This is a genomic window from Clostridioides sp. LIBA-6622 (assembly GCF_056716095.1).
Genome location: NZ_CP196998.1, coordinates 1,574,628 through 1,689,970, shown reverse-complemented (window position 1 = coordinate 1,689,970; position 115,343 = coordinate 1,574,628). Strand labels below are relative to the sequence as shown.

Sequence of the window (115,343 nt, the reverse complement as noted above, 5' to 3'; positions counted from 1 at the left end):
TCTAATTTTACATATATGTTAGAACACCCGTTAGTACATCCTAAATTATTCAGCCTTACTACAGGTGTGTTTCCTATCAACTCTAATGCGCTATTATATAACATACTACTTCCTCCTATATGTCTAAATCTATTATCAAATTGATAACGATAAATATATTATAGTATTATCATTTTGATAATGCAACCTTTTTTTGGATTTTATACCTACAATCGTTTTATTCCAAATTTTAGTAATATTCAAACAAAAAAAGTGAAAATCATTATCGATTTTCACCTTTTAAATACAATGTTTTAAACTAAGCCATACACAATACTTTGCTATAAAAACTCTACAAAATACTATATAATACCTAATATTTTTGCAACCTCTACATTAACCTTTAGTACATTTACCCTGTCTTCTCCTAATACTCCAAATAGTTTTTTAGAAGTATTATCATCTACAATTTTTTGTAATTTACTTTCTGATATCCCTGATGCTTTTGCTACAGCAGGTATCTGAACCTTTGCAGAGGCTGGACTTACATTAGGGTCAAGTCCTGAACCTGATGCTGTAAGTAAGTCTGTTGGTATATCTTCTTTTTTAATAGTTGGATTGTCCTTCAAAAACTTTTCTATATCTTTTTGTACTCTATCATGAAGTTCTGGATTTGTTGCTCCATAATTAAAAGAGCCTGATGAAACACCTACATAGGATGTATTTCCATCTTTATCTGGTTTCAAATCTTCTTTTGTATAAGTATTATAGTTTATTGATGATACTCTTCCTTTAAAAAATCTAGCATCTGTAAAGTTTTGACCAATAAGTTCTGTACCTACTTTTACACCATTTACTTCTATCATACTTCCATTAGCTTTATCTCTAAATGCAACTTGACTTATGCCTGTCAAAGCAAGTGGATATACAAGTCCACAAACAACTAACAATACAAGACTTACAAGCAATGCTGGTTTTAATGTTTTCATTTTTATATCCTCCATTTGTTAACCTAAATTAAGAACCATTACTAAAGGTGTAATTAATAAATCAATTAATTTTATTCCTAAAAATGGCACTATAACTCCACCAAGACCAAATATAATCATATTTCTCATTAACATAGCTTGTGACTTCATAGGTCTATATTTTACCCCTTTCATTGCAAGAGGTATTAAACAAGGGATAATTATAGCATTAAATATTAAAGCTGATAATATCGCACTAAATGATGTAGAAAGTTTCATTATATTTAATATCTCCATTTGAGGTATTGCAAGAGTAAATATAGCTGGTATAATTGCAAAATATTTTGCAACATCGTTTGCTATACTAAAAGTTGTCAAAGCTCCACGAGTTATCAAAAGTTGTTTTCCTATTTCAACAACTTCTAATATCTTAGTTGGGTCTGAATCTAAATCCACCATATTTGCTGCTTCTTTTGCGGATGTTGTACCACTATTCATAGCAAGACCTACATCTGCCTGAGCAAGTGCAGGAGCATCATTTGTTCCATCACCCGTCATAGCTACTATTTTGCCTTCTAATTGTTCTTTCTTTATAGCATCTATTTTATCTTCTGGTTTACATTCTGCAATAAATCCATCTACTCCAGCTTCTCTTGCAATTGTAGCTGCTGTTAGGGGATTATCTCCTGTACACATTATTGTTTTTATTCCTATCTCACGAAGTCTAGCAAATCTTTCTACAAGCCCTGATTTAACAGTATCCTTTAAGTAGATAATTCCATATATCTCATTATCTACACATACTACTAAAGGAGTTCCTCCTAATTTAGCTACTCTGTTTACATTTTCTTCTAAATCTTCTGGTACTACCCCACCAGATTCTTTTATTCTTTTTATTATACTATCATAAGCACCTTTTCTTATAGCTCTACCATCAGCTAAATTAATTCCACTCATTCTAGTCTGTGCAGAAAATTCTATGAATTCAGCTTCATTTGCCTCTTTTGTTTTACCTGTTGATCCCAATTTCACACCTAAATCAACTATAGACTTTCCTTCTGGTGTATCATCTTTTAATGAACACATAACAGAATAATTTATTAAGTCTTTTGAATCTGCATTTCCAACTGCTATAAATTCTGATGCAAGTCTATTTCCATAAGTAATGGTACCTGTCTTATCTAAAATCATAGTATCAACATCACCACAAGCTTCTACTGCTTTTCCTGACATTGCAATCACATTGAATCTAGTTACTCTATCCATACCTGCAATACCAATGGCTGACAATAATCCACCTATAGTAGTTGGTATTAAGCAAACCAAAAGTGCTATCATAGTAGAAATTGGAATCTTTACTCCTGCATAATTTGCCATTGGATAAAGAGAAATTAAAACAACCATAAATATAAGTGTTAACCCTACTAACAAGGTATTTAAGGCAATCTCATTTGGTGTTTTTTGTCTTGAAGCACCTTCCACAAGAGCTATCATTTTATCTAAGAATGATTCTCCTGGTTTTGTTGTTATTTTTATTTTTAACCAGTCACTTACAACTGTAGTACCCCCTGTAACAGAAGCAAAGTCTCCACCAGATTCCCTCATAACAGGTGCGGATTCTCCAGTTATTGCTGATTCATCCACAGAAGCTATTCCTTCTATAACTTCTCCATCATTTGGAATAACTTCTCCTGCATTTACCAAAACAATATCGCCAAGTTTTAATTCACTTGCACTTATCATTTTTTCATTTCCTAGCTTGTCTAAAACCCTTGCTACTGTGTCTTTTCTAGTTTTCTTCAATGTATCTGCTTGGGCTTTTCCTCTACCTTCAGCTACAGCTTCAGCAAAATTAGCAAAAAGAACCGTTATAAATAATATTATTGTCACAATCCCATTATATGCTCTTAAATTATTACCTTCATCTCCAAATAAACTAGGCATTATTGTAAGTATCAATGTTACTATAAATCCAATCTCTACAACAAACATAACTGGATTTTTCATCATATATTTAGGATTTAACTTTTTAAAAGCTTCTATAATGGAAGTTTTGAATATATCTTTTGTAATAAACTTTGTTTTTTTAGTTTCCATAAAACTTTACTCCCTCCCAATTTTTTAGTGCCATAACACTAGATGCTCTGAAATAGGTCCAAGCGCTAAGGCTGGGAAAAATGTTAAAGCACCAACAATTAAAACAACCAGTACTAAAATTATTGTAAATGTGAAATTATCTGTTCTAAGTGTTCCTATACTTTCACTTACAGCTTTTTTAGATGCCAATAAACTTGATATCGCAAGTAGTATTATAATAGATACATATCTTCCAAAGAACATAACTATGCCTGTTGTTATATTCCAAAACATAGTATTATCTCCTAGACCTTCAAATCCTGAACCATTATTAGCTGCTGAAGATGCAAATTCATATAATACTTGTGATAATCCATGGAATCCAGGATTTGAAATTCCTTCAAGCCCTGCTGGTACTGCAACTGAAAGACCAGAAAACATAAGTATCAAAAGTGGATGTAATATAATAAGTAAAGCAATAAGCTTCATTTCTTTTCCTTCTATTTTCTTAGTCAAAAACTCTGGTGTTCTTCCTACCATCAATCCACATAAAAATACTGCTATTATAGCATACATCAACATATTCATAAGACCTACGCCTTTACCACCAAACACGACATTTAACATCATATTCAAAAGTGGTACTAAACCTCCTAAAGGAGTTAAGGTATCATGCATATTATTAACTGTACCTGTTGTAAATGAAGTAGTTACTGTTGTAAATAATGCAGACTGTGCTATACCAAATCTAACTTCCTTACCTTCCATACTTCCCATACTTTGACTAAGCCCTAATTGTGACAAAATAGGATTTCCTGCACTCTCTGCTTTAAAACAAACCGCTAGACCTATTAAAAATATGATTGACATTGCACCAAACACAACCCAACCTTGTTTTTTATTCTTTATCATATGCCCAAATGCAACAACACAAGCTCCTGGTAATATCATCATAGACAACATTTCTACTATATTTGATATAATAGTAGGGTTTTCAAATGGGTGTGATGAATTTGAACCAAAGAATCCACCACCATTTGTTCCTAGATGTTTGATTGATTCAAGAGCTGCTACAGGCCCTCTAGCTATATCTTGAAGCTTTCCTTCTATAGTAGTCACTGTTTCTGTTCCAGCAAAAGTTTGTGGTACTCCTTGTGTAACCAATATAATTCCAACAATTAAAGCTACTGGTAAAAGTACTCTTGTTGTTATTCTAATTAAATCTACATAAAAATTTCCCAATGTTTTCTTTTTACCAACCAAACCTCTTACAAATGCCATAGCAGCTGAATATCCTGTTGCTGCTGATGTAAACATCATGTATATTATCACTGTCATCTGACTAAAGTATGAAAGCCCTGATTCTCCTGAATAATGTTGAAGGTTTGTATTTGTCATAAAACTTATTATTGTATTGAATGATAAACCTTGCTCCATACCTTTAATTCCACTTGGATTAAAGATATGCATACTTTGAGTTCTAAGTATGATGTATCCTATAAATACCATAGCTGCATTTGTAAATACTAAAGCTAGAGCATACTGTTTCCAGTTCATTTCTTTTTTCTTATCTATACTACATACCTTATATATACAATTGTCTACTTTATCAAATAGTCTATCTCCAAATGTTTTTTGATTAGTAGCTATATGATATAGATACTTGCCCATAGGTATTACTAAAATCATAAAAATCGCTAACACTATTACTATCTGCACCATAAAAATTGTTCCCCCCAATTCAACTTACTTATTAGTCTTTATACTGTTTAAAATTTTTCAGGATTAATAAGCGCATACACCAAATATATTATTAACATTATAATTACAACTGCCAGAAACCACATAGGTAATCCCTCCATACATTACATTATTTTTTTTCCGTTTGTTTCCCACACCATTCAGCAAGCAACTTCATGGAAATAAATCCTATGAGTAACAATGCTATCATAACTATATCCAACATTTTGACTCCTCCATTTAATTTAATTTCTTTTACAAATATTAGCTTTGTATTGCTACTTCATTTATCTTATCATTTTAAGTATAAAGATAGGATTAAGAAACATCTGTTACTGATTAGTATTTCATAAATATAAAAAGTGAGTTTTTAAAATATACATCTAGCAATCGTATTCCTAGCAATTCCAATACAAGCCCCTATATCAACCTTATAAAAATCCAGATAAAAAAGTATATCTTTATAAATATGTGTACACAAAAAAAGATGGCAAATTTGCCATCTTTAATAAAAGATAATGTTATTTAATTTATATTAACATTCTGGAACTATGTCATTACTTATATCCATATCTAAACTTTTACCATGATAATAAATAAAATCAATTACTTTACCACTAATTGTAACAGCAATCAAAGAATAAAATATATCAAAAGCTGATAGATAAAATAATGATAACAACAATACAATAACATCTGTTGCTAAATAAACTTGCCCTATGTTCAAAGATGTAGTCTTAGAAATTACTAATGCTAAAGCATCGTCTCCTCCTGATGCACAACCCGCTTTTACTACTATACCTACACCAATTCCGACAGTTACACCTGCCAAAACAGTTGATAAAAGCATATTTTGTGATTGTGGTACCAGAGGCCCTATAGCTTCAAATAAATCATATAACACTGAAAAAGTTATAGAAGCTACTATTGAATATATAAGGAATTTTTTACCGAAAAATTTATATCCTACTAAAAGTAGTAAACCATCTATTACAACATTTGCTATTGCTGGTTGTATATTGAATAAATTTTTTAACAGTAGTAAAATACCTAACACTCCACCTTCTGTTATGTTGTTTAAATAATAAAAATTGTAAACTCCAAATGCTAATATTGCTGAACCTAAAAATATAAGTCCAATCCTTTCTAAAAATAACCGCCTGGCCATACATATCCCTTCCTTTTTCTTAATTTATATATATTATATACAAAAGAATTGGCTTTGTATACCGCACTTTTCAAATCTTTAATTATACAAAATTTTTATATTTTTTTCAACATTTTTTTTATGTTTTTTTATGTTTTTTTAGCTCAATATCTATACCTTAGTAATTACAACACCTCAGACGTTTTCCTTTTTCACAAAAGTTTATATTAATTTGACTTATAATTTAGTATAATTAAGTCTTTGTTTATATTAATTTTTTATTTGTTTAGAAATACTATCCAATAATCTATAGATAAGTTTACAAAAAAAGAGTTACTTTAGAAACTATATAAAGTAACTCCATAAACTTTATTTGTTATATATTACCATTCACCTTTAAATTCTGAAATGTTATCCTTGTTAACTTCAACTTGCTTAATCTGTGTAACAGGCTCTACTTTTTCACCTTTTAAAATCTTAGATGCCTTTTCTACAACTAATGCTCCTTCTTCTACAGCAGACATATATGTTGTCCCATCTATTAATCCATCAGTTACAGCTTTTAATCCATCTTTACTTCCACCCAAGCCTATAACTTTAACTTTATCTTTAAGACCAGCATCTTTTAAAGCTTGCCCTGCTCCTGTAGCAGAGTTGTCGTCTTGGCATATTATAACATTAAAATCAGTTTTCTTTTGAATTAAGTCTTCTGTTACTTTTAAAGCTTGCTCTTTTTCCCAATTTGAAGTTTGATTATAAATTATTTGTATATTACTATCTTTTAATTCTTTTTCAAGACCTTTTTTTCTTAATACTTGTGGAGTAGTTCCTGGAACACCTTCTATTAATACAGCTTTTCCACCAGCTTCTCCTAATAAGTTTTTAGCAACCTTACCTGTTAATGCTCCTGTCTCTTCCTCATTTTGTCCTATATATGTAACTAAACCTTTAAATTCTCCTGTTGGATTACTTCCTATAGAATTTGTAAATGCTATTATAGGAACATCTGAATCATTAGCTGCTTTAACTATTCTCTCACTTACAGCAGAATCAACTCCACATAATGCAATCATATCTACACCTTTAGCCATAAAATCTTCAGCTTGTGACAATTGTTTACTAGCATCCCATTGAGCATCTGCATATTCTACATTTACACCTAACTCTTTAGATTTTGCATCTATACCTTGTTTAGTTGCTACAAAGTAACCTGTTGAACCTGGTAGTAATACTGCTATTTTCTTTTCTCCATTTTTTTCTTTGCCACCACCATTTGAACAACCAACCAAACTAAATATCATAACAAGTGATAGCAACAATGCTAAATGTTTCATTAACTTTTTCATAAAAAAATCCCCCTTATTTTTTATCTTGAAGCAAGCTTTTTCTTGCTATAAGAATCAAATCCAACTGCTGCTAAAATTATTAATCCTTTAAATATGTATTGGAAATACACATCTATTCCAAGAAGATTAAAACTGTTGTTTATAACACTCATAAGTAATACACCTATAACAGTTTTAAGTACAGAGCCAGACCCCCCTGCTACTGATGTACCTCCTATTACTACAGACGCAATTGCATCCATATCATATCCTTCACCTGCAATCGCAGTTGCAGTTCCAAGCCTTCCAGTTAGTACAATACCAGCTATTCCTGCAAGTATAGCATTAATAGTAAATACTTTTATTTTATGAGAATCTACATTTATGCCATTAAGTTTACTTGCTTCTTGATTCCCTCCTACAGAATAAACATATCTACCAAACTTAGTTCTATTAAGTACAATAAATGAAACTAGTACTACTATAAAGAAAATTACCACTGGTATTGGTATATTAAACAAATATCCATTTCCAATGTAATCAAGTATTGGTATATTTTCAGTAATTGGATACCCTCCTGTAAGCATCAATAGCAATCCTCTTACAATGGTAACCATAGCCATAGTAGCTATCAGCGATGGTACATTTATCTTGGCAACTACTATCCCATTGATTAACCCTATTACTGCACAAATTGCTATACCTATAAGCATAGATACAAACAAGTTAGTTCCACCAGTTGCAAACTTCATTGTTATGGCACCTGCAAGAGCTGCTACTGCTCCAACTGATATATCAAAGTTCCCAGATATTATAACAAAAGTCATACCTGCTGAAATTATTCCAATTATAGAAGATTGTCGTAAAAGATTAAGTATATTTTGCTTACCTAAAAATGATGGAGTTGCAATACTTATAGCTATACATAAAGCCAAAAAACCTAGTAATACTCCATAATCTCTTAAATTCAATTTCTCAAAAGCTTTTTTCATGTTAGTCCTCCATTTTCATTTTTTATACATTAAATATACTGTTCATTATGTCTTGAACCTTTATATTTTCATTTTTTAGCTCATCTACAATAGAACCTTCTCTAGTTACTAAAATTCTATCACTTACTCTTATTACTTCTTCTAAATCAGAAGATATAAATATTACTCCTATTCCTTTACGTGAAAATTCCTTTATTGTATTAAAAATATCTTCTTTTGCAGCAATATCTATTCCTTTTGTCGGTTCATCATATATTATTACATCCAAGTCTTTGTCTAACCATTTAGAAACTACTACTTTTTGTTGATTTCCACCACTAAGTTCCTTTACTTCTTGTTTTACATCGCTAATTTTTATTCCCAGCTCTTTGACACCTTTTTTAGAGAACTCAATTTCTCTATTTCTATCTATAAACAATAATTTCTTAAACTTATCAATTTGCACTGATGCTGAATTGGTATATATAGCTTGCTCTAAAATTAATCCCAGATTTTTTCTATCTTCAGGAATCAGACCTATTTTATTCTTTATAGCAATTTTAGGAGAAGTTATCTCCGCTTTTTTACCATTAATACATATGTCTCCACTATCTTTATTCTCTATCCCAAATATCAAATTTATAATTTCAGTTCTTCTTGAACCTACAAGACCTGCAAGACCTACAACTTCACCTCTATAAACTTTAAATGAAACATTTTTTATTTTATTAGACCAACTTATATTATTAACTTCTAGTACTGGAGGTTCTTCATACTTTGCAAATGTATAATCCTTTTTCTCAATAAGTTTGTGATTATCATCACCTGTCATAAGTTGAGTTATTTTTAATTTAGTTAAATCTTTTACATCATAAGTTCCAACCATAACTCCATTTTTCATTATACTTGTACTATCACATACCTTAAATACTTCCTCTAATATATGAGAAATATAAACTATAGTTTTACCTTTAGATTTTAATCTGTTTATTATTTTAAACAGTCCCTCTTTTTCATTATTAGTAAGTGATGTTGTCGGTTCATCCATTATGATAATTTCAGAATTACATGAAACTGCTTTCATTATCTCAACCATTTGTTGATTTGCTACACTCAAATTAGACACCACTATCTGTGCGTCTATATTAAAATCAAAATCTTCACAAATCTTCATATATTCTTCCAACATATCTTTCTTATCTAAAAACACAATTCCTTTTAAGGTCTCTCTACCAAGAAAAACGTTTTCGATAACTGTAAGTGTTGGTATCAAACTTAATTCTTGATAAATTATACTAATACCATTTTCTTTAGAATGATGCGGATTTTTAAACATAATTTCTTTACCATCTAAAATTACTTTACCTTTAGTTTGAGAATGAACTCCTCCTAAAATTTTAATAAGTGTAGATTTTCCTGCACCATTAGCTCCCAAAAGAGCTCTTACTTCCCCCTTTTCTAATTCAAAATCTATACCATTTAAAACATCTACTTTTCCAAAACTTTTACATATTTGTTGCATTTCCAATATTTTACTCACTATATCACCTCACTAATTTCCAAACCATTTTATAATTTCATCAATATTTTCTTTTGGTGCTGATAACAAGTCCCAAGATAAAACATATCCTTTTACTGTAGTCTTATTTATATTTGAAATATTTTCACTTATATATTTAGGTGTAACAGGAGCTATAATTCCTTTTTTATTAATTTCAATGCCTACATATATATCTTTAGTAAGATTTTTTGTCATAAAATTTATTTCTTCTAGTACAAATTTTATAGGATATACATCCCCTTCATACTCTCTAATCCCTAAAATATCTAAGAATTTTTGTTTTACAATCTCTTTATTTTCATGTACAGATTCATCAATAAGTCTTTCAAATTCAAATGGTAAACCCGCTGGAGCTTTCGTAATTCTATACATCATTGGTTTTATAAAATCGGCTACTTCTTGTAATTTTTCTAAATCTTGACCCGTAAAGTAAGAAATAAAAGGAGAAAAAGTATCTATACCTATTTTCAATCCTTTATCTTTAAAATAACTACTTATCTCTACTAATGCGTTGTATATACTTTGATTTTTTATTTCGAAAAAACTTTCCCATATTTTATTTTTAAATTTGTATTTTCCATTAATGTATTCTGTTATGCCAAATGGAGTATATTCATTACTTCTAACTTTATTAGATACATTATTCATTTCTATCATTAATGACTTTTTATCTATATTATTTTTTTCATATATATTTAAACAATCTTTACAAAAACAATTAAAAACACCATTTAACTTATTCGAAAAAGAACCATACCTTATCTTATCTAGAAAAATTCCATCAAATTCAATTTCACTAAAATAAGTACTATATATTTTCTTTACATTTTTTATATTTTCCTTATCGTTTGGGCAATAAAATTCAAAGTTCTCATCTTCTTGCAAAGCGTATCCTGTAACATCCCTTCCAGTATAATCAATTAGTAAATTACTTTTTTCAAGCAATCCTATTTCTGAAAAGCATGGTAACCAAAGGTATAATTCAACATTATATTTATTTAATAACTTTTTAGTTTTTATATATAGCTCTTTATCTACACTCCAACCCATAATAACCTTTTCTATATCAATACATTCCAATAATTCTAATAGTTTACATTTTATATCATTAAATTTTATTTCTTTATTTTTAAATCCGCCTGTAAAAATTTGTACTATTACTTTTTTTCTATCCATGTTTGACCCTCCTATCAGCTAATGCCATAGCAAGTCTTATACCTCCATATACAGGCTGATTTTCTTGAAGTATAAAGTTTAATTTTTTATCTATGTTTTCTGTTTTTAAATTATTCATTAACATTTGAGCATATATAGTTCTGTTTAATGTACCACCAGACAAAACTATATTTATTTCACTTTTATCCTTTTTAATTGAATTAGAGATTTTACTTAATATTACTTGAGCTAGTTTAGACAATTCAATTGATGACTCTCTTAATATTTCAATAGCTAACTTATCACCCTGTTCAGCACAATCAATAACTAATGAAGCTAAATTTGCTATTTCAACATTGTTGTTTATTTCAGTAATCATATATGTAAGTTTCTCAAAGCTATCTGCATTAAAGAAACATAAAACATAATTAAACAAATCACTATACTCATGACACTCATCACAATAAAGTAAAACCTTCTTTAATAATTTTCTTCCTATATCATATCCAGAACCCAAATCACTAAAATTATATCCCCATCCACCAGCTCTATATATTTCTCCATCTTCTCTAATTCCTAATACAATCGAACCTGTACCAGCTACAATTACTAGACCAGGAGCATCAGTTTGTGCATAAAATGCTAAAACCGCATCATTTACTAGATATATTTTTTCTTTGTTAAGTCCAATTTTCAATATTTCATCCATTATAATCTCATAATCATTAGGAGAATCGCATCCTGATATACCAAATACCATATACTCAATATCGTCATAATTAATATGTAAATCTTTTAATATTTTCTCAAGTCCATCATTAATATTTTCATATGTTTTTTGAATTCCAACTGACTTATAATTAGTTGAACCAGTGGTATGTTCTTTAAGTATGTTTCCATCTAAATCACTTGCACAAAATTTTGTTTTTGTTCCTCCTCCATCTATTGAAATCAAATATTTCACATTAATAGCCTCCTTTTTTATTAGACAAGGAGTATTGATAGTCAGTTTCTTTTAAACACATACTAATTACTCCATTTATACTTCCTTCTCTCAATGACTCTACTTTTATTAATTTAGGAAAGTTTTCTTCTCCCACACTCTTGCTTACATCTTTTTCTATAAATTCCATGTCAAACTTCGTTAATATACTACATTGTATAATCATAGCTTCTGGATTTAAAACACATACAAGAGTTCTTACAAAAGTTGATATTATAGATAAGATTTCTTTTTTAAAGTTATCATTTTTACTCTCCAAATATCTTTTTCTTAAACTTAGAATATAGTCTTCAATATTTAAGTTTTCATGGTTATGCTTATTAAACTCCATATTTAAATAACTCAATTCTCCAGCGAAATTTGTGGAGCCTAGATATAACTCACCATTTATAACTATACCTGAGCCAATCCCATCTTCTAAATACATAAGAGCCATATTTTTATATTCATCTTTATACTGTTTTTGATAGATTCCAATAGTAGTAATGTTTGTATCATTTTCTATAAATACTTCAGTATTGTATTTACTCTTGATTAAAGTCTCTAAATTTATACCTTCCCAACTTTTTATAGTTGGTATATTCTTAACCACGCCATTTTTTACAACTCCTGGAACACCAATTCCAATAGCTCTTATACTGTTTCCTCTTACCCTTTCTATTAAAGTATCTATAACAAAAAAAGTGTCTTGGTTAACGTTTTCATACGTATCCATTCTTATGTTAAATTCTTCTTGATACGTTATATCACCTAATAAATTTGCAACTACTCCTATACAGCTATTTCTATAATAATATAAAGCTATTATATGTTCTAAGTTTGCATTTATTTCAAATAACTGTGCTCTTCTCCCTCCAGTAGATTCACTTAATCCACTTACTTTAACTTCATTTTTTAAAGCCAATTGTTCTACAGTTTTATTAACTGTAGCTAAACTCAATTCAGTAATACTTGAAATTTCTGGTTTCGTTATGGGACCTTCATTTTTTATAATATTTTTTATTAAATCTTCATTTACTTTCTTTATCGTTTGTGGCTTTCCAACTATATTTTTCATAAACAACACCTTACTTTATAAACTTTATTTATTAAGTTTAGTATAATATCTGTAATATAAATTTGTCAATAAGTTTTCAATAAAAAAAGCCATTTCAAGCTGAACTAAAATTATTATGAAATGACTTTTATATTAAAATAGCTAATTTAAAAATAAATTTTTGCAAAATCTACTTTTTAAACCTCACTTCAGCTGCCTTTGCATGTGCATATAATCCCTCTTCTTTTGCTAACTTTTCTGCAACAGGAGCTAACATTTTTATGGCCTTTTCATTCAATATCTGCTTTGTACAAGTTTTTATAAATGTACCAACCCAAACACCACCAGTATATCTTGATGCTTTAAGTGTTGGCAATGTATGATTAGTACCTGAAACATAATCACCAAATACTTCAGCAGAAAGATTTCCAATGAATAGAGAACCATAGTTAGTTAATTTATCACAAATCTCATCATACTTCTCTACTGCAACTTCTAAATGTTCTGGTGCATAAAAATTACTTATTTTAATGGCTTCTTCCATATCATCAACTAGAATTATCTCACCATTATTTTCCCATGAACTATATGCTATATCCTTTGTTGGCAAATCTTCTAACATAATTTTTATGTTTTTTTCAACTTCCTCTGCTATTTCTAAGCTATTTGTTAATAATATTCCTCTTGCATTTAAATCATGCTCACATTGTGCTAACAAATCAGCCGCAATATAAACTGGATTTGAAGTTTCATCAGCTATTATAAGAACTTCACTTGGACCAGCTACAAAATCAATTCCCACTTGACCATAACACTGTCTTTTAGCTTCAGTTACAAATTTATTTCCTGGTCCTACAATTATGTCAACTGGATTAATCTTTTCTGTACCATATGTAAAAGCTGCTATAGCTTGGACACCTCCAGTTGCATATATTTCATCAGCTCCTGCTATGTCCATAGCTACCAATGTTTTAGGATTTATATCTTCAGTATTTTTCATAGTTGGCGAACATGCTACTATTCTTTTTACACCTGCAACTTTTGCAGGTATTATAAGCATAAGTGCTGTTGAAAATAATGGATATTGTCCACCTGGAACATATGCGAGACATGACTCTATTGGAATATTAGTTTGACCTAAGATTACCCCTGGATAAATTTCTTTTTCAAATGAATTTTCAAAACTTAATTTTTGAGCCTTAGCAAATTCTCTTATATTTTCAGCAGCTATCTTCAAATTATTTATAAATTCCTCATCTACATGTTTATAAGCTTCTTTTATCTCTTCTTTAGTTATTCTAAATTCATCTCTTGTATTTCTATCAAACTTCTCATTGTATTTTTTAAGTGCAACAGCCTTATCTCTTCTTATATCTTCTATTATAGAACTTACTTGCTCTCTTAAAACTTTTTCATCTACCTTTTCTTTTGTACTTGATGTCTTAATGTTTTTCATTTCTTACCTCCCAATTTTACAATATTATCCTTATTTAAGATACATAAATAAATAAAGACTCCCATCCTCTATTAAAAGCTAGAGGATAGGAGTCTAATCATATTGTACTCACCTCACTAACTGAGCACTATTTGTCTAATAACTATACTTATATTTCTTCTAATCATTAATTTTTTTCTGAATTTTCTCTTTATTATACATAATATGATATATTTTAACTATTGATTTGTCAATAAAATTCTTTTATTTTCTACAGCAGTTACAATTAGGTTTATGGCATTTATGGCAACCATTGTTATTATTTCCGCCATTATTTCCATTTCTTCTAGCTTCACATTCCATACCTTTATCAAATAATCTAGCAGCTTCTGCTAAATATTCTATTCCTCTATAATTGAACTCAGAATATTCATCCCAGTATTTTTCTGCTTGTTCCCATAATTTTCTAGCTTCACATTCATATGCTAATGCTTCTTTTTTTCTTTCTGCAGATTCGCAGAATGCTTCTCTAGCTTCTCTTTCTCTTATTTCAGCTTCTCTTCTAAATCTTTCACAATTTCTAGGTCTATTTTCTTCTTGATTTGAACATCCACAGTTTGAACCTCTTCTTTCTCTATCTTCATCATATGCTGCTCTTTCAAATTCTTCTCCATCATTTTGGAACCATTTAGCTGTAGCTTCTCCTCTTTCATACCAATCTTCTGGATAACCACCATTTGCATATTTTTTATTTTCCATATAACATATCTCTCCTTTTAATTTTAATTTTTTATGAGATGTTTTGTTTTATCTCATAGTATATAGTATTAAAGTCGTCAAAATATGTTACATATAAACTTATTTTTTTCCTTTTTTAACTTATTTTCAACATTTTATTTATTTTTTCGCAATATCCCTTATCCTTTATTAGACATAAGCTGTTATTTATTTCGTACTCAGAATCAGCATAAACCATAATAGCAAGTTCATCATCATCATTTAAAATATCATAATTTACTAGGCAATTCTCAACTATATTTAGTATTTCATCTTTATTACATTTTTTAAATCTAAGAAGTGCTCCACATTTTTCTCTAACTATCTTATTAACTTGTATTTTATCCTTAGTAAAAGAGTCTATACTTGAAACTCTATTATCTATTATATCAATAACATCTGAGTAAACTGCACTCCCTGTTGCTAGACTTCCAGCTCCCTTACCTACAAAAGAAACTTCTCCTACTGAATCACCATTTACTATAACAGCATTAAATTCATTATCTATTCTAGCAAGTATATTATCTTTTTCTACTAGGACAGGTCTAACAAAAGCACTTACTTTATGATTTTCATACTTACTTTGACCAATTAATTTTATCTTACAATTTAATCTCTTTGCATATTCAATATCTTTTTCATCTATATCTGTAATTCCCTCTAAATATACATCTTTCCAATACACTCTATTGTCATAAGCTAGAGTTGATAATATTGATAGTTTTCTAGCAGCGTCATATCCTAATACATCTGACTCTGGATTTGCTTCAGCAAAACCTAATTCTTGAGCCTGTTTTAATGCCATATCATAAGATAAATTCTCGTCATACATTTTAGACAATATAAAGTTAGTAGTTCCATTTAAAATAGCATTTATACTATCTATGTTATTTCCTTCTAATGATTCTATTATTGGTTTTAATACTGGTATCCCTCCAGCGACTGAAGCTTCAAATTTTATACTTACCTTATTTTCACTTGCTAATTTTGCAAGCTCATCTCCACATTCAGCTAGTAAATCTTTATTTGCTGTAACAACATGAATTTTATTATTTAAAGCCTTTTTAATATAAGATAATGTTGGTTCTAAACCACCCATAACTTCTACAAGTATATCTATATCTTTTTCAAATATATCATCTATATTATTAGTTATTATATTAGAGTATTTTTTATCTTTATGTTTTTCCAAATTATTAACTAAAATTCCAGCTATCTCTATATTTCTTTTTTCTTTATTATTATCTATTATATCTATAAGCCCACTTCCTACAGTTCCATATCCTAGTACTCCAATTTTTACTTTATTCTCCATTTTATTATCCTCCTAAAATTTATAATTTTCCGATTTTTTTTTATTTTCAATCTTTTATTGCAATAAAAATAGACTCATCCCTAGATAAAGGGACGAGTCTATACTCGCGGTTCCACCCAATTTGATTTTATCATTTATTGATAAAATCCACTTTACACTTTAACGCAGTTAACGGTTAATCTTACTAGAACCTTTTAAGGTAACTTCAGACCACAGCTCCTAGGTAGTTTTCAATTTTTCAAACTTAGAAAGTCTTTCAGCCTTTGAACTTTCCTCTCTGATAGTCGAACTAAATCTACTCTTCCTATTCATCGCTTTTATATTTTTTATGATTATTATAATTACTATTTATATTTTTAAATAACAAAAAACTCTCATCCTTATAACATAAGGACGAGAGTATTATTCCCGCGGTTCCACCTAACTTAATTTTCATATTTTATGAAAACTCACTTTATACTTTAACGCAGTTAACGACTATTCTTACTAAAATCTATTAATATAGATAACTTCGGAAAGTAGCTCCTAGGTAGTTTTCAATCCCTCTAATTTAAAAAGTCTCTCAGCCGATGGACTCTTCTCTCTGGCAATCGAATTAGATTTACTCTTCCTATTCATCGCTTTTTTATTTATTATGTTGTAATTTATTTTAAACCCTTCTAAATCAATTGTCAATAGTTTTTTAAAATTTTATTTTTACCTTTAAATTATAAATCCGAAAATTCTATTTCTAATTTTTTACTTAGCTCATCGCTAACTTCTCTTTTATAATTGCTTTTTTCAGTATTATTTTCTCTTCTAACTGGTAATGAGACAATAAATTCGCTTCCAACCCCAAGTTGACTATTTAAACATATACTACCATCATGTAATTCAACTAAAGACTTCACTAGCGAAAGACCAATTCCACTTCCTTTAACTCTGTAAGAAAGTTCATTATCTATCTGTTCAAATCTATTGAATATCTTATCTATTTTTTCTTTTGGTATACCTATCCCACTATCGGATATTTTCATTTTAAACATATCATCTTTCACACATAGAAATATATTTATTTCTCCATTTTCTTTATTATACTTAATTCCATTAGAAAGTAAGTTTAATATTATTCTTTCCAATTTTTCTGAATCAAATAACATCGAAAATTCTTCTATTTCTGTATCAAATGTAAGTTGTATGTTATTTTGACTTGCAAAATCAGCTACAGACATACAAATATCTTCTATAAATGAAATTATGTCAGATTCTTCTGGTTTGAAATCTAAATATCCTGACTGCATTTTTGTAAAATCTATAAAATTATTTACCAATCTTAATATTCTATTTCCATTCTGTTTTATCATACCTAGGTTTCTTTTTAAAGTATCATTTGATTCTATTAAATCTGCTTCTTTTTTTTCTATTAATTGTAATGAAGATGAGATTAAATTTATGGGGGTTCTAAGTTCATGAGATAAATTTGCAAAGAACTCCATTTTATTTTTATCTATTTCTTCTTCTAGTTCCTTTCTTCTGCTTATATCTCTTGCTGTTCCAATTATTCCAATAACACTTCCATAACTATCAAAAAATGGTCTTTTTGTAATCTCAATACACTTATTTTCATTATCAATACTCATATTTGATTCAAATGTAGCAACTTTTTTATTTTCAACTACATCTTTATCACTTTTAAATATCTTATCTATTAAAGATTCTTCTGTTGATATTTTATAACTATTCTTTCCTAATAATTCTTCTTTATTCATACAAGCTAAATTTAAAAAACCTGAATTAAATCCAATGTAATTTCCATACACATCTTTATAAAACATATTCTCTGGAATTGAATGTTCAATCATTTGCATTAAGTTTTTTGAATTATAATTTTTATTACCATTTCCACTATATATTATATTATCTATTATCCCTATAGTTCCCAGAAGTTCATCTTCATCATACAAAAAATATTTTTCAACCATGAAGAAGGTTTCTTTATATTCAAATAGATTTTGTAAAAATCTTTTCTTACTCGACACCCCTTCTATATAATCATTCCTAAATAATTTTCCAGCGCTTTCTCCCCATACTTCTACATCATCTTTCCCAAATATGTCCTTCGTTGTTTTAATATTATTACTTAGTATTGGAACTAAATTTTCGCTACAATCTATGTATATGCCTTCTTCATCTTTTATATAGGCTATTTTTTCTTTTTTATTAAAAGAATCGATTACTTGTCTGTAATCAAATACAATTTTACAAAAATACAAAATTATGTGTGATTCTCCTATTATTTGTTTTTTTATGTTTATCCAATTTTTAAGTGTTGGTATATATCTTTTTACACAGTTTACATTATCTGAAAATAACTCATTAAAATATTTTTTGGCTTTAAATACAGGTAATAAATCTAATATATTTTCTTGGCAAATTCCTTCTTCTAATTTTAGTATTTTACCCATACCTTTACTTATATATTCCACTCGATATTCTATATCTTCTTGTCCCTTTATAATTCTACAATATAAAAAAGGCACAGGTATATTTTTTATAAAATTTACATATTTATTATGGGTATCCATATCCTAACCACTACCTCCCAATGTTATTTACAATAGTACTCTTTAAGTAATTATATGACAATTTTCTATTAATTATAACATATTTTATAAGATATTCTTGTAAATAAATTTAATTTTATGTAATTTATTATTTGTTTATAATTATTTGTGTCGCTTTTTTCTCATCAGTTATTATGTGTGTTATGTATCCAGTCTTTAATGCACCTGTTATTGCACTTACACTAGAATCTGAGCATATAGCTATAACTTTTTTTGCCTTTTTTAATTTTTCAAGAGGTATTTGTATAACATAGTCATTGTCACTTTTAATTATTTCTCCGCCCTTATTAAAATAATAAGATAAGAAAGAACCTATTGCCTTCTCTTTTGTAAGTTTTTTCCCAAACCTAATTGCAGTGGCTTGGTCTGGTACCTGTGGGTAGTTGTCTATAGATAAAATTATTGTGTCTATATTATCCCATTTTTTCTCCATACTTTGATAATTCTCAGTTTTCAAATATATATCTCTTTCTTCACTACTAGTTGGGAATGCAGGCGCATATAAAAATACAGGACTAAATCCTGTACTATTTGAAAATACAGATATTAACTCATTAGGATGATACCCTTTGTTTGGTATATTTGCCATCCCAACTAATGGATATACTTCTCCTTTAAAAATACAATTATCATCGCTCTTTTGCATTTCTTCCATTATATTGCCTATAGTGTAACCCCACCCTATACCTACATTACTGACCTTATTTAATTCTTCCTTTATATACTTTATTCCATGACTTAGTATAGTTTGTTGAGTTATATATTCAGTTTTAGCTTCGGGAACTATCAACCCTCCTTTAATATTAAAAATATCTTTTATTTGATTCATCAATAAATCATTGCTAGAAAACAATTCTCTAATTTCTATCTTTACTATTCCAATTTCTTTTGCTCTATTTAGCATTTTACTTACCAATGGTCTTGATACACCTAATATTTTTGCAATTTCTGCTTGAGTTTTATTTTCTTCATAATACATTTTTGATACTTCTACCAATTTCAACATTTCATTATCAATAGCCATATTTTCATCCTTTCAAAGCTGATTATAAATTAAAATTATATCATTAAATAAAATTTGTCAAGTTGTATTAATAATAAAAAAAGTCTAGAAAAATTCTAGACTTTTTAGCTTAAATATCAACATTCTTGCATTAATTCAATTATAAAACCACCATTAATTATAAATGCACATTTTAAGTTATCTCCTACATTAAAAGGTTCTACAATTACTTCATTCTCACTCAAGTATTTATCCATATTTTTTACTTTATATGCAACATGAGGATTCTTTTGCATTATTTCTGGAAGTGGACTTCCTTCGACAAATCTCAAATATTCATATTTAAACTCTGTATATTTTGGGTCTGTTATGTAGACCTTCAATTCTTCATTAAATTCTTCATGTTCTTGTGGTTTGTCTGTTATAACACCTATATGTACAAATTCCATAAATTTACCTCCAATATATTGAAATTTATGTATTTTATTGATATTTATATACTTAATTTAGTATATATTACTTATATTCTCGCTTTAATTCTTCAAACAACTTATATGCTTGCTCTGGTGTATTATTCTCATGAACAACAGCTTTTATTGCTTTTATCATTGCCTTTGGACTTTCTGATTGGAATACATTTCTTCCCATATCAACACCTGCTGCACCTTCATTTATGGCTCTATAAGCCATCTCTAATGCTTCTTTCTCTGGGACTTTTTTCCCTCCTGCTATGACTATAGGTACTGGACAAGCAGCTGTTATTTTCTCAAAATCTTCACAGTAATAACTCTTTACTATACTTGCTCCAAATTCAGCTAGCATTCTAGTAGCTAATAAGAAATATTTTGCAGTTCTTTCCATTTCTTTACCTACTGCAACAACGCCCAAAACAGGTATAGAATATCTATTTCCCATATCTATTGTTTTAACTAAATTTTCTATGGCTTTACATTCACCTTCAGCACCCATAAATGTCTGTATAGCTAGACAAGATGCATTCATCCTTATAGCATCTTCTATGTCAACTCCAATGACCTCTCTACTCATATCTTCTCTAAGTACTGAACTTCCTGCCGAGCATCTAAGTGCTATAGCTTTATCTTGAATTGGGCTTATACATGTTCTCAAAGCTCCTCTTGTAGCCATAAGACAGTCTGCATCTTCTATAAGGTCAGGTATTGAAAGGTCTAATCTTTCTAATCCTTGAGTAGGCCCCATGATATACCCATGGTCAAAAGCTAACATAAGTGATTTTCCTGTTTTAGGATTGAATATTTTTGATAATCTATTTTTCATTCCCCAATCCACATTATCCATTCCTTTTAAATAAAAACTTTGTTCTGGAGGTTTTATACCTACTCCATAATCTTTTGGTAATATTATTCCATCTTTATCTGCCATTTTTTATCTCCCTTTAATTCAATCTAATTTTTTTTAAAGTAAGGTGTATTACATGGTGAGTTGAAATATCTCAATAAGTCCTCATTCATTCTAGCTATAAATAGTTGGAATCCAGCTGTTTCTTGAGTAGTTAAAAGCTCTCCAACATGATTTGAAAGTATTTCTATATTTTTTTCTTGTAGTATTTTATGACATTTTCTATACACTATTAGCATTTCCATTAAAGTAGTAGCTCCTGAGCCATTGACTATTAGCATTACTTTTTCCCCATCTTTAATGTCCAAATCTTTAATCAGAGCTTGCGTCATTATTTCAGCAGTTTCATCAGCAGACTTCATTTCCATACGTCCACCTCCACCTTCTCCATGTTGCCCCATTCCTATTTCCATCTCATTTTCTCCAAGCTCAGAAATCACCATACCTGTAGATGGATGAGTAGCTCCTTTACATGCAACAGCTATAGTAGCCATATTATCGGCAAATTTTTGTGCTATTTCTGCAACCTCATCTAAAGATTTTCCTTCTTTAGCAGCTCCTGCAGCTATTTTATATAAAGGTATGCAACCAACCAAACCTCTTCTATCATCGCTATTCTCTCTTGGTGCATTTGCTATATCTTCCTGAGTAACAACTTTTTTAACATTAAGTCCTTCTTTTTTAACTTGCTTCATAACAAGATTTCCTGTCAACATATCCCCTGCGTGATTAAGTACTACAAACAGTACACCTTTTCCTTTGTCAGCCATTTTTATAGCTTCTAAGCAAGAATTAGGTCCTGGAGCTGCAAATACATCTCCAACTACAGCTATATCGACCATTCCATCTCCAACAAATCCACTCAATGCTGGTTCATGACCTGCTCCACCTAGAGTGACTATTGTTACTCTTTCTGCTTCTTCTAATTTTTTATTTATTACTAAATTTGAATCTGTAACTCTCAGTAAGTCTGAATTTGCAAGTTCTAGTCCTTCTAAAACTTCTCTAGTTAAATCTTCTGGCTGGTTAATAAATTTTTTCATTGGCATGATAAATTCCCCCTATTAAATTTGTTATATGAATTATTTAATTTGTTAATCTAATTTATAATGCATTATATAAACCTTTAAACATCAATGATATAGAAACAGCCCCTGGATCCATATGTCCTAGACTTCTTTCTCCTATACTTTTTGCTCGTCCAAATTTTGCTATGTAAGTTTTAGTATTCTCAGCACCTTCTACTGCTCTTTCATAAGCTACTCCAAAGACATCTATTATGTCATTACTCTGTACACTATAAATAGCATCTATAGCTGGATATAATGCATCCACCAAAGTTTTTTGGCCTATTTTAGCAGTAGAAATAAGAGATAAATTTTCTCTTGCTTCATTAAACATACCTTTTATTTCTTCTATTTCAAGTTCATCTTTATCATCTATTCCTTCAGCCATTCCTTCAAATATAGTCCCCCATAAAGGTCCTGCTGAACCACCATTTACATTCATACATAAAGTACTTAAATCTTCATTGATTGATTTTATGCTATCATTTTCATTTTCTTCTAATGCTCTTTTTTTCATACAATCTGCTATTCTATCTATAGTAATCCCATGATCACCATCTCCAACTATACTATCTAATTCACATAGATATATCTTATTTTCTTTTAATATTTCCGCTGCGCTTATCAACATTTTTTTCCATGTAGTAGTTGATAACATTGAATCATCTCCTTATCAATATCTTAATTCAATATTATCATATGTAATAACAAATGTAAATTATTTTCAGAAAACGTTTTTACAAAATTTACATTTGTTATATTAAACACTATTTCCTTTTTTAATATTTTACTTTAGACTTTCATTTCTTATTTTTCTAAAATACAACCTTGAATTTACTTCGTAACCTATAACGATAGACCAACTACTAAAATACATCCATGTCATAAGTACAATTATTTCAGCTATACTTCCATAGATTACTTCATAGTTAGCATAATAATTTGTATAGTAAGAGTATAAAAATGACACCAAGAACCAAGAGAATGTAGCAAAAATAGCACCTGGCGCAGACTCTTTCATAGTTAACTTTTTATTTGGTGTATACTTATATAAAGCTGTAAATATAACTATTATTGTTAAAATACCTACAGAGTATCTTAAAGTATCCCATATTGTTATAAATATCTCATCTAATCCTATAAAATTAAAAATAAAATAACCTATTTTCTCTCCATAAACCAGAAATATCATAGATAAAAAAATTAATACTAAAAGCATGATTGTAAATAAAAATGATATAGATAAAATTTTTAAAAAAGACCTAGTTTCTTTAACTTTATATGCTCTGTTCATTCCTTTAATAAGAGCTTTCACTGCTCTTGAAGATGTCCACATAGTAAGTCCAAAACTGACAGCTAAAAAATTTAAATTTCTATTATCTATTGCAGAAACTATAATTGAAGATAATACATCAAAAGCACCTTCTGGCATCATATTTCTAAAAAGAGCTATATATTTATTTAAATGAAGAACTGGTATGTATGCTATAGAACTTATAGTAAATATTAAAAAAGGAAATATGGACAACATTAAGAAAAAAGATACTTCTGCTGACTTTGAACTTAGCTCACTGTAATTAGATTTTGCAACTATATATTCAATCAATTTTTTATCTATCCCAAACATAAATATCCCCTTTTCTCTCAAATTAATTTCATTATATAATATTAATTATACTCAGATTCATTCCATAATATAATTATTTAAGTAAAAATAACATAAATAAAAGCTGAAAATAACAATTCTACTAACATTTCCATATTTTAATCAATGAAAGTAAATTATAATTTTCAGCTAAATAAATATTATCATAAAACTATTAAAATAGTTAAATATCTTTTATTTTAATTTTTCAACCATAGTATCTATATATTCTTTTAGACCATTAAGCTTTTCATCTGCTTCGGCCTCATTAGCCCCTTTTACAGCTATGTAGAATTTAAGTTTTGGCTCTGTTCCAGATGGTCGTATTGCTACCCAAGATTCATCTTCCAAGAAGTATTTTAAAACATCAGACTTAGGAAGGTTATCTATACCTTTTTTATAATCTTTTTTGTCTACTACTTTAATGTCATTTATATAATCAATTTGATTTTCTCTAAAGTGAGATATTATTTCTTTTATCTTTTCTACACCTTCTATACCCTTCAAAGTCAGAGATATAGTCTGCTCTTTAAAAAATCCATATTTTTTATAAAGCTCTAATAAACCTTCATATAAGCTCATGCCTTTTGAATAGTAAAATGCTGCCATCTCAGATATTAATAATGAAGAAACTACTCCATCTTTATCTCTCGCATGAGTACCAACTAAATAACCATAACTTTCTTCATATCCAAATACATAATTTCTATCTTTATTTTGTTCAAATAATTTTATTTTTTCGCCAATAAATTTAAAACCTGTAAGAACATTTAACACATCAACATTGTTTGCTTTGGCTATATCTGCTCCAAACTCTGATGTAACTATGGTCTTTATCATTGTAGAATTTTCTTTTAATTTATTATTTTCTCTTAGACCTTCTATTATATAATGTGTCAACATACCACCAATTTGATTACCTGTAAGTAGAGCATACTCTCCTGTGGTAGTTTTTACAGCTACTCCTACTCTATCACAATCTGGGTCAGTTGCTATTACAAGGTCAGCTCCTTTTTCTTTTGCAAGTAATATTCCTCTATTTAAAGCTTTTTTCTCTTCTGGATTTGGATAATCAAGACCTGCAAAATTTGGGTCTGGATTTTCTTCTTCTGGAACTACAATTATATTTTCAAATCCAACTTCTTTTAATGCTCTTCTTATCGGAATATTACCTGTTCCACAAAGAGGTGTATAAACTATTTTAAAAGTTTTACCTATATTTTTAACTAAGTCTGTTCTTATGATTTGACTCTTTACAGCTTCTATAAATTCAGTATCCTGTGATTCATCCAACAAAACAACTAAATTTTTATTAGCTTCGCTTAAAGTTGGTATTATACTGTAATCATGTATACTATTTACTTTCTCAGTTATTGCATTTGCTATATCTGGCATAACTTGTGCTCCATCTTCCCAATATACCTTATATCCATTATATTCAGGAGGATTATGACTAGCTGTTATAACTATACCAGCTATTGCATTTAGATTTCTAACCGCAAAAGATAATTCTGGAGTGGTTCTTAAACTATCAAATATATATGCTTTTATACCACATGCTGCCAAAGTATTTGCAGACTCTATACAGAATTCTCTAGACTTATGTCTATTATCATGAGCTATCACTACTCCTCTATTTTTTTCTTCAGCTGTCGTATTTTCTAATATATAGTTGGCCAATCCAAAAGTAGCTCTTCTAACTGTGTATTTGTTTATTCTATTTGTACCTGCTTCGATTATACCTCTAAGACCAGCAGTACCAAACTCTAAATCCTTATAAAATCTATCTTCTATTTCTTTTTTATTATCTTTTATCTTATCTAATTCTATCTTTGTATCTTCATCAAAATATGAACTTTTTACCCACTCTTCATAAGTTTTTGTATAATCCATAATAAAACCCTCCATATCTTATGTGTTTATTATAATCGTATAAATAAATATTTTTTATATAATTATAATTCTTCTGTATACTTATTAACTGAATTAATAAAAATATCTGCCATTATTCTATGACCTTCCTTAGTTGGATGTAATCCATCAAAATACAATTTTTTATAACCTTCTTGTTCCATACACTTATTATATCTCGAATAAAAATCTACAAACTCAGTATTAAATGTTACACTAAACTTTTTTACCCAACAATTATATAATTCTAACTTTTCAGATACTATATTAAAATCAGTGAAGCGACTCCAATCTTCTCTAACATTTGGAATATCTGGTCTCAATGGTATACCTATTATAGGTATTATATTTTTTGAATATGCCTGATGTACTATAGCCATTATATTAGAATTAATAACTTCATTTCCTGCTCCAACAATCAAATCATTGGTACCACCCATTATAAAAACTATATCAGGAGAATTTTTTACAACATCTTCATTAAATCTAACTAACATACCACTTGTTGTATCACCATTTATACCCTTATTTATTATTTCTAATCGAGTCTCTTTATTAACAATGTTTGTCCATGAATTACTTCGTGATACTCCAAACCCATATGTTAAACTGTCTCCTAAGCAGACTATTTTCATCTTATCCCCCCTTAGATATATTTTTATGTTTCAAGAATAATCTAACAGTTTAGTTAATTCATATTTTATACTTTTTTATCTTTCAAGTAAAGTTATTATAGCCACTAATTTAATGTAGATATATATCTATACTCTTTCTTCCCCAATTAGATGCACTTCCTTCACTATTCATAAAAATATCTATTCTGTTTCCTTTAATTGCACCTCCACAATCTTCTGCTACAAAAGTCATACCCAACTTAGGTATATATACTTTTGTTCCATATGGTATTATACTTGGGTCAACCGCAATAACACCCCATCTCGGAGTTGTTCCAGTTGATGTTATTGTATCTCCTGCATATGCAGTAGCGACCACTTTCATATGTTTTCCACCTCTTATATTTGCTCCTCTTGATGCAATTAATACTTTTTCTTTAGTTCCATATTTTATAATTTTTGTAGTTGGCTCCTTAGATATTAATTCCTTTGATAGGACTTTTTTGACTAACTCTCCATCATGGTAAGTTAATTTATAGACTAGTTTTTTTTCTCCTTCTTTTCCCTCTTGATAGACCTTAGATTTTCCTTTTAATAAATTACTATCATTTATATGCTTTGTCTCAAATGGAATCTTTTCAATTTCTTCTTTTTGGTTATTAGTTACTTTTACAACTTTTATTTTCATATCATCTTTTAATTCTGTATCTAAACTTGGATTAATTTTATCTTCAGAATTATACTTAATGCCCTGTTCATCCAAGAGTTCTTCAACTGTTTTTTTTAATGAAGAGACTTTTTGTTCTTGACCTTTAACTGTTAAACATATATCTTCTTTATTTAATATAGAATAGATACTTACCAAACTCATTAAAATTGATACACTTAATAAAGATGATATTATTATCCTCTTTTCTTTTTTCTCCATAATAATCTCCCTCCATATTCAAACTTCAAATTAGTATTATTCATTACAGATTTAATCTTATATTATATATGTATATTATAGCTTTTCAAATTTATGTAACTTTTTTGTAACTTCTAAAATCATTATCATGATAAAGAAAACAAAACTTAGAAATGATGCACAAATGAAAACACATTGTATACCAATATTAACTATGATAAAATTAATTTACATGTATATTGGAAATTCTTACGATTAGGAGGAACAAAATGAAATTTGAACGTTTGAGAACCATTGAAGATAGATTATACTATAAGGCTATGGAATTGTATAAAACTAGTTTCCCATTTCATGAACAGAGAAAATCTTCTTTACAATCAGAAATTATGGAAAATGAAGAATATCAATTCAATTTAATTTATGATAAAGACCAGTTTGTTGGCATAATTTTGTGTTGGGAAACAGAAAACTTTATTTATGTAGAACATTTCTGTATTTTTCCAAAAATGCGCAATAATAGGTATGGACAAAAGACATTGGAACTCCTAAATAAAAGAGAGAAAACTGTTATTTTAGAAATTGACCCTCCCATTGATGATATTTCAATCCAGCGTAAGAAGTTCTATGAGAGAGTAAAATATAAGTCAAATGATTATGAACATATTCATCCACCATACCAAGATAAATTTAGTGGTCATCATCTAATTGTAATGTCTTATCCAGAAATTCTATCTAAAATAGAATATGATAAATTTAATCAATACTTAATAAATCATGTAATGAGTTTCTAAATACAATCCCATTTATTGAACTTTTAAAAATATCCTAACAATTATATAGAGCAGTTAATTTATTATAGTTAGCTGCTTTTTTAATATTTAAATATACTACTATTCTAAATCTTAGCAGTTCTAATTCTTTTTCCTAGTACTTTATAATCTACTTTCATAATCATACTCTCTTTTCTATTTAATATTAATTAATGTTATAAAAATAAAATGTTCTTTCTCCTTGAACAAAAGAATTATTCCATAAATCAGGTTATCTTATGAAATTATTTTCTATTTTCGCACAATAAAGGAGATGATTCAAATTTTTATATTAAAACATCTCCTTTTAACTTAAAAACCCTATACTAAATTTTTATTTATCATTTATCTTTTAGCAATTTCTCTAATTCCATAATTTTTTCAATTATAGACTCAAAAACTGGCTCTTCTCTAAGTTCATTATAACTATCATCACTAAACATAATTAACAGGTTCGTATATATATTAAAAGTATATGAATTTTTAGATTTTACTTTGTCAAAAAATCTCATTTGACTAACATCCAAACTTTCATGTATAGGATGTCTTTCTAATGTTTCTTTTAGACTATATAAAGCTTTTTTAGCTTCTTCTTTCATATTAAAAAATAGAAAAGTTAAAGATAATTCCATATAATCCATATATATATTAAAAAATGCTCCTTTATCTTCACTAAGTATTTTTTTTATTTCTAAAGAAAAGTTTGCATACCCAAGTAACTTATTTTTTATATATTCCATCTCTTTCTCTATTACTTTTTTATTTGAATCTACATCTTCCAATTTTTGCTTTAATTCCTTGTATTGATATTTGTATATATTGATTATTCCTTTACAATCCATACTTACATTAAACACATTACTAAACAATTTATTTTGAAGCAATATTTCTGCTTCTTCTAATCTATTTTGACTTAAATATATCATAGCTAAATTGACACTTGTATCTCCTATTGGTTCATGTATCATATTTAGGTACAACTCTGCCTTTTCATAATCCTCCAACATATAATATGCATTTGATAATATAATGAGTGCTGTTTCTTTTATTTGAATCTCATCTGTATTTCTTACTATATCTTCAAGAATATTTGTTGTTTCTTTTACTTTGTTGTTCAACTCATTCTTACCAAATTTATATGAATACATCTGGTACAGTGAGCATATCTTTAATTTTAATAAATAACATCTAGGATACTTCTCTATGTACATATTAGAAAGTTTTTTCACAGATTCTAAGTCTCCTTTACATTCTTCTTTTGGTTCTTCTGTTGATAAATCAATTTCAATCCCAGCAAAAATTGCTTCTAATTCTTGATAAATTTTCATTACTTCTTCTTCACTTAAATCAATCTTATAATTCATAAGCTTATCAATAGATACATTAAAAAAATCCGATAATAAAGGTAATAATTCTATGTCAGGATAAGAATTTCCACTTTCCCATTTTGATACTGCAGGTGTTGAAACCCCTATAAATTTTGCCAATTGCTCTTGAGTTAGATTTCTTTCTTTTCTAAGAGTTTGTATGACTTTACCTATTTTAATTTGCATATATACCTCCCTAGTACATCTGTTGTAATTTAAGTATATAAAAAAAGTATTTACTAGTAAATCGAGGCAAAGTTAATAAAATGTTCATAATTTAACCATTGGTTATATTTTAGTCTCAAATTTTCTTTCATTGACCTAAAGTAGATTCCACATCTAATGATAATACCTGCTATTAATAACATGTTTGTAATCACACTTATTTATACTATAAGTGACATTATCATAAAGAACACATTTAATATAAATAAATCATTTATAGACCTAATACTATAAGGGTAATATTGCATTATATTATTTCTTTATTACAATGTGTCTATTTTATTATTTAACCAGCAGATTATGTCCTCAAATACCTCTTCCTTATTTATCTCATTTAATAATTCATGTCTTCCATCTTTGTAAAGTTTGCAAGATACATCTTTTATCCCTAAATTTATATATCTGTCCCTTAGTCTTAATACTCCCTTTCCATTTTTTCCTATAGGGTCTTTATCACCAGATATTATATAAATAGGAATATCAAGAGGTATTTTTTTTAGATTTTGCTTGTCCTCAATTTCTTTTAATCCTTGAACCAAATCATAAAAAAATCCACAACTACACACTACTCCACAAAATGGGTCATTTATATATTTCTCAACTTGTTCTCTATCTCTACTTAGCCAATTAAATTTAGTATTTCTATTTCTTTTTCTGATTTCTCCACCAAATATCAAATCATTTATTTTATTACTTCTGGAGCTTCTTCCATGTTTTTTAATTTCACGATTAATTATGATATGAGCAAAATTTAAAATAATACCTTGTTTTCCATTTGAACCACATAGTATAAGACCAGATAAATTCTCACTGTAATTCATTATGTATCTTTGACTTGCAAATGAACCCATACTATGCCCAAATAGATAAATTGGTAAATTCTCATTTTCCTTTTTTATAATATTTGTTAAAGTGTGCATATCTTCTACAAGACATCTAAATCCTTCTTTTTCAGCTAAATGCCCAACATTTTCTATTGTCTTTGCAGTCTTTCCATGACCTCTATGGTCGTTAATATATACTATATATCCATTTTTAGTAAGCTCTTTAGCAAAATGCTCATATCTTTGTGCAGTTTCAGCCATTCCATGTGAAATTTGGATAACTGCTTTTGGATTTTTTATATTTTCATCTTCCCATTTATATGTATATATATCTAAATCTTCCTCTCCTTTGAAAGTAAAGTTTGTACACTTCATAATTATCCCTCCAGATTAATTTTATTCAGTATATTAACTTATATATTATATTACAAGCATTTTCAAGTCAAAATTTTTCTATAGGCTTTATGATTTACTAATAATTGATACAAATGACAATACAAAGTTATGTAATAATTTAGTAACTTAAATAAAAAAAATAATACCTAGATATACTTGGACATCATATTGACATTGGAATCAATTCATGATATTCTGTTTTCGTTAAAATACTATTCAAAGATAAAGGAGATATTTCATGGATTATTCAAATGAATTAAAAGAACTCTTTCTAATGAATCAAACTTATGCTACTCTTTTTACCCTTACAAACAAAATACAGATAGAAGGAGATAGATATTTTGGTATACTTACTTCAAGACAGTATATGACTATTTTGTCTATTCTCCATTTACCTGAAGAAGAAACAACATTAAATAATATTGCAAAAAAAATGGGTACAAGTAAACAAAACATAAACAGACTAGTTTCTAATCTTGAAAAAAGTGGATATGTTGAAGTAGTTCCAAGTCCTCATGATAAAAGGGCAATTAATGTTAAAATTACAAACTTAGGAAAAGAAGTTATGATAACATGTAGTAAAATTGGAATAAATTTTATGGCTGATGTGTTTCATGAATTTAGTAAAGATGAACTAGAAACTTTATGGAGTTTACTAAAAAAAATGTACCGTTTTAATGGTGAAGAGCAAGATGGATTTGAAGAAGATGCTAATTTTATGGAAGATAAAGAGTTAGATAAAATTAAATCTGAAGTACTCGAAGAATTTTCAAGAAAAAGAAAGAAAGTAAATAAAACTGACAGAGTTAAAGAAAGGTGATAATATGAAATTAAAAGATAGTTTTCATCCATATGCAATCATAACAATTGTATTTTGGTCTATAGCTTATGTACTTACAAGGTTAACTTTGCAATATTTTTCAGCGTTTTCGTTAGGCTTTCTTCGATATTTGGTTGCTTCTGGTAGTTTAATTATTGTTGTTATTCTTATAAAGATGAAACTTCCAAAAAAATCTGATTTGCTTTGGTTCTTAGCATCTGGAGCTGTCGGATTTTTCCTTTATATGATTGCCTTTAACAAAGGTCAAGAAACCGTTACAGCTTCCACAGGTAGTGTTGTAATTGCTACAGTTCCTGTAATTACTGCCTTGTTAGCTCATTTTGTATGTCATGAAAAAATAAAAATAGTCCAATGGATAGCAATTGCTATTGAATTCATAGGCATATTAGTTTTAACTTTAATGAATGGTATATTCTCTATAAATACAGGTCTTTTATGGCTTTTATTAGCAGCTTTAGCACTTAGTGTATATAACATTTTACAACGTAAACTTACAAAGACTTATTCTGCTTTACAAACTTCTGCATTCAGCATTTTTTCAGGAACAGTTTTACTTGCTATATTTCTTCCAGCTTCTATTAATGAAGTCTTATATGCTCCAAGAATTCAACTTCTCTATATTGCTATTTTAGGAATTTTTTCAAGTGCCATTGCCTATGTATCTTGGTCAAAAGCCTTTGAAAAGGCAAAGCAAACTGCACAGGTAAGTAACTATATGTTTCTTACTCCATTTTTGACAAGTATTCTTGGATTTTTGATTGTGGGGGAAATTCCAGACTGGTCCACAGTAATTGGTGGTTCAATTATTATATTAGGTGTATTTATATTCAGCTTTGGTGAAAAAATATATGGACTCATAGAAAATGAAATAGTATAAATAAAAGACTCAGTATCAAATACCAATACTGAGTTTTTTAATGTTACAATTATTCTGTTGTAGAAATTATATCTCTTAGTTTTTGTAAATCATTAAACGGTTGGCTACAGCTATTGTTTTGACATACATAATAGGTAGTCTCATTATTCTTTAATTTATAATCCTTCAAAAAATCTATCTTAGTATTTTCTTCATTGTATTTCTTCACTAAAAAGGTCGTATTTGGTATAAATTTTCCACTTATTAAGTCCTTAAATCCACTCAAATCAAAATCTTCTTTTAAAATACATACAATTTCTCTAGTTGGATAAAGCTCATACATCAATGAAAGCATATAGAAACTATATCCTGTTGGAGAGCTTTTTACATTATCTGCATATAGTTTTAATTGTTTATACGATAGTTCTTCAAGTTTACTATCACCAGTAATTTTTGAAAGTCTTATAAGGTTGTATAGTTGAACAGAATTTCCTGATGGAATAGCACCATCATACAAATCTTTTGGTCTTGCTATTAAATTTTCACTATCTTTACCATATATATAGAATCCACTTTTTCCATAATCCCAAAAAAGGTCAATACAGCTTTCATTTAAATTCAATGCCTTTTCTAAATATCTCATATCAAACGTTGAATCATAAAGCTCTATATATGCCCATATTAAAAAAGCATAATCATCTAAATAAGCTAAATAATCAGAACTTCCTTCTCTATATCTAGCTAACAATCTCCCCGACTCATTTACAAGTTTATCACTTATAAAATCAAGACATCTATTTGAATACTCTAAGTACACATCATTTTTTAGAGTATTATAAGCCTTTGCCAAAGCTACTATCATCAATGCATTCCATGAAGTAAGTATCTTATCATCTTTATGCAAAGATGTTCTCTCTTTTCTATATTCAAATACCTTTTTACTAAGATTAGCTATTTTTTCATTATGTCTATCATATTCTTTGTTTTTTATAAGATTTGGGATACTTTTACCTTCAAAATTTCCACCATTAGTTATATCAAAATAATCATTAAAAAACTTTCCATCTTCTTCTCCCAGTACTTCAATTATTTCAAGAGGATTAAATATATAGAATTTTCCTTCTTCACCTTCACTATCAGCATCCTGTGCTGAATAAAAGCCACCTTCTTTATCTTGCATCTCTCTAATTACATAATCTATAGTCTTTATAGCAATTTCTTTATATAATTCTTTTTTTGTTATTTTATATGCATCCAAATAAGCTATTGTAAGCATGGCATTATCATATAACATTTTCTCAAAATGAGGTGCTAGCCATTTTTTATCAGTTGAATATCTTGAAAAACCAAATCCGATATGGTCAAACAAACCACCTTTATACATCCCATCTAAAGTTTTTTCTACCATTCTTAACACATCTTCATCTTTTTCTATAGTATAGTATTTAATCAAAAACATAAGGTTCTGAGGGCTTGGAAATTTAGGTGCGTTTCCAAAACCACCATACTTTTCATCATAGATAGCCTTAAATATCCTAATAGATGAATTTAACATATCTTTTGATAACTCACCCTCCGTATTTTTTACGCCAAAATCATCTTTAAGAGCTTCTATTATTTCATCTCCAGATTTTATAAGTATATCTTTGTTTGTATTCCATTTATCAGACACACTTTCTAATAAATCTATAACACCAGGTCTATTATATCTTGAATATTTTGGGAAATATGTTCCTGCAAAAAAAGGTTTTTTATCTGGTGTCATTATTATTGTCATTGGCCATCCACCACTACCTGTCATAGCTTGGCAAACTGTCATATATACACTATCTATATCAGGTCTTTCTTCTTTATCTACTTTTATTGCTATAAAGTTTTTGTTCATTATTTCAGCAACTTCTTTATCCTCAAAAGATTCTTTTTCCATAACATGACACCAATGACATGTTGAATACCCTACACTTAAAAATATTGGTTTATCTTCTTCCTTTGCTTTTCTAAAGGCTTCATCATTCCAGCTATACCAATTTATAGGATTATACGCGTGTTGTAAAAGATATGGAGATTTTTCATTTATTAGATTATTAGGTTTTCTATTATTTTCCACAGTACCACCTCATTTATTATTTTATTATATGTTTTGCAATAAAAAAATAGATATACACTTATAATAAGTGTATACCCATCTTAACTATATATATTTAAGTTTTTATATATTTACTAAGGCAAAACAAAATGAAAAATATCAAATTATTTTTTAAAAATTTTTTAAAAAGAAGGAGTATTAACATATAAATACCTCCATAAATTATTATTTGATTGAAGTACAACCTTATTCTAAGTTACATAATTAAGATTTAATAAATACTTAATTATACATTTAGTAATTTATTTACAAAGATAAAAAAATCTACACCTAAATAAAAAACTGAACATCAATAAAATTTTAATAAAAAACTTTATCAACATTCAGTATAAGCCTTAGTTACATATTAAATTTTCTAATGCATCATTCGGAGCTACAATAGGATAAACATCATAATCCTTGTCTATATCACATTGCAAAAACACAGGTTTATCAAAATCCATTACAGCTAGAACTTTTTCTAATCCTTCCATATCAGATACCTTATATCCATCAATATTATAAGCATTTACAAGTTTAACATAGTCTACATTTTCATCAATATCAGTTTGAGAGTATCTTTGATTAGAAAACAATTTCTGCCATTGTCTTACCATTCCTAATGTCCTATTATTAAGCAATAAAATAAGTATAGGTACATTATAGTTTGAAACTGTAGCTAGTTCATTACAATTCATTCTAAAGCTTCCATCACCAGTAACCAAAACTACATTTTTGTCTACATTGCCAACTTTAGTTCCAATAGCTGCACCTAGACCAAATCCCATAGTGCCTAGCCCTGCCGATGTTATAAAACTTCTATTACCTTTAAAACTCCAGTATTTAGCAGCCCACATTTGATGCTGACCAACATCAGTTACCACTATAGTAGGATTATCTAATCTTTCATATTTCTCATTTATTTTTCTAAGTATATTTTGTGGATGAAACTCTCTTTCTTGTATACCCTCACTCTTTCTAAAAGTCTTTATTTCTTCTTTCCAGTTACTATTATCCTTACTATCCACTTTTTCTAATAGTAAACTAAGGATAAATTTCACATCTCCAACTAGAGATACATTTGATTTTATATTTTTACTTATTTCAGATGGGTCTATGTCTATGTGAATTACTTTTGCATTTTTAGCAAATTCAGAACTTTTACTTATTACTCTGTCACTAAATCTTGCCCCTATAGCTATAACCAAATCTGAATTAGAAAGAGCTAAATTACTTTCTCTACTTCCATGCATTCCAACCATACCAAGAGATAACTCATTTTTTCTATCTATATTACCAAGTCCCATAAGTGTGTTTAATACAGGTGTATCTATTTTGTATGCAAATTTTTCAAGAATTTCCTCACTATCTGAAGACTTAACACCTCCACCAGCATATATTATAGGTCTTTTAGAATCTCTTATTATATCTATTGCATCGCTTAAAAGCTTAACATTTATTTCATCCTCTAAATCAAAATCATTCTTATAGTCCATATAATCATCTATTTGACATGAATCATAATCCTCATCACTAAAATCCATTTCTGCTAAAAATAAGTCCTTTGGAACATCTACAAGTACTGGGCCTTTTCTTCCTGAATTTGCAACCTTAAAGGCTTCCTTTATTGTAGGAATCAATTCTTTAGTACTCCTAACTAGATAATTATGTTTTGTCATAGACAGGCTTGCTCCTGTTATATCAATCTCTTGAAAAGAATCTTTACCTAATAAACTTGTTGGAACTTGCCCTGAAATCACAACCATAGGAGAAGAATCCATAAAAGCTGTTGCTATTCCAGTTATAGCATTTGTTGCTCCTGGACCAGATGTTGTAAAGCAAACCCCCACTGTGTTAGTACTTCTTGCATACCCATCTGATGCATGAACTAAACCTTGTTCATGAGATGTCCTTATATGTCTGAAATCATCTTGATAATCATATAGAGCATCATAAAGAGGTATCACTGCTCCACCAGGATATCCAAATACTGTGTCAACTCCCTCTTTCTTCAAGCATTCTAAAATTACTTTTGCTCCGTTCATACGCACTACCATGCACCACTCTTTCCCTCAAACTAATCCATTTAATATATTTATTTTAAGAATGACATCATACTTCTTAGATTTCTTCCAACTTCAGCTATTTCTGTAGCATATTCTGCTTCTCTAGTTTTAAGGAAATTTTCACGTCCTTCTTCATTTTCTTTAATCCATGCTTTCGCAAATTTTCCATTTTGTATGTCTTCTAAAACTTCTTGCATACCTTGTTTTGCTACATCAGTTATTACTCTTTTACCAGATACATAATCTCCATATTCTGCTGTATCACTTATGCTATATCTCATTCTTTCAAATCCACCTTCATATATAAGGTCAACTATTAGTTTCATTTCATGTAGACATTCAAAATATGCTACTTCTTTTTGATATCCTGCATCTACAAGTGTTTTATATCCTAATTTTATAAGTTCACTTATTCCACCACAAAGTACTGATTGTTCTCCAAATAAATCTGTTTCTGTTTCTTCTTTAAAAGTAGTTTCTAAAACACCTGCTCTTGTTGCTCCAATACCTTTTGCATATGCTAAAACTGTCTCTGTAGCTTTTCTAGTGTAATCTTGATATACTGCAAATAGTGCAGGAACACCACTTCCTTTTGTAAATACATTTCTAACTAGGTGACCAGGTCCTTTAGGAGCTACCATTACAACATCGACAAATTCTGGTGGTTGTATTTGGTTATAATGTATATTGAATCCATGTGCAAATGCTAATGTTTGACCTTCTTTTAAGTTATCCCTTACACTCTCTTCATAAACTTTCTTTTGTTTTTCATCTGGCATTAATATCATTGTCAAATCACTTTCTCTTGTAGCTTCTGCTACACTTTTAACTTCAAACCCATCTTCTTTTGCTTTTTGTGCTGATTTACTTCCATCATAAAGTCCTACCACTACATCTACACCATTGTCTCTAAGATTCTGTGCATGTGCATGTCCTTGGCTCCCATAACCTAAAACTGCAACCTTTTTATTTTTTAAGACCTCTAAATTTACATCATTTTCATAATACATCTTTGCCATTTTTATTTCCTCCCAATACTTTTTCTCATTTTTATGATATTTATTTTTATTAGAAATTTATACTCATTATCATTGATTTTATGCTACTTGATATACTATATTTCTAAATCTACAGGATTTTAAATTATATTTTTAGAATTTTCAGTTTTTATAATTTGCAGAAAACTAACAAATTCAATGATACTTGTATTTTTATTCTAAGATTTTTCTAGTTTAATATTTATCTTTAGTTTTTTATTTTAACATAAATAGATTTATCATTAGTTTCTCTTTTATAAAACACATTTAATTAATGTCTTACTTTCTCAACGGTTATTTCTCTTATATCATGTAGCTTCTTCATATGATTTAAAACACAATCTAAAGACGTTTTTTCTTCATTTACTATTAATTTTATTCCTGAATTATTCATATTATCTACAGTCATACTTATTGATTGTATATCAACTTCTCTCCTTCTAAGAGTCATCGCCACTCTTAAAAAAGAATCTATCCCTTGGTTTAATTTAGCATATACAGTATTTTCCATAAAAATTCCTCCTTATTTTTATAATTTTTTATTAATTTTATATGGATTTAACTTTTTATATCGCTTAAAATAAAAAAACTTTCATCTTTATAAGCAATATAAATATTACTTATAAGGACGAAAGTTATATTCCGCGGTACCACCTTATTTGTAGATATAAAAATACATCTACCACTCTTTTTTCAGGTCGGGTAATCAATTACCTTAACCTTAGCCATGTAACGTTGGCAGACGTTTGTACTTACTAAAAATATTCAGTACAAAAGCTCCAGAGTGATCATTATACTACTGTTAACACCAATTCTCAGCAACATTGGTTCTCTGTGGATAACACCATTAGTATTATTGTCTCTGTCATCGCTTTTAATTTTTTAAGTTTATATTTTCTATATGTTTTGTTGTTAATATAGATTATATTCTCTATCCTTTATAATGTCAACGACTTTTTTTAAAATTTTCAGATTATTTATTTTTTTCACAATAATTTGTTTTTTATATTGCAAATATAAGTTTTGGAATAACCGTTTTCATATTATTATTTTATATCCATTTATTTTTAACCAATTTTCTTTTTCTTTATAATTTGGCATAATAGATTTTACCAATTCATAAAATTTTTTAGAATGGTTCATATGTATTAAATGGCTAAATTCATGTATTATTATATAATCAATTACATCTAATCTTGCCATAGATATTTTTGAATTTATATAAATATTTTTTTGAGATGTGCAACTTCCCCATCTCTTTTTTTGCTCTTTTACCTTAACACTTTTTGGAATCAATTGCTTCATTATTTCACAAGTTGATTTAAGAAAATCTATTCTCTCTAAAACTATTCTTTGGCTTTCTGTTTTATACCAATCCTTCAAAGATGCTCTAATGAAGTCTTTACTGGTATCATTTGTTTGAATAATTATTTGAGATTCATCAAGATTTATTTTACAGTTACTTTTTATGATGGAACTTTCCAAATTTTCTTTTATAACTAAACAATATTCTTTACCTAAATAAAGAAATTTCTCACCATCTATAAACGTTCTTTGTCTGTATGATTCTTCTCTGTCCTTATATTTCTCAGACTTTTCAAGTATCCAATCTCCTTTTTCAATTATTATGTCTCTTATTACTTTTTTAGAGATTTTAGGGGGACTTGTTACAATTATTTTACCAAATGAGTCTATTTTTATAGAAATATTTTTTCTATTTTTATACAGCAAAATCACTTTTATTTCATTTCCTTTTAAAGTTACATTTAAAATATCAGCTTCTTCTCTTACTGCATTCATCAGTTTCTTTTTTCCTTATTTGCTCTACAATTTATTAGTTCAGCAGCTATACATACAGCTATTTCAGCTGGTGTCTGAGCATCCAATTTTATACCTATTGGTGCATGAACTTTTTCCAATTCTTCCTTTTTAAAACCTTTTTTCATAAGTTTTTCATATGTTAACCCAATCTTTGTTCTACTTCCAATCATGCCTATATATCCAGAATTTCTTTTAAGAGCCCATTCTAAAGCACTTGAATCATATAGGTGTCCTCTTGTTAAAATAATTATATAACTATTTTCATCAATTGAAAAATCTGGTATATCTTCAAAAGAGTCTAAAACTATTACTTCTGAATCTGGAAATCTTTCAGAGTTGGCAAATTCTTCTCTATCATCTATTACCACTGTTCTAAATTCTAAAAGGGATAATATTACAGCCACATCTCTTGAGATATGACCTGCTCCAAATATATATGCTTTACTTATATTCTCTTTTAGATTTCTGTTGAATCTTTCTATGTTATTCTCTAAATTACTATCAATAAAATCTATCTGTATTTCTCCAGTGCCACCACATATCATTCCCAGTTTTGCTACATCGGATTTATTTAGAGTAAATTTATACAACATTGATTCCCTATTTTTTATGACATTAATTGCATGTTTTATACATGTAGCTTCTACACTTCCTCCACCTACTGAACCAAATATTTTACCATCATTTTTTACAATCATCATGGCTCCAGTTTCACGTGGTGTTGAACCTGAGTGAGAGGTTATAGTAGCAAATGCAAAATCCTCCTTATTTTCTATTAGTTGTATAGCTTGTTCATATATATTCATATAATTCTCCTTACCAGTCTATCTAAAAATCGTCTATATATCTATCTTAGGTTTTTTATTACCTTATTTGGTATCACAAATTCCACTGCTCCCATATAACCAGGTGCTACTTTATATTCATCAAAACTAATTACAAGGTTTCCATTTTTATTAATATAAAAGTCTTGATACTTACTTATAGATTCAAAATCCTTTATTGGTGAATCTTTTCCTTGGTCAATAAAATAGGATTTTGTGTCATCTTTTTTAATCTGATTTCTCATCTGCTCTTTTATATTATCACTTATAGCTCTTATATATCTACTATCTTTAAAAAATATTGGTAAATTTAATAATATTTCTCTATTTTTATCAATAGTATAATGCTTCTTAGTTACAGTTGAAGATGCTTCTATCTCTTCTTTCTTAACTTCTATAGATAGAAAATTCTTAGAGTTATTTTTAACGTTATAACTCACATTTAAGTATCTATGCCCTTTATTATTTTCTTTTTTCATTTCATTTTTAAATTCACTGTAAAGTTTTTCTCCATTTTGTAAAAACTCATTATTTAATTTATTCTCTAAATCTTTATCTTTTAAACCTTCTATTTTTGGAATGCTAATTTTAACTTCATAATTACCTTGTTTAAAACTGAGATTCTTATCATTTAAAACCTTTATTGTATTACTGTTTAGAGTCTCATTAGAGAAGTTCCCTGCAAATATAGGCTTTATATTTATTAATGATACCACTAAACAGATTGAGATTATAGCAATTTTAAATATAGATTCTTTAGGTTTTTTACATGTATTCATGTTGACCTCCTTAATATATTTATATATAAACTACTATTCAATTTACAAATCTTTTATTACTTCATATGGTATTACAAATTCTACCGCTCCCATATAACCAGGTGCTACTTCATATTCATCAAAACTGATTACCAGATTTCCATCTTTATTAATATAAAAATCTTGATATTTGTTGATTGTTTTAAAATCTTCAGCAGATAAATCTTTTTCTTGGTCTATAAAATATGATTTTGTACTATCGTTTTTAATCTGCTCTCTCATCTGTTCTTTTATATTATCACTAATAACCTTTACATATTTATCATTCTTAAAAAGCATAGGTAAAGTCAAAGCTATTTGTCTTTTCTTATCAACATTATAATGTATCTTACTAACACAGGATGATGCTTCTATCTCATTTTTTGTCATTTCTATTGAGAGGAAATCTTTAGAATTATTTTTAACACTATAACTCAAACTTAAAGACCTATGCTCTTTGTTCTTCGATAATTCTATTTTTTCCATCCTTTGCTGAAACTCATTATAAAGTCTTTTTCCATCTTCCATAAAACTACTATTTAATCGCTTTTCTAAATTTTTGTCTTTTAAACCTTGTATCTTCGGAATATCAATCTTAGCTTCATAATTTTCACTCTTTAAACTATAATTTTTTATAGTTATTACTTCTACTATTCCTCCAATTATAGGTATCTTAGAAAAATTATCTGCAAATACAGGACTTATATTTACTAATACTGTAAACATACATGCAAAAGCTATTGCAACTTTAAATCTCAATCTATTTACTTTCTTATTTTTCTCGTAATATATATTTTCTATTTTCTCATGATTTATTATAGTATCTAGTTTCTTTGGTATTGGAATTTTATGATACTCCTCTTTTAACTTATCTAACCTTTCTTTGCTTGTCATTCTTTTTATCCCTACTCTTCAATTTTTAATTTTAGTTTTTTTAAAGCAGTATATAGCCTAGTTTTAACAGTATTCACATTCTCATCCAATATTATTGCCACTTCTTCAATCTTTAAATCTTCAAAAAATCTTAATATTATAATAGATTTATACTCAATAGGTAATTCTTCTAAAGCTCTCTTTAAATCTAAATCAGTATATTTATCACATTCTCCAGTTTCATCTATATGGTCAATATCTGTCATATTATTATATTTACGGTTTTTCCTAATAAAATCTATGCTCGTTCTAACTAAAATTTTATAAAACCATGTCTTTATATAATTTACTTCTTTAATATTTTCCACTGAATATAGAGCCTTATACATGGCTTCTTGAACCACATCTAAGGCATCTTCTTCATTCTTTGTATAACTATATGCAATTCTATAAAAAGAGTCTTTATTATCGATAATATATTTCTCAACCTTCGTTCTCTTTAAACTCTTAAACATTCCTGTAAAATCTCCCTCCGATTACAGGCTAGGATTGAGTTTTTAGAAATTCTATCTGTCTATTTTCACATCTTCATTCAGTTTCTTTACATGCTCAATATACTTTTCATTTAAAATAGATTCTCTTATTAAACTCTGACACTCGTTAAAACTTTTTTGTCTTTCTCTTTTATCAGTAACTTTGACTATATGATATCCATAACTAGTTTCAAATACATTTGAAACTTCATTTTTCTTTAATTTGAATACTTCTTTTGTAAACTCAGCATTTTTGTCTTCTTTTGTAAAATATCCTAGCTGTCCTCCGTTTTTTCCAGTTGCTTTGTCATCTGAATATTTTTTAGCCAATTCTTCAAAACTTTCTCCATTTTTGATTTTAGTTAATATATTATCTGCCTCTTTCTTTAAAGCTTCTTTCTTATCTTTACTTACTTCTTTTTTGTTTTTGTCTAAAGTTGATATAAGTATCTGAGAAGCACTTACTTCTTCTACATTAAAATCCTTTTTATGTTTTGTATAATAAGATTCCATATCTACATCACTTATATTTATTCTATCTTCAAAGGCCTTCTTATTTTTATCTATGGCTAAATCTTTAGATATTTCTTGTTTTAAATATTCTTTATCAACACCTGCTTTGTCCATTTTTTCTTTGTAACTTGTATTCAAATTCATATTAGCTTCTAGTTCTTGATATTTTGAGTCTACTTCACTTTTAGTTGGAGTTAATCCTTTATCCTTAGCCTCTTGATATAAAAGTTCATTATCCACCATAAACGATATTATAACATTTTCTAATTTATTTCTACCTTTTTTATCCAAAGTTTTTTCCAATTCATCTAAAGATTGCCCATTTACATAACTATTAGTGGCAGATAAAACTGCTTTTGTTTTTTGATATTGCTCTTTTGTAATTTCCACATCATTTACTTTTGCCAAACTTTTGTTGCAACCAACCATCATTAAAGATAGTATTCCGACCATCCCTATATAAAGTTTTTTATTCAATATATCTACACCTCACTCATTTTTATTCTCAATTTTTAAAACATCAGTCAATATTCTTATATTTTAACTACTCTAAATTACGTAACCAATAATTTTTTGGTATTTGATTTTGTTCTACTGCTGCAAATTCATAACCTTCATCTGATAGGAATTTTAAAACTGAATCTAAAGCTTCTGCACTTTGTTTTTTCTCATGCATTAAAACTACAAGTTGGTCTTTATCTTCACCTTTTCTATTCTTAATATGGTCTTTCACATTTTGTACAATTTGAGCAGAATTAGATTTCCAGTCTTCTGTATCTAAGTCCCAGTCCCAAATCTTGTATCCAGCATCAACTAAAGCTTGATAAGAAGCTTGTGGTGTGTATGGTTTACTTCCATAAGGTATTCTTATTACTTTTGAATGTTTGCCAGTTATTTTGTAAAAAGTTTGGTCATTTGTATCAAATTCCTCTTTTGCTGATGTACTAGTAACATAAAGCTTATGAATATCATGTGATACACTATGGAAACCTCCTGTGTTCCCACTTTTAATTATATTTTTAACTTGTTGTGGATATTCCTTCATATTGCCATCTATCATAAAAAAAGTTGCTTTAACATTATATTTATTTAGAGTTTTTATCATCTGGTCAGTAAATTTAGATGGACCATCATCTATAGTTATGTATGCTACTTTTCCAGAACTCTTGCTTGGTCCTTTGCTAATTTCCGTTGCTGTGTTAGATACTATATCTGTAATAGTAGAACTTGACAATTTTGTATTTCTACTAATTTCGTCTTCTTTCATATTTAAAGAGCTAACTCGTATACCAACTATTATAAAAGCTAGACATACTACAATAGCACTTAAAAGTACATATAATTTCTTTCTATTTATTTTTTTCTTTTTATTTCTCATCGCTCGACCTCCAATATTACTATATTTTTACATTTATATTTTTGTAGTATTTTAGACGCAAAATTTACACTACATATATATAGACGTTGAACTTCGACAAAAAGTTTTGCTTAATTTTTAAAATTTGTTATTTTGATGATTATTATGCTGTATAATTTATGTATAATTGTATAGAATGTTGAAAATTGAGCATTATATAGTGTTTTTTACAATTAATTCTAGTTAAAATGTCATTTATAATTTTTAAAATTTATAATTTTTTTTTTATAAATTAGAAATATTAAACAAAAAATAAGTACTAAAACAATGCCATAGCACATTTTGAATGTCTACATTATGTATTTATGTTAAATAATCTTTGTTATCAAGTAAAAATTGCTAACTTTATTCATAAATCATTATATTAATTAGGTAATTTTTTCTGATTCATATAATATTCTATTATTTATAATAGAAAGATTTATTTTCCAAAAAATTAAAAATAAAATCCCAATCTATTTATAAATAGATTGGGATTTTATTTTTAACATAATTATAAAGTATTTATAAACTACTTAGACTCCCTTTTTGTCCCTTTAGTCATGTAGGCATACACTGGTAAACCTATGGCTGTTATTATAAGACCTCCTATAGATATCATAGTAGTTTTCATACCTGCAAAACATAATTGATTAACTACAACAAATATACCACTTACTATAGCTATTATTGGAACGATTGGATATAATGGTACTTTATACTCTCTTGGCATATCTGGATGAGTCTTTCTAAGTTTCATTACTCCTATAAATGTTAATACATAGAATATCCAAGTAGCAAATACTGCTAAATCAGTTAATAAGTTAAATTGACCTGATAAAGCATATATAGATGCAATAACAGATACTAATGCTATAGCATTTGCTGGAACTTGAGCAGAATTTAATTTAGAAAAAGTACTGTATTTTGGTAAAGTCTTATCTGCAGCTAGAGTATAAGCAACTCTTGAACCAGTTAATAAAAATCCATTTAATGCCCCAAATACTGAAATTAATATACCTACAGAGATTATTTTTCCACCCATTGAACCAAATATAACTTCTGCAACTGCTGATGCAGGAGAAGCATAATTTGCTAATTCATTAGCTGGTAATACCCAAAGGTATGCTAAGTTTATTATAAAATAAACAGCCATAACAACTGATAATCCACCTATTATAGCTTTTGGAAGGTCTTTTCCTGGATTCTTCATTTCTCCTGCTAAAGTACCCACATTCATCCATCCATCAAATGCAAATAATATAGCAATTAAAACCTGACCTAATACACTACCTAGACTTAATCCCTCACCAACCATAGGTGTAAGTATTGGATTGTCTCCACCACCTTTAATAAATCCAACAATCATTATCAAAATAAGTGGTATTAATTTACATATTGTAGAAACTGTTTGTATAGCTCCTCCAGTTTTTGAACCAAGCATATTCAATCCTGCAACTATTACTATAATTCCAATAGCTATTGGAAGTAACAGTGATGGACTGCCAATTAAAGCTGAAGCTTGTTCTCCAAATATAACACCTAATGCTGCCATCATACCAGGATAGAATAGTACAATTTGCATCCATCCAGTTAAAAATCCTAATTTCTCTCCATAAATTTCTTTTATATATACCATCATTCCACCAGTTTTTGGTATCGCTACTGATACCTCTGCAGCTGTAAGACCAGCTGTTATAGTTATGATTCCAGCTATTAACCATGCTAATATACCAAGACCTGGAGCTCCTCCAGTCAATGTATAAACTGCTTGTGGTTTAAAGAATACACCTGCTCCTATAACGGAACCAACAACAGTAGATAATGCTGCTGACACGCCAAGTGTCTTTTTTAGTTCATTACTTCCCATTTTCTTCCTCCTACTTAATCTTATTTAATTTTAATTTCATAGTTATATAAGCATATATTATGCCAATATTATAGACAAATAATTTTTATTATTTATTAAAATAAAATAATCTCTACTCAACTTTTGTAACCTTTTACCTTTATGATAGCTTAAAACTCTAAAAAATCATAAATTCAAATCTAATGATGTTTCTTAAAAGTAATTATATTTTTTATATTGTATAATATACATTGTATATTTATAACAAGTAAAATAGATTGTACTTATTAAGTTGAAATCGTTTTAAATTTTTTGCAATAAAATTTCATTATTTTTTTTAAACATTGTATTTTTCTTTCTGTAATTTCCAAATTTAAATGTCTTTTATAAATAGTATGACTTTTACTCATTTTATAGTCTATTTTATAATAATAAATAATTTGACAATTTATTATAACCCAACTTAAACTAGAAATCAAAACTAATAGTTTATTTTTTAATAAAAAAATAAAATATTAGTTTTGAAAACGTTTTTTAAGTATTTATATTTAACTCTATTTTTTTATAAAACCTCTATTTTTATTACTATTTTTTAATATAAAAATTATTTTCATATTATTTTACTTAAATATAATTAGATAATTGTATTTTTTCTAAAATAAATAATGAAATATAATTATTTTATTAATAAATTGTATATATAATAAATTACATTAAGATATTTACATATTACTCTACACATTAAAAATAGGCAATAAGAAAATATACCACTTTTTATAAAAAGCGATATATTTTCTTATTACCTATCAATCCATTTTTTTTATTTTCTTCTGTTAAGTAACTCTTTTTTTATTTCATCAATTTTAACATCTTTTTCTATCATCAAGACCAATGTATGATACACTAAATCGCTAATTTCATAAATAAGTTCACTTTTATCAGTATTCTTTGACGCTATAATTACTTCACTACTTTCTTCACCAACTTTTTTAAGGATTTTATCTATACCTTTGTCAAATAGATAATTAGTATAAGAACCTTCAATAGGATTATTTTTTCTTTCATTTATTAAATTATATAATTCTTTCAATATACTTTTTTCTACTTCAGATTCCACTTTATCAGTGTCATCAAACAAATCTCTATAAAAACAAGAATAGTTTCCTGTGTGGCAAGCTACACCAGTTTGCTCCACTAAAAGTAATATAGTATCCACATCGCAATCATAAGATATCTTAACAACTTTCTGAGTATTTCCAGATGTCTCACCTTTAATCCAAAGTTCTTGTCTACTTCTGCTAAAATAACAAGCTACTTTATCTTTTAATGTTTTCTTTATAGCATCCTCATTCATATATGCCAACATTAGCACATCTTTACTCACTACATCTTGAACAACAACAGGAACTAAACCCTTATCATCAAATTTTACACCTTTTATAAATTCATATATTTCCTCACTGTATACATTGCTACATTTATTTTCCATCTTTTCAACCCCCTCTTAGATATCTTGCTTATAATCTTACTTCTACACCCATGTTTTTTAAATATTTCTTCAAATCATTTATTTTTATTTCTCCAAAATGGAATACAGATGCTGCTAAAATTCCATCCACATTAGATTCCTTTACAGCCTCATAAAAATCTTCCATTTTACCAGCACCACCTGATGCTATAACAGGTACATTCACCAAAGAAGTTATTTCTGATAACAATTCTATATCATATCCATTTTTCATTCCATCTTCATCCATACTATTCACAACGATTTCCCCTGCTCCAAGTTCTACACCCTTAACAGCCCACTCAATTGCATCAAGACCAGTCTTTTCTCTACCACCTTTTACATAGACACTCCATGAACCTTCTTCATTTTTCTTTGCATCTATTGATAAAACAACACACTGTGCTCCAAATTTCAATGACGCTTCCCTTATTAATTCAGGATTTTTGACTGCTGATGAATTTATAGAAACTTTATCAGCTCCTTTTCTTAAAATATCAGTAAAATCTTCTAACCTATTTACTCCTCCACCAACACAGAATGGTATATTTATATTTTCTGCAACTTTTGTTACAAATTCTAACGATGTCTTTCTGTCCTCATTTGATGCAGTTATATCATAAAATACAAGTTCATCTGCACCACAATCACTATAAAACTTCCCAAGTACTTCTGGACTGTCAACATCTACTATGTCTTTGAATTTTTTACCTTTTACAACTCTTCCATTTCTTACATCTAAACATGGTATTATTCTTCTAGTAAGCATAATTGTTGTGCCTCCTTAAAGTCTATCTTTTTGTCATAAAGTGCCTTACCTATTATTGCACCATATAAGTTCATATCTCTCAATCTTCTAACATCGTCTATAGAAGTTACTCCTCCTGAAGCAATAACATTTAGTGATGTTTCATTTGATATTTTTTCATATATATCAAAATTTGGACCTTGTAACATTCCATCTTTTGATATATCTGTATAAACAATGGTTTGTACACCCATATTTTCAAGTTGTTTACACAATGTTAAGGAATCTACATTACTTACAACTTCCCAACCTCTAACTGCTACCTTTCCATCTTTGGCATCTATAGAGACCACAATTTTTTCTTTATATTCTTGTACCAATTCTTCAACTAAATTTAAATTTTCAATAGCTATACTGCCCAATATTACTCTAGTAACACCAGCTTTTACTAAACTCTGAACTTTTTCCTTATCTCTAACTCCACCACCTACTTGAATAGGTATATCTATATTGTTTGCTATCTTTTCAATTGTTTCTGTATTTACACCAAATTCACTTCTAGCTCCATTTAAATCTACTATATGTATATATTCTGCTCCTTCATCTTTCCATTTGTTAGCTACCTCTAATGGATTATCATAATATACATTTACTTTATCAAAATCACCTTGAGTAAGTCTCACACACTTGTTATCCTTTATATCTATTGCTGGAAATATTATCATTTTATCATCTCCCCATATGCTTTTAATATATTTAATCCTACTTCTCCACTTTTTTCTGGATGAAATTGTATACCATATACATTATTTTTTCTAACAATAGCAGGAATTTTCTTTTCATACTCTGAAAATGCAATAAGTTCTTCATTTGACGAATTTGCATAATATGAGTGAACAAAGTATACATAGTCATCTTCCTTAATATATTTAAGTATATCATCATCTTCTTTATTAAATTTTAGATTATTCCATCCCATATGTGGCACTTTTAAACTTATATCTAATTTATCAATACTACCTTTTATAAGTCCCAACCCTTCGTATTCTCCATACTCATAACTTTTCTCATAAAGTAATTGCATCCCTAAACATATACCTATCAGAAATTTTCCTTTTGAAGCATGTTCTCTTAATATTGGTATCAATCCTAGTTTATCTAGAGCATTTATAGAATCTCTAAAAGCTCCAACACCTGGAAGTATAAGTGAATTCGCCTGCTTAATTTCATTTATATCACTAGAAATTTTAGTTTCTATTCCAGCTTTTTTAAAACCTCTAGACACAGAATCTATATTTCCAAGACCATAATCTACTATTATATTCATTCTACAAAACCCCCTTTGAAGATGCTATCTCATTGGAAATTATTTCACTTCCTTCTTTTAAAGCTCTTGCAAAAGCTTTAAATATACTTTCTATCTTATGATGGTCATTTTCTCCATATAAAAGATTAATATGTAGTGTTACTCTAGATTCATTTACAAAAGCTCTAAAAAATTCTTTAAAACACTGAGTACTCATATTCCCAATCATTTGAGTATCAAATTTAGCATTAAATACAAGGTATGGTCTATTACTTATATCTACTGCTACCATTGATAGAGACTCATCCATAGGTATATATATATTAGAATATCTTCTTATTCCTTTTTTATCACCTAAAGCACTTTTAAATGCTTCACCTATGGCTATACCTATATCTTCAACACTATGATGGTCATCTACATATATATCACCTTTACAAAGCACCTTTAAATCAAACTTGCCATGAAATGCCATCAATGTAAGCATATGGTCTAAAAATCCTATTCCAGTATCTATTTCAGCTTTACCAGAACCATCGATATTTAGTTCTACTGAAATTTGTGTTTCAAGAGTATTTCTTTCTATCCTCCAAATTCTCATACCTATTTCTCCTTTTTCAAAATATCTCTTATAGCATCCATAAATATAGCATTTTCTTCTTTATCACCAATTGTAACTCTATAATAATTTTTTAACTTTCCACTAAATTCTCTTATTAGCACATCTCTATCAATAAGTTTTTGTGATAGATTTTCAATTTCAGAATAGAACAATATAAAATTTGCTTGTGATTCATATGCCTTTATTCCTATATCAATCATTTCTTTATATAAAACTTTTCTCTCTTCTTTAACTTCATTTATGTAGGCTTTTACTACATCTTTATTTCTAAGAGCTCTTGTAGCAATAAAATCTGATAATGAATTTAAATTATATGGAGGTCTTACCTTTTCAACAGAACCTATTAGACTACTATTAGATAGCATATATCCTGTTCTTATTCCAGCCAGTCCAAATGCCTTTGATAAAGTTCTAAGAACTATTAGATTTTCATACTTAAAAACATCACTCAACATACTTTCTTCTCCAAAATCCATATATGCTTCGTCCAAAACTACTAAACTATTAGTTGAATCTAAAAGTTTTATTATATCTTTTCTCTTTAATATTGTTCCAGTTGGATTATTTGGATTACATACAATTACTATTTTAGGATTGTTTTCTTTTACCTTTTCAATTACATTATCTATATTTATAACTAAATTTTCGTCACTTTCAACACCTATAAACTTAGAGCCATTTATTTGACTATATATAGAATACATGCTAAAACTTGGAGAGAAACTTAATATCACTTCATCTTTATCCACAAAAGTGTGTATTATCAAATCAATTATTTCACTTGAACCATTTCCTACCAAAAGATTTTTCTTACCCACTCCAGGAATATTTATATAATCTATTATAGACTTTTTCAATTCACTATAAGAATCTTCAGGATATAAATTTAAATCTATATCACTATTAGAAATCTCTTTAATAAGATACTTAAACAATTTCTTGCTGCCTTCATTTGCATCAAGTTTTACTTTGCAATTTACATGGTTTGGTTCATATCCCTTTAACTCTCTTATACTTTCTTTTTCTCTCAACTTAAACTCCTCCTTCTTAATCATATTTTAGTTATCTAGTTCTTCAAATAAACGAATTATATTTTGAATTTGTTCATATTTAAATCTATAACTAGCTCTATTTGATATAATTCTAGCACTTATATCACATATATCTTCCAATATTTCAAGACCATTTGCTTTAAGTGTATTGCCTGTTTCAACTATGTCTACAATTACATCTGACAATCCCACTATTGGGGCTAATTCTACAGAACCATTTAATTTTATTACTTCAATTTTTTGGCCCTTTTCCTTAAAATATTTTTTAGCTATATTTGGATACTTTGTCGCTACTTTTAGATATTCATCTTCTCTATATATACTATCACCCTTTAATCCTGCTACAGCAAATTTACACTTACCAAAACCCAAGTCATATATTTCATATACATCTGTTTCATTCTCTAAAATAGTATCTTTTCCTGCTATTCCAAGGTCTGCTACTCCCTTTTCAACATATGTAACTACATCTGATGGCTTGACATGTATATATATTATCTTATTTTCTTCATCTTTAAAGATTAACTTTCTTGTATCTGTGTCTATACTATCTCCCAGACCCATTTTTTTAAATTTTTTAAATGATTCTCCTTCTATTCTTCCTTTTGCTAGTGCTATAGTCAAATAATCCAAAATAATCTCTCCTTTTAAATCTTATTTATATACATATTTCATTAATTCATCAACACTTAAGGTAAATCCAATAGCTGGAATTTCTTTTCCATATTCTTTAGTTAAAGAATCATATCTTCCACCACTCAAAATCTCTTTATATGAGTTTGGATAGTAACCTCTAAACATAATACCTTCATAATAATCGAGCATTGTAATCATTGATAAATCAAATTTGGCTTTATCTAAAAAGTTACACTCTTCAATTAAGTTATTTATTTGTTTTAATTCTTCAAGTGCTTGTCTCATCTTATCATTACAATAGAAGTTTTTTGATTTCTCAATAACATCGTATAAATTTCCTTGTAAGCTTAAAATATTTGATAATAATTCCTTCACTTCATTTTTAATCTTTAACTCTTCAATATATAGTTTTAATTCATGAGTGTTTTTCGTATACAATAAATTTTTAATTTGATTTTCACAATCCTTATTTAAATTTAATTCATCTAATAAACCATTAATATACTTGCTACTCCCAACTTCTAATATAAACTTATTGTTATATTTTTCAAGTATCTTAAGAGCTAGTTTTACTACTTCTCTATCTGCTTCTACAGAAGATTCTCCTAGACATTCGCAACCTATCTGTCTTATCTCTTTTATTCCAACTGTATTTTTATTTTTATATATTGATGAATTATAAAAAAGTTTAAGCTTTAAACCATCTTCCCATCTTGGCACAAGGCTTTTTATTATACTTGTAGTTATATCAGCTCTAAGTACCATTACTTTTCCATTTACAACCTTTACCATTGATTCTTCTGGAATTTTATTATTAATACTTGTAAACTCATCGTATTCTTCAAATAATTGTGGCTCTATTTGAAAATATTCTTCGTCTAAAAAAAGTTTATCTATTTCTCTCTTTAATTTATATCTTTTTTTAGAATAAATGACTTCATCTTCAATCCTCAAAAACTTCATATTATCACCCTTTTCATAAAAATTGCTATTCCCTTTGTAAATTTAAAACAATAAAAAGCCATATAGGCTTTATACCTATATGGCTATAATTTTCTCTTAAAATTACTCCCCATCATAGATACAAGACCAATTACACTAAAAACAGGGCTTGTGTCTATGAATTAATTTCATATTACAATCCCTTTAATCTATGATGATGGTGATGATTTAACTTTATATTTAATTTTAATGTATTTAATCTCACCATGATAATTTCCTCCCAAGTAATTTTTATTAATATTCTAAATTTACAGTTTTTTGTTACTATTAATAATAATATACTTTTCAAAAATTGGCAATAGTTATTTGTAAAATTGAATAAAATATTTTATATAGATTTTTTGTTTGTACAATTATAAATTTAATCTTTACCTAATTTGGAAATTTTATGTATAAAAAATGAAATTTCGGGAAAAATTGTAATAATTTAAAAAAACTTATTAAAATATAGTATAATAAGTATATCTTAATGTAAAGGGATGATTTTATGTATAAATATGATGACTATGTAAATTTAACAAATGATTTAGATTTACCTGTAGAAATTAGAAATAAATGTGTTAGAATTGTTAGTGTTTCAGAGAATTTAGAGGACATAATTATAGTACATAAATTCAAACTATATGTCGTAAATGAGAAGTACATTAAAGGAATTATGGAATAGACATTTTGAATGTACTATTTTTATCAAAAGTTATTATAAATAGAATTTAATATTTATAATAAGGAACTGTCTTATTGTAGAAAATACAATCTATATAAGACAGTTCCATTTTATTCATTGTAGAATTTTAGTATCAATCAATTAATTAAACCTTTTAAAATTATAAAACATACAATAAAACAGCTAAAAAGTGAAATAAAGAACCTATCATAATAAAAATATGAAAGATTTCATGAAAACCAAATTCAGGATTTATATTAGGCTTCTTAATAATATAAATAATTGCACCTATAGAATAGGATATACCTTCCATAATCAACAATTTAAGACAATCTTTAGGTATTGAATTAAACGCATTTATATCAAAAACAATTGCCCAACCCATAAGTAAATATATACTTGTAGACAACCATCTAGGTGCATCCATCCAAAAGATTTTTATTATTATACCAATAAAGGCTACTATCCATATTGCTGTAACAAATATTATGCCTTCTTTTTTTTCCATAAAACTAAGACATATTGGTGTATAAGAACCAGCAATTAATACATAAATCATTGCATGGTCTACTTTTCTAAAAAACAATTCTTGTTCTGGTGTTCCTTTTAAAAAATGATAATATGAGCTTGCACTATATAGAGCAATTAAGGACAACCCAAATATTGATACAGATACTATCATCAAAAGAGAAGTTTCTTGCAATATTACAGATTGAAACACTAAAATTATAGTTGCTAAAAGAGATAAACAAGCCCCTATAAAGTGAGTTAAACTACTTATTGGGTCTCTACCCTTCAAAAAAAATTGATACATTTCGTCCTCCTACAATTATGTATTTTAAAAATCACATTTATCAATATAGTTTTAATTACTATATCATAGATTTAATTATACCACTTTATATTTTTTTTACAACACTTAATATTGTTTTATTTTCTAATTTATTGTATTATATACATTATGGAGGTAGCATATGATGAATAATGAACTTAATACTATAATACTAGAAACACTAGATAATGCTGATATAACTTCAAATGATATTCCCTCTATCGACTTATACATGGACCAAATTATTTCTTTAATTGACAACAAACTTTCTGCCAATAAGAGATTTGAGAGCGACAAAATTCTTACTAAAACTATGATAAACAATTACAGTAAAGAGGGATTAATCAAACCTATTAAGGGAAAAAAGTATACTAAAGAACAAATTTTACAAATGATAATAATTTATTCAATGAAAAATACACTTACAATACAAGAAATTAAAAGAATCTTACATGGTGTGTATGAAAAAGATGACTTCAATGAAGAAAATTTAGTTAGTTGTTATGAAAAATTCATGTCTATAAAAGAAAATCAAAGAAAGAATATACCAAACTTTATAGAATCTAATTTTGAAGATATCAGAATAAATCTAGAAAATAAAGATGATTTGTTGATAGCTTTATTGAGTTTGACTTCAATGGCTGACCAATTAAAAAGTATTTCCGAAAAATTAGTAGATACCTATTTCCCAGATATTTCTAAAAAATAATTTCAATAAAGTAAGACTGAAAATAAATATTAAAATACAATAGTACTTAAATCACTCTTCATTGTATACAATATAATTTTCAGTCTAAATATTAATACTTTCTATTTTTAATTCTTTCTAATAATTTCCATGTTAAGGTTCTACAAATTTAATTTTATCCTATTTAAATTTTGACAATGTGAACAGTTTAAATTAACTTGGATTTGTTTATACCCTATGAAAACGGCTTGTTTTAATATACCAGTGCCATCATCTATCATAACTACATTGTCTTTTATCTCTACACAGAAATTATTTTCTTGATTACACCAATAACAATCATACTTTTCATTACTTTTTTCTTCTCGCATGATTCTCGCCTCCTTCAATATAAGTTTCTACATTAAAAGAGGTTTTTCCTTTATATTTTTAATAAAATATTATAACTAAAACTTCATAGAATCTATTATGCCTTCTATCTTTTCAGATGCTTTCTCTATTGCACTTTGTCTTTCCTCTTCACTAGTTCCAGTTCCATCTACTAATAACTCATCAAATTTCTTAATTCCTATAAATTTCATGATACTTTCTACATAATTTAATCCTTTATTCATAACTGGTTTTAATACCCATGGTATGTGTCCACCTGAAGATTGTATATACACCATACTTCTATCAATATCATTTAAAATCCCTTGTGGCTTATCATTACCTTCAAATGATATAGTTTTTCCATCTTGAATTATGCAGTCTATATATTCTTTAAGTGGTGCTGGAAAAGACAAACTCCACATAGGTGCTGCTATTACGTATACACTTGCACTTACAAATTGGTCACAAAGACTTCTAATCTTCGTAAGCTCTTTTCTATCTTTATCATCCAACTTCTTAGCATCTTCTTCATTAACTATGCAATTTCTCTTTTCAAAGTACTGATATTCAAGTCTTGGTATATGTTCTTTATAAAGGTCTATCTCTTCAACCTCAAAATCCTTGTTTTCTTCCATAAATTTATTTATAAATTTTCTTGCTACAGTTTTACTTGAAGACAAGTCCTCAGGTTTTGAATTTACATTTATATATAATAATTTTTTCTTCATAAGCTCACTCCTAAGATTATTTTTATATTATTATTTCACAAATATAACCATTCTATTCTGTTACTGACTTATAAAATAAATAGCGATTCAAATTTAAATAATCTTAAAAGTAAAAAACAAGAAAATATTATGTGTATTAATTACAAGAAAATATTAAAAATATTAAAAAATAGCAAAAAATTCTTTGAGAAAAACAAGTAGTCAACATCAGTTATTGTTAGCTTTCCGCCATTGAATTTTGTCAGTTCTATTTCTCCAATCGCTTAGTATATAAATTGCTTAAACATTGACTAAATGCACCTGCTTGTATTTCAGACAAAAGAACAATTTATGAAAACTATGTCAACTCTAATTTTATTACAGGTTTTATTGACACAAACAGAGCAGTTTATCCATTCTGTTTGCTCCAAATCCTTCCTTAATTATCAGAATCATCATCTATCTGAATAAAGACATTTAATTTCCCATTTTTATATTTAGCATATATTATTCCGTTCATTTGCTCAATCAGTATTTTCGAAATAGACAATCCAAGACCTGTTGACTTTCTTGCATTTTCGACTGTATAAAAACGGTCAAAAAGTCTTTCAACCTCCACTTCACTCAATCCAGAAGCAGTATTAGAAAAAATAATTTTTCCTGTATTAGTCAAAATAATCTCCAAATCGCCATCACTATATTTAATTGCATTATTGATGAGGTTTGAGAAAATACGAGATAATGCAGCCTGATTAACTTTTCGGATAATTTTATTCTCGGTTATACAAATTCTCGGTGTTATTTTTCTCTCCTGTAAGGCTGCATAAAAACCTACTATACTTTCTTCCAAGATGCCGTTTACTTCAACAGATTCTACATGATTGTCGTATTCTGGAGATGTAATGACTGAATAATGGAACAATTCTTCCGTAAGTTGTTTTAAGACTTTGGTACGGTTTTTAATAATCTCAATATAACGCTCTGCCATTTCGCTCTTTTCCACATTATCAAGCAAATCCAAATAACCACTAATTGCTGTAAGTGGTGTACGCAAATCGTGCGAAATATTAGTAACTGCACTTTTTAATTCCATATCTCCTTGTAAATAACGATGTCGTTGTTTTCGCAGTTCTCTAAGCTGAATATTTATGTCATTTGCAAGATGTCTTATTGTCTTATCTCTTGATGAAATGGTAATTAGTGTATTGGTGTCACTCTTTAGCCGTGCCCAAAGCTCTTCGCTGATTTCCATAGCAGATTTTCGCATTAAGATAATTTTGATACTTAATACAATTACAATAAAGAACAAAATGAAACATAAGAATACAAGCCAAATCACAATACCACCTCTTTTCAATTTATTTTATATCTTTTCGCTTAAATGAATTCACACCAACGCCAGTTGTTATAAGAATAATTATTCCCGAATATGAAGATAACATATAAGGATTTGATACCTGCATACATGTAAATTGAACTACTTGTCCTCCAGGAAGAAAATTATAAAAGAATTCGTATGCTTTACGCTTAGTTCCCTCTAAATATTTAGGATTTGGTGTATCTACATCATACAGTGGTGAGCCATTTGTCGAAGTATTTGCAGGAATCATTTTTGGTTCATTATATAAACTTGAAAACATTCCTGTTCCAATAATTAACAAAACCAAAGAAATAACAATTGCAGTTATGGAAGCAGTTGTTTTATTTTGTATCAACATAGAAAATAAACAAAAAATAGAACAAAGAGCAACTGCCAAAAAGTACACACAGACAATTAAAATTAGAATTACTCCTTTGTCATTGCCAAAATCACCCAAAAGATGTCCTCCAATACAAATATGCATGATAAAGAAAGTTGAACATAGTATAATGCTTGCAGTTGCAACTGTAAACAAATTAGATAGATAAATAGAAGCTCGGGAATGACCTGCTATAATCTTATTCCTTATCGTTCCATCACTATATTCCGTTCCAATAAATAAACTACATAATATAGCAGATACAATAGATATGAGGATTGCACAATAAAATAATGTATCATCAATTTTGTATCTTGTATTATATTGTATCATTTCCTTATATCGCATAACAGGCATAAATACACCCATAATCAACATAAAAAGTAAACTTCCCCAAAACAATTTGCTTTTCCAAAGACGAGAAAAATTTGCAGATAACAATTTATTCATTCTTAGCACCTCCTACAAGATTGATATAGTAGTTTTCCAAACTTTCATCACGTTCTTGCATTGATATAACTTCACAATTTTGTGCTAAAAGTTTTAATGTCAATTCAGTCACACTAATTTCACCATAAATATCAGCTTCACTGTCTGACAAAATGCTATACTCCATTCTGAGGTCATCTAATACTCTGCTTAACACTTTAGTATCAGTTACGGTTAAATGAATACATTTACGACAGGTCATTTCTAAATCAGTTGCACTGATTTCCTTCACTATCAGACCTTTATCAATAAATCCAAAATATGTTGCAAGTTTGGATAACTCATCAAGAATATGACTTGAAATCAACACTGTAATTCCACGTTCACGATTGAGGTTTAAGATAAGCTCCCTTATTTCAACAATTCCCTGTGGATCTAATCCATTTATAGGCTCATCTAAAACAAGAAAATCAGGGTCACCAGCAAGAGCAATCGCAATACCTAATCTTTGACGCATACCAAGAGAAAAATTCTTTGCTTTTTTCTTACTTGTATTCTCAAGACCAACAAGTTTCAGTGTATCGGATATGCCATCAAATGATGGAAGCCCAAGAACACGGTACTGTTCTTTCAGATTATCCTCAGCAGTCATTTCGAGGTAAATAGATGGTGTTTCCACTACTGCACCCATTCTGCGACGAGATTTAACAATTTCTTTCTGCTTATTGCCAATACTGTAAATAGAATATTCGCCCTCTGTCGGCTCTTGCAGCCCACAAATCAGACGAATTAAAGTTGTTTTGCCAGCACCATTTTTACCAACAAAACCATAGATTGCTCCTTTCGGAACACTCATAGTTATTCCATTCAACGCTTTATAGTTTCCATAGTACTTTTTCAAAGTATTTGTTTTAAGAACATACTCCATAGTTTTACCTCCTTGTATTTGATACTGTTATTTTATTCCCAAATAGTAAAGAAAACAGTAAAGGAAACAGTAAAAAAATGGTAAAGATTTTATTTTGATTTCATTTTAAAACCTATTCCCCAAACCGCTTCTATATAATCTTTTCCATCTACATCACGAAGTTTCTTGCGAAGATTACTCATGTGCATTTTTAATGAGCTTTCTGTACAATCAGGAGTATCTTCACTGATGCGGTCAAGCAGAGTAGATTTTGTGATAATCTGCTTCGAGTTTTGAATTAACAGTTTCAAAATTGCATATTCCGTCCTAGTCAATTTAATTTCAGTATCTTTTACCATAACCTTGTGCGTATCAGTGTCAAGTTCAATTTCCTCAAAAGTCAAAATCACTGCTTTTCCAAGAATATCAAAATTGCGAAGATGCACAGTAATTCGAGCTAATAATTCCTTTGTATTAAAAGGCTTTGTTACATAATCAACTGCACCACCAAGCAAGAGGTCAATCTTATTATCCACATCAACCTTTGCACTCATAATAATCACTGGAATACCTTTTATACGTGGTAACACTTCTTCACCACTTAATCCTGGCAACATTAAATCAAGAAGCACAAGGTCTGGTTTCATCTGTGAAAATACAAGTACTGCTTCAGTACCAGAGTATGCACGTGTGACATTATACCCATCATTAGTAAGCATTTCTTCAAGTAAATTTCCAATATGTAAATCATCATCAATAATCAATATAGTTTTCAAAGTCAATCATCTCCATTCTTTAATCTTACATTTTTAAGTTTCTCTGCATCTTTTAGTATTACTGACATATGACCAAGTTTTGAATGGTTATGTAATGCTCTATTACTGTCAATACTATGATATGTGTAATTTTAATAAAAATGGTATAGTGTTAAAACACTATACCATCACAATTATTTTAATATTTTTTCTTCCATTTTGCGCTTCTGCCTCTTGCAACAACCTCTATCTTATCTTGCTTTCTTAAATTGTTAAAAACTCTATTTATTGTAGGCTCTGGAATATCAGGACATAAATCTCTTATATCTTCTTTTGTAAAATATCCAAGAGTAGAATTTATTATTTTTTCTATTCTACTAGTCTTTGTTTGTCTCTTCTTATCAGATATATTTAAACTATCATCCAACTTCTCATATGCAGTCAATATTGTTTCTAAAAAGTACTCAATCCACGCATTCATATCTGATTTTTCACTACCTATGGACGATTTCAAATAATTTAAATTACTGTAATACTCATATGAACTATCATCAAATATTTTTCCTAAACTTATATATCTTCCAACTTCATATCCATTTTTATTTAGCAACAATAGGATAAGTACTCTCGCCATTTTTATATTACCTTCTTTGAATGGATGTATCAATATGAAATCTAACACAAATGCCGAAATTAATATTAATATATCAATTTCATCTTCCTCCATCAATGTATTATAAGCTTCACATATTTCTTCTACAGCTTTTTCAACTTTATTTACACTTGAATCAATGCTTACGAATTCACCACATTTTAAATTGTGTTCAATAAAATCATTGTCTGATTTGTAGCTTCCTCCTCTAGTAGATGAAAATTTATATAAGTATCCATGAAGCTCAAGAATTGTTTGTGAACTTATTGGAATACTCTCATAAGCACTATTAATAGTTTTTACTACGTCTCTGTATTCAACAATACTCAATTCTTCTCTACTTCTAGGTGTAACTTCATTACTTATTAATTTTTCTAAATTAAAATTACTACTATCTCTTTGATTTCCAATGTATGTAGATTCTGAACAATCTACTAAAGACTTTTTCTCTAATCTTTCTAAAATTTCTTTTGGTTGTTTTTTGTAAAGCAGTTGTCTACCCTTATATTCATTTATCTTAGACAACATTCTTGCTACATTCATGTTTACATACATATTTTTTAATTTGCTTTTCTTTGTAAATTCCATAAAATCACTCCATAATTAGAATTTCTCTTATCCTTGACAGCGGTTTTATTTTATCATATAATTGTACTTTTTGCAATTTGTTGCTCAATTATCTGAATTTATATTTTTTATTCAGTTGTTATCTCATTTAAATTTTCACTTTCATTTAATCTTTCACTCTTAGGAGTGTATCTTTTTAACTCTCTAAATACAACTACACCTGTGATTACAGTAGCTATAAAGTCAGATACTGGTTGAGCTGTCCATACACCCTGTAGACCTAAGAATGTAGGAAGAATTAGTACTGCTGGTATCAATAAAATTACTTGTCTTAAAAGACTCAATAACATTGCCATTTTGGCTTTTCCTATAGATTGTATAAAATTTGTTCCTGTAACTGATAAGCCTACAATTGGCAACATAAGTAAGTATATTCTTAAACCACTAACAGATATATTCATAAGCTCAGGGTCTTTATTGAATATTCCTATAATTGCTTCAGGGAAAACCATGATTACTACCATACCCATACATAAAATTATAGTAGCTACTACTAATGAACCTAAATATGCTTTTTTAACCCTATCATATTTTTCAGCTCCATAATTGAAACCTATAATAGGTTGCGCTCCTTGATTTATTCCAAAGATAGGCATCAAAAATACCATTGCGATAGAAGAAATTGTAGCCATAGCCCCTATAGCTAAATCCCCACCATGAGTTTTAAGTGCAATATTTGATATGACTTGAACCAAACTTGCTGCAAGTTGCATTGCAAATGGAGACATACCTATTGCAAATACTGCTTTTATTAGTTTTTTATCTAATTTTAGATTAGATTTACTAAATCGTAAGTTTGATTTTCCACTTATATAATATCCTATAGTTAAAACAGCTGTAAGAGCTTGAGAAGTTATTGTAGCAATTGCAGCCCCTTGTATCCCTAAATTGAATCCAAATATTAATATCCAATCTAAAACTATATTAGTTAAACATCCTACTATCATTATTCCTGCTGAAATTTTAGGGCTACCATCAGCTCTTATCGAGTGGTTTAAAGAAAAGGAAAGAAGATTTACTACTGTACCTAATAATATGATATTTATATATGATTTTGCATATATAAGGGTATTTTCACTTGCTCCAAATAATGTAAGTATCTTATTTGCAAATAAGATTCCAAGTATCATTATAATAATTCCTGTTATTACAGATAATGTCATTGCATTTCCTATAAGTTTTCTTGCCTCTTCTACTTTACCTTGCCCAAGTTTTATTGATATGGTAGTAGTTGTTCCTATACCTATCAACATACCAAATGCAAGTATTATTGTCATTATCGGCATCGTGACACCAAGACCTGTTATTGCAAGTGGTCCAACTCCTGGTATATTTCCAATAAAAATTCTATCTACTACATTATATAAACTATTTACCAACATACCTATTATTGCTGGTATAGAATATTTAAGTAGTAATTTGCTAATTCGTTCTGTTCCTAATAATTGTTGATTTTCCATCAAGTCTCCTCCTTCTTCTAATATTCAATTTTCCACATATTACAAGGGAGGTGCAAAAGCCCTCCCTTAATATTAACTACTTTTTAAATATTAATTTTATATATCTATTATATACCACTTTAATCAAAAAACCAAACTTTTCTAATATAAAATTTTTTTAACAGATAAAAATAAAGTGTATATATAGATGAGAGCACTAGTAATATACCCAGATTTTCTAAGTTAAAACTACTATTTAATATATTATTTAAAAAGAATAGACAAAGTATGGTATTTGCAATTGCTATAAAATATGGTATGAAAAATAATGTACCTATCTCTATACTAACAATTTTATTCATGTTTTTAAAAGATAGACCTATTTTTGATAGGTTTTTGTATTTAACTTTATCATATGGCTCGTCTGTATATAATCTAAAATATAAAAAACTTAAAACTCCCATAAAAAGTATTACGCCTATAAAAATGCCCATAAATTGTAGAATTTTGCTTTGTTGTAATTCCACTAAATACATATCTGGTAAAGTTAAAAAATATGATTTATTATATTCTCTATCCAAATTGAAGTATTTTTCTTTTAAGTTTTCAGTTATATTCCCACTAGTTTGCCAGTTATTATAATCAAATCCATAAAAATTCATTTTTGAAAATTCATTTTTTATATCATTATATAAACTATCATTTATAACTATAATTTTATTGAACATTCCAGTAGGAAAAATTATATTATTTGATGATTTTTTTATTTTTAGATTTACTTTTTTTATATTATAGTCTTTTAATTGTTTTAGAAAATTTATATGTTCTTTTGAATTGCTACCAGGAATTAATATACCTTCATCTTTTTTTAGAGTCACTTCATCTAATTTTAATTGTCTTGACAATTCATTATAATGTCTTACGCTTAATATTGCTTCTCTATTATGTTTAAGTATAGGAAAACCCAGTTCCTTATAATCATATCCTTTAATTGTCTTTCTAATTTGTTGCAATTCTTCATATTCTTTCTCATTATTATCTTCCGAGAAATATGAGTAAACCATTGGGAAATTATTTTTAGAAGATTCTCCTTGAGAACTTACAAGTGTTGAAGTTGTTGTAAATGCTACTAAAATAGCTGACAAAAGTATTGTCATTAAAAATAATAATCGTGTATTATCTTTTAATTTGTACATCAGATTACTTATAAGCAACATATTCACTTTATTTTTATAAAAAGTTTCTTTATTTTTTAAATACTTTAACATTAAAATTATAAATTGAGAAAAAAATAAAAATGTACCTAAAGTGATTAGCAACGTTATTGTATACATATCTCCATTTATTTTTAACTTATTACCAAATAATATCATGGCATATCCTATTATAAGACATACTATACAAATTATTCCAAGTAACTTTGAAGTCTTTATATCTTTTTTAGGCTTTCTTGTTCCTACTAAAAGCTCTAAAACATTATTCTTATTCAATAACTTTAAGCTCAGTGGTCCTGTTATTAAAAATAAAATTGTAAAACATATGACTGTAATCAATATTGCTTTCACTGGAAAATAAATTGCTGTTAAATTTATATAAAATAATTTACTTAAATACAATAAAAACAATTTAGAGACCGATAAACCAAGCAATATCCCTACTATTATTGCTAAAGAACCTATTATCAAGTTTTCAATTAATATCAATCTTTTTAATTGTCTATTACTCATTCCAATTATCATCAATATTCCAAAATCTTTTAATCTATATTTCAAGAAATTTCCTAGAGAATACAATATAAAAAGTAAACTAAATCCTAGTATTATTAATTCTGAAACCATAAGAGCCATAAATGCAGTAGAACCACTTTGAATTCCTGAACCTGTTATAATTGGATGAAACATAGATACAGCAAAGACAAAAAATATCATTATAGAAAAAACTGAGCTTAAAAAATATGCTAAATAGGCCCTAAAGTTTCTAACTATATTATTATAAGCAAAATTTCTAAACCCCACTATCTTGCACCTCCTATTTGAGACAGTACAGATAATATTTCCTCATAAAAAGAAGTACTGCTTTCAGATTTTTTTATTTCTGTATATACACATCCATCCTTTATAAAAATTACTCTATCTGAGTAACTTGCACTATATGCTTCATGAGTTACCATAAGTGTGGTTACACTTTGCTCTTTGTTTATCTTAGTAAATAATCTTAGAACATCATCAGTAGATTTTGAGTCAAGATTTCCAGTTGGTTCATCTGCAAGCAATAGTGATGGTCTATTTATAATTGCTCTAGCAATAGCACACCTTTGAGCTTGACCTCCTGAAATCTCATAAATTCTTCTATCTAAAAGTTTATCAATCCCTAAAAATTTAGCTATATTTATGGTTTGTCTATTCATATCTTTAACATTTGCACCATCTAATGTAAGTGGCAACATGATATTTTCTCCAACAGTTAGAGTATCAATTAAGTTGAAATCCTGAAATACAAAACCAAGTTGCTTTCTTCTAAATTCTGAAAGCTTTTCTCCTTCTAATTTACTTATATCATATCCATCCAATATAACTTTACCTTCACTCTGTTTGTCAACTGTAGATATTATATTTAAAAGAGTAGATTTACCACTTCCAGATGGACCCATAACAGTTACAAATTCTCCCTTTTCTATATTTATATTAACTTTATCTAAGGCTTTAAATGGTACCTTACCACAATATGTTTTTGATATATTTTTAATACTTAATATATTCATTTTATATTCTCCATAATTTTTTTATTTTTACTACAATACTATATTATCGTGAACATACTACTTTAACCATAAAAATACCCTAACAATTAACTTACATATTTGTAAGCCAATTAAATTAGGGTATTAAACAATCTAACTAATTATTAATTATTATTAAATTTAAAATTTAAACGTTTTTCAAATTCATCTAAAACCATAGGTTTAGCAAATAAGTATCCCTGAACTTTATCACAACCTATTTCTTTTAAAAACTCTACTTGTTCATAAGTCTCTACACCTTCACAGATTACTTTAATATCAATAGCCTTTGCCATTTCTACTATTTTAGAAATAATAATTTTCCCACGTTTCGTGTCTGTTGTCTCAATTAAAAATCCTCTATCCAATTTTAGAACATCAAAAGGAAGGTCTTTTAATAAATTTAAAGATGAATATCCTGAGCCAAAGTCATCCATTGATATAATAAATCCTATTTTCTTAATCTTTTTCATTATATTAATCAATATATCTAAATTATCAAACACAACACTCTCAGTTAGTTCAAGTTCAATAAACTCAGGAGATATATTATACTTATTTATTAAATCAGTAATATTTTCTATAAAATTATCTCTGTACAAATGAACTCTAGACATATTCACTGAGATTGGTACAGGAGTATATCCTTCATTTATCCATTTACTAAGTGTCTTACAAACTTCTTCAAACACAAACATATCAATATTTACAATGAAGCCGTTTTTTTCAAATAAAGGTATAAAATCTATAGGTGAAATAAATCCCATTTCTGGACTATCCCATCTTATCAGAGCTTCTGCACCTTCGATTTTATTTCCATCATTTAGACTATACTTAGGCTGATAATATACTATAAATTCATTTTTTTCTAGAGCCTTATTCATATTGTCTTCCAATCGTTTTTCCTTATACAATCGATTTCTCGTTTCTTCATTAAAGAATGAATATGAGTGTTCGTATTTTTCTTTTTTAGTTTTTGCTGCAATATTTGCTCTATCAATTAGCAAATCAATCTTTTGAACATCATCTTTTTCAGTAACTTTATATATTCCACTTGACATAACAATTTTATATTTAGATGAATTATTAGTACTTAAGTTACAAATTTCGTTATTTATTTCAGATAATCTATCTAAAAGTTCATCTTCAGTACTACAAAAAACCAATAAGATAAAATGGTCATTATCCATCCTAGCACAAATCTCATATTTATTCATATTATTATTTAAAACATGTGCAATATGCGTTAATATCTTATTTCCTTCGGCATAACCAAACATCTCATTTATATATTTAAATTTATTTACATCTAACTGTACCAAGTAAAAATCATCTCGATAGTAATTCTTTAAAATATACATAGAATCTTTTCTAAACTTTTCCTTATTTTTTATTCCGCTTAGAGAATCATAATAAGCCAACTTTTTAAGCTGTTCTATTAACTTAGCATTACTTAATTTCCACAATATCATAAATATCAATATATAGAAATATAACTTTATTATAAAATTAATTATGAGACTTTTAAAGTTTTCAAATACATCACATTTTGATATTAAAGTCCAATTAGTATCCTTAATATTTGTATATCTTACACTATATAATCTCCAATTATTCCAATATAAAAAATTGCCTTGATGTTTTTCATTTATATTTTTTGAAATTTCGTTTTTAGTACTCTTTATGATATTTCCTTCTAAATACAAAGTATTACTTTTATTATTAATATAATTTTTATTTGGATGAGAAATAACAGTATAATCTTTGTCTATCATTATAAAATTAATAGAATCATCAAAGTTACTTCTACTTACTATTTTATTTACATCTTGAAAATAAAAAGAAGCAAAAATGGTTCCTATTACCTCATTATTTTTTACAATAGGCACATACATAATAAATACTTTATCGCCTGTAACATTACTAATCTCAATATCTGAAACTACTACCTGCTTTGTTTTAATTGCTTTCTTAAAACTAACCTTATTTTTTATTGAGCCAACTTTTTCTCTATATGTACTTGAAGTGTTTCCTTCTGTATCTGTTATACCAATCATAAAAAGATTATATTCTTTTTGATATGGTCTTAATAATTTCCCTTTTTCAATTAGAGATGTTTCACTATTAGAAAATCTACCATCTTGACTAAGAGCTTTTAATAAGGAAATATTTATTTTTAAATAGTCCTCAAGCTCTTTTTTTGATACCTCAAGCATATTTTCAGAAGTAGTTTTCATAGAATTACTTGCACATATAATTGTACTTGTGAAATCAATCAAGACTAATAGCATTAATAAAATTAATATATGCTTAAAAATTAGTCCGTCAAATACTTTTTCTTTTTTTCTCATATTAAAACACCATTAATTATACAATTTGTCGTTTTATCATCTAATATTAGATTTAGCAAATTTAATTTTATCAACCACACATTATTACCTCCTTATAAAACCTTTATTGTATACTATTTTATCACAATTATGTCTAATTATGGTAGAATAGTGTCAAATATTAAGACAACAACAGTTGCACAATTACAAAATAAAAAAATACCAAGCCAGAAATTATATTCTAGCTTGGTATTTTTAGTTTACAAATTAAGCATTAACTTTTGCTTTTAAGTATTCATCTATTGAAGCTGCTGCTGTTTTACCAGCTCCCATTGCAGATATTACTGTTGCTGCTCCAGTAACAGCATCTCCTCCTGCAAATACACCTTCTTTAGAAGTTTGACCATTTTCATCTGTTATTAAACATCTTCTCTTATTTATATCAAGACTCTTTGTTGTAGAAGATATTAATGGATTTGGACTTGTTCCAAGTGACATTATAACTGTATCTACATCAAGTACAAATTCAGAACCTTCTATTTCTATAGGTCTTCTTCTTCCAGAGTCATCTGGCTCTCCTAATTCCATTCTTATACAAACCATACCTTTAACGTATCCATTTTCATCTACTAAAATTTCTTTAGGATTTGTTAATGTATTAAATATAATACCTTCTTCTTTTGCATGGTGTACTTCTTCAGCTCTTGCTGGAAGCTCTTTTTCACTTCTTCTATAAACTATATATGATTCTGAACCTAATCTTAATGCAGTTCTAGCAGCGTCCATAGCAACATTTCCACCACCAACTACAGCAACTTTTTTACCAGAACTAATAGGTGTATCATAATCATCTCTGTAAGCTTTCATCAAGTTTACTCTAGTTAAAAACTCATTTGCTGAAAATACTCCATTTGCATTTTCTCCTGGTATATTCATAAACATTGGAAGACCAGCTCCTGAACCTATAAATATAGCTTCAAATCCTTCATCTTCTATAAGCTCATCTACTGTTATTGTTTTACCAACAATTACATTAGTTTCTATTTTTACACCTAATTTTCTTATATTATCTATTTCAGGTTGAACAACAGCTTGTTTTGGAAGTCTAAATTCAGGTATACCATAAGTTAAAACTCCACCTGGCTCATGCATTGCTTCAAAGATTGTTACATCATAACCTTTTTTAGCTAAATCACCAGCACAAGCTAGACCTGCTGGACCACTTCCTATTACTGCTACTTTTTGATTTTTCTTAGGCTCTGTATCAGATAAATTTATATCATTTTCTTTTGACCAATCTGCTACAAATCTTTCTAGTTTACCAATTGATACTGCATCTGATTTTATTCCAAGTATACATACACCCTCACATTGACTTTCTTGTGGGCATACTCTACCACAAACAGCTGGTAATGAACTACTCTTAGCTATTACTTTAGCAGCACCTTCTATATCATCTTCTTTAACTTTTGTTATAAATCCAGGAATATCTATTCCTACTGGACATCCACCTACACATTTTGGTTTTTTACAAGCCAAACATCTATTAGCTTCTGAGATAGCTTCTTCTTTATTGTATCCTAAACACACTTCATCAAAATTTGTTGCTCTTACAGCAGGTTCTTGTTCTCTAACTGGTACTTTTACTTTTTTAGCATCCATTATTTGTTACCTCCACATCCACAATTACTATGATGATGACTATCGCCTTCTTCAAGTTTTAGCATAGCTCTTCCTTCTTGAGTCTTGTACATAGATTGTCTTCTCATCGCTTGGTCAAAATCAACTAAATGTCCATCAAATTCTGGGCCGTCTACACATGCAAACTTAGTTTCATCTCCAACACTAACTCTACAACCACCACACATACCTGTTCCATCAATCATTATTGTATTTAAACTTACTATAGTAGGTATATTTAACTCTTTAGTTAATTGGCACATAAATTTCATCATTATCATTGGTCCAATTACTATTGCTTGGTCATATTTTTTACCTTGATTATCAACTAAATCTTTTAATAAGTCTGTAACTCTTCCATTAAATCCATATGTACCATCATCTGTTGATACGTATACGTTTTTAGCTACTTCTCTCATATCATCTTCTAATATGATTAATTCTTTAGTTCTTGCACCAATTATTACATCTACATCTAATCCATTCTCTTTAAACCATTTAACTTGTGGATACACTGGAGCAGAACCAACTCCACCAGCTACAAATAATATTTTTTTATTTTTTAACTCTTCTATATCTTCATGTATAAATTCACTTGCTTGTCCTAATGGCCCTACAAAGTCCATTACAAAATCGTTTTCTTCAAACATCGCTAATTTTTTAGTTGAAGCACCAACTGTTTGGAATACGATAGTGACTGTTCCTTTTTCTCTATCATAGTCAGCTATTGTTAGAGGAATTCTTTCTCCCTTTTCGTCATTTTTAATTATTATAAATTGACCAGGTTGAGAAGATTTTGCAACTCTAGGCGCCTCTATTTCCATCAAATAAATACTATCTGTTAATTGTCTCTTACTAACTATTCTATTACTCATCTCGCTATTCTCCATTCTAACAAATATATTTTTCCCACTCTAAATTTAATTAAAAACATAAACACACAAAACTATAACTTCTTATAATATAATATTAGTTCTTGATTAATTGTTTTGTATTGGACATCCCCCCTATAAAATAATTATAACTGCCCAAACTACAAATAGTTGATATTAACAAATTTGTTTTAATTACCAATAAACACTAAGTCTATATCATATGTCTAATTTGTTATAGATTTAACCTAATACACACTTAAAGTATACTATATTATGCCAAATTTGTAACAAAAATTTTATAAATACATAATAAAATTTTTTTATTCAATTATTTATTTAATAAATTAGCTTAGATTTTCATAATAACACTTATTTCTTTAAAAACTAAACGTGTATAAGGCTTTAATCTATTGCAATACCAGCTTTCATATTGTATAAAATATACCCTTATTTTATTATATATCTAAAATTTTCAATATTCATTAATTATTTGAATTTTTATATAAAATTTTTACAATTTCTAAAGATTTATTTACTTATGTAATAAATTATAATAATATTAATTTATAAAGTTAATAATTAATATGAAGTAAAATAAAAATAATATAAACATAGGAGGTACATTCTTTGAAAAACATTATTTCTGCAAAAGAACTCATATCAAAGCTAGAACAAAATGATAATCTAGTCATTATAGATTGTAGATTTGACCTTATTAATAGAACTTATGGTATCGATTCTTATAAAAAAGGACACATAAAAGGTAGTTTTATCTTAGATATAGACAATGATTTATCGTCTCCTACAAAAGAACATGGTGGTAAAAACCCTTTGCAAGACCCTTTCATATTAAAAGAAAAGTTAGAAAAAATGGGTGTTGATAACGATACTACAATTATAACTTATGATGATGGAGATTTAAATGGAGCTTGTAGATTATTTTTCCAATTAAAACATTTAGGTCTTAAGAATGTTTATGTACTAGATGGAGGAATAACATCTTTCATAAACGAAGGCGGAGAGCTAGAAGAAAAAGTGAATATCCCAAATTGTATAGGTAAAGAAATTAAACCAAATATAAATGATGATTTGGTTGTACCAATGGAATATGTTAAATCTAAATTATATAAAAAAGATACTGTAATCATAGATTGTCGTGCCAACGAAAGATACCAAGGTTTAGTTGAGCCTGCTTACTCAAAAGCTGGTCATATACCTAGTGCTAAGAATTATTTCTGTAAGGATTTAATAAAAAGTAATTTTGAAAATGGATCACTTAAAGACATAGAATTTTTAAAGGATTTCTTCAAGGATTTAAATACTTATGATGAAGTAATTTTATCTTGTGGCTCAGGAATATCTGCTTGTGTCAATAGTCTTGCTCTTAGAGAACTTGACATACCTCATAAGATTTATGTTGGTAGCTTTAGTGACTGGATTAGTTACGATGACAATGAAATTAAAACTGGTCAAGAATAAAACTAATAACATATAAAATCAATCTATAATATCTTAAATATTATAAAGTATCATAAAGGCGTTAGTCATTGAAGACTTTCGCCTTTAATTATTACTTCTTATACATTTTTGAATTTATAATATATATATTTTGATAATATTAATAAACTGCAACATGACCATCACATCTTGATTCTGTTGCACAGATATAACTTTCTTGTTCTGTTTTGAATATTATTTGACCTCTTCCCATATCGACACTATCATTAATTACTTTTATTTCATGCCCTTTTTCAACTAATGAATCTATGATGTGTTTTGGCATATCTGATTCAACTTCTATTTTCTTGCCTTCTATCCACTGCCATCTTGGAGCATCTAGTGCTTCTTGAGGATTTAAACCAAAATCTATCATGTTTGTTAGTACTTGAATATGCCCTTGTGGTTGCATAAAGGCACCCATTACACCAAATGGTCCTATTGCTTTATCTTCCTTGCCTAAAAATCCAGGTATTATAGTATGATAAGGTTTTTTAAATGGTTTTACTACGTTATGATGTTCAGGGTCTAAGTTGAAATTATTTCCTCTACTATGTAATGCAATACCAGTGTTTGGTATCACAATTCCAGAACCAAAGTTTATATAGTTACTCTGTATATATGAAACCATATTTCCATCCATGTCAGCAGTACAAAGATATACTGTGCCACCACAATATGGTTCTCCTGCACTTGGATACAGAGCCTTCTTGTTATTGATTAATGAACTTCTTTTTTTAGCATACTCTTGGTTTAATAAATCTTGAACCTTTACCTTCATATGCTCTATATCAGTTACATAAGTTTTAGAATCTGCAAAAGCTAATTTTAAACTTTCTATAATTTTATGTATGTCTTCCACATTTTCTATATTTCCTTCTATATCTAGTTCTTTTAATATATTAAGTGCCATTAAAACCGTTATTCCATGTCCATTTGGTGGAATTTCAAATATCTTATACCCTTTATATTCTGTACTTATAGGTTCTACCCATGTTGGATAAAAACGCTCTAAATCGCTTTTTCTTATAGCTCCATCAAACTTTCTAGAATATTCATCTATTTTATCAGCAAGTCTTCCTCTATAAAAGCTTTCAGCTTGAGTATTTGCTATTTCTTCTAATGTATTTGCATGTTCTTCACATATAAATATGTCTCCAGCTTCTGGAGCTTTCCCATCTTTAGAAAATGTATCAAACCATGGTCTGAATTCTTCCCCAATAAGCTCTTTTTCATATAGTTCATATGATTTTTTCCAAACTTTAGCCACATTAGGAGATACTACATAACCCTCTCTTGCATAGTTTATTGCTGGAGATAAACATTCCTTTAAACTAAGTTTACCATACTTTTTATTTAATTCTGCCCAAGCTGCAGGTATTCCAGGTACAGTTACTGCTCCAAATCCATACTTTGGCATTTCCTCCATATTATCATAATTATTTAATTCCATCTTTTCTGGAGCAAAACCACTAGAGTTTAGACCATACAATTTTTTTTCTTCCTCTATCCAAACAAGGGCATATGCATCTCCCCCAATCCCATTGCTTGTTGGTTCTACTACTGATAATGTGGCAGCTGTTGCAACTGCTGCATCCACAGCATTACCACCTTTTTTTAATATTTCAAGCCCAGCTTGAGATGCTAGTGGTGTTGATGTTGCAACTGCACCATTTTTAGCATATACGACATTTCTTATTGATGAATATTTATGTTGATAAGCGTTAAACTTCATAAACTTCAACTCCTTGTCATTTTTTATTTGTTATTTTTCCTAAATTTATTATATAACATCAAGTAATACAACTGATACAAAATATAAACTTTTTCCAAAGCTTAATTCATTCATCATAATATGTGCTCATATAAACCCTAAGATTTTCTAGATTAGCTTAAATAATTTAATTTATTAAGAAAATTTTTTTAAGACTTTTAATAAAAATCAAACTATTCTATTATCATATTTTGAGCGTATTTTAATGTTAAAAAATAATATATAAAGTATCCTATATAATAAATGATTAAAGTTATGATAATTGGAATAATTATTGACCTAGGTATAAACTTTTGTGCAATTGACATTGCAAATAGATTATGAATTGTGCCTACGACTAATGGTAGTAAAAATACAACTTTTAATTGTATTGATATTATTTTCTCAATATCCTTGTTATTTGCTCCAAGTTTTATTAACATAACGTATCTCTCTTTATCATCATATATACTTGATAGTTGCTTAAACAGAATTATACTACCTGTGCATAAAAGAAACACTACAGATAAAAATATACCTATAAATAGCATAAGACCACTTACTTTTATCAAATTATTATAGTTTTCAGTCCTCGATGTAAAATTAAAAGGATAAGTAAGTTTAACATTTTTATTCACTATATTCTTCAATTTTAAAGTCAAATCAAGCCCTTTCTTTTCATTGTCTACATCAATTAATCTTATTAGTCTAGAGCTTTTGTCTGATTTTAACTGATTAAAAACTTTATCTTTTACTACTACTAAATCAAATGTAGATTGTGAATTTATTTCTGGTTCTAAGATATTTTCTTGTACTGTAAAAAAATTTGTATCATATTCTTTTTCACCTTTAATGTATAGATTTATTTCGTCAGTATTAAAACTTTCAAAAAATATTTTCTTATATGAATCAGAAACATAATACACATATTCATCTGAAGATAAATCTTTATAATCCTTCTTCTGATACTGTCTTAATTTTTTAAAATCACTTTCTTTAATGAAGTCCACGGATATTATATCTTTTCTTTGATTATTTTCATTTTTATAGTACATTTCAAAGATTATATTTTTATCTATAAGCTCTATTGTCTTATCAAAGATTATCTTATTATCATTTTTGTATTTATATATCAAATTGTCAATTTCATTATTTACATAATCATTTCCTACATTTATTGTATAACTGTATTTGTAATTTTCACTTATATTTCTATCTATATCATAGTAAAGTGATATAGTAAATCCTAGCATAGTTACACTTGTAGCTATTAGTATTGCTATTATCGCCAGTATCCTACTATTACTTTTCAACTTAAATCCAAGTTCAGAAAAAGCAATTAGATTTCTTCCTTTATAATAAAAGCTTTTTTTCTTCTTAACAGTATCAATGATTATAGACATAACTGATGAGAAGAATAAAAAAGTTCCAGGTATTATTGTAATTAATATAAAAACAGAAAGCATAATATTCTCAGCAATAAAATAACTAATTGACATAAGATAAGAAATTGTTATCAATAAAATACCAAGTATTCCTTTTAGCCTTATACATTTTTTAGTTGTATGCTTTTCTGGCAATTTATTAAATAATTCCACAATCCTTTTATTTCTTATAACCATAGTATTTCTTATTCCAATAACTATGAATATTATTAAAAATACAACTATTGTTTGAACTAAAGCCTTTATACTTAAATTCATCTTTACCACTATCATTTCATTCATTAACTTTACAAGTATCATAGTCATAAGCTTTGAAAATAACAATCCTAAAAATATTCCTATTAATATAGCAAGTATTCCCATCAAAAAAGTCTCATATAAAAACATTCTTCCTATTTGATTTTTCCTCATTCCAAGTAAACTATAAGTTCCAACTTCTCGTCTACGTCTATTAAAAAAAAATGAGTTTGAATAATATATAAATAAGAAAATAAATATAATTATTACAATTGAACTTGTATTAATACTCATCTTAGTTTTTTCGCCAAGTGAGCTTAAAGCTTCATTATACTCTATAGATTTAAAACTAAAAAATATAAACACACTAAATACAATTGAAATAAAGTACATTAAATAGTTAAAAAAACTATTTTTTACGTTTTGTATTGCAATTCTAAATAAACTCATTTTTATTAACTCCTCCAATTAAGGAAACTGTATTTACTATTTTATTATAAAATTCCCTAGTGCTTTCTCCCTTGACAATCTCTGTAAATATTATTCCATCCTTTATAAAGAGTATCCTATCGCAAAAACTTGCACATGTGGCATCATGAGTTACCATCAATATCGTTCTATTGTTATTTTTATTTAATTTCAATAGACAGTTCAATAAATCCCTAGCAGATTTGGAATCTAATGCTCCTGTGGGTTCATCTGCAAGTATTAATGATGGTTTTGTTGCTATTGCTCTACAAACAGCTCCTCTTTGTTTCTGTCCTCCTGAAACTTCACTTGGGTATTTATATAATATTGATTCTATATTTAATTCTCTTGATATTTCTTGTATTCTATTTTCTATTACTGATACTCTTTCATTTTTTAAAGAAAGGGGCAACATTATGTTTTCTTTTATTGTAAGAGTCTCTAAAAGATTAGAATCTTGAAACACAAATCCAAGATTATCACGTCTAAAATCTGCTAATTCATTTTGCTTCATTTTAACAATATTATTTCTATTTATATAAACCTCTCCTGATGAAGGCAAATCTATCGTAGAAATGATATTTAAAAGAGTTGATTTGCCAGCACCAGATGAACCCATAATACCAACAAATTCTCCTTTATAGACTTTAAAATGTATTCCTCTTAAAGCTTCAAATTTTGAACCTCTTCTTCCATACTTTTTTTTTATATTTTCAACAGATAATATTTCTTCCATAGTTAAATAATCACCTCTAAGCATAATTAGTTATTTATTAATTCTCACAAATATATTATATATATTAAAATAGCCTTTAAACATTTAATTACATTAATTTAAAGTTACATTTATGTAAGTATTTATTATATTTCTTCATTTTTATTGTAATTATGTTTAAAATATAATTTATCAAGCAAAATATAGTTATATTAGTATAATTATTTTAGATTATAAGGTAGAAAAATTTTAATTTATCAAGTAAAATAAGGTTATGTTAATATAACTATTTTGAATTAGGAGGTAAGAATGTTTAAAATAATGGTAATTGAAGATGATGTTTCATTAAAGAATATCATAGCAGAATGTCTTTCTAAATGGGGACATGATGTGTATCAAATAGAAAATCTTGAAAATATCATAGAAGAATTTAGAAACTATGAACCACAATTAGTTTTATTGGATATAAATCTTCCATTTTATGATGGTTTTCATTGGTGTAATGAAATAAGAAAAATTTCAAAAGTCCCTATAATCTTTATTTCTTCAAGAAACTCTAATATGGATGTAATAATGGGGGTAAATCTGGGAGCAGATGATTATATACAAAAACCATTTTCTATAGATGTTTTAGTAGCTAAAGTTAATGCCCTTTTAAGAAGAACTTATAATTTTGTTGAGAATAATTCAAATCAAATTGTTCATAATGGTGTTATCTTAGATTTATCAACTGCAACCATATGTTATGAAGACAATATTGTTGAATTAACCAAAAATGAAATTAAAATTCTACATGAGCTTATGAAGTATAAGGGGCAGATAGTTAGTAGGAATAAACTTATGAAAAAACTATGGGATAATGATTGGTTTGTAGATGATAATACATTAACTGTAAATGTAAACCGAATACGAGTAAAATTAAATGAAATTGGGTTGGAAGATTTTATAGATACAAAACGAGGATTAGGTTATATAATCAATTAAAACAACTCTAAGTAGGTGAATTTATGAGCTTTAAAGATTTTCTCAAAGATAAGCTTGGATTTTTGATATACAATTTTACTTTCTTAATTTTTACAATAGCAGTTATTGTATTTTCTCCTGTAGAAATTTTTTTAATTGACACTATTTTATATATATTAATTATAAATGTTGCATTTTTATTGTTATATCTACTAATTAGCTACATAAAGAAAAATAAATTTTTAAATGACATAAAAAATGACACACTTAAGATTAATACCAATGATATAGAATTAATTAAGTGTAAAAATGAAGAAAAAATATATTTGAACATCATTAAAAATTATCAATATAAGTGTAATGAAATAATAAACAATAATGTTAAAAAATTTGAAGAAAATAAAGAGATTATGAGTATGTGGGTACATGATATAAAGATGCCTATAGCAATAATAAAACTTACGCTCGAGCAGAATGAAAATTTAATTGATGAAAAAACTTCTAATGATATAGACAATGAAATATTTAGAATTGAAAATTCTGTTGAAAAAATTTTATACTTATCCAAACTTGAAGATTTTCATAAAGATTTTTTGATTCAAGAAGTGAACATTGAAAAGATTATTAGAGATATTATAAGAAAATATTCAAAATATTTTATTTCAAAAAAAATAATTTTAGACTTAAATAATTTGAATTTTAAAGTTTTATCAGACGATAAATGGCTCTACTTCATATTCGAGCAATTATTGAGTAATTCCCTAAAATATTCCTCATTAGGAGATAATATATCTATCTATTGCAAAACAACCAAAAATTATTTACAATTAAGAGTGGAAGATACTGGTTGTGGTATAAAAAAGGAAGATTTAAATCGAATATTCAATAAGGGATTTACAGGTAATAATGGAAGAAATAACGCTAAATCTACAGGACTTGGGCTTTATTTAGCAAAAGAACTTTGTGATAAACTTGGCCATAAAATCGATGTAGATTCAGAGTACAATCAATATACAAAATTTACTATTACATTCAAATGTGATTTATAGTATCTTAGTATTGATAGTTTATTTCTATTTAACTTATATTCAACAGGCTTCTTAATAATGATTCTATATGTACATCCCAGTATATAATAAATAGTTTTTATAAAAAGGAGGAAGACATGTCTTTTCTAAAAAAATTTAAAAAGAAAAAATTTAGAAATAGCAGCTTCAAAAGTAACAACTTTAGAAGTAGTAGTTTTGGAAGTAATGGCTTCAAAGCTAAAAATAAAGGTTTTAAAAACAATCCCTTTAAAAATAAAAGATTCAAAATTTATGCAGGAATAGTAGTAATCATACTTCTAATTTTAGGGGTACTTGCTTACAATGATGCGAAAAACACTAAATTACAAGCTAATGAAAACTTTATAGAAACATATACTGTTCCTGAAAATGAGAAAATATTTATAAATGGTATGGTTGTTCCCAAACAGACTAAAGACTTTAATATCTCTGGAGATTATGAACTAAGTGCTGTTAATGTCACAAATGGTCAAAAAGTAAACCAAGGAGACCTTCTTTTTACTGCTAAAAACCCAACTATAATAGCAGAAATAGATAGTTTAAAATCGCAACTTAGCCAATACAAAAAACAAAAAATATCACTTTCTGATATTACTGAAAATAGAGATGCTATCGCTTCTATAAATGCTCAGATAACTGCTTTAAATTCTCAGATAGCTTCTTTAGATAAGAAAGCATATGATAGCGTTACTGCTCCTTTTGATGGTACTGTATACTTAAATGACCAAACTGGAAATCCAGACCAACCAGCTTCATTTATGACTATTCAAGGTCTAGAGTTTTATATGAAAGGACAAGCAAGCGAACAAGATTTACCTAAAATGAAAATTGACCAAATGGTTAATATATTAGTTTTCTCAACTGACCAAAAGCTTACTGGTAGAATAAGTTTTATATCTGATAAGCCATCTACCCCAAATACTGAGATGGGAGCTCAACAGAATACTCTATCTTATTATGATATAAATATAGCATTTGATAATCAAGAAGGACTAGTAAATGGATTCCATCTTCAAGCATCACTTGAAGTAGCTAGTTCAAGCTTTAAAATACCAGCATCTTGTGTGCTTAAAGACAAAAAACACTCATACGTATTTAAGGATTTAGATGGTATATTGAAAAAACAAATTGTAGATGTAGCAAGTCAAAATGATGATTTTGCTGTAGTTAGAGGCGGTCTTGAGCAAGGCGATATAGTAATAAAACACCCTACTAAAGAAATGAAAGAAGGAAACCCAGTTCAAGGCGATGGCGTAACTGCTGGTTCTGATAATGGAGATGCTACTCCAAATAAAAAAGTAAAAGAAGTTACTATGGATGTGAATTAATTTACATATGTTAATAAAATTAGAAAATATTCAAAAGTATTACAAAGTAGGGAAAGATGAATTACATGTTTTAAAATCCTTAAATTTAGAAATTGATTCTGGAGAATTTGTCATGATAATGGGTAAATCTGGTAGTGGTAAAACTACTTTACTTAATATCTTAGGTTTTCTTGATGTATTTGATGAAGGAAGATATATATTTGATGGAACAGATGTAACTAATTTGAGTGAAAATGAACGTTCTGTTTTTAGAAACATTAATATTGGATTTGTTTTTCAACAATTTAATTTAATAGAAACTTTAAATGTATATCAAAATGTAGAGTTACCTCTAATCTATAATAAGGCACTAAAAAAATCTGAAAGAGAAGAAATTGTTAAAGATAAATTAAAATCTGTTGGACTTTTGGATAAACTTAAACAAAAACCTCTTCAATTATCTGGTGGTCAGCAACAGCGTGTAGCCATTGCACGCTGTCTGGCAAATGACCCTCAAATAATCTTTGCTGATGAGCCAACAGGAGCGTTAGATAGCGAAACTAGCAAAGAAATTATGGAACTTTTAACAGAACTTAATGAACAAGGTAAGACTATAATAATGGTTACACATGATCAAGATTTAACTAAGTATGCAACTAAGGTCATACGACTTAAAGATGGTGTGTTTACTTCGGAGGTGTAATCATGAGCTTATTGAAAAATTCGTTGTCTAATTTAAAAGGGCACAAACTTCGTGTCTTTGTAGCTTTGCTTTGGATTATAATAGGAATAACTTCAGTAATACTTGTTAGTTCTATAGGTAATGGGTTTCAGAAAGAAATTAAGAAGTCTGTAAACAATGTAAACCCTAATAAAACTACTATTTCGTTTGAATCAGCTGATAATACAGGTCTTACTGATGATATGAGTATATTTTTAAAACCATTTAATGCAAAAGACTTAGAAGAATTATCATTTATTGAAGGTGTAGAAAGAATCGCTCCATCAAGAGATGGGTTTAATCTGGATTCAACTTACTCTTCACAAGCATCTTTTGATAAAAAGAGCACTTATGTTGATATAGGCCCAGTAAAAAAAGATTCTAAAATAAATTTAGTTTGTGGTAGAGATTTTTCTTTGGATGATGAAAAAAGAAAAGTAATTTTACTTACATTGCAAAGTACAAGTGAAATTTTTGAAAATCCAGAAGATGCTTTAGGGCATGGTATCAACATAAATGGAACTATATTTGAGATAATTGGAGTGTTAGATGATTCTCAACAGAACCAAGATATGGGATTCTTTGGTGGTTATCAAGATATGCAGTTTACTACTTCTCTTATACCTAAAAAAGCTTTTGACAGTTTAATGAGTCAAAATTCTTATTCAAATGAAATCTATCAATTAGACTTAGTTTCTTCTAATGGGTATAATGTGAATGAAGTTGCAAACAATGTCATAGCTAAACTATATGAGATGCATCCTGGTATCAATGGTTCTTATACTACACCAGACCCAACAGAACAGACAACTTATCTTGAAAGTATTAATTCTAATGTAAACAAATATGTATCTATAATAACTGTAGTTGCAATGTTTGTTGGTGGTATTGGTGTAATGAATATAATGTATGTTTCTGTTATGGAAAGACAAAGAGAAATTGGTATAAGACGTGCCATTGGTGCAAAACCTAGGTCTATATTATTTCAATTTTTAGTTGAGGCTGTATTTATAACAGTATGTGGTGGAATTTTAGGAACTATAGTTGGATTTATTGCTACTAATTACGTTTCTAAATACATCGGATTTGAAGCCATTCCTAGTTTAAATAGCTTATTTTATGCTATTATAGCTACTATATTAACTGGAGTTGTGTTTGGTTTAATCCCAGCCTTTAAAGCCTCTAAACTAGACCCTATAAAGGCGATTTATAAGTAAAAACTTAAGTTTAATATATAACGCACTATTATATATGATAGATTAAGAATTTAATCTTCTTCAAATATAATAGTGCGTTCTTTAGTTTCTAGTCTATTATTTTTCTTATAAAATCTGTTTTATTATCACAGTAAGCATTAACATCATATCTATAAAGTTTTGCTAGTTTTTTCTTTAAATTAGAATACTCTTTAACTTTATCTGGGTTTAGTCTTAAATAATCTCTAAATTTAACATGTTCTAAATATCCCTTTCCATTTTTGGGACATACATATAAATTATGTTCCATAAAATCAGTTGTATCATATAAAAAGGCTTCTCTTCCTTCTATATCCAAATTACCAAGATGTCTATACCCTAATTTTTCTAATTTACTTATAACACCTTTTAAATAATTGTAGTTTTCAATTACTACATCAACATCCAATCTTGGCTTTGCAGAAAGACCTTCAACAGAGGTGCTACCAACATGTTCTATTTTTAAAATTGAGTCTCCTAACACCTTTTCTAGTGTAGATTTTAACTTTTCAAACTCATATTTCCAACTTGGATTATACTCTACTACTTCAACAATCTTTGTAGTTAATCCAGTTACCTTTAGTTGATAGATGTCATGTTTCATTACTTTTCCTTTGTAAATCTTATCATACTCTGATATTTTTTTCATACCTAGTCTCTTTGCTACATTTATAGATGTTATATTTCCAGGTCTTATATCTGCCACCAAAGTGTCTGCTTTTAAATTTTTAATAGCATAATCTATACAAGCAATTGCACCTTCAGTAGCATATCCTTGGTTCCAATATTCTTTTTTTAGTATATATCCTATTCCTAATCCTATGTCTTGCTTTATAAGGCCTATCTGTCCAACTACATCTTCTCTTTCCTTATCTATAGCAATAAAGTATCCATGCCCATCATTATCATATCTTTGTATATTTCTATCTATCCATTCCAAAACTTCTTCATTAGAGAAAGAATGTTCCCAAGCATACATTACCTCTATATCTTGTAAGATTTTACTTATTTCCTCAAAGTCATTATGACTCATTTTTCTAATATATAATCTTTTACTTTCAATCATTGTATTCACCGCCTTCAAAAGATAATCCTAAATTAAGCGTTATATACAATTTCTCCATTACATATTGTATAATTAACCTTACCATATAAAGTCTTTCCTTTAAATGGTGAATTATCTGCTTTAGAAGCAAAGCTTTCAACTGTCCATTCTTCTTCAGGATTAAATATAACAATATCTGCTATTGCTCCTTCTTCTATAAAGCCAATATTTAAATTGTATAATTTTGCAGGGTTTGTAGACATTTTTTCTATTAACTGCATCATACTAAGATGATTTTTATGAACTAAGTTTGTTATTCCAAGAGATAAAGATGTCTCCAACCCAATAATTCCACTTGGAGCTTTAATGAATTCTCTGTCTTTTTCTTCTTTACTATGTGGTGCATGGTCTGTTGCTATTATTTCAATAGTACCATCATTTAATCCTTCTATAATCTTATCTCTATCCCATTTACTTCTTAAAGGTGGATTCATTTTTGCATTTGTTCCAAACTCTAACACATCTTCCTCAGTCAATGTAAAGTGATGTGGAGAAGCTTCTGCAACTACATTTGCACCAAGATATTTTGCAAATCTAACCATATCAACAGATACCCCAGAACTTATATGTTGTATATCAATCTTTGCACCAGTTTTTAATGCCAACATACAATCTCTAGCTACCATAACATCTTCTGCCACACTTGATGCACCCTTTAATCCTAGTTTTGAAGCTATATTTCCTGCATTCACACCTGGATTTCCAACTAAAGAAGGGTCTTCTTCATGAAAACTAAGTGGTACATCTAACTCTTTTGCCTTAATCATAGCTTCCATAATTAGACTGCTATCCATTAGAGGTAGTCCATCATCAGTAAATCCTGGTACACCAGCTTTTTTAAGATTTTCCATATCAACCAACTCTTTACCTTCAAAACCTTTAGTTATAGCAGCTGCTTGTAAAACATTTATACATGCACTTTTTGACTTTTCTTTAATATAATTAAAAGTATCTTCATTATCCACAATAGGATTAGTATTTGCCATGCATATAACAGTTGTAAATCCTCCTCTAGCAGCAGCTTTAGCTCCACTTTCTATATCTTCTTTATATGTAAATCCTGGGTCTCTAAAGTGAACATGTACATCCACTAAACCTGGTGCAATTATATTATCACTAGCATCTATTACCTTTTCATATTCGTCATTTTCATCAAATTTACCTATTTTATAAATTTTATTTTCTTTTATAATTAAATCAATTTTCTCATCTCTTTGACTCTTAGGATCTATTACTCTACCATTTTTAATTAAAATCATGTTATTTCTCCTTTATACTTTTCATTTATATAGACTCATATAATATTATACATTATTTTACATACTTAAATACAAAATTACGTTTGACATCAATAGCCTTTTTAGGACAAAGTTCATGGCAACAGTAACATCTTATACACTTACTTAAGTCTATAATAGCACCCTTATTTCCCATCTCTATAGTACTTGCAGGGCAAGCTTCCTTACATTTTCCACATTTTATACAATCTTTGAATCTGACCACAGGTTTTGGTGTTATAAGTTTTGAAATAGGCTCATTTAAAAATTTTGGTAGTTTTACGGAAAATAATCTTAAATCTTTACTCACATTTGGAACTTTATAGTCTTTTATAATTAAATCATCTATATCTTCTCCTACAATCTCAACATCTGAAAAATCTGCTTCTATATATCCTCTTTTTATAGCTCCTCTAATTGTAGCAACTCTATTTGGAAGTAAGTTTATAATCTTACATGCAACTACATCTATAGCATATAGATTTTGTGATGCTAACAATGCACCTATTTCTCGAGTAGTCCCAGCTGAAGGTCCATCGCCTTCCATCCCTACTATTCCGTCCATAATTGTCAATGTCGGTTTTACATAATCACAAATATCCAAAAGTACATTTTCACAAAATAATTCTTCTGTAGGAAATCTATAATGTATTTCTGCTTTTTTCAGTCCAGCTATACATCCATACAAGTTTTTTGTGCCACCAGTAAAAGTCGCCATCACATGTGTCTTTAATTTGCAAATATTTATTACATAATCCGCATCTACTATTGGTTTAATAATATCCATATATTTTAGAACATGTGCTCTTTCACTATGTATCTTAACATCTGAAACATCATAATTTAATTTAATACACAAATCATTTGCTACCTCTTCAATTCCGGATGCCTTATAAATACTTTTAAGAGAGCTTTGATTATATGGACCACCAGGGCTATCTGCTATTGTAATATCACAATTTAACTCTAAAAGCTTTTCACATACAACTCTTACAACCATAGGATGCGTAGTTGTAGCTTCTTCAGGTCTTTTCTTCATCAATAAATTTGGCTTTACAAGTACTTTACTTCCTTTTTTAACAAATTTATCAATACCTCCAATATCCTCTAAATTCTTTTCAATGGAATATCTTACATCTTCATAATTATAAGTTCTGCAACTCCTAACAGATACTGCTTTCATATTATTTCCACCTTTTTATCACAACAGTTTATTTTTATAATTTAAAAAAGGAGAAACCAAAGTTTCTCCTTTTAATCTATGTTTTTAATTATTATTTTCCAAAATGTCTGTTTAATAATCCTAAGAATGCTTTACCATGTCTAGCTTCATCTTTACACATTTCATGTACTGTATCATGTATAGCATCTAATCCTAATTCTTTAGCTCTCTTAGCTAATTTTAATTTTCCATCAGTTGCACCATACTCAGCATCAACTCTAACTCTTAAGTTTTCTTTTGTATCTGCAACTACAACTTCTCCAAGAAGTTCTGCAAATTTAGCAGCATGCTCAGCTTCTTCAAAAGCTATTCTCTTGTAAGCTTCTGCTACTTCTGGATAACCTTCTCTATCAGCTTGTCTACTCATTGCTAAGTACATTCCTACTTCTGTACATTCACCAGTAAAGTTAGCTCTTAATCCTTCGATTATTTCTGCATCTACACCTTGAGCTACTCCTATTCTATGTTCATCAGCCCAAACCATTTCGCCTTTCATCTCTTCGAATTTATCAGCTCCAACTTTACATACTGGACATTGTGCTGGTGCAGCATCTCCTTCATGTATATATCCACATACTGTACAAACAAATTTTTTCATAATTAATTTCCTCCCAATTTTATATAATTAAATTTTTATTTTTAAGTTTAATAACTTGCTACAAGAATATATATACCCCTGGCTTTTTAGTTTAAACACTAAAAACAAAATTTATTTCCTAATTAATTTTATCACTTTGAAACACCAGTATCAACCAAGTTTTGATGTCAAATTTCTACATAATATATAGTTTATTTGATTAATTAGGAAATAATTGTCTTATTAAATACTTTCCAATGAAGACTCTTTTGAATCTTTAAGTTTCACTTTTTTGCTCTTTAAAAAAGACAATTTTGTTTCTGCTGTTATGATTGCAACAAATATTAATATGCTACCAATAACCAATTTTACTGTAATAAGCTCTTTTAGAATTATTATAGAAAATATAGTACCAAATACAGCTTCTGTAGATAATATTATAGCTGTTCTAGTTCCATCAACTCTTTTTTGACATATAGTTTGAAATAAAAATCCTATTGTAGTACTAAATATAGCTAGATATATAGTTCCCATATATCCAGATAATTCAGCTTCCATCTTCAATTGCCCTGCAAATGTTTGAACTACTAAAGACATTAAAAATGCTACAGTAAATTGAACAGCTGTTAATGCCATTGGGTTATTATCTTTCGCAAACTCACTTGTAAAGAATATGTGAAATGCAAATCCAAATGAACATATAAGTGTTAGTAAATCTCCAAAATTGATAGAGAAATCTGCTTCTAAAGAAAGTATACCAATCCCTATAAGAGCTACCAAACTGCTTATTATTCCTATCTTATCAAGTTTTCTTTTATAAAGTATAAATCCTATGAATGGAACTATTACAACATTTGCTGCTGTTATAAATGCATTCTTAGATGGTGTAGTGTACATAAGTCCAATGGTTTGTACTGTGAAAGCTAGGAATAAAAATATTCCTAAAAGTGTTCCTGCTTTTAACAACTTTTTTCCCATACTAGCACGAATCTGTTTAAAAAACAGTAAATTCATAATCACGGCTGCTAAGAAGAATCTTAAGGTTATGATTTGTAGAGGTGTAAGCCCACCGTCTAATGCAAATTGGGTTGCTACAAAGCCACTTCCCCATATAATTGCTATAAATATTAGTCCTATTTCTCCAAAGTATTTTTTCAATAAAGCCCCCTCCTTTTTATTTTTTTGCAAAATTATAAACCCCCTAAACAGCAAGAGAGTTTTTCTATAAGCATTACTATAAAATATAGTAAATTTTTTCAGTATTTTAAATCAAGATTTATATCTATCATGAGCTCAAATTTATATCCACTATTTAACAGTAATATATTAATCATTTTTTGTAAACACCTTTTTAGTAAATTTTTTTATTTTTTTACTTATACTAAATTTTTTTATAAATAGCTTTAATATATTATACATTAATATTATGCAAATAATGTCAAATAAGTTACACTTTGTTTATCTTAGTTACAACTTTGTCGGTTTACTTTTTCTACTTTCTTCGATATAATTATAATATATTTTTGATACAATTCGACAAAAGGGGGAATGCTGTAATCATGGTAAAAAGAAGAAAAAAGAAAACTATTACACTTACTATAATGGTTGTAATAGTGATTGGTATTTTTTCTATGGCATGGGCGGATATGTCTAGAAAAAAAGAAATTAAGGAAACTCAAGAAAGAATCAAGGCTGAAAAGCTGGAAAAGGAAAGAATTGAAAAAGAAAAAAATGAACCTATTATTGGTGCAAAAAAAGAAGCCGCAAAAGAATATGGATATGATGCAAAATTAGTTTGGGATAAACTTAGCAAATACGACTATTCAAATAACGGAGAAAAGATAGTCTTTCTTACATTTGATGATGGACCATCTACTACTAATACTCCACAAGTCCTAGATATCTTGAAAAAACATAGTGTTAGAGGAACTTTCTTTATTAAAGGTGATTCACTTGAAAGAAATGGTGCTAATGAAATTTTAAAAAGAACATTTGATGAAGGAAATGCAATAGCTCATCACTCTTACACTCACGACTATAAAAAACTATATCCTGGCAGAAGCCTAAATCTTGATACATTCGTAAATGAACTTAACAAAACTGATGAAGCTATGAAAAAGGTTTTAGGAAAGAATTTCTCATCAAACGTAGTTAGATGCCCAGGCGGATATATGTCTTGGAAGAATATGGAGCCTCTAGGTAACTACTTAAAAGAGAAAAATATGGCATCAATTGATTGGAATGCTTTAAATGCTGATGCAGAAGGTAAAAAGAAAAATGCTCAAGAGTTATTTGAACATGCAAAGAAATCTTCTGAAGGTAAAGAAATGGTTGTTCTTTTAATGCATGATACTTATGGAAAGCAAGAAACAGTAAATGCACTAGACCAAGTTATAACATATTTTAAAGATAATGGTTATCAATTTAAAATTTTAATATAATAAAAAAGCAAGCTCATTGATTGTACTTTTATAATCAATGCACTTGCTTTTATTTTAATCTATTTTACTAGCTCAATTTTTACAAATTTTTTCTTTCCTATTTGAACAACTAATTCACTTTCTTTAACAATAGCACTTAAGTCCTCTACTTTTTCACCATTTACCTTTACTCCACCTTGAGAAGCTAATCTTCTAACTTCACTCTTACTCTTAACAATCTCATTAGCCACTAATACTTCAATTAAATCAAATCCTTCTTCCTTAACTTGAATTGTTTGTATATCTTCAGGTATTTGACCTTTTTGGAATACAGATTTAAATCTTTCTTCAGCTTCTTTAGCAGATTCTTTTCCATGGTATAATGTAACGATTTCTCTTGCTAAGTTCATCTTTATATCTCTTGGATTTACTGAACCATCTTTTAACTGAGATTCTATTTTATTAACTTCATCAGGATGAACATCAGTTACTAAATTATAGTACTTAATTATAAGTTCATCAGGAATTTCCATAGATTTTTGGTACATTATTCCTGCTTCTTCATCTATTCCAATATAGTTACCTAAACTCTTACTCATTTTTTCTTTTCCATCTAATCCTTCTATTAAAGGCATCATTATTACTATTTGAGACTCCATACCAAATTCTCTTTGTAATGATCTTCCCATTAATAGGTTAAATCTTTGGTCAGTTCCACCAAGCTCTATATCAGCTTCTAATGCTATAGAATCATATGCTTGCATTAATGGGTAGAAGAATTCATGTACTGATATTGGCATTTGTCCTTCGTATCTCTTCTTGAAATCTTCTCTTTCTAACATTCTTGCAACAGTAATAGTTGCTGCTAATTTTATTACATCTTCAAAATTTAATTTAGCTAACCACTCACTATTAAATCTTACAATAGTTTTTTCTTTATCTAAAACTTTGAAAATTTGTTCTTGATAAGTCTTTGCATTCTCAAGAACTTGTTCTGTTGTTAAAGCTTTTCTAGCTTTAGATTTTCCAGTTGGGTCTCCAATTTTTCCTGTAAAATCTCCAATTATTATTACTATTTGATGACCTAAATCTTGTAGTTGCTTCATCTTTCTAAGAACTACTGTATGCCCTAAATGTATATCTGGAGCACTTGGGTCTAGACCCAATTTTACTATCATAGGTTTTCCTTCTTTTTCTGATTTAATAAGCTTTTCTCTTAACTCTTTTTCATCTATTAAATCGTCTACACCTTTCATAATTATTCGTATTTGCTCGTCTATCGATTTCATTTTTCATTCCTCCTAAAATATTTATATAATCTTTAATTTTTATTTTTATAATAAAAAAAGCTTCCATCCTATTAAAAGGACGAAAGCATTGCTTACGTGTTACCACCTTAGTTCATCAATATCTCACGATACTAATCTCTTAGAGTATAATTACATATACCCATATACTATAACGTGTACTACTCCGATATCTCCTAATGGTTGTCATCTTTCAGAGATAGTGCTCTGAGATGTATTCAAACTAAATCAATTTATTCCATTTCACCAAACTGGAACTCTCTGTTAAATAAAACTTAGCTCTACTTCTTCTCTTCATAGCATCTATATATTCAGATTATTTCATCAATTACAAGAAATTTTTCTTAACTTACTCATAATATATTATTATTTTTGCATTTTGTCAACCTTTTTTATTATTATATACATGTTTTTTTACATTATACTATCTTTTTATATTTTTTACCAATATCTAAAATTTATTTTTCAATTAAGATGTTAATTTGTTTATTGACAATATTGCTCTGATTCAATCTTACATTTATTTTCTTGTTTAAAAATGCATTTACTATTATTAATCCCACAATAGTCACATCAAGCATTAAACATAATAATAAAATTATTATTAAAAAAGAAATTCTAGCATATAATAATTTTCTAAATTTAGATATTATAAAGTTTTGCAAAGACATACATGAATCTCTAATTATAAAATAAATACATAGATATGCAATTGATATTAAGATTGTTTTTAAATAAACAAAATCAATTTTAATATTTAATAACTTCACAATTTCAAAAATAGCTAAATAGGAAACACATATGTAAAAAACTTTCTTAGAACAACATAAAAATTGATTTAGACTTCTAAAATTTTTAAATATTAAATACTTTTTTAAAGAATTCGAACCTAATATATGCAATTTATGTCCCAGAATCAAACTTAAAAAATATATACAAAAAACCATACCAAATGGAAATAAAGCTATCATCAAGTAATAAATAATATTTGCATATCCATTAAAATAAATTAATTTACTATATCCCTGAAATTCTTTCATAAAACTATAACCTATCAATGCTGAAGCATATATATCAATAAAAACCATTACAATTATTCCAAGTATTGAACCATATACTAAATCATCCATCACCATTGTAGGTTTATTTATAAAGTAACCACACATTATACCAAGTAATACACTTTGGCTTGCCCAAATAGCAGTTCCTAGATTTCCAAGTACTAGAGAAATTATTAAAAGTGATGTAATACCAGATAAAACAGTATACTTTAAATCACATTTTAAACATATTATACAAAAAAATATTGGTACTATAAAATCTAGATAAATAGCATACCCAAATCCAGTACCCACGGCTACAATTGTCACTACTATAAATAAAGATGATAATAAAGATGCTTCAGTTAATTTTTTAGTAGTATTCAAAACAAGTCCTCCATAAATCATAAATTTTCTAACTAAAACTTTATTTTTAATATAGTATATCATTTTTTCAAAATATTTTTAACAAATATAAATTTTAATGAAAGTATCTATATTAGAAATGATATAATATATCTTAATATTCAGTTTTTTAAGACATTAGGAGGTAATTACTATGTTTAAAATTAAACACTTTAATGATTTAAGTTTAGATGAATTCTATGAAATAGCAAAATCAAGATACGAGGTATTTGCTTGTGAACAAAAAATATTTTCATTAAACGATTATGATGATATAGATAAAAACTCTTATCACATATTTTTAAAAGAGGATGGATTGATTTGTGCTTATGCTAGAATAATACCTAGAGAATATAGTTCTTATGACGATGTTTCTATTGGTAGAGTTTTAGTTCTTTCTAATCATAGAAAAAAAGGATTAGCAAAACAAATGATGGATTGTGCTATAGATTTTATAAAGATTAATTTACATGAAAATAATATAACTTTGTCAGCACAAGCTTATATAAAGAATCTTTATTTATCTTGTGGTTTTAAGGAAATATCAGAAGTATATGATGAAGCTGGTATTGAACATATTAAAATGAGATTACAGTGTTGACAAGCTAATATCGTTAATATATAATTTAAGTATAGATAATATATTGAATTGATATTTAGGTATTTGAAAATACCTTACATAGAGTCAGAAGGCTTTTGCTTTCTGACTTTTTTTATTATTAAAATTCAATAATTATATAGATTCAAAATGTTAATTTTTATTCTATATTCTACTTTCCCCAAAAGTAAGAATTATACCCAACTTTGTGATAGGCATCCTGCCTATCTTTTTTTTGTTAAAGTAACAAGGTAATAATATAATGCATAGTTTAAAATAAGAAGATTAGCTCAGGCTAAATTTCATGCATGGAGGTGCTACTATGAAAAATCTTAACGACATCCAAGTGAAAAAAACTGTTAAAGTTGAAGATATATTATCTAGTGGTAATTTAAGAGAAAGAATGTTGGCGCTTGGTCTTACTAGAGGAGCTGTTATAGATGTAGTTAGAAAAGGTCCAAAAAATAATTTAACTGTCTACAATATCAGAGGTAGTAAGATAGCTCTACGACAAGAAGAAAGTAGCTTAATATTAGTTTCTGACATTTAAAATTTTATAACGGGAGGATATTAATATGGGTTTGACACACAACTCATCCAAAATGAGTTCTTTAAAAGACATGTTTGATATAGACAACAAAGAAGACCAGTTTGTAATTGCATTGGCTGGTAATCCAAATACAGGTAAAAGTACTGTATTTAATCATCTTACAGGGCTAAAACAGCATACTGGAAATTGGCCAGGGAAAACTGTAGCAACAGCTCGTGGTAATTTTAAACATAAAAATGCTGAGTATGCATTGATAGATTTACCAGGAACATATTCTCTATTTGCTTTGTCACAGGAAGAAATTGTGGCTCGCGATTTTATATGCTTTGGTAATCCAGATGCAGTAATAGTAGTATGTGATGCTACATGTCTTGAAAGAAATTTAAATTTGGTGTTTCAAGTTATGGAACTTACAGATAAAGTTATTTTATGTATAAATTTAATAGATGAAGCTAAGAAAAAAGGAATTACTATAAATACAAAACTTTTAGAAGACTCTCTTGGTATTCCAGTTATTTTAACTGCTGCAAGAAGCGGTTCTGGTATGAATGAACTGTTAGATACTTTAAATGATGTATCTTTTGATAAATACAAGTTCAATAATAAACCTGTGAAATATAGTGAAAATATAGAAGATATAGTAAAATCAGTTCAGCCAGAATTGGATAATATCATTCCAAACATAAATTCTAGATGGTTAGGTCTTAGACTTATTGATGGTGATGAAAGTATCTTTGAATCTATGAGCAACTATATAGATAAAGATTCAATAGATGCTATTAATGAAGTAAAGAAAAAAATCCCAACTGATATAAATAAACAGAAAATCAGAGATGAATTTACTAAGATTAACTATGATTATGCTAAAAAATTAAGCGAGGAATGTTCTTCTAACATTCCTAAAAAATCAACTGATAGAGAAGAAAAAGTAGATAAAATATTAACATCTAAAATATTTGGACTTCCAATAATGCTTTTATTATTAGGTACTATATTGTGGATTACTATACAAGGCGCTAACTATCCATCCTCTTTACTGTCTAATTTACTCCTTGGATTTGAGCCAAGTATTTCAAGTATATTAAATAGTATTAACTGTCCATCATGGTTAAATGATATGTTGGTTTTAGGATTATACAGAACTTTAGCATGGGTAATTTCTGTAATGCTACCTCCTATGGCAATATTTTTCCCATTATTTACATTACTTGAGGATTTTGGATATTTGCCAAGAGTTGCATTTAACTTAGACCATCTATTTAAAAAAGCTTGTGCACATGGTAAACAATGTTTGACTATGTGTATGGGATTTGGATGTAATGCAGCTGGAGTCATTGGTTGTAGAATAATTGACTCTCCAAGGGAAAGACTTATCGCTATACTTACAAATAATTTTGTACCTTGTAATGGTCGTTTTCCTACTCTAATAGCTATATCTACAATATTTTTTAGCTCAGTTATAACTAGTTCTTTTGTATCAAGTATAGCAACTGCATTTTGTATAACTTTATTGATAATTCTAGGTGTTATAATAACATTGTTAGTCTCTTATACTCTTTCTAAGACATTATTAAAAGGAGTTCCATCTACATTTACATTAGAACTTCCCCCTTATAGAGTTCCTCAAATAGGAAGAACTTTATATACTTCCATAATAGATAGGACAATATTTGTTTTAGGAAGAGCTGTAATGGTAGCCATACCTGCTGGTGTAATAACTTGGATATTTGCAAATATCTATATAGGAGATTTAAGCATATTATCACATGTTGCAAACTTTTTAGACCCTTTAGCTAAAGCAATTGGTCTTGATGGTTTTATATTGATGGCTTTTATTCTTGGATTCCCAGCAAATGAGATAGTTATACCTATACTTCTGATGGCTTACCTAGCAACTGGTTCTATGATAGAACTAGATAGCTTTAGTGCTTTAGGTCAAGTTCTTAGAGAGCATGGATGGACTTATTTGACAGCTTTAAATGTTATGTTGTTCAGTTTACTACACTGGCCTTGTGCAACAACACTTTTAACAATAAAAAGAGAAACTGGAAGTCTAAAATGGACTGCCTTAGGATTTTTGATGCCTACTGTACTTGCATTTGTTGTTTGTTTTTTAACAACTACCATTTACAATTTATTCATATAATCAGTATTTACTGACATTAAATTTACTTTATAAATACTATTTAAAACTTTATATACTTTATTATGAAATATAGAGATATGCTCAATGCTAAGTATAATTACTTAATATTTGAATATATCTCTTTTTAATTCTTATTTAGATATTTGAATTGAAATCTCAGTCATGTAATTATCTTCATTACTTTCGCAAAAAAAATCAAGTATACTCTCCTCATATGAATTTCCAACAATTTTGTATTTATTCTCATATATATACTTTTTCAATTTCTCATAAGATTTATATGAATCTTCATATTTTCCAATATGCTTTATACATGCATACATTCCCTTTGGCTTTATATATAATTTTTTATCTTTTATTTTTTTATCTATTTTCAAATAAAAACTTGCTATGCTTAAATAGTCTCCATTTCTTATATTCTCATTACTTACTATTGCTCCTAACTCATATCCTTGATACAAATTTTTTGATTTACAATAATTAGTAAAATCTATTAATTCCATCATAAAATCACTATTGCTTACACTGCTCAAATCGCTTGATAGGACTAAGTATTCCTCAGACCTTTCAGATATATAAATTTCTTCATTATTCATTTTAGAAATTCCTTCAACTGTTGTATTTATCCTATTTTGCATCTTAGAACTTATCTTTCTTAGTTTTTTTATTTTTTCCCTTATCTTTTTTTCTTCCTCTTGAAGCATTTTCACACAAAGTTGAGGACTTCTATTTTGTATATACGCTTTTATTTCCTCTAAACTCATTCCTATCTCTCTTAATGATTGTAATATGTCTAATGTATCATATTGATAGACTGAATAATATCTATAATTATTTTTGTCTTTATATTCTGGAGAAAAAATCCCCATTTTATCGTAAAAAATTAATGTCTGTTTAGATATTCCACACAACTTTGCAAATTCACCTGTAGTAAAATACTGTTTTTCCAAGGGCTATACACTCCTTTTCATTTTGTTGTCTATATAGTTACTATATTCTTTATTATTGGCTAAATCAAGTGATTCTTCTTCTGACATTTTATCTTGAAATCAAACTTATAAAAAAATTATTATTTAAATCATCAAGAATTCTTTTATTTTATGTTTAAATACTTCTTTTATTAGTGCTTGTATGATATTCGTGTTTATCTATTTATTGACATAGCTCCTTTTCTGTTTTTTGTATAAAAAAGAGATGCTTCAAATTTTTATTTTGAGGCATCTCCATTTAACTATTTATTACTATCTTCTTTTAATGTATGTAAATATTGAGTACCCCATTCACACAATGATGTTAAAACAGGCTCTAATGTTTTCCCTAATTCAGTTAAAGAATATTCAACTTTTGGTGGGATTTCTGGATATACATTTCTTTTTATTATTTGTTGTTCTTCTAACTCACGCAATTGTTCTGTTAGTGTTTTTGTTGTAATAGTACCTAGTTTACGTTGCAACTCATTAAAACGCAAAGTGTCTTCAAGATAAAGATTCCATAGAATTTGTAATTTCCATTTCCCACTCAACACATTAATACCTAGTGCCATTGGACACATCTCTTTTGGTGTAACTGCTTTTGCCATTAAATTTTATTTCCTTTCTATTGTAAGCAAGTATCAAAAAAGATACTTTATATCAAAAATGTATGTTCTTGTTCCTAATTTTTTTATATGCTACTCTTTTATTATAACAAGAATACAAATAGAGAGAAAGGATGATTTGTTATGATTATAGATAGTCATGAGCATTTAATGTTACCAATTAATTTACAACTAAAAAAGATGGAGAATGCAGGGATAGATAAAGTTATTTTATTTTGTACAGCACCACATCCTGAAAAAGCAAAAAATTATCAAGAATTAAAAACTGAGATGGAATCTTTATATAAAGTTCTAGCTGGTACTACTACAAAATATGATAATTTAATACGAATGAAAAAAAATATAGATGAAATTGTAAATGTGATAAAAAAATATCCAGATAAGTTTTATGGTTTTGGTTCTGTTCCTCTTGAGTTATCTTTAGAGGATACAGATAAATGGATTGAGGAACAAATTATTTACAATGGTCTTAAAGGTGTTGGTGAATTTACACCTGGTACAGATAAACAAATCCAAGAGTTAGAAGTTATATTTCAATCCTTAGAAAAATTCCCTAAGTTGCCTATTTGGGTCCATACATTCAACCCAGTTTCTATGAATGGAATAAATATACTTATGGATTTAACAAAGAAATATCCAAAAGTGCCTGTTATTTTTGGTCATATGGGAGGATATCACTGGATGAAAGTCATTGACTTTGCAAAATCTGTTCCAAATGCTTATATAGATTTATCAGCATCTTTTTCTACTTTAGCTTTAAAGATGGCAATATCTGAATTACCAGACAAATGTCTATTCAGTTCTGATGCTCCTTATGGAGAACCTCTTTTAAATATACAAACACTAGAATATTTGTGCCCCTCTGAAAAAATAAAATCAAAAATACTTGGTGAAAATATTATGAGAATACTAAATGAGGTTAAAAACTAATGGAACAAAAAAAGATTAAGTTTCAATATTTATTACAAAATTGCTTAATGATAGATGTTTATTATATAAAAAAATAAATCAAGAACTGCTTGATACTGCTTATCTATTCACATATATGTATTATTATAAGATATATTGACATTTTATAATAATACGTATATAATGAATCTGAATTCAAATTCATTATGACTGGAGTGATTTTATGAAAAACTCAGATTCTAGTAAAATAGATAATAAAAAAGTTTTAAAAAGAAAAGCTATACTTGATGCAGCTGTAAAAGTCTTTTCTGAAAAAGGATATATTGATTCTTCTATAAAAAATATTACTGATGAAGCCTCTGTATCTGTAGGTTCTTTTTATTCTTACTTCAATAATAAAGAAGAAATATTAGAGCAAATATATGAAGATATTTTGGATATGAGTCTAAGAATCGCCTCTAATGTTTCTATAGGTACAAATGATAGTTCCTTTAAAAAATTCACCTTAGCTATGACCTGTGCTATTTGGACATATGTAAGAAATAAGAAGTTGTCAAGAATACTATTTGTAAAATCTACTGGCGTTAATGAAATGTTTGAGAAGAAACGCTGGGAGATATTAGATAAAACAAATATTTATTTAAAAAATGTATTAAAACATCTAAATGAAGTTCATTTCGCTGATATAAATAACATTGATGTCACTTCAGTACTACTTACTCATAGTATATTTGGCGTTATAACTTACTGGCTTGATGAAAAATTTACAAATAATTTGGAAGATGTTATATTTTCTTTGTGCACTTATCATCTCAGAGCTTTGAATATTGATTTCACAGATGATGAAGTAAATCAATATATCAATCAAGTTCTTACATCGGATTATGAAACTCTTCTTAAGTAAAACAAAAAATAATTGTCTGAAAGTTGTGCAAGGTGCAACTTAATTTAGATTCAAAATAGTGTTGTTAATTCCTTTATCTATAGCAGTCAATAGTTTTATTAAACCTAAGGGGGTATTTATAATGAAAGAATATCGAACAAATGAAATTTATGGTGACCTTTATGAAAATAAAGGAAAACCGCTAGTTATTATACTAGGAGGTAGTAGACCAGGACTTCCAATAGTTGGTGATAATTTACTAAATTATTTAAAATCTAATTATAATGTTTTATTACTTGCATACTTTGGTGCTGGTAATCTTCCTAAAACCTTAGAAAGAGTTCCAATAGAGTATTTTACAAAAGCTATTAATTCCATTGTAAAACTACTTAAATTGAATAATAATCAAGTAGTTATTATTGGTAATTCCAAAGGAGGAGAAGCTGCTTTATTATTGTCAAATTATTTTGAATCAGCAATTACTATTGCATGTGTCCCTGGATGTTATATATTTCAAGGTCTACCAATTAATTCTTTTAGTATGACGCATCCAAAATCATCCTGGTCATTAAATAATATTGAAATTCCATATATTAAATTTTATTATGATGAAGATGTTATAAAAGATGCAGAAAACAATATTTATTCTACTTGTTATGAAAAATCTATAGAATATAATTTTAATAAAGATGCATTAATCCGTATTGAACAATATAATGGAAAAATATTATTACTTTCTGCTGAAAATGATAGATATTGGCCAAGTAAAAAAATGAGTTCTAATCTAATTGAAAATAGTACAAAAAAAGATAATATTAAACATATTGTCTTAGACTTAGAGGGACATTATTTTTTAGAATATGATGAGTCAATTCAAAATATAATTTCTTTTTTAGAGAAAAATAGCCAATCTTTGGTCTAAAAATTTAGATACAATAACTGTTTGTTATTTATTTTTTATCACCTTATAGTGCTAAATTATCAAACACTTTACTAAATTTTTAATTATACACTTTGTTGCGTACTAAAAAAGGTAGCAACTATTTATAGGTTCTACCTTTATGTACTCAATATTGTTCTTAGTTTTGATTATATCAATAGTTTCAATCATTATAATTAAATGCATAAAATTTCTTTAAGACTACAGTAAATAAACATAAATTACAAATTTGATTAGTATCAATTCTCTACTTTTAAAATATCTAATATTTCACTTGCTATTTGTGGCTTTCCAAAAAAATATCCTTGTATGTAATCTGGTTTCATCTGTTTAACTAAATCATACTCTTCTTTTGTTTCTACTCCTTCTAAACATACTTTTATTCCCACATCGTGACAAATTGCAACAATAAAATGTATAAATGTAGCATCAAACTTACTTTTTAATATATCTTTAACAAATACCCTATCAATTTTCACTATATCTATTGGTGCAAATTTTAAAACTTCTAAGGATGAATACCCTGTACCAAAATCATCCATAGCAATACGAATTCCTAATTCTTGTAAAACCTTAAACTTATATTGTAAAATATTCATATTTTGTACTGTATGGCTTTCAGTTAATTCTAAAACAAGATTTTGATAAGGAAAATTTTCTTCATCTATAATTTTTATTATATCTTCAATAAATGTATCCTCTAATACTTGAACAGCTGAAATATTTACACTTACTGTAAAAAATGGATAATCAACAATCCACTCTCTACAAGTACATAATGCCCTCCGAAGTACCCATGCTCCCACAGTATTTATCATATCATTTTCTTCTAAAATTGGAATAAATTCTAAAGGAGAAATCGCTTTACCTTCACTATTAGTCCATCTTAAAAGTACTTCTACTCCTATTATCTTATGGCTTTGTGTATCTACTTGTGGCTGAAATCTCAGACCAAATCCCCGAAAATTATCATTGATTGATGCTTTCAACTCCCACATCATTGCTAAGGAATACATTTTATTTTTCAATATTTTTTCAGAGAAAAAAACAATTCTATTCTTGCCATGTTCTTTAGCATACTGCAAAGAATAGCTGGCATATTTACTAAGTTCTTTTACTGTATCCCCATGTTTTGGATATATAGTGCATCCAGCAGAAATTGTTATATTTAATCCATATTTTCTCCACAAGTGAAGATGTATAATTAAATTTTGTATTTGCTCATATAAAAGTTGAATCTCTTTTTCTTCAACATTATCAACGAGAATTCCCATTTCATCACCATCAAGTTTATAGAGTTCAGCATTACCTGGTAAAATAGATTGTATAGATTGTGCTAAAGTTTTTAGTATATTATCTCCAAAATCTCTATCATACATCTCATTAACATTTTTAAAATCATCAATATTCAATAATACTATACATAATTTTTCAATCATCGGATTTGAAAGTTTATCTTCAAACACACTCATAAATTCATAGTAATTCAATAACTGCGTTAATGGGTCAATCTTATTTTGTTTCCCCAACTGTGTCATTATTCCTGCAAAAATACTTGGTTCTCCAAACTCATCACGCATTAATTGCCCTCTACATCTTAACCAAATATATTCTCCACTGCGATTTTTAGCTCGAAATTCCACTGAATGATAATCCATATGATTTTTACCTATTTCCATATTCGACTTATAAAAACGATTCCAGTCTTCTGGATGTACAATACGCGTCCAATAAACAAGTGGGTTTTCCACAATTTCTCCTGGTAAATCAAATAGTTCAACTTGTGATGGTGAGTATCGAAATACTCCTGTTTTCATATTACAAATATATATATATTCATCTGTCCCTCTAATTAAAGCATCATAAAGTAATGTAGAATCATAATCAAATTTACCTCTTAATGCATTAAAATCTTCAAGATAATCTTTTTCTTCTTTGTTGTTTGTTATTTGATAAAATTCATCAATTTTACCTTCTTCATTTAAGCCTTTGGAATTTGTAATATCTATAGATTGGTGTATATGAACAACTGTACCATCTTGCCATGTAATTAAACTATCATAATTTTCAAAAACTCGATTTAATTTATTACATTTTTCATACCACTTTATTATTGTTCCTTTTTTATTATTCTTTAACAATTCTAAAACTTTACAAAAACTACATTGGATATTTTTTTCAGTATATAATACCTCCCAACAAACTTTTCCTTCTGGAGTTGAAATATTATATTCTTTTTTCATATTTTTATTCATGAAAATAATTTTATTAGTATGAATATCTGTAATATATATATTAATCTGTAGTTGATTTAATATAACCTCAAGATTATGTTTGTTCATATACTTCCCTCCTTCATCAGTGCTATTATTTATAATCACATTTCTAAAACTATTTTTATTACAGAGGATTTATTTGTCATTTATATATATATTAAATAGGTAATTTAATTAAAAAACTTTTGTTTCATATCTTAAATTATAGTTGATAAAAAAAAATACATCAATATCATATTATCAATTTGAAGGAGATTATTGTTATATAATACCTGTCATTCTTACATTAAATTCTGTTTCTGTTTTTATCTTGATAATATAAAGTAAAAAAATTTTTTTAGAAATAGCTGAAATTATTTTTATTATATATTGTAAACTCAAAATTATTATATTTAATAAATACAATAATTTTTTTACTTATATTTTATTATATTATAACAATTCATCTTTTATATAAACGTATTTATTTTATTGCTTTTATAAAAACATTATCTTAATATTTTTATAAAATAACTACTCTTCTAGCAAAATGATATAACATAAATAAAAATATATTTACTTAATTTCTATATAATTATTTGTCAATTTTTTATTTAAATGGTAAAATATCCATGGATGGTATCTTGTTATAAGAACTATACTTTAAATGTTTTTAATTATTTTATCTTATGTAACTCATATCTTCATGAATGAGATTGGAAATTAAGATGTTGTATCACAAAATGGAGGTGATACTATTAAAATAGGATTTATTGGTTCCGGAAAAGTTGGTACATCTTTAGCAAATTATTTTTTGTCAAAGAATTATTGTGTAACAGGTTTTTATGGAAGAAATCAATTATCTTTACTAGAATCAACAAATTTAACAAAAACAAAGATTTACAGTAACTTGAAAGACATTATTTATGAAAACGATATATTATTTATTACAACATCAGATGATTCTATTGAAATTATAGACAAAAAACTTTCCAAATTTAATTTAAAACATAAATACATTTGCCACACCAGTGGCTCTTTAAAATCTAGTATATTGTTCTGTTCAAAAAAAGCAGGTGCATTAATTTATTCTATCCATCCTATATTTGCATTTTCCAATAAAAATACTGATATAAAAAAAATGAAAAACATTTGTTTTTCCATAGAAGGTGATAATGAGAAAGATGATTTATTTATTCCAAATTTTGTAGATGGCTTAGGAAATCAATTTTTTATAAGAGATAAAAATACTTCATCCACTTATCATTTAGCTAATGTTTTAGTTTCAAATTTAGTATTATCTCTACTAGATGTAGGAGTAAGCTACTTTATCAAATTAGGTTTATCTGAAGAAGAAGCTTTAAAAGCTATAAATCCTTTAGTCAAAATAAACATAGAAAATATACTTGACAATGGATTTGCTAAAGCTCTTACTGGTCCTATTGTTCGTGGAGATATAACACCAGTAAAAAAACATTTATCAGCATTAGATAAAAAAGATGAAGCTATTTACAAAATGCTATCCTTAAATTTACTAAAAATAATAGCCTTAGAAAATGAAAATTCATTAAAATGTACAAAAAGTATTTCTACAGAAAACGCAGTCGAAAATCTAATAAGTAAATCCGAAAAATACAAAGAGATTTATAAAATTTTAGGAGGAAAAAACGATGAAAAATACTATACTAACTTTTAAGAATGCTAAAAATAAAGGTAAAAAACTATCTATGCTTACTGCTTATGATTACTCAATGGCAAAACTAATAGATGAATGTGATATAAATGGTATTCTAATAGGAGATTCATTGGGAATGGTTGTAAAAGGTGAAGAAAATACTCTATCTGTTACTATAGATGAAATTATATATCATACAAAAGCTGTTAAAAATGGTGCAAAAAATGCCTTAATAGTAAGTGATATGCCATTCCTATCTTACCATGTTTCTATCGAAGATGCTGTTAAAAACGCTGGTAGACTTGTAAAAGAAGGTGGTGCACATGCTATAAAGTTAGAAGGTGGCTCAAACGTTATAGAACAAATAAAGAGCATTGTAAATGCTCAAATACCTGTAATGGGTCATTTAGGACTAACTCCTCAATCTGTAAATTCATTTGGTGGCTTTAAAGTTCAAGGAAATACTAGTGAAACAGCAAAACAACTTATTGAAGATGCTAAATTAATAGAAAAAGCAGGAGCATTTTCTATCGTACTTGAAGGAGTTCCTGCTAAAATAGCTGAGATGGTAACTAATTCTATTTCAATTCCTACAATAGGAATAGGAGCTGGAATTAATTGTGATGGTCAAATTTTAGTTTATCAAGATATGTTGGGGATGTTTGGAGATTTTGTACCTAAATTTGTAAAGCAATATGCAAATATAGGAGATATAATGAAAGATTCAATTAAAAATTACATACTAGAAGTTGAAACTGGTGCATTTCCACAAGAAAAACATAGCTTTTCAATAAATGAATCTGAATTAGAAAAATTATACTAAGATTAAGGATGGTACAAAATGCTTATAAAAGAAATAAAACCACTAAGAAATATAATTAAAGATTGGCAAAAAGCTGGCTATTCTATAGGTCTTGTTCCTACCATGGGATTTTTACATGAAGGGCATCAAAGCCTTATTAAAAAAGCTGTAAAAGAAAATGATAAAGTAGTAGTAAGTGTGTTTGTAAACCCAACTCAATTTGGACCCAATGAAGATTTTAATAGCTATCCAAGAGATATAGAAAAAGACTTTAAATACTGTATGAACAGTGGTGCATCAATAGTTTTTAATCCATCGTCAGAAGAAATGTACTTAAAAGGCAATTGTACTACTATAAATGTGTCTGGATTTACAGATTTTCTTTGTGGATCTAAGAGACCAGTTCATTTTGGAGGTGTCTGTCTAGTTGTTTCAAAATTTTTAAATATAGTAACTCCTGATAAAGCCTATTTTGGAGAAAAAGATGCTCAACAATTAGCAGTAATTAAAAGGATGGTCAAGGATTTGAATATATATACAGAAATAATAGGCTGTCCTATAGTTCGTGAAAATGATGGTTTAGCAAAAAGCTCAAGAAATACATATCTTTCAAAAGAAGAAAGAAAATCAGCCTTAGTTTTAAATGAAAGCCTAAATTTAGCAAAAGAAGAATTGTCAAAAGGAAATATAGATGTAAAAAAAATAAAAGATTTAATAATATCTAAAATAAATTCTAACGATTTAGCAAAAATAGATTATGTTGAAATTGTAGATAGTGAGACATTACAACCTGTTGAGAAAATAGAAAGTTCTGTACTTGTAGCAATTGCTGTTTTCATAGGTAAAACTAGATTAATTGATAACTTTACATTTCAATTAAATATATAAACTATAATTTTATCAGTATAGATAATTAAAAATAATATTTTATAAAAAAAGATTTGAAAATTAGATTTGATTAAGATTATGATTAATTGTACTTATATAAGTGTGCTAATAGCACACTTATTTTTTTATGTAATTTATATTGTAAAACTTTGCCAAGTTAATTACATATGATTGAGTTTAAAAAATGGGTATTTCTTCTTTTAATATAAAAATTTATCCAGTTTTACGATTATAATATCCAGTTTTACATATCCACTTGTAAAATACATCTAAGCAATATATCATACTATATAGATTTATAAATGAAATAATATCTACTATTTACTGAATATTTTTATTTTTTTGTTTTTTAGGGGGATTGACTGTGTTTAAAGATAAAATCGATGAATGTGTTCATATAATGACTGCATATATTGCTAGCTTAAAAGAATACTATTCATTCATAGAAACTCAAATTGGTGATTTTATTAAAAGATATGGAGAAGAAATCGTAGAGTTATGTCTCCATAGAATAATGATTCTACTATGCGAATGTGGTTTGGCATAAAATTAAATATATTAAAGTGGGTAAGAAAAATCCTACATAAGATTATATTCTTACCCACTTTAATATATCAATCTTACAATTTATTCTTTACACAAGTTGCTATCTTAACTAGAATAAATAATACCCAATTATCATAGGCTTCAGTTCAATTTACGTACTTCGCCATTTCATTTATTCTGTTTGATTCCTCATTTTCAATAGATTGTGCATGTTCTTAATACAGTTCACAATACTTCATATTTTAATACTAGGTAACTTTACCATATCTTTTAATTTTAGCATATTTAAACCATTTATAAATTATGCTTTACTTATTCTTATTACCTATTTCACATCTTATTTGTATACATAAAATTATTCTTATTTTAATAACATTTTTTATTGATATTTTCATCATAAAATCTTTTATTTATCATTGTCTCTAAATTGTTTGCATACTTGATTTAATCCAATTGATACTCCCCAACATAGAATCCCTTGTAAAACAGAAGTTGGATTAAATCCCAACATCCAGACAGAAAACACTACTCCAAATACAAGTAATATAATAGGAATATGCTTATCACTTAATTTTTTATATTTTTTAAATCCCATACCTAAGACATTAAGTGCAACTATTAAAATTAACAATTGTTGTGGTATAAAACTTATTAAACTATCCATATATTATCCTCCTTAAAATATTTTTTTCTAATAAACTTATAATTCTTCTTTCAACAAATCACTTAAGCATATTCTAAGAGAATTTAAGTTACACTCATATAAGGCTTTTATTTTTTCTTTATTTTTTGCTTATAATACCTTTAATTCGTCAATTTGTCCCCTATATTTAATTATGCTTGCTTCATATTTATTCAAATTTTCTTATAAAAGTTCTTGTTTTGCAAAAAACATTTGTTTCGTATTACTCTAACAAGTGACTTTACAAAAACATAGAAAATGAATATATTATAAAATCATGCTATAATTATTACAAGAAATAGGTAAATAAATCATAATTTTTTTAATGAAGGTAGAATAAATATGAAAAAAAAAAATCTAATAAAGTACTTATTGGTAACCATAGGAATCACAATAGTTGTATATATTGTAATAACAACAAGTAGCATCTTGAATTATAGTAAATTAGATGAGAAAAAACTAACAGATGTTGTAATTGTGCTTGGTGCTGGTACTTCAGATGGAAAAGTATCACCAGTTTTCCAAGAACGCATAAATCATGGAATATGGCTTTATCAAAATGGCTATTCTGATAAATTAATTTTTACAGGAGGTATTGGACATAGAAATAGAGAGTCTGATGCCTCTATTGCAAAACAATATGCAATAAATCATAGAATACCAAAAGAATCCATATTAATTGAAGAAGAATCAAATATAACACAAGAAAATATTAAAAATGCCAAATTAATAATGGATGAAAATTCATATCATACAGCTATTATTGTAAGTGACCCCTTTCATATGAAAAGAGCCATGCTAATGGCAAATGATTATAAAATAGAAGCTTATAGTTCTCCAACACCTACAACAAGATATATGAGTTTAAAGAGCAAGCTACCATTTTTAGCAAGAGAGGAGTTTTTTTATATAGGATATAGAATGAAATTTTCAATAAAGTATTATTCGTACATCTAATAAAAATTTTAATAAAGTAAATTTTTTAACTATCATTAAGTAAAAAATATTGATATTAATAGTAATGGAATTTAGTTAATTTATCCCTAATACACATAAATTTAAATATTACGAATAAAGTATTATAAATAAGATACTTTCTAAAGGGAGGAAATTATGATAGATAATCAAAAGTATGCTATTTTATCACTAGAATTACATTTATTTTTTGCAAGAATTATGAAAGAACATTCTCTTTTTCTAGAGGCAGGATTTACACATAAAGATTATAATCTTGCTATGGAAGCTGACCACTATAAAAAGCAATTTGAAGATTTATTATCATATACTGTTAGTGCTAGTAATGGTATAATTAGACCTGATATATTGTATTCAGAAGAAATTGTAACCACTCTCACATTGAATGCAGAACAAAAAACGGAAGAACTTACAGGAATAGAAATAAATCAAAACTTAACTACAAGAGAATTAAATCTACAAAGTGGTGTAAATCCACAAATTGGTCAAGATTTAGTAGACTATGTAGCTCAGCTTAACTCTGATGCAATAAGGTTACTTGATGGGCTTATTGACTTAAAAGAAAGAGTTTTAGATGGAGTACTATCATGTACCTTGTTTACTTCAAACTATCCACTACTTATTGAACATATAATACATGAAGCAAACTTGTATCGTTCCTATGTAATTGACCTTGAAAATAAAGTAGATATTGATTTGAAAAATTTTAAAGAAATAGAACTATTTTGGGACCATATTATGATGGAGCATGCACTATTTATGAGAGGATTACTCGATCCCTCTGAAAGCGAACTAATAAATACTGCAAATGAATTTTCCATAAAATTCCAAGAATTAATTGAAAAAACAAATGAAATGACTGATACTGATGTAGCAAATATTACAGAGGAAACACTAAATGAAACTGTTGAATTTAAGGATTTTAAAGAGGCAGGAACATCAGGAATAGAAGAATGTAAGATAAAATCTATAATATTACCACTTTTGGCAGACCATGTATTAAGGGAGGCCAACCACTATATTAGAATATTGGAAAGTTATAAAAATATGTAATTAAAATTTCTTTTAATCTCTATGTATTTCAATCAAAATAAAGGTACACATAAGTCGTACCTTTATTTTTTTATATTCTATATAATTCAAAACACTTATTTTTAAAAGAACTAATTATCCATGATTAATAACTTTATTTTTAATAAATGTAAGACTAAAAATATCCATAAGTATATTTTTGTAAGTATATCTCTCCATCTAGTGATTTATCGAAATTTTAATAGTAAATCTTATCCTAAAGAAATATTTATGTTATAACTATATTATAACTACATTGATAATTTGTAGTTATAATCTTAAAACTTAAATATGGGAGTGATTTTAGTATGACAAGACAAACACCATTAGAAAAACGATATGATAAGTTAGGACCACATATCGTTAAATCTCTTAAAAAACGTTACTTTGATGCTTATTACTGTAAAACTAAGAATGATGCTTTACAACAAATTTTAGATTTGATTCCTCAAAATCATGTAGTATCATGGGGAGGTTCTGAAACTCTTAAAGAAATAGGAGTACAAATTGCTATTAGAGATAAAGGATTAAAAGTCATTGATAGAGATTTAGCAAAAACTCCAGAAGAAAGAACAGAAATTATGCGTCAAGCGCTTCTATGTGATACTTTTTTAATGAGTAGTAACGCAATTAGTGAAGATGGACAACTCTTCAATATCGATGGAAACGGAAATCGTGTAGCTGCAATGATATATGGCCCAAAAAGTGTTATAGTTGTAGCTGGTATGAATAAAATTGTTAAAAATATTGATGATGCAATACAAAGAGCTAGAACAATTGCCGCACCAGCAGTTGTACAACGTTTTCAGGATGTAAACACTCCTTGTTATATCAATGGAAGTTGTATAGATTGCACAAGTCCTGAAAGTAGCTGTGCATATATGGTAACTACAAGAATCAGTCGTCCAGCAAACAAGATAAAGGTAATCTTAGTAGGAGAAAATCTTGGTCTATAAAATATACATATATTTTATCAACACTATAAAGAATTAAATAACTTACTTATAAAAGTGGTAGAAGAAAATTCTTTCATAAAGCTTTCATTCTACCACCTTCATACTCCATTAAAACTTTTACATCTATTTTTTAATTTAACTTATTTACATGCTCTTAATTTTAGGAATTAAAATATCTACACCCTTTATTTGTGCTTCAACAATATATAAGCTTTGAACTGTATTTCCTATAAAAACCTCATTGACACACTGCTCTTTCATATTCTCAATCTGTTTCTCGATTCCATCTTTATATTTTTTCAGTAAAAGCTTTCTCTTTTCTAATAAGATTATACTTCTATCTTTTTCTAATACCTCAATAAAAAACACTGCTATTGAAAATGGAGTTATATCATAGTCAAAATTACAAATGAAGCTTTCTATAGTATCTAATAATTCTTGTTTTCCCTTTTCTGTAATACTATAAACAGTTTTATCTGGCATATTACCAGTTTTCTCAATACATCCAGCTATAAATTCTTTTTTTTCAGCACTTTTAATTGTTGCATATACAGTTGAATCTGCAATATTATACCAACTCTTCACATTTAATTTAGAAAGTAGCTTAGTTAACTCATATGCATTTACTGGTTTTTCTTGGATAATTCCTAAAAGAATAGTCATTGTTTTTGAAAGCAAATCTATTTCCTCCTTGACACTATTATGTATATATAGTACTCTATATATAGAGTACTATATTCTTACATTATCATTTTATCATTAAACATACTAAAAAAAAAGAGTACTTCAACTAAAATAAGTTTTGGGGAGGTTCAAGACTATGAATTGTAACTTGCTTAATCTTTCATGGGAAGATATTTTAAATTTAGACAAAGAAAAATTGGTAGTATTTATTGGAATAGCACCAATAGAGGAACATGGTAAACATCTGCCAATAGGTGTAGATATTTATGAAACAGAAGCATGGATTAATCTTGCTATTGAAAAACTAGATTTGCTTCTACCTAATTATTATTATGGGAAACTCCCCATAATACCTCTTGGTTTTGCAGATATGGGAACTTTCCCAGGTAATATTCATGCTAGCCGAGAATTGATTTACAAAATAACTTATAGTACATTAGAAAACATCATTAAGTGGGGTGTTACAAACATCATCGTTATATCTGGCCATGCTGACCCACTACATACAATTACTATAGAACAAGCTTGTGAATCAATCAACAAAGAGCATGATGTAGTTTCAATTGCACCTATGGGTTCAATTTTTAGTTCTGAGCAAAAAGAAATAGCTAGAAATTTTCCTCATTTTGTTGAAGATAAAATCAGACTATTCCCAAATGATTTTCATGCGGGATGGATTGAAACATCAAACATGTTAGCACTGTATCCTGAATTAGTAAATGATAATTATCAAAAACGACCTGATATATCTATTAAAGATAAGGAAATGATGAATACTCAAAAAGTTATTGACACAATCAAAAATGAGGGTCATATTGGATTTCCTAAAGAAGCCAGCAAAGAATTAGGAATTGAATTAAATAATAATGTTGGCGAACAAATCTGTAAAGCTACACATAATTTTATTCTTCGTTCTAATTATGAAAAATATATGTACCATCCTTTATATCATATACCCAGTTTAAAACTTAAAATTTAAAACCTATACTTTAAAATTCATTGAAAATTTAGGACTTTATAATTATTTTTACAGTTCAAAGTTTATAAAATTATACAATTTATTTACAATATATAAAAACATTTACATAAAATATACTAGATATAAATAGAATATAAAATAGCACTTATAATCGATTATAAGTGCTATTTTATATTCTATTTATATTCAAACAATTAATTATTTTAATTTTCATAATTTTTTTGTTCTTCATCAAGTTGTTTATAATAATCTTTGTTGTAGTCAGCCAAATAGTCTGTACCACCTCCAGTAATTACATTTATCAATTTCATTAGAGATTTTTGAGTGATTTTACAAATATAATTATCCTCAGATTTAACAAGCTCTAATGTAAGATTAAATTCTTTTTTATTTGCAGAATCAATATCTTTCATAGTTGGATTTGGCATCATTTCTCCTAATTTAGGAGGATTCTTTTTTAGTATAGAAACCATATCAGTATTATTAAATTTCAGCTCTACAACAACTTTATCTTTATTCTTCTTAATATCTAAAACCTCCCAAGTCATATTTTTAGAATACATATTAAAACCTTCTTTATCTTCATATATTAAATTACCTAATCCTGATTTTGGGAAATACTTATCTATGTTATCTGAATCTTGTATTTTTATTGCATTAAACATGTTATCTACTTCATTTCTTATCTCATTGTTGTTGGCACATCCAGTTAATACCAATGCTAATATTGCAAACCCCATAATACATATAGTAAATTTCTTCATTAAATTATATCTCCCTATACATTATTTTACACAAATATTATTCTCTTTTATATTTTTTGAAAAAGTAGTAGTAATTGCATTATGTGGACAAGCTTTTATACATTCACCACACCTTATACAATCTAAACTATTTACATCTTTATATACTGGCACATCAAGTTTACATTTTAATTGGCATACTTTACAATTCGTGCATTTATTTTTATCAATTTTAAATCTATATATTGAAACAGTATTAAAAAAACTGTAAATTGCACCTAATGGACAAATGTATCTACAAAATGGTCTATATACCATTATTGACACAAATAATATCAACATTAAAATACTCAGCTTCCAACTAAATAAGAATCCTATTGATTCTTTTAAATTCTCATTTCCTAAAATAAGTGGTATTCCTCCTAAAAGCGTCCCTGAAGGGCAAATCCATTTACAAAACCAAGGATTTCCACCTCCTGCTACATTTACAATAACAATTGGCAGAATAATTACAAATACTAATAAGACTATGTATTTTAGATATTTTAAATATTTATCACCATAAACTTTTTTTATCTTTGCTGGAAATGGTATTTTATATAATAAGTCTTGAATAAGTCCAAAAGGACAAAACCAACCACAAACAAATCTACCAAAAAAAGCCCCAAATGCCATTAAAAAACCAATAACATAAAATGAGAATTTGTATTCTCTGCTTGATAAAACTGCTTGTAGTGAACCTATTGGACATGCCCCAAGTGCACCTGGACATGAATAACAATTCAACCCAGGTACACATAATTTTTTACTTTCTCCTCCATATATAGTTCCTTCCAGAAAACCATTTACATATCCATTTGTTAATGCTATAAATGCAACTTGAGTAATAAGCCTTATATTATTATTTACCTTAAATAATAATTTCATATCTTTTCTCCTAACCAATACCAATACACTCAAGACAAATCATAATTGCTTTGGTTAATACTATATTTGTTTCTCCACGATATTCACCAAATAGAATAAATAAAATACTAACTACAATAATAGAAATGCCTTTTTTATTATCTTTAATAAAGTTACTCATTATTTTTTACCAATTTCAATCTTTCATCTATAATTGCTTTCCACTCTTCTTTACTATTTGCCCCTGTAATTTTCTCACCTACAAGCCTTCCTTTCTTGTCTACAAAATATGTTGTTGGAAACTCTATAATTCTCTTAAAATTAGTCTTTTTAAGTTCTTCAGATACTGTTAATTGCTGATAAGTAGCACCTGATTTTTTCATAATATCTTTAACTAAATTTTTTTCTTCATCTGAAAGACCAGCTCTCATATCAGTCCCTTTAACTTCTACAATTAATCCTTTTACAGCTACTTTAGAATTACTAGCTTCATATTCTTTTGACAAAGTCTCAAGTTCTGGCATTTCACCTACACATGGTCCACACCAAGTAGTCCATACATTAATAAGTGTAATTTCTTTATCTGAAAATACATCTTTTGTTACCTTATTTCCATCGATATCTTTTGTTTCCAAATTAGTAAACCATTCATGATTCTCTTTACTCGTTTCTACTGACTTAGATTCCTTCTTACTACAACCAGAAAGTACACCTAAAACAAAGATACATCCTAAAACTAGTACATAAAACCTTTTCATAATTGACACCCCTAACATCTATATAGTACATAAGATAGCTGATTGAAATAAAAGTAACTTATCTTCTATAATAGAGTCATCATATTTAATAAATAAGAACTAATTTAAAACAAATTATATAAAAGATATACAGTTACTAAAATATATTTCTTATCAGACAAAATCTTATATCCCTATCATAGATTGTAAATCTTAAGATTATATGCATATATTTCTAAAGATTTTCTTAAGAAATAGTTGGATTTTTTTAATATAATATAGCTTTTTTTCTAATATGAGTTCATTAATTAGAGTTATAGATTCATTTCAATATAGTCCTCTGTTGACTTGAAGCCATCTATCATACATACAAAGTTTTTCTTGACTATATAGTTACTATATAGCTTATTATATATAGAGAGTAATAAAAGGAGGTAAAATTTATGGAAAATTTATTTACAAGAAAATTCACTACTTTTGAATTTCTAAAATTTGTTTCTCCTGCAATTATATCCATGATATTTATATCTTTATACACAATAATAGATGGTATCTTTGTATCAACATTAGTTGGTTCAGATGCTCTTGCTAGTATAAATATTGTACTACCTATAATTAACCTTGTTTGTGGATTTGGAATAATGATGGCAACTGGAGGAGGAGCTATAGTTTCTATACGTATGGGCGAAAATAGACAAGACGAGGCTAACTCTACATTTTCTTTTATAGTTTTATTTTCATTGATTGTTGGAGTTTTATTCACAATAATCTCTTATTTTTTTGTAAAAGAAATATCTATTTTACTTGGAGCAACAGATAAATTACTACCCTATTGTATAATTTATGGTAAAGTTATGATTTTATGTACACCATTTTATATTTTAAAGTTCATATTTGAATACTTTATAAGAACTGACGGAAACTCAAAATTCAGTTTATTTCTATCAGTTAGTGGCGGTGTGGCAAATATAATATTAGATTATATATTTATTAAATATTTTGGAATGGGACTTTTAGGTGCAGCTGTTGCAACTGCTATAGGTATTATTTTAACTTGTGTTTTAGGTATTATTTATTTCTTATCAAGTAAGTCTACACTAAAACTAAAAAAGCCAAAAACTGATTTTAGACTTATAAGAGACACTATGATAAATGGTTCTTCTGAGATGGTTACAGAGTTATCTACAGGAATTACAACCTTCTTGTTTAATGTAGTAGCTTTAAAGTTAGCAGGAGAAAATGGACTTGCTGCTCTTACTATAGTATTGTATGCTCATTTTTTAATGACATCAGTCTATCTAGGATTTGCCGCTGGAGTATCTCCATTAATAAGTTATAATTTTGGTGCTGAAAATAGTGAGAAGTTAAAGGAAACATTTAAACATTCTTTAAAATTTATATTTATTTCGTCTCTTTTAGTGTTCATTATTGCTTTAGTTTTTGCGCCACTTATTGTTAGGGTCTTTGTAAACCCTGATAACGAAGTATTTGACTTAGCTTTACATGGATTAAAAATATTTGCTTTTGCTTTTTTATTTGTTGGTATAAATATCTTTGCATCAGGTTTTTTTACAGCATTTCACAATGGAAAAATTTCAGCTATTATATCTTTTAGTCGTGCCTTTGTTTTTATAATCATAGGAATAGTAATACTACCTCCTATGTTGAATTTAACTGGATTATGGCTTACAGTCCCATTTGCTGAAATTCTAACTATATTTATATCTATTCCACTTATTAAAAAATATAAAAGTAGATATAACTATTAAAAATATATACTTATTAAAATAAATGAACCTACCTTAAAATACAAATTTATAAATTTGATTTTAGGTAGGTTTATTTTATTTATAATAAATCATTTGCATAATCTTTAATTGGTGCCTTTCTAAGCAATAAAATTATAAATATTATACAAATAACTATAATTCCTATTTTTGTTCCT

General features: G+C 27.8%; 108 protein-coding genes and 4 other annotated features (2 of these 112 cut by a window edge). Of the genes, 27 read left to right on the top strand and 81 right to left on the bottom strand.

What is annotated here, in order from left to right; genetic code table 11:
• From cysK to ACTG47_RS07935, 25 genes are all read right to left on the bottom strand, one after another.
• Nucleotides 1–104 carry the start of a cysteine synthase A gene (gene cysK, locus ACTG47_RS08055; RefSeq protein WP_479926753.1) on the bottom strand. 805 nt of this gene lie to the left of the window's left edge, so the window shows 104 of its 909 coding nt (coding positions 1–104); the start codon lies at nt 102–104; its stop codon lies beyond the left edge, outside the window.
• A 237-nt stretch (nt 105–341) separates the two neighbouring features.
• Nucleotides 342–968 (bottom strand): K(+)-transporting ATPase subunit C, encoded by a 627-nt coding sequence (locus ACTG47_RS08050; RefSeq protein WP_479926752.1) that lies wholly within the window; start codon nt 966–968, stop codon nt 342–344.
• A gap of 18 nt (nt 969–986) precedes the next feature.
• On the bottom strand, nt 987–3,044 hold the full coding sequence (gene kdpB / locus ACTG47_RS08045; protein ID WP_479926751.1) for a potassium-transporting ATPase subunit KdpB: 2,058 nt from the start codon (nt 3,042–3,044) through the stop codon (nt 987–989).
• Between the two features lie 24 nt (nt 3,045–3,068).
• A complete protein-coding gene (gene kdpA, locus ACTG47_RS08040) occupies nt 3,069–4,745 on the bottom strand; it encodes a potassium-transporting ATPase subunit KdpA (RefSeq protein ID WP_479926750.1) in 1,677 nt (558 codons plus the stop codon).
• A 47-nt stretch (nt 4,746–4,792) separates the two neighbouring features.
• Nucleotides 4,793–4,870, bottom strand: a complete 78-nt coding sequence (gene kdpF, locus ACTG47_RS08035; protein WP_100852713.1) for a K(+)-transporting ATPase subunit F — start codon at nt 4,868–4,870, stop codon at nt 4,793–4,795.
• 428 nt (nt 4,871–5,298) lie between these two features.
• Nucleotides 5,299–5,931: a DUF6198 family protein gene (locus ACTG47_RS08030; RefSeq protein WP_169468159.1), complete on the bottom strand. Its 633-nt coding sequence runs from the start codon at nt 5,929–5,931 to the stop codon at nt 5,299–5,301.
• A 362-nt stretch (nt 5,932–6,293) separates the two neighbouring features.
• Nucleotides 6,294–7,256: a sugar ABC transporter substrate-binding protein gene (locus ACTG47_RS08025; RefSeq protein ID WP_479926749.1), complete on the bottom strand. Its 963-nt coding sequence runs from the start codon at nt 7,254–7,256 to the stop codon at nt 6,294–6,296.
• Between the two features lie 20 nt (nt 7,257–7,276).
• On the bottom strand, nt 7,277–8,227 hold the full coding sequence (locus ACTG47_RS08020; protein ID WP_169468163.1) for an ABC transporter permease: 951 nt from the start codon (nt 8,225–8,227) through the stop codon (nt 7,277–7,279).
• 22 nt (nt 8,228–8,249) lie between these two features.
• Nucleotides 8,250–9,746, bottom strand: a complete 1,497-nt coding sequence (locus ACTG47_RS08015; RefSeq protein ID WP_479926748.1) for a sugar ABC transporter ATP-binding protein — start codon at nt 9,744–9,746, stop codon at nt 8,250–8,252.
• Nucleotides 9,747–9,758: 12 nt separating this feature from the next.
• Nucleotides 9,759–10,943, bottom strand: a complete 1,185-nt coding sequence (locus ACTG47_RS08010; RefSeq protein WP_479926747.1) for a hypothetical protein — start codon at nt 10,941–10,943, stop codon at nt 9,759–9,761.
• On the bottom strand, nt 10,936–11,886 hold the full coding sequence (locus ACTG47_RS08005) for an N-acetylglucosamine kinase (RefSeq protein WP_479926746.1): 951 nt from the start codon (nt 11,884–11,886) through the stop codon (nt 10,936–10,938). The genes ACTG47_RS08010 and ACTG47_RS08005 overlap by 8 nt, the downstream gene beginning before the upstream one ends.
• A 1-nt stretch (nt 11,887) precedes the next feature.
• Nucleotides 11,888–12,982 carry an ROK family protein gene (locus tag ACTG47_RS08000; RefSeq protein ID WP_479926745.1) on the bottom strand — a complete coding sequence of 365 codons (1,095 nt, stop codon included), beginning with the start codon at nt 12,980–12,982 and terminating at the stop codon, nt 11,888–11,890.
• Between the two features lie 169 nt (nt 12,983–13,151).
• Entirely contained in the window at nt 13,152–14,417 is a 1,266-nt protein-coding gene (gene hisD / locus ACTG47_RS07995) for a histidinol dehydrogenase (protein WP_479926744.1), read from the bottom strand.
• Between the two features lie 243 nt (nt 14,418–14,660).
• The gene (gene cdeM / locus ACTG47_RS07990; protein WP_479926743.1) at nt 14,661–15,155 is read right to left on the bottom strand and encodes an exosporium morphogenetic protein CdeM; all 495 of its coding nucleotides are present in this window, start codon (nt 15,153–15,155) and stop codon (nt 14,661–14,663) included.
• A gap of 115 nt (nt 15,156–15,270) precedes the next feature.
• Complete coding sequence (locus tag ACTG47_RS07985) at nt 15,271–16,488, bottom strand: homoserine dehydrogenase (protein ID WP_479926742.1); 1,218 nt, start codon at nt 16,486–16,488, stop codon at nt 15,271–15,273.
• A gap of 85 nt (nt 16,489–16,573) precedes the next feature.
• Nucleotides 16,574–16,809, bottom strand: a binding site (T-box leader).
• A gap of 65 nt (nt 16,810–16,874) precedes the next feature.
• Nucleotides 16,875–17,115 (bottom strand) — a binding site (T-box leader).
• Nucleotides 17,116–17,195: 80 nt separating this feature from the next.
• Complete coding sequence (locus ACTG47_RS07980) at nt 17,196–19,052, bottom strand: PAS domain-containing sensor histidine kinase (protein WP_479926741.1); 1,857 nt, start codon at nt 19,050–19,052, stop codon at nt 17,196–17,198.
• A gap of 127 nt (nt 19,053–19,179) precedes the next feature.
• Nucleotides 19,180–20,115: a sugar-binding transcriptional regulator gene (locus ACTG47_RS07975; protein ID WP_479926740.1), complete on the bottom strand. Its 936-nt coding sequence runs from the start codon at nt 20,113–20,115 to the stop codon at nt 19,180–19,182.
• Nucleotides 20,116–20,231: 116 nt separating this feature from the next.
• Entirely contained in the window at nt 20,232–20,543 is a 312-nt protein-coding gene (locus ACTG47_RS07970) for a hypothetical protein (protein WP_054270065.1), read from the bottom strand.
• Between the two features lie 67 nt (nt 20,544–20,610).
• Nucleotides 20,611–21,495, bottom strand: a complete 885-nt coding sequence (gene lsrF, locus ACTG47_RS07965) for a 3-hydroxy-5-phosphonooxypentane-2,4-dione thiolase (RefSeq protein WP_479926739.1) — start codon at nt 21,493–21,495, stop codon at nt 20,611–20,613.
• Nucleotides 21,496–21,518: 23 nt separating this feature from the next.
• The gene (locus ACTG47_RS07960; RefSeq protein WP_479926738.1) at nt 21,519–22,520 is read right to left on the bottom strand and encodes a dihydroxyacetone kinase subunit DhaK; all 1,002 of its coding nucleotides are present in this window, start codon (nt 22,518–22,520) and stop codon (nt 21,519–21,521) included.
• Nucleotides 22,521–22,575: 55 nt separating this feature from the next.
• Nucleotides 22,576–23,196: a dihydroxyacetone kinase subunit DhaL gene (gene dhaL / locus ACTG47_RS07955; RefSeq protein ID WP_479926737.1), complete on the bottom strand. Its 621-nt coding sequence runs from the start codon at nt 23,194–23,196 to the stop codon at nt 22,576–22,578.
• Nucleotides 23,197–23,325: 129 nt separating this feature from the next.
• On the bottom strand, nt 23,326–24,165 hold the full coding sequence (locus ACTG47_RS07950) for a YihY/virulence factor BrkB family protein (protein ID WP_479926736.1): 840 nt from the start codon (nt 24,163–24,165) through the stop codon (nt 23,326–23,328).
• Nucleotides 24,166–24,378: 213 nt separating this feature from the next.
• Nucleotides 24,379–26,076, bottom strand: coding sequence for a phospho-sugar mutase (locus ACTG47_RS07945; RefSeq protein ID WP_479926735.1), 1,698 nt, complete (start codon nt 26,074–26,076; stop codon nt 24,379–24,381).
• 62 nt (nt 26,077–26,138) lie between these two features.
• Nucleotides 26,139–26,729: an SGNH/GDSL hydrolase family protein gene (locus ACTG47_RS07940; protein WP_479926734.1), complete on the bottom strand. Its 591-nt coding sequence runs from the start codon at nt 26,727–26,729 to the stop codon at nt 26,139–26,141.
• A 109-nt stretch (nt 26,730–26,838) separates the two neighbouring features.
• On the bottom strand, nt 26,839–27,636 hold the full coding sequence (locus ACTG47_RS07935; protein ID WP_479926733.1) for a G5 domain-containing protein: 798 nt from the start codon (nt 27,634–27,636) through the stop codon (nt 26,839–26,841).
• A gap of 248 nt (nt 27,637–27,884) precedes the next feature.
• Between ACTG47_RS07935 and ACTG47_RS07930 the strand changes: the two genes are divergently transcribed.
• The gene (locus tag ACTG47_RS07930) at nt 27,885–28,406 is read left to right on the top strand and encodes a GNAT family N-acetyltransferase (protein ID WP_479926732.1); all 522 of its coding nucleotides are present in this window, start codon (nt 27,885–27,887) and stop codon (nt 28,404–28,406) included.
• 359 nt (nt 28,407–28,765) lie between these two features.
• Here the strand turns inward: ACTG47_RS07930 and ACTG47_RS07925 are convergent, their stop codons facing one another.
• Nucleotides 28,766–29,977 carry a helix-turn-helix domain-containing protein gene (locus ACTG47_RS07925; protein WP_479926731.1) on the bottom strand — a complete coding sequence of 404 codons (1,212 nt, stop codon included), beginning with the start codon at nt 29,975–29,977 and terminating at the stop codon, nt 28,766–28,768.
• A gap of 302 nt (nt 29,978–30,279) precedes the next feature.
• On the bottom strand, nt 30,280–31,215 hold the full coding sequence (locus tag ACTG47_RS07920) for an alpha/beta hydrolase (protein ID WP_479926730.1): 936 nt from the start codon (nt 31,213–31,215) through the stop codon (nt 30,280–30,282).
• Nucleotides 31,216–31,474: 259 nt separating this feature from the next.
• Between ACTG47_RS07920 and ACTG47_RS07915 the strand changes: the two genes are divergently transcribed.
• Nucleotides 31,475–32,056 carry a MarR family winged helix-turn-helix transcriptional regulator gene (locus tag ACTG47_RS07915; RefSeq protein ID WP_479926729.1) on the top strand — a complete coding sequence of 194 codons (582 nt, stop codon included), beginning with the start codon at nt 31,475–31,477 and terminating at the stop codon, nt 32,054–32,056.
• A 4-nt stretch (nt 32,057–32,060) separates the two neighbouring features.
• Nucleotides 32,061–32,954, top strand: a complete 894-nt coding sequence (locus ACTG47_RS07910) for a DMT family transporter (RefSeq protein ID WP_169468199.1) — start codon at nt 32,061–32,063, stop codon at nt 32,952–32,954.
• A 49-nt stretch (nt 32,955–33,003) separates the two neighbouring features.
• Here the strand turns inward: ACTG47_RS07910 and ACTG47_RS07905 are convergent, their stop codons facing one another.
• From ACTG47_RS07905 to ACTG47_RS07810, 20 genes are all read right to left on the bottom strand, one after another.
• On the bottom strand, nt 33,004–35,040 hold the full coding sequence (locus ACTG47_RS07905; protein ID WP_479926728.1) for a thioredoxin domain-containing protein: 2,037 nt from the start codon (nt 35,038–35,040) through the stop codon (nt 33,004–33,006).
• A gap of 374 nt (nt 35,041–35,414) precedes the next feature.
• Nucleotides 35,415–37,103, bottom strand: a complete 1,689-nt coding sequence (gene ilvB, locus ACTG47_RS07900) for a biosynthetic-type acetolactate synthase large subunit (protein WP_479926727.1) — start codon at nt 37,101–37,103, stop codon at nt 35,415–35,417.
• Between the two features lie 50 nt (nt 37,104–37,153).
• Entirely contained in the window at nt 37,154–38,200 is a 1,047-nt protein-coding gene (ilvC, locus tag ACTG47_RS07895; RefSeq protein ID WP_479927074.1) for a ketol-acid reductoisomerase, read from the bottom strand.
• 232 nt (nt 38,201–38,432) lie between these two features.
• Complete coding sequence (locus ACTG47_RS07890; protein ID WP_021384344.1) at nt 38,433–38,672, bottom strand: ACT domain-containing protein; 240 nt, start codon at nt 38,670–38,672, stop codon at nt 38,433–38,435.
• 110 nt (nt 38,673–38,782) lie between these two features.
• Nucleotides 38,783–39,039: a binding site (T-box leader), on the bottom strand.
• Nucleotides 39,040–39,199: 160 nt separating this feature from the next.
• Nucleotides 39,200–39,961, bottom strand: a complete 762-nt coding sequence (locus ACTG47_RS07885) for a M48 family metallopeptidase (protein WP_479926726.1) — start codon at nt 39,959–39,961, stop codon at nt 39,200–39,202.
• Nucleotides 39,961–40,788 (bottom strand): XdhC family protein, encoded by an 828-nt coding sequence (locus ACTG47_RS07880; RefSeq protein ID WP_479926725.1) that lies wholly within the window; start codon nt 40,786–40,788, stop codon nt 39,961–39,963. Before ACTG47_RS07880 ends, ACTG47_RS07885 begins: the two co-directional genes overlap by 1 nt.
• A gap of 41 nt (nt 40,789–40,829) precedes the next feature.
• Complete coding sequence (rsiV, locus tag ACTG47_RS07875; protein WP_479926724.1) at nt 40,830–41,585, bottom strand: anti-sigma-V factor RsiV; 756 nt, start codon at nt 41,583–41,585, stop codon at nt 40,830–40,832.
• Nucleotides 41,586–41,627: 42 nt separating this feature from the next.
• Nucleotides 41,628–42,497, bottom strand: coding sequence for an anti-sigma-V factor RsiV (gene rsiV, locus ACTG47_RS07870; protein ID WP_479926723.1), 870 nt, complete (start codon nt 42,495–42,497; stop codon nt 41,628–41,630).
• Between the two features lie 11 nt (nt 42,498–42,508).
• Nucleotides 42,509–42,991: an RNA polymerase sigma factor gene (locus ACTG47_RS07865; protein WP_021384362.1), complete on the bottom strand. Its 483-nt coding sequence runs from the start codon at nt 42,989–42,991 to the stop codon at nt 42,509–42,511.
• Between the two features lie 51 nt (nt 42,992–43,042).
• Nucleotides 43,043–43,999 (bottom strand): peptidylprolyl isomerase, encoded by a 957-nt coding sequence (locus tag ACTG47_RS07860; RefSeq protein WP_479926722.1) that lies wholly within the window; start codon nt 43,997–43,999, stop codon nt 43,043–43,045.
• Nucleotides 44,000–44,066: 67 nt separating this feature from the next.
• The gene (locus ACTG47_RS07855) at nt 44,067–44,900 is read right to left on the bottom strand and encodes a polysaccharide deacetylase family protein (protein ID WP_169468216.1); all 834 of its coding nucleotides are present in this window, start codon (nt 44,898–44,900) and stop codon (nt 44,067–44,069) included.
• 550 nt (nt 44,901–45,450) lie between these two features.
• Nucleotides 45,451–46,788: an APC family permease gene (locus ACTG47_RS07850; protein ID WP_479926721.1), complete on the bottom strand. Its 1,338-nt coding sequence runs from the start codon at nt 46,786–46,788 to the stop codon at nt 45,451–45,453.
• A 799-nt stretch (nt 46,789–47,587) separates the two neighbouring features.
• A complete protein-coding gene (hisIE, locus tag ACTG47_RS07845) occupies nt 47,588–48,256 on the bottom strand; it encodes a bifunctional phosphoribosyl-AMP cyclohydrolase/phosphoribosyl-ATP diphosphatase HisIE (RefSeq protein ID WP_479926720.1) in 669 nt (222 codons plus the stop codon).
• Between the two features lie 28 nt (nt 48,257–48,284).
• Nucleotides 48,285–49,043 (bottom strand): imidazole glycerol phosphate synthase subunit HisF, encoded by a 759-nt coding sequence (gene hisF / locus ACTG47_RS07840; protein ID WP_479926719.1) that lies wholly within the window; start codon nt 49,041–49,043, stop codon nt 48,285–48,287.
• Nucleotides 49,025–49,747 carry a 1-(5-phosphoribosyl)-5-[(5-phosphoribosylamino)methylideneamino]imidazole-4-carboxamide isomerase gene (gene hisA / locus ACTG47_RS07835; protein ID WP_479926718.1) on the bottom strand — a complete coding sequence of 241 codons (723 nt, stop codon included), beginning with the start codon at nt 49,745–49,747 and terminating at the stop codon, nt 49,025–49,027. The genes hisF and hisA overlap by 19 nt, the downstream gene beginning before the upstream one ends.
• Nucleotides 49,744–50,349: an imidazole glycerol phosphate synthase subunit HisH gene (gene hisH, locus ACTG47_RS07830; protein WP_479926717.1), complete on the bottom strand. Its 606-nt coding sequence runs from the start codon at nt 50,347–50,349 to the stop codon at nt 49,744–49,746. Before hisH ends, hisA begins: the two co-directional genes overlap by 4 nt.
• A 1-nt stretch (nt 50,350) precedes the next feature.
• Nucleotides 50,351–50,929 (bottom strand): imidazoleglycerol-phosphate dehydratase HisB, encoded by a 579-nt coding sequence (gene hisB / locus ACTG47_RS07825; RefSeq protein WP_479926716.1) that lies wholly within the window; start codon nt 50,927–50,929, stop codon nt 50,351–50,353.
• A 2-nt stretch (nt 50,930–50,931) separates the two neighbouring features.
• A complete protein-coding gene (hisC, locus tag ACTG47_RS07820) occupies nt 50,932–51,981 on the bottom strand; it encodes a histidinol-phosphate transaminase (protein ID WP_479926715.1) in 1,050 nt (349 codons plus the stop codon).
• A 27-nt stretch (nt 51,982–52,008) separates the two neighbouring features.
• Nucleotides 52,009–52,635: an ATP phosphoribosyltransferase gene (gene hisG, locus ACTG47_RS07815; RefSeq protein WP_169469993.1), complete on the bottom strand. Its 627-nt coding sequence runs from the start codon at nt 52,633–52,635 to the stop codon at nt 52,009–52,011.
• A 21-nt stretch (nt 52,636–52,656) separates the two neighbouring features.
• Nucleotides 52,657–53,601, bottom strand: coding sequence for an ATP phosphoribosyltransferase regulatory subunit (locus ACTG47_RS07810; protein WP_479926714.1), 945 nt, complete (start codon nt 53,599–53,601; stop codon nt 52,657–52,659).
• Between the two features lie 526 nt (nt 53,602–54,127).
• Between ACTG47_RS07810 and ACTG47_RS07805 the strand changes: the two genes are divergently transcribed.
• Nucleotides 54,128–54,304, top strand: coding sequence for a hypothetical protein (locus tag ACTG47_RS07805; RefSeq protein WP_003420092.1), 177 nt, complete (start codon nt 54,128–54,130; stop codon nt 54,302–54,304).
• A 160-nt stretch (nt 54,305–54,464) separates the two neighbouring features.
• Here the strand turns inward: ACTG47_RS07805 and trhA are convergent, their stop codons facing one another.
• Nucleotides 54,465–55,118 (bottom strand): PAQR family membrane homeostasis protein TrhA, encoded by a 654-nt coding sequence (gene trhA, locus ACTG47_RS07800; RefSeq protein WP_479926713.1) that lies wholly within the window; start codon nt 55,116–55,118, stop codon nt 54,465–54,467.
• Nucleotides 55,119–55,278: 160 nt separating this feature from the next.
• Between trhA and ACTG47_RS07795 the strand changes: the two genes are divergently transcribed.
• Entirely contained in the window at nt 55,279–55,845 is a 567-nt protein-coding gene (locus ACTG47_RS07795) for a DUF1836 domain-containing protein (protein WP_169469996.1), read from the top strand.
• 140 nt (nt 55,846–55,985) lie between these two features.
• Here ACTG47_RS07795 and ACTG47_RS07790 read toward each other — a convergent pair whose 3' ends face one another.
• The 13 genes from ACTG47_RS07790 to ACTG47_RS07730 all read right to left on the bottom strand — a co-directional run bounded on the left by ACTG47_RS07790 (nt 55,986) and on the right by ACTG47_RS07730 (nt 71,115).
• The gene (locus ACTG47_RS07790) at nt 55,986–56,195 is read right to left on the bottom strand and encodes a hypothetical protein (RefSeq protein ID WP_021384315.1); all 210 of its coding nucleotides are present in this window, start codon (nt 56,193–56,195) and stop codon (nt 55,986–55,988) included.
• A gap of 75 nt (nt 56,196–56,270) precedes the next feature.
• The gene (locus ACTG47_RS07785) at nt 56,271–56,924 is read right to left on the bottom strand and encodes an NAD(P)H-dependent oxidoreductase (protein WP_169469997.1); all 654 of its coding nucleotides are present in this window, start codon (nt 56,922–56,924) and stop codon (nt 56,271–56,273) included.
• A 418-nt stretch (nt 56,925–57,342) separates the two neighbouring features.
• Nucleotides 57,343–58,260, bottom strand: a complete 918-nt coding sequence (locus tag ACTG47_RS07780; protein WP_479926712.1) for a sensor histidine kinase — start codon at nt 58,258–58,260, stop codon at nt 57,343–57,345.
• 1 nt (nt 58,261) lies between these two features.
• On the bottom strand, nt 58,262–59,092 hold the full coding sequence (locus ACTG47_RS07775) for an ABC transporter permease (protein ID WP_479926711.1): 831 nt from the start codon (nt 59,090–59,092) through the stop codon (nt 58,262–58,264).
• On the bottom strand, nt 59,085–59,999 hold the full coding sequence (locus ACTG47_RS07770) for an ATP-binding cassette domain-containing protein (protein ID WP_479926710.1): 915 nt from the start codon (nt 59,997–59,999) through the stop codon (nt 59,085–59,087). Before ACTG47_RS07770 ends, ACTG47_RS07775 begins: the two co-directional genes overlap by 8 nt.
• Before the next feature lie 89 nt (nt 60,000–60,088).
• Entirely contained in the window at nt 60,089–60,754 is a 666-nt protein-coding gene (locus ACTG47_RS07765) for a response regulator transcription factor (protein WP_479926709.1), read from the bottom strand.
• Between the two features lie 178 nt (nt 60,755–60,932).
• The gene (locus ACTG47_RS07760) at nt 60,933–61,973 is read right to left on the bottom strand and encodes a Fic family protein (protein ID WP_479926708.1); all 1,041 of its coding nucleotides are present in this window, start codon (nt 61,971–61,973) and stop codon (nt 60,933–60,935) included.
• Nucleotides 61,974–62,080: 107 nt separating this feature from the next.
• Complete coding sequence (locus ACTG47_RS07755; protein WP_479926707.1) at nt 62,081–63,472, bottom strand: MATE family efflux transporter; 1,392 nt, start codon at nt 63,470–63,472, stop codon at nt 62,081–62,083.
• A gap of 119 nt (nt 63,473–63,591) precedes the next feature.
• Nucleotides 63,592–65,466, bottom strand: coding sequence for an FtsX-like permease family protein (locus ACTG47_RS07750; protein WP_479926706.1), 1,875 nt, complete (start codon nt 65,464–65,466; stop codon nt 63,592–63,594).
• Entirely contained in the window at nt 65,466–66,212 is a 747-nt protein-coding gene (locus ACTG47_RS07745) for an ABC transporter ATP-binding protein (RefSeq protein ID WP_479926705.1), read from the bottom strand. The genes ACTG47_RS07750 and ACTG47_RS07745 overlap by 1 nt, the downstream gene beginning before the upstream one ends.
• 143 nt (nt 66,213–66,355) lie before the next feature.
• Complete coding sequence (locus tag ACTG47_RS07740; protein ID WP_479926704.1) at nt 66,356–68,581, bottom strand: bifunctional diguanylate cyclase/phosphodiesterase; 2,226 nt, start codon at nt 68,579–68,581, stop codon at nt 66,356–66,358.
• 246 nt (nt 68,582–68,827) lie between these two features.
• Nucleotides 68,828–70,222, bottom strand: a complete 1,395-nt coding sequence (gene gltA / locus ACTG47_RS07735; protein ID WP_479926703.1) for an NADPH-dependent glutamate synthase — start codon at nt 70,220–70,222, stop codon at nt 68,828–68,830.
• Entirely contained in the window at nt 70,222–71,115 is an 894-nt protein-coding gene (locus ACTG47_RS07730; protein WP_054270028.1) for a sulfide/dihydroorotate dehydrogenase-like FAD/NAD-binding protein, read from the bottom strand. The genes gltA and ACTG47_RS07730 overlap by 1 nt, the downstream gene beginning before the upstream one ends.
• Before the next feature lie 627 nt (nt 71,116–71,742).
• On the opposite strand from ACTG47_RS07730, the gene ACTG47_RS07725 reads away from it, so the two are divergent.
• Nucleotides 71,743–72,594, top strand: coding sequence for a sulfurtransferase (locus ACTG47_RS07725; RefSeq protein WP_479926702.1), 852 nt, complete (start codon nt 71,743–71,745; stop codon nt 72,592–72,594).
• A gap of 139 nt (nt 72,595–72,733) precedes the next feature.
• On the opposite strand, the gene ggt is transcribed toward ACTG47_RS07725, so the two are convergent.
• The 3 genes from ggt to ACTG47_RS07710 all read right to left on the bottom strand — a co-directional run bounded on the left by ggt (nt 72,734) and on the right by ACTG47_RS07710 (nt 77,251).
• Nucleotides 72,734–74,347: a gamma-glutamyltransferase gene (ggt, locus tag ACTG47_RS07720; protein WP_479926701.1), complete on the bottom strand. Its 1,614-nt coding sequence runs from the start codon at nt 74,345–74,347 to the stop codon at nt 72,734–72,736.
• Between the two features lie 212 nt (nt 74,348–74,559).
• Entirely contained in the window at nt 74,560–76,497 is a 1,938-nt protein-coding gene (locus ACTG47_RS07715) for an FtsX-like permease family protein (RefSeq protein ID WP_479926700.1), read from the bottom strand.
• On the bottom strand, nt 76,484–77,251 hold the full coding sequence (locus ACTG47_RS07710; RefSeq protein WP_479926699.1) for an ABC transporter ATP-binding protein: 768 nt from the start codon (nt 77,249–77,251) through the stop codon (nt 76,484–76,486). The genes ACTG47_RS07715 and ACTG47_RS07710 overlap by 14 nt, the downstream gene beginning before the upstream one ends.
• 288 nt (nt 77,252–77,539) lie before the next feature.
• Here ACTG47_RS07710 and ACTG47_RS07705 point away from each other — a divergent pair, with 288 nt between their 5' ends.
• The 5 genes from ACTG47_RS07705 (at nt 77,540) to ACTG47_RS07685 (ending at nt 82,505) form a co-directional block, all read left to right on the top strand.
• Entirely contained in the window at nt 77,540–78,214 is a 675-nt protein-coding gene (locus ACTG47_RS07705; protein ID WP_479926698.1) for a response regulator transcription factor, read from the top strand.
• A gap of 23 nt (nt 78,215–78,237) precedes the next feature.
• The gene (locus tag ACTG47_RS07700) at nt 78,238–79,242 is read left to right on the top strand and encodes a HAMP domain-containing histidine kinase (RefSeq protein WP_479926697.1); all 1,005 of its coding nucleotides are present in this window, start codon (nt 78,238–78,240) and stop codon (nt 79,240–79,242) included.
• Nucleotides 79,243–79,358: 116 nt separating this feature from the next.
• Nucleotides 79,359–80,588 (top strand): efflux RND transporter periplasmic adaptor subunit, encoded by a 1,230-nt coding sequence (locus tag ACTG47_RS07695; protein ID WP_169470014.1) that lies wholly within the window; start codon nt 79,359–79,361, stop codon nt 80,586–80,588.
• A gap of 7 nt (nt 80,589–80,595) precedes the next feature.
• On the top strand, nt 80,596–81,270 hold the full coding sequence (locus ACTG47_RS07690) for an ABC transporter ATP-binding protein (protein WP_169470015.1): 675 nt from the start codon (nt 80,596–80,598) through the stop codon (nt 81,268–81,270).
• A gap of 2 nt (nt 81,271–81,272) precedes the next feature.
• Nucleotides 81,273–82,505: an ABC transporter permease gene (locus tag ACTG47_RS07685; RefSeq protein ID WP_479926696.1), complete on the top strand. Its 1,233-nt coding sequence runs from the start codon at nt 81,273–81,275 to the stop codon at nt 82,503–82,505.
• Nucleotides 82,506–82,593: 88 nt separating this feature from the next.
• Here ACTG47_RS07685 and ACTG47_RS07680 read toward each other — a convergent pair whose 3' ends face one another.
• The 5 genes from ACTG47_RS07680 to ACTG47_RS07660 form a co-directional block, all read right to left on the bottom strand.
• A complete protein-coding gene (locus tag ACTG47_RS07680; protein WP_479926695.1) occupies nt 82,594–83,589 on the bottom strand; it encodes a GNAT family N-acetyltransferase in 996 nt (331 codons plus the stop codon).
• 32 nt (nt 83,590–83,621) lie between these two features.
• A complete protein-coding gene (locus tag ACTG47_RS07675) occupies nt 83,622–84,887 on the bottom strand; it encodes a dihydroorotase (protein ID WP_479926694.1) in 1,266 nt (421 codons plus the stop codon).
• Nucleotides 84,888–84,939: 52 nt separating this feature from the next.
• Entirely contained in the window at nt 84,940–86,088 is a 1,149-nt protein-coding gene (locus ACTG47_RS07670) for a DUF362 domain-containing protein (protein WP_479926693.1), read from the bottom strand.
• Between the two features lie 91 nt (nt 86,089–86,179).
• The gene (locus ACTG47_RS07665; protein ID WP_009889371.1) at nt 86,180–86,725 is read right to left on the bottom strand and encodes an NADH peroxidase; all 546 of its coding nucleotides are present in this window, start codon (nt 86,723–86,725) and stop codon (nt 86,180–86,182) included.
• A 222-nt stretch (nt 86,726–86,947) separates the two neighbouring features.
• A complete protein-coding gene (locus ACTG47_RS07660; RefSeq protein ID WP_479926692.1) occupies nt 86,948–87,892 on the bottom strand; it encodes a DMT family transporter in 945 nt (314 codons plus the stop codon).
• Between the two features lie 371 nt (nt 87,893–88,263).
• Here ACTG47_RS07660 and ACTG47_RS07655 point away from each other — a divergent pair, with 371 nt between their 5' ends.
• On the top strand, nt 88,264–89,145 hold the full coding sequence (locus tag ACTG47_RS07655; protein WP_169470020.1) for a polysaccharide deacetylase family protein: 882 nt from the start codon (nt 88,264–88,266) through the stop codon (nt 89,143–89,145).
• A 59-nt stretch (nt 89,146–89,204) separates the two neighbouring features.
• On the opposite strand, the gene tyrS is transcribed toward ACTG47_RS07655, so the two are convergent.
• Together tyrS and ACTG47_RS07645 are read right to left on the bottom strand one after the other, a co-directional pair.
• On the bottom strand, nt 89,205–90,413 hold the full coding sequence (gene tyrS, locus ACTG47_RS07650) for a tyrosine--tRNA ligase (protein WP_479926691.1): 1,209 nt from the start codon (nt 90,411–90,413) through the stop codon (nt 89,205–89,207).
• 72 nt (nt 90,414–90,485) lie between these two features.
• Nucleotides 90,486–90,738: a binding site (T-box leader), on the bottom strand.
• A 151-nt stretch (nt 90,739–90,889) separates the two neighbouring features.
• Nucleotides 90,890–91,858 (bottom strand): DUF2232 domain-containing protein, encoded by a 969-nt coding sequence (locus ACTG47_RS07645; protein ID WP_479926690.1) that lies wholly within the window; start codon nt 91,856–91,858, stop codon nt 90,890–90,892.
• Between the two features lie 172 nt (nt 91,859–92,030).
• Here ACTG47_RS07645 and ACTG47_RS07640 point away from each other — a divergent pair, with 172 nt between their 5' ends.
• The 3 genes from ACTG47_RS07640 (at nt 92,031) to feoB (ending at nt 95,170) form a co-directional block, all read left to right on the top strand.
• A complete protein-coding gene (locus ACTG47_RS07640; protein ID WP_169470023.1) occupies nt 92,031–92,477 on the top strand; it encodes a GNAT family N-acetyltransferase in 447 nt (148 codons plus the stop codon).
• A 319-nt stretch (nt 92,478–92,796) separates the two neighbouring features.
• Complete coding sequence (locus ACTG47_RS07635) at nt 92,797–93,024, top strand: FeoA family protein (protein WP_169470024.1); 228 nt, start codon at nt 92,797–92,799, stop codon at nt 93,022–93,024.
• Nucleotides 93,025–93,049: 25 nt separating this feature from the next.
• Nucleotides 93,050–95,170, top strand: coding sequence for a ferrous iron transport protein B (feoB, locus tag ACTG47_RS07630; protein ID WP_479926689.1), 2,121 nt, complete (start codon nt 93,050–93,052; stop codon nt 95,168–95,170).
• A gap of 131 nt (nt 95,171–95,301) precedes the next feature.
• On the opposite strand, the gene ACTG47_RS07625 is transcribed toward feoB, so the two are convergent.
• Both ACTG47_RS07625 and ACTG47_RS07620 read right to left on the bottom strand, forming a co-directional pair.
• Entirely contained in the window at nt 95,302–96,120 is an 819-nt protein-coding gene (locus ACTG47_RS07625; RefSeq protein WP_479926688.1) for a MerR family transcriptional regulator, read from the bottom strand.
• Between the two features lie 281 nt (nt 96,121–96,401).
• Nucleotides 96,402–96,749, bottom strand: a complete 348-nt coding sequence (locus tag ACTG47_RS07620) for a winged helix-turn-helix transcriptional regulator (RefSeq protein ID WP_169470262.1) — start codon at nt 96,747–96,749, stop codon at nt 96,402–96,404.
• A 141-nt stretch (nt 96,750–96,890) separates the two neighbouring features.
• On the opposite strand from ACTG47_RS07620, the gene ACTG47_RS07615 reads away from it, so the two are divergent.
• The 3 genes from ACTG47_RS07615 (at nt 96,891) to ACTG47_RS07605 (ending at nt 99,481) form a co-directional block, all read left to right on the top strand.
• Nucleotides 96,891–97,697, top strand: a complete 807-nt coding sequence (locus ACTG47_RS07615; RefSeq protein ID WP_479926687.1) for an amidohydrolase family protein — start codon at nt 96,891–96,893, stop codon at nt 97,695–97,697.
• A gap of 202 nt (nt 97,698–97,899) precedes the next feature.
• Entirely contained in the window at nt 97,900–98,580 is a 681-nt protein-coding gene (locus ACTG47_RS07610; protein WP_479926686.1) for a TetR/AcrR family transcriptional regulator, read from the top strand.
• Between the two features lie 121 nt (nt 98,581–98,701).
• The gene (locus tag ACTG47_RS07605; RefSeq protein WP_479926685.1) at nt 98,702–99,481 is read left to right on the top strand and encodes an acyl-CoA thioester hydrolase/BAAT C-terminal domain-containing protein; all 780 of its coding nucleotides are present in this window, start codon (nt 98,702–98,704) and stop codon (nt 99,479–99,481) included.
• A 257-nt stretch (nt 99,482–99,738) separates the two neighbouring features.
• On the opposite strand, the gene ACTG47_RS07600 is transcribed toward ACTG47_RS07605, so the two are convergent.
• The gene (locus ACTG47_RS07600) at nt 99,739–101,841 is read right to left on the bottom strand and encodes an EAL domain-containing protein (protein WP_479926684.1); all 2,103 of its coding nucleotides are present in this window, start codon (nt 101,839–101,841) and stop codon (nt 99,739–99,741) included.
• 670 nt (nt 101,842–102,511) lie between these two features.
• Between ACTG47_RS07600 and ACTG47_RS07595 the strand changes: the two genes are divergently transcribed.
• From ACTG47_RS07595 to ACTG47_RS07580, 4 genes are all read left to right on the top strand, one after another.
• Nucleotides 102,512–103,450 (top strand): Rossmann-like and DUF2520 domain-containing protein, encoded by a 939-nt coding sequence (locus ACTG47_RS07595; RefSeq protein WP_479927073.1) that lies wholly within the window; start codon nt 102,512–102,514, stop codon nt 103,448–103,450.
• Nucleotides 103,425–104,252, top strand: coding sequence for a 3-methyl-2-oxobutanoate hydroxymethyltransferase (gene panB / locus ACTG47_RS07590; protein ID WP_479926683.1), 828 nt, complete (start codon nt 103,425–103,427; stop codon nt 104,250–104,252). Before ACTG47_RS07595 ends, panB begins: the two co-directional genes overlap by 26 nt.
• Nucleotides 104,253–104,270: 18 nt before the next feature.
• On the top strand, nt 104,271–105,119 hold the full coding sequence (panC, locus tag ACTG47_RS07585; RefSeq protein WP_479926682.1) for a pantoate--beta-alanine ligase: 849 nt from the start codon (nt 104,271–104,273) through the stop codon (nt 105,117–105,119).
• Nucleotides 105,120–105,477: 358 nt separating this feature from the next.
• A complete protein-coding gene (locus ACTG47_RS07580) occupies nt 105,478–105,666 on the top strand; it encodes a hypothetical protein (RefSeq protein ID WP_207716306.1) in 189 nt (62 codons plus the stop codon).
• Nucleotides 105,667–106,071: 405 nt separating this feature from the next.
• Here ACTG47_RS07580 and ACTG47_RS07575 read toward each other — a convergent pair whose 3' ends face one another.
• A complete protein-coding gene (locus ACTG47_RS07575; RefSeq protein ID WP_169470269.1) occupies nt 106,072–106,329 on the bottom strand; it encodes a phage holin family protein in 258 nt (85 codons plus the stop codon).
• Between the two features lie 360 nt (nt 106,330–106,689).
• On the opposite strand from ACTG47_RS07575, the gene ACTG47_RS07570 reads away from it, so the two are divergent.
• From ACTG47_RS07570 to ACTG47_RS07560, 3 genes are all read left to right on the top strand, one after another.
• On the top strand, nt 106,690–107,304 hold the full coding sequence (locus tag ACTG47_RS07570) for a YdcF family protein (protein ID WP_479926681.1): 615 nt from the start codon (nt 106,690–106,692) through the stop codon (nt 107,302–107,304).
• A 156-nt stretch (nt 107,305–107,460) separates the two neighbouring features.
• On the top strand, nt 107,461–108,375 hold the full coding sequence (gene cotB / locus ACTG47_RS07565; protein WP_479926680.1) for a spore coat protein CotB: 915 nt from the start codon (nt 107,461–107,463) through the stop codon (nt 108,373–108,375).
• Between the two features lie 326 nt (nt 108,376–108,701).
• Nucleotides 108,702–109,349 carry a lactate utilization protein gene (locus ACTG47_RS07560; protein WP_479926679.1) on the top strand — a complete coding sequence of 216 codons (648 nt, stop codon included), beginning with the start codon at nt 108,702–108,704 and terminating at the stop codon, nt 109,347–109,349.
• Between the two features lie 144 nt (nt 109,350–109,493).
• On the opposite strand, the gene ACTG47_RS07555 is transcribed toward ACTG47_RS07560, so the two are convergent.
• Nucleotides 109,494–110,027, bottom strand: coding sequence for a PadR family transcriptional regulator (locus tag ACTG47_RS07555; RefSeq protein WP_479926678.1), 534 nt, complete (start codon nt 110,025–110,027; stop codon nt 109,494–109,496).
• Between the two features lie 124 nt (nt 110,028–110,151).
• Here ACTG47_RS07555 and ACTG47_RS07550 point away from each other — a divergent pair, with 124 nt between their 5' ends.
• Nucleotides 110,152–111,012, top strand: coding sequence for a creatininase family protein (locus ACTG47_RS07550; RefSeq protein WP_479926677.1), 861 nt, complete (start codon nt 110,152–110,154; stop codon nt 111,010–111,012).
• 203 nt (nt 111,013–111,215) lie between these two features.
• On the opposite strand, the gene ACTG47_RS07545 is transcribed toward ACTG47_RS07550, so the two are convergent.
• Genes ACTG47_RS07545 through ACTG47_RS07530 form a run of 4 tightly spaced genes read right to left on the bottom strand, consistent with a single transcriptional unit; the run spans nt 111,216 to nt 113,419 of the window.
• Nucleotides 111,216–111,776, bottom strand: coding sequence for a hypothetical protein (locus tag ACTG47_RS07545; protein WP_479926676.1), 561 nt, complete (start codon nt 111,774–111,776; stop codon nt 111,216–111,218).
• A gap of 21 nt (nt 111,777–111,797) precedes the next feature.
• The gene (locus ACTG47_RS07540) at nt 111,798–112,682 is read right to left on the bottom strand and encodes a 4Fe-4S binding protein (RefSeq protein WP_479926675.1); all 885 of its coding nucleotides are present in this window, start codon (nt 112,680–112,682) and stop codon (nt 111,798–111,800) included.
• 10 nt (nt 112,683–112,692) lie between these two features.
• Nucleotides 112,693–112,842: a CD1871A family CXXC motif-containing protein gene (locus ACTG47_RS07535; protein ID WP_479926674.1), complete on the bottom strand. Its 150-nt coding sequence runs from the start codon at nt 112,840–112,842 to the stop codon at nt 112,693–112,695.
• Nucleotides 112,835–113,419 (bottom strand): TlpA family protein disulfide reductase, encoded by a 585-nt coding sequence (locus tag ACTG47_RS07530; protein WP_479926673.1) that lies wholly within the window; start codon nt 113,417–113,419, stop codon nt 112,835–112,837. Before ACTG47_RS07530 ends, ACTG47_RS07535 begins: the two co-directional genes overlap by 8 nt.
• Nucleotides 113,420–113,841: 422 nt before the next feature.
• Here ACTG47_RS07530 and cdeA point away from each other — a divergent pair, with 422 nt between their 5' ends.
• On the top strand, nt 113,842–115,167 hold the full coding sequence (cdeA, locus tag ACTG47_RS07525) for a multidrug efflux MATE transporter CdeA (protein ID WP_479926672.1): 1,326 nt from the start codon (nt 113,842–113,844) through the stop codon (nt 115,165–115,167).
• A gap of 79 nt (nt 115,168–115,246) precedes the next feature.
• On the opposite strand, the gene ACTG47_RS07520 is transcribed toward cdeA, so the two are convergent.
• On the bottom strand, nt 115,247–115,343 hold the end of the coding sequence (locus tag ACTG47_RS07520) for an ABC transporter permease (RefSeq protein WP_479926671.1). 698 nt of this gene lie beyond the right edge of the window; the window shows 97 of its 795 coding nt (coding positions 699–795); the start codon falls outside the window, past its right edge; its stop codon occupies nt 115,247–115,249.

Coding starts and splice junctions, on each gene's coding strand:
- ACTG47_RS07865 (WP_021384362.1), bottom strand. CDS start 42,991: ATGTTTAAGAGTTTAAAGAGAACGAAGGTTGAGAAATATATTATCGAT.
- ACTG47_RS07635 (WP_169470024.1), top strand. CDS start 92,797: ATGAAAAATCTTAACGACATCCAAGTGAAAAAAACTGTTAAAGTTGAA.
- ACTG47_RS07655 (WP_169470020.1), top strand. CDS start 88,264: ATGGTAAAAAGAAGAAAAAAGAAAACTATTACACTTACTATAATGGTT.
- kdpF (WP_100852713.1), bottom strand. CDS start 4,870: ATGTGGTTTCTGGCAGTTGTAATTATAATGTTAATAATATATTTGGTG.
- ACTG47_RS07540 (WP_479926675.1), bottom strand. CDS start 112,682: ATGAAATTATTATTTAAGGTAAATAATAATATAAGGCTTATTACTCAA.
- hisF (WP_479926719.1), bottom strand. CDS start 49,043: ATGCTTACTAGAAGAATAATACCATGTTTAGATGTAAGAAATGGAAGA.
- ACTG47_RS07935 (WP_479926733.1), bottom strand. CDS start 27,636: ATGGAGAAAAAAGAAAAGAGGATAATAATATCATCTTTATTAAGTGTA.
- ACTG47_RS07675 (WP_479926694.1), bottom strand. CDS start 84,887: ATGATTTTAATTAAAAATGGTAGAGTAATAGATCCTAAGAGTCAAAGA.
- feoB (WP_479926689.1), top strand. CDS start 93,050: ATGGGTTTGACACACAACTCATCCAAAATGAGTTCTTTAAAAGACATG.
- ACTG47_RS07945 (WP_479926735.1), bottom strand. CDS start 26,076: ATGGATTATACAAAAACTTATGAAGAGTGGGTAAAAAGTTCATATTTT.
- ACTG47_RS07755 (WP_479926707.1), bottom strand. CDS start 63,472: ATGGAAAATCAACAATTATTAGGAACAGAACGAATTAGCAAATTACTA.
- ACTG47_RS07575 (WP_169470269.1), bottom strand. CDS start 106,329: ATGGATAGTTTAATAAGTTTTATACCACAACAATTGTTAATTTTAATA.
- ACTG47_RS07910 (WP_169468199.1), top strand. CDS start 32,061: ATGAAATTAAAAGATAGTTTTCATCCATATGCAATCATAACAATTGTA.
- ACTG47_RS07700 (WP_479926697.1), top strand. CDS start 78,238: ATGAGCTTTAAAGATTTTCTCAAAGATAAGCTTGGATTTTTGATATAC.
- ACTG47_RS08025 (WP_479926749.1), bottom strand. CDS start 7,256: ATGAAAAAGTTAATGAAACATTTAGCATTGTTGCTATCACTTGTTATG.
- ACTG47_RS08030 (WP_169468159.1), bottom strand. CDS start 5,931: ATGGCCAGGCGGTTATTTTTAGAAAGGATTGGACTTATATTTTTAGGT.
- hisIE (WP_479926720.1), bottom strand. CDS start 48,256: ATGGAAAATAAATGTAGCAATGTATACAGTGAGGAAATATATGAATTT.
- ACTG47_RS07535 (WP_479926674.1), bottom strand. CDS start 112,842: ATGAGTAACTTTATTAAAGATAATAAAAAAGGCATTTCTATTATTGTA.
- ACTG47_RS07980 (WP_479926741.1), bottom strand. CDS start 19,052: ATGGATACCCATAATAAATATGTAAATTTTATAAAAAATATACCTGTG.
- ACTG47_RS07610 (WP_479926686.1), top strand. CDS start 97,900: ATGAAAAACTCAGATTCTAGTAAAATAGATAATAAAAAAGTTTTAAAA.
- cdeM (WP_479926743.1), bottom strand. CDS start 15,155: ATGGAAAATAAAAAATATGCAAATGGTGGTTATCCAGAAGATTGGTAT.
- ACTG47_RS07785 (WP_169469997.1), bottom strand. CDS start 56,924: ATGAAGAAAAAATTATTATATATAAATGTAAATTCAAAACCTGAGGAC.
- ACTG47_RS07690 (WP_169470015.1), top strand. CDS start 80,596: ATGTTAATAAAATTAGAAAATATTCAAAAGTATTACAAAGTAGGGAAA.
- ACTG47_RS07710 (WP_479926699.1), bottom strand. CDS start 77,251: ATGGAAGAAATATTATCTGTTGAAAATATAAAAAAAAAGTATGGAAGA.
- ACTG47_RS08020 (WP_169468163.1), bottom strand. CDS start 8,227: ATGAAAAAAGCTTTTGAGAAATTGAATTTAAGAGATTATGGAGTATTA.
- ACTG47_RS07950 (WP_479926736.1), bottom strand. CDS start 24,165: ATGTTTGGGATAGATAAAAAATTGATTGAATATATAGTTGCAAAATCT.
- hisB (WP_479926716.1), bottom strand. CDS start 50,929: ATGAGAATTTGGAGGATAGAAAGAAATACTCTTGAAACACAAATTTCA.
- ACTG47_RS07930 (WP_479926732.1), top strand. CDS start 27,885: ATGAAATTTGAACGTTTGAGAACCATTGAAGATAGATTATACTATAAG.
- ggt (WP_479926701.1), bottom strand. CDS start 74,347: ATGAAGTTTAACGCTTATCAACATAAATATTCATCAATAAGAAATGTC.
- dhaL (WP_479926737.1), bottom strand. CDS start 23,196: ATGTTATCAACTACTACATGGAAAAAAATGTTGATAAGCGCAGCGGAA.
- ACTG47_RS08010 (WP_479926747.1), bottom strand. CDS start 10,943: ATGGATAGAAAAAAAGTAATAGTACAAATTTTTACAGGCGGATTTAAA.
- ACTG47_RS07600 (WP_479926684.1), bottom strand. CDS start 101,841: ATGAACAAACATAATCTTGAGGTTATATTAAATCAACTACAGATTAAT.
- ACTG47_RS07985 (WP_479926742.1), bottom strand. CDS start 16,488: ATGGAGAATAAAGTAAAAATTGGAGTACTAGGATATGGAACTGTAGGA.
- ACTG47_RS07880 (WP_479926725.1), bottom strand. CDS start 40,788: ATGAATATATATGAACAAGCTATACAACTAATAGAAAATAAGGAGGAT.
- trhA (WP_479926713.1), bottom strand. CDS start 55,118: ATGTATCAATTTTTTTTGAAGGGTAGAGACCCAATAAGTAGTTTAACT.
- ACTG47_RS07960 (WP_479926738.1), bottom strand. CDS start 22,520: ATGCCAATGAAAAAATTTATTAACCAGCCAGAAGATTTAACTAGAGAA.
- ACTG47_RS07850 (WP_479926721.1), bottom strand. CDS start 46,788: ATGGGAAGTAATGAACTAAAAAAGACACTTGGCGTGTCAGCAGCATTA.
- cdeA (WP_479926672.1), top strand. CDS start 113,842: ATGGAAAATTTATTTACAAGAAAATTCACTACTTTTGAATTTCTAAAA.
- ACTG47_RS08000 (WP_479926745.1), bottom strand. CDS start 12,982: ATGAAAAATATAGTTGGAAAGCCACAAACGATAAAGAAAGTAAATGAA.
- hisH (WP_479926717.1), bottom strand. CDS start 50,349: ATGAATATAATAGTAGATTATGGTCTTGGAAATATAGATTCTGTGTCT.
- hisD (WP_479926744.1), bottom strand. CDS start 14,417: ATGAAAAACATTAAGACATCAAGTACAAAAGAAAAGGTAGATGAAAAA.
- hisA (WP_479926718.1), bottom strand. CDS start 49,747: ATGATAATATTTCCAGCAATAGATATAAAGGATAACAAGTGTGTGAGA.
- ACTG47_RS07925 (WP_479926731.1), bottom strand. CDS start 29,977: ATGCAAATTAAAATAGGTAAAGTCATACAAACTCTTAGAAAAGAAAGA.
- ACTG47_RS07795 (WP_169469996.1), top strand. CDS start 55,279: ATGATGAATAATGAACTTAATACTATAATACTAGAAACACTAGATAAT.
- panC (WP_479926682.1), top strand. CDS start 104,271: ATGCTTATAAAAGAAATAAAACCACTAAGAAATATAATTAAAGATTGG.
- ACTG47_RS07680 (WP_479926695.1), bottom strand. CDS start 83,589: ATGATTGAAAGTAAAAGATTATATATTAGAAAAATGAGTCATAATGAC.
- ACTG47_RS07640 (WP_169470023.1), top strand. CDS start 92,031: ATGTTTAAAATTAAACACTTTAATGATTTAAGTTTAGATGAATTCTAT.
- ACTG47_RS07560 (WP_479926679.1), top strand. CDS start 108,702: ATGACAAGACAAACACCATTAGAAAAACGATATGATAAGTTAGGACCA.
- panB (WP_479926683.1), top strand. CDS start 103,425: ATGAAAAATACTATACTAACTTTTAAGAATGCTAAAAATAAAGGTAAA.
- lsrF (WP_479926739.1), bottom strand. CDS start 21,495: ATGGCAGATAAAGATGGAATAATATTACCAAAAGATTATGGAGTAGGT.
- ACTG47_RS07530 (WP_479926673.1), bottom strand. CDS start 113,419: ATGAAAAGGTTTTATGTACTAGTTTTAGGATGTATCTTTGTTTTAGGT.
- ACTG47_RS07685 (WP_479926696.1), top strand. CDS start 81,273: ATGAGCTTATTGAAAAATTCGTTGTCTAATTTAAAAGGGCACAAACTT.
- ACTG47_RS07545 (WP_479926676.1), bottom strand. CDS start 111,776: ATGAAGAAATTTACTATATGTATTATGGGGTTTGCAATATTAGCATTG.
- ilvB (WP_479926727.1), bottom strand. CDS start 37,103: ATGAACGGAGCAAAAGTAATTTTAGAATGCTTGAAGAAAGAGGGAGTT.
- ACTG47_RS07975 (WP_479926740.1), bottom strand. CDS start 20,115: ATGGCTATTGATAATGAAATGTTGAAATTGGTAGAAGTATCAAAAATG.
- ACTG47_RS07915 (WP_479926729.1), top strand. CDS start 31,475: ATGGATTATTCAAATGAATTAAAAGAACTCTTTCTAATGAATCAAACT.
- ACTG47_RS07770 (WP_479926710.1), bottom strand. CDS start 59,999: ATGGAGTATGTTCTTAAAACAAATACTTTGAAAAAGTACTATGGAAAC.
- ACTG47_RS07695 (WP_169470014.1), top strand. CDS start 79,359: ATGTCTTTTCTAAAAAAATTTAAAAAGAAAAAATTTAGAAATAGCAGC.
- kdpA (WP_479926750.1), bottom strand. CDS start 4,745: ATGGTGCAGATAGTAATAGTGTTAGCGATTTTTATGATTTTAGTAATA.
- ACTG47_RS07715 (WP_479926700.1), bottom strand. CDS start 76,497: ATGAGTTTATTTAGAATTGCAATACAAAACGTAAAAAATAGTTTTTTT.
- ACTG47_RS07760 (WP_479926708.1), bottom strand. CDS start 61,973: ATGGAATTTACAAAGAAAAGCAAATTAAAAAATATGTATGTAAACATG.
- tyrS (WP_479926691.1), bottom strand. CDS start 90,413: ATGAAATCGATAGACGAGCAAATACGAATAATTATGAAAGGTGTAGAC.
- ACTG47_RS07940 (WP_479926734.1), bottom strand. CDS start 26,729: ATGAAAATAGTCTGCTTAGGAGACAGTTTAACATATGGGTTTGGAGTA.
- ACTG47_RS07730 (WP_054270028.1), bottom strand. CDS start 71,115: ATGAGTAATAGAATAGTTAGTAAGAGACAATTAACAGATAGTATTTAT.
- ACTG47_RS07570 (WP_479926681.1), top strand. CDS start 106,690: ATGAAAAAAAAAAATCTAATAAAGTACTTATTGGTAACCATAGGAATC.
- ACTG47_RS07885 (WP_479926726.1), bottom strand. CDS start 39,961: ATGAATGCAGTAAGAGAAGAAGCTGATATTTTAAATGTAACTTTAAAA.
- ACTG47_RS07855 (WP_169468216.1), bottom strand. CDS start 44,900: ATGAGAAATAAAAAGAAAAAAATAAATAGAAAGAAATTATATGTACTT.
- kdpB (WP_479926751.1), bottom strand. CDS start 3,044: ATGGAAACTAAAAAAACAAAGTTTATTACAAAAGATATATTCAAAACT.
- ACTG47_RS07810 (WP_479926714.1), bottom strand. CDS start 53,601: ATGAAGTTTTTGAGGATTGAAGATGAAGTCATTTATTCTAAAAAAAGA.
- ACTG47_RS07740 (WP_479926704.1), bottom strand. CDS start 68,581: ATGAGAAAAAAAGAAAAAGTATTTGACGGACTAATTTTTAAGCATATA.
- ACTG47_RS07920 (WP_479926730.1), bottom strand. CDS start 31,215: ATGAAGTGTACAAACTTTACTTTCAAAGGAGAGGAAGATTTAGATATA.
- ACTG47_RS08050 (WP_479926752.1), bottom strand. CDS start 968: ATGAAAACATTAAAACCAGCATTGCTTGTAAGTCTTGTATTGTTAGTT.
- ACTG47_RS07605 (WP_479926685.1), top strand. CDS start 98,702: ATGAAAGAATATCGAACAAATGAAATTTATGGTGACCTTTATGAAAAT.
- ACTG47_RS07665 (WP_009889371.1), bottom strand. CDS start 86,725: ATGAAAAAATTTGTTTGTACAGTATGTGGATATATACATGAAGGAGAT.
- rsiV (WP_479926723.1), bottom strand. CDS start 42,497: ATGACAAGCAAAGAAAGGTTAGATAAGTTAAAAGAGGAGTATCATAAA.
- cotB (WP_479926680.1), top strand. CDS start 107,461: ATGATAGATAATCAAAAGTATGCTATTTTATCACTAGAATTACATTTA.
- gltA (WP_479926703.1), bottom strand. CDS start 70,222: ATGGATGCTAAAAAAGTAAAAGTACCAGTTAGAGAACAAGAACCTGCT.
- rsiV (WP_479926724.1), bottom strand. CDS start 41,585: ATGAATACATGTAAAAAACCTAAAGAATCTATATTTAAAATTGCTATA.
- ACTG47_RS07615 (WP_479926687.1), top strand. CDS start 96,891: ATGATTATAGATAGTCATGAGCATTTAATGTTACCAATTAATTTACAA.
- ACTG47_RS07705 (WP_479926698.1), top strand. CDS start 77,540: ATGTTTAAAATAATGGTAATTGAAGATGATGTTTCATTAAAGAATATC.
- ACTG47_RS07890 (WP_021384344.1), bottom strand. CDS start 38,672: ATGGAAAATACTGTATATGCTAAATTAAACCAAGGGATAGATTCTTTT.
- ACTG47_RS07805 (WP_003420092.1), top strand. CDS start 54,128: ATGTATAAATATGATGACTATGTAAATTTAACAAATGATTTAGATTTA.
- ACTG47_RS07775 (WP_479926711.1), bottom strand. CDS start 59,092: ATGAATAAATTGTTATCTGCAAATTTTTCTCGTCTTTGGAAAAGCAAA.
- ACTG47_RS07620 (WP_169470262.1), bottom strand. CDS start 96,749: ATGGCAAAAGCAGTTACACCAAAAGAGATGTGTCCAATGGCACTAGGT.
- ACTG47_RS07670 (WP_479926693.1), bottom strand. CDS start 86,088: ATGAAAGCAGTATCTGTTAGGAGTTGCAGAACTTATAATTATGAAGAT.
- ACTG47_RS07745 (WP_479926705.1), bottom strand. CDS start 66,212: ATGAATATATTAAGTATTAAAAATATATCAAAAACATATTGTGGTAAG.
- ACTG47_RS07970 (WP_054270065.1), bottom strand. CDS start 20,543: ATGGAATTTGTACATATAGGTGTTATAACAGACAAACCACAAGAACAT.
- ACTG47_RS07790 (WP_021384315.1), bottom strand. CDS start 56,195: ATGCGAGAAGAAAAAAGTAATGAAAAGTATGATTGTTATTGGTGTAAT.